Annotated in this window: 101 protein-coding genes and 1 pseudogene (1 of these 102 running past the window's edge); 68 read left to right on the top strand and 34 right to left on the bottom strand. The window is 71.2% G+C overall.

What is annotated here, in order from left to right; genetic code table 11:
* Nucleotides 1-1,600, bottom strand: the 5' portion of a protein-coding gene (gene yicI / locus J3486_RS34725; protein ID WP_207827762.1) for an alpha-xylosidase. 632 nt of this gene lie to the left of the window's left edge; 1,600 of the gene's 2,232 nt are visible here — the first part of the coding sequence; it begins with the start codon at nucleotides 1,598-1,600; its stop codon lies off the left edge, out of view.
* Between the two features lie 83 nt (nucleotides 1,601-1,683).
* On the bottom strand, nucleotides 1,684-3,135 hold the full coding sequence (gene xylB / locus J3486_RS34720) for a xylulokinase (protein ID WP_229379080.1): 1,452 nt from the start codon (nucleotides 3,133-3,135) through the stop codon (nucleotides 1,684-1,686).
* A 167-nt stretch (nucleotides 3,136-3,302) separates the two neighbouring features.
* Between xylB and xylA the strand changes: the two genes are divergently transcribed.
* From xylA to J3486_RS34695, 5 genes are all read left to right on the top strand, one after another.
* Nucleotides 3,303-4,475, top strand: a complete 1,173-nt coding sequence (gene xylA, locus J3486_RS34715; RefSeq protein ID WP_207827760.1) for a xylose isomerase — start codon at nucleotides 3,303-3,305, stop codon at nucleotides 4,473-4,475.
* A gap of 217 nt (nucleotides 4,476-4,692) precedes the next feature.
* On the top strand, nucleotides 4,693-5,961 hold the full coding sequence (locus J3486_RS34710; protein WP_207827759.1) for an ABC transporter substrate-binding protein: 1,269 nt from the start codon (nucleotides 4,693-4,695) through the stop codon (nucleotides 5,959-5,961).
* A 12-nt stretch (nucleotides 5,962-5,973) separates the two neighbouring features.
* Complete coding sequence (locus J3486_RS34705; protein WP_207827758.1) at nucleotides 5,974-6,921, top strand: carbohydrate ABC transporter permease; 948 nt, start codon at nucleotides 5,974-5,976, stop codon at nucleotides 6,919-6,921.
* A 5-nt stretch (nucleotides 6,922-6,926) separates the two neighbouring features.
* Nucleotides 6,927-7,778, top strand: a complete 852-nt coding sequence (locus J3486_RS34700) for a carbohydrate ABC transporter permease (RefSeq protein WP_207827757.1) — start codon at nucleotides 6,927-6,929, stop codon at nucleotides 7,776-7,778.
* 8 nt (nucleotides 7,779-7,786) lie between these two features.
* A complete protein-coding gene (locus J3486_RS34695; protein ID WP_207827756.1) occupies nucleotides 7,787-9,175 on the top strand; it encodes a GH1 family beta-glucosidase in 1,389 nt (462 codons plus the stop codon).
* Between the two features lie 425 nt (nucleotides 9,176-9,600).
* Here J3486_RS34695 and J3486_RS34690 read toward each other — a convergent pair whose 3' ends face one another.
* Nucleotides 9,601-10,887 carry an ROK family transcriptional regulator gene (locus J3486_RS34690; protein ID WP_207827755.1) on the bottom strand — a complete coding sequence of 429 codons (1,287 nt, stop codon included), beginning with the start codon at nucleotides 10,885-10,887 and terminating at the stop codon, nucleotides 9,601-9,603.
* Nucleotides 10,888-10,995: 108 nt separating this feature from the next.
* On the opposite strand from J3486_RS34690, the gene J3486_RS34685 reads away from it, so the two are divergent.
* Entirely contained in the window at nucleotides 10,996-12,165 is a 1,170-nt protein-coding gene (locus J3486_RS34685; RefSeq protein ID WP_207827754.1) for a cysteine desulfurase family protein, read from the top strand.
* 25 nt (nucleotides 12,166-12,190) lie between these two features.
* On the opposite strand, the gene J3486_RS34680 is transcribed toward J3486_RS34685, so the two are convergent.
* Nucleotides 12,191-12,883 carry a peptidoglycan recognition family protein gene (locus J3486_RS34680; RefSeq protein WP_307805063.1) on the bottom strand — a complete coding sequence of 231 codons (693 nt, stop codon included), beginning with the start codon at nucleotides 12,881-12,883 and terminating at the stop codon, nucleotides 12,191-12,193.
* A 97-nt stretch (nucleotides 12,884-12,980) separates the two neighbouring features.
* Here J3486_RS34680 and mnmA point away from each other — a divergent pair, with 97 nt between their 5' ends.
* Complete coding sequence (gene mnmA / locus J3486_RS34675) at nucleotides 12,981-14,132, top strand: tRNA 2-thiouridine(34) synthase MnmA (RefSeq protein WP_207827753.1); 1,152 nt, start codon at nucleotides 12,981-12,983, stop codon at nucleotides 14,130-14,132.
* A gap of 3 nt (nucleotides 14,133-14,135) precedes the next feature.
* Here the strand turns inward: mnmA and J3486_RS34670 are convergent, their stop codons facing one another.
* The 6 genes from J3486_RS34670 to J3486_RS34645 all read right to left on the bottom strand — a co-directional run bounded on the left by J3486_RS34670 (nucleotide 14,136) and on the right by J3486_RS34645 (nucleotide 17,198).
* On the bottom strand, nucleotides 14,136-14,420 hold the full coding sequence (locus J3486_RS34670) for a hypothetical protein (protein ID WP_207827752.1): 285 nt from the start codon (nucleotides 14,418-14,420) through the stop codon (nucleotides 14,136-14,138).
* Between the two features lie 44 nt (nucleotides 14,421-14,464).
* On the bottom strand, nucleotides 14,465-14,704 hold the full coding sequence (locus J3486_RS34665; protein ID WP_207827751.1) for a hypothetical protein: 240 nt from the start codon (nucleotides 14,702-14,704) through the stop codon (nucleotides 14,465-14,467).
* Nucleotides 14,705-14,777: 73 nt separating this feature from the next.
* Nucleotides 14,778-15,899 carry a hypothetical protein gene (locus J3486_RS34660; protein ID WP_207827750.1) on the bottom strand — a complete coding sequence of 374 codons (1,122 nt, stop codon included), beginning with the start codon at nucleotides 15,897-15,899 and terminating at the stop codon, nucleotides 14,778-14,780.
* A complete protein-coding gene (locus J3486_RS34655) occupies nucleotides 15,896-16,219 on the bottom strand; it encodes a hypothetical protein (protein ID WP_207827749.1) in 324 nt (107 codons plus the stop codon). The genes J3486_RS34660 and J3486_RS34655 overlap by 4 nt, the downstream gene beginning before the upstream one ends.
* Before the next feature lie 221 nt (nucleotides 16,220-16,440).
* Complete coding sequence (locus tag J3486_RS34650; RefSeq protein ID WP_207827748.1) at nucleotides 16,441-16,704, bottom strand: hypothetical protein; 264 nt, start codon at nucleotides 16,702-16,704, stop codon at nucleotides 16,441-16,443.
* A gap of 167 nt (nucleotides 16,705-16,871) precedes the next feature.
* Nucleotides 16,872-17,198: a DUF427 domain-containing protein gene (locus J3486_RS34645; protein ID WP_207827747.1), complete on the bottom strand. Its 327-nt coding sequence runs from the start codon at nucleotides 17,196-17,198 to the stop codon at nucleotides 16,872-16,874.
* A 155-nt stretch (nucleotides 17,199-17,353) separates the two neighbouring features.
* On the opposite strand from J3486_RS34645, the gene J3486_RS34640 reads away from it, so the two are divergent.
* The 17 genes from J3486_RS34640 (at nucleotide 17,354) to J3486_RS34560 (ending at nucleotide 37,784) form a co-directional block, all read left to right on the top strand.
* A complete protein-coding gene (locus J3486_RS34640; RefSeq protein WP_207827746.1) occupies nucleotides 17,354-17,899 on the top strand; it encodes a TIGR00730 family Rossman fold protein in 546 nt (181 codons plus the stop codon).
* A gap of 25 nt (nucleotides 17,900-17,924) precedes the next feature.
* On the top strand, nucleotides 17,925-18,623 hold the full coding sequence (locus J3486_RS34635; protein ID WP_207827745.1) for an SDR family oxidoreductase: 699 nt from the start codon (nucleotides 17,925-17,927) through the stop codon (nucleotides 18,621-18,623).
* Between the two features lie 43 nt (nucleotides 18,624-18,666).
* Nucleotides 18,667-19,671 carry a methionine synthase gene (locus J3486_RS34630; RefSeq protein ID WP_207827744.1) on the top strand — a complete coding sequence of 335 codons (1,005 nt, stop codon included), beginning with the start codon at nucleotides 18,667-18,669 and terminating at the stop codon, nucleotides 19,669-19,671.
* A 32-nt stretch (nucleotides 19,672-19,703) separates the two neighbouring features.
* Complete coding sequence (gene ligA / locus J3486_RS34625; protein WP_207827743.1) at nucleotides 19,704-21,929, top strand: NAD-dependent DNA ligase LigA; 2,226 nt, start codon at nucleotides 19,704-19,706, stop codon at nucleotides 21,927-21,929.
* Nucleotides 21,930-22,583: 654 nt separating this feature from the next.
* Entirely contained in the window at nucleotides 22,584-24,743 is a 2,160-nt protein-coding gene (locus tag J3486_RS34620; protein WP_229379109.1) for a bifunctional diguanylate cyclase/phosphodiesterase, read from the top strand.
* A 158-nt stretch (nucleotides 24,744-24,901) separates the two neighbouring features.
* The gene (locus J3486_RS34615) at nucleotides 24,902-25,393 is read left to right on the top strand and encodes a cupin domain-containing protein (RefSeq protein WP_207827742.1); all 492 of its coding nucleotides are present in this window, start codon (nucleotides 24,902-24,904) and stop codon (nucleotides 25,391-25,393) included.
* Nucleotides 25,394-25,500: 107 nt separating this feature from the next.
* Nucleotides 25,501-25,797 (top strand): Asp-tRNA(Asn)/Glu-tRNA(Gln) amidotransferase subunit GatC, encoded by a 297-nt coding sequence (gene gatC, locus J3486_RS34610; RefSeq protein ID WP_018531282.1) that lies wholly within the window; start codon nucleotides 25,501-25,503, stop codon nucleotides 25,795-25,797.
* A 6-nt stretch (nucleotides 25,798-25,803) separates the two neighbouring features.
* Nucleotides 25,804-27,309, top strand: coding sequence for an Asp-tRNA(Asn)/Glu-tRNA(Gln) amidotransferase subunit GatA (gene gatA / locus J3486_RS34605; protein ID WP_207827741.1), 1,506 nt, complete (start codon nucleotides 25,804-25,806; stop codon nucleotides 27,307-27,309).
* Nucleotides 27,310-27,314: 5 nt separating this feature from the next.
* Nucleotides 27,315-27,548: a hypothetical protein gene (locus tag J3486_RS34600; RefSeq protein ID WP_207827847.1), complete on the top strand. Its 234-nt coding sequence runs from the start codon at nucleotides 27,315-27,317 to the stop codon at nucleotides 27,546-27,548.
* 16 nt (nucleotides 27,549-27,564) lie between these two features.
* Nucleotides 27,565-29,079 (top strand): Asp-tRNA(Asn)/Glu-tRNA(Gln) amidotransferase subunit GatB, encoded by a 1,515-nt coding sequence (gatB, locus tag J3486_RS34595; protein ID WP_207827740.1) that lies wholly within the window; start codon nucleotides 27,565-27,567, stop codon nucleotides 29,077-29,079.
* A 109-nt stretch (nucleotides 29,080-29,188) separates the two neighbouring features.
* On the top strand, nucleotides 29,189-30,421 hold the full coding sequence (locus J3486_RS34590; RefSeq protein ID WP_207827846.1) for an arsenic transporter: 1,233 nt from the start codon (nucleotides 29,189-29,191) through the stop codon (nucleotides 30,419-30,421).
* A gap of 152 nt (nucleotides 30,422-30,573) precedes the next feature.
* Nucleotides 30,574-32,805, top strand: a complete 2,232-nt coding sequence (locus tag J3486_RS34585; RefSeq protein ID WP_207827739.1) for an MMPL family transporter — start codon at nucleotides 30,574-30,576, stop codon at nucleotides 32,803-32,805.
* Nucleotides 32,783-33,352: a GNAT family N-acetyltransferase gene (locus J3486_RS34580; protein WP_207827738.1), complete on the top strand. Its 570-nt coding sequence runs from the start codon at nucleotides 32,783-32,785 to the stop codon at nucleotides 33,350-33,352. The genes J3486_RS34585 and J3486_RS34580 overlap by 23 nt, the downstream gene beginning before the upstream one ends.
* Nucleotides 33,353-33,387: 35 nt before the next feature.
* Complete coding sequence (locus tag J3486_RS34575; protein WP_207827737.1) at nucleotides 33,388-33,948, top strand: hypothetical protein; 561 nt, start codon at nucleotides 33,388-33,390, stop codon at nucleotides 33,946-33,948.
* Nucleotides 33,949-34,116: 168 nt separating this feature from the next.
* Nucleotides 34,117-34,308, top strand: coding sequence for a hypothetical protein (locus J3486_RS34570; RefSeq protein ID WP_207827734.1), 192 nt, complete (start codon nucleotides 34,117-34,119; stop codon nucleotides 34,306-34,308).
* 113 nt (nucleotides 34,309-34,421) lie between these two features.
* Entirely contained in the window at nucleotides 34,422-37,475 is a 3,054-nt protein-coding gene (locus J3486_RS34565; protein ID WP_229379078.1) for a helix-turn-helix transcriptional regulator, read from the top strand.
* A 75-nt stretch (nucleotides 37,476-37,550) separates the two neighbouring features.
* Nucleotides 37,551-37,784 (top strand): DUF6191 domain-containing protein, encoded by a 234-nt coding sequence (locus J3486_RS34560; protein ID WP_229379106.1) that lies wholly within the window; start codon nucleotides 37,551-37,553, stop codon nucleotides 37,782-37,784.
* Here the strand turns inward: J3486_RS34560 and J3486_RS34555 are convergent.
* Nucleotides 37,777-38,946, bottom strand: coding sequence for a PQQ-dependent sugar dehydrogenase (locus J3486_RS34555; protein WP_307805059.1), 1,170 nt, complete (start codon nucleotides 38,944-38,946; stop codon nucleotides 37,777-37,779). The two genes, J3486_RS34560 and J3486_RS34555, sit on opposite strands and share 8 nt — an antisense overlap.
* A gap of 82 nt (nucleotides 38,947-39,028) precedes the next feature.
* Nucleotides 39,029-40,042, bottom strand: a complete 1,014-nt coding sequence (locus J3486_RS34550; protein ID WP_307805058.1) for an aldo/keto reductase — start codon at nucleotides 40,040-40,042, stop codon at nucleotides 39,029-39,031.
* A 76-nt stretch (nucleotides 40,043-40,118) separates the two neighbouring features.
* Between J3486_RS34550 and J3486_RS34545 the strand changes: the two genes are divergently transcribed.
* The 6 genes from J3486_RS34545 to serA all read left to right on the top strand — a co-directional run bounded on the left by J3486_RS34545 (nucleotide 40,119) and on the right by serA (nucleotide 49,994).
* On the top strand, nucleotides 40,119-41,057 hold the full coding sequence (locus J3486_RS34545; protein ID WP_207827726.1) for a 2-hydroxyacid dehydrogenase: 939 nt from the start codon (nucleotides 40,119-40,121) through the stop codon (nucleotides 41,055-41,057).
* A gap of 513 nt (nucleotides 41,058-41,570) precedes the next feature.
* Nucleotides 41,571-44,369: a bifunctional diguanylate cyclase/phosphodiesterase gene (locus J3486_RS34540; RefSeq protein WP_207827724.1), complete on the top strand. Its 2,799-nt coding sequence runs from the start codon at nucleotides 41,571-41,573 to the stop codon at nucleotides 44,367-44,369.
* A 253-nt stretch (nucleotides 44,370-44,622) separates the two neighbouring features.
* Nucleotides 44,623-46,473 carry an acetolactate synthase large subunit gene (locus J3486_RS34535; protein WP_207827720.1) on the top strand — a complete coding sequence of 617 codons (1,851 nt, stop codon included), beginning with the start codon at nucleotides 44,623-44,625 and terminating at the stop codon, nucleotides 46,471-46,473.
* Nucleotides 46,474-46,494: 21 nt separating this feature from the next.
* Nucleotides 46,495-47,019: an acetolactate synthase small subunit gene (ilvN, locus tag J3486_RS34530; RefSeq protein ID WP_207827718.1), complete on the top strand. Its 525-nt coding sequence runs from the start codon at nucleotides 46,495-46,497 to the stop codon at nucleotides 47,017-47,019.
* A 114-nt stretch (nucleotides 47,020-47,133) separates the two neighbouring features.
* Nucleotides 47,134-48,135, top strand: coding sequence for a ketol-acid reductoisomerase (gene ilvC, locus J3486_RS34525; RefSeq protein WP_207827715.1), 1,002 nt, complete (start codon nucleotides 47,134-47,136; stop codon nucleotides 48,133-48,135).
* Nucleotides 48,136-48,392: 257 nt separating this feature from the next.
* Nucleotides 48,393-49,994 carry a phosphoglycerate dehydrogenase gene (gene serA, locus J3486_RS34520; RefSeq protein ID WP_207827713.1) on the top strand — a complete coding sequence of 534 codons (1,602 nt, stop codon included), beginning with the start codon at nucleotides 48,393-48,395 and terminating at the stop codon, nucleotides 49,992-49,994.
* A gap of 45 nt (nucleotides 49,995-50,039) precedes the next feature.
* Here serA and J3486_RS34515 read toward each other — a convergent pair whose 3' ends face one another.
* The 3 genes from J3486_RS34515 to J3486_RS34505 all read right to left on the bottom strand — a co-directional run bounded on the left by J3486_RS34515 (nucleotide 50,040) and on the right by J3486_RS34505 (nucleotide 57,015).
* Nucleotides 50,040-52,961, bottom strand: coding sequence for a helix-turn-helix transcriptional regulator (locus tag J3486_RS34515; protein ID WP_207827712.1), 2,922 nt, complete (start codon nucleotides 52,959-52,961; stop codon nucleotides 50,040-50,042).
* A gap of 84 nt (nucleotides 52,962-53,045) precedes the next feature.
* Complete coding sequence (locus tag J3486_RS34510; protein ID WP_207827710.1) at nucleotides 53,046-54,956, bottom strand: SMI1/KNR4 family protein; 1,911 nt, start codon at nucleotides 54,954-54,956, stop codon at nucleotides 53,046-53,048.
* A 559-nt stretch (nucleotides 54,957-55,515) separates the two neighbouring features.
* On the bottom strand, nucleotides 55,516-57,015 hold the full coding sequence (locus J3486_RS34505) for an MFS transporter (protein ID WP_207827708.1): 1,500 nt from the start codon (nucleotides 57,013-57,015) through the stop codon (nucleotides 55,516-55,518).
* Between the two features lie 96 nt (nucleotides 57,016-57,111).
* Between J3486_RS34505 and J3486_RS34500 the strand changes: the two genes are divergently transcribed.
* A complete protein-coding gene (locus J3486_RS34500; RefSeq protein WP_207827707.1) occupies nucleotides 57,112-57,702 on the top strand; it encodes a TetR/AcrR family transcriptional regulator in 591 nt (196 codons plus the stop codon).
* Here the strand turns inward: J3486_RS34500 and J3486_RS34495 are convergent.
* Nucleotides 57,691-58,875: a helix-turn-helix domain-containing protein gene (locus J3486_RS34495; RefSeq protein ID WP_307805057.1), complete on the bottom strand. Its 1,185-nt coding sequence runs from the start codon at nucleotides 58,873-58,875 to the stop codon at nucleotides 57,691-57,693. The genes J3486_RS34500 and J3486_RS34495 overlap by 12 nt on opposite strands.
* 168 nt (nucleotides 58,876-59,043) lie before the next feature.
* On the opposite strand from J3486_RS34495, the gene J3486_RS34490 reads away from it, so the two are divergent.
* The 3 genes from J3486_RS34490 (at nucleotide 59,044) to J3486_RS34480 (ending at nucleotide 62,527) form a co-directional block, all read left to right on the top strand.
* Nucleotides 59,044-59,970, top strand: coding sequence for a proline dehydrogenase family protein (locus J3486_RS34490; RefSeq protein WP_207827705.1), 927 nt, complete (start codon nucleotides 59,044-59,046; stop codon nucleotides 59,968-59,970).
* 63 nt (nucleotides 59,971-60,033) lie between these two features.
* Nucleotides 60,034-61,665: an L-glutamate gamma-semialdehyde dehydrogenase gene (gene pruA, locus J3486_RS34485; RefSeq protein ID WP_207827843.1), complete on the top strand. Its 1,632-nt coding sequence runs from the start codon at nucleotides 60,034-60,036 to the stop codon at nucleotides 61,663-61,665.
* A 133-nt stretch (nucleotides 61,666-61,798) separates the two neighbouring features.
* A complete protein-coding gene (locus J3486_RS34480) occupies nucleotides 61,799-62,527 on the top strand; it encodes a tyrosine-protein phosphatase (protein WP_207827703.1) in 729 nt (242 codons plus the stop codon).
* Nucleotides 62,528-62,609: 82 nt separating this feature from the next.
* Here the strand turns inward: J3486_RS34480 and J3486_RS34475 are convergent, their stop codons facing one another.
* Both J3486_RS34475 and J3486_RS34470 read right to left on the bottom strand, forming a co-directional pair.
* The gene (locus tag J3486_RS34475) at nucleotides 62,610-63,545 is read right to left on the bottom strand and encodes an NADP-dependent oxidoreductase (RefSeq protein ID WP_207827700.1); all 936 of its coding nucleotides are present in this window, start codon (nucleotides 63,543-63,545) and stop codon (nucleotides 62,610-62,612) included.
* Between the two features lie 126 nt (nucleotides 63,546-63,671).
* Complete coding sequence (locus tag J3486_RS34470; RefSeq protein ID WP_207827699.1) at nucleotides 63,672-65,645, bottom strand: glycoside hydrolase family 97 protein; 1,974 nt, start codon at nucleotides 65,643-65,645, stop codon at nucleotides 63,672-63,674.
* Between the two features lie 185 nt (nucleotides 65,646-65,830).
* Here J3486_RS34470 and J3486_RS34465 point away from each other — a divergent pair, with 185 nt between their 5' ends.
* Nucleotides 65,831-66,373 (top strand): GNAT family N-acetyltransferase, encoded by a 543-nt coding sequence (locus tag J3486_RS34465; protein ID WP_207827697.1) that lies wholly within the window; start codon nucleotides 65,831-65,833, stop codon nucleotides 66,371-66,373.
* Between the two features lie 330 nt (nucleotides 66,374-66,703).
* The gene (locus tag J3486_RS34460) at nucleotides 66,704-66,847 is read left to right on the top strand and encodes a hypothetical protein (RefSeq protein WP_207827695.1); all 144 of its coding nucleotides are present in this window, start codon (nucleotides 66,704-66,706) and stop codon (nucleotides 66,845-66,847) included.
* Between the two features lie 17 nt (nucleotides 66,848-66,864).
* Here J3486_RS34460 and J3486_RS34455 read toward each other — a convergent pair whose 3' ends face one another.
* Nucleotides 66,865-68,373: a metallophosphoesterase family protein gene (locus J3486_RS34455; RefSeq protein ID WP_229379076.1), complete on the bottom strand. Its 1,509-nt coding sequence runs from the start codon at nucleotides 68,371-68,373 to the stop codon at nucleotides 66,865-66,867.
* 214 nt (nucleotides 68,374-68,587) lie between these two features.
* Between J3486_RS34455 and J3486_RS34450 the strand changes: the two genes are divergently transcribed.
* The 3 genes from J3486_RS34450 to J3486_RS34440 all read left to right on the top strand — a co-directional run bounded on the left by J3486_RS34450 (nucleotide 68,588) and on the right by J3486_RS34440 (nucleotide 72,840).
* Nucleotides 68,588-69,640: a 3-isopropylmalate dehydrogenase gene (locus J3486_RS34450; RefSeq protein ID WP_207827690.1), complete on the top strand. Its 1,053-nt coding sequence runs from the start codon at nucleotides 68,588-68,590 to the stop codon at nucleotides 69,638-69,640.
* Between the two features lie 256 nt (nucleotides 69,641-69,896).
* Nucleotides 69,897-70,985 carry a branched-chain amino acid aminotransferase gene (locus J3486_RS34445; RefSeq protein WP_207827688.1) on the top strand — a complete coding sequence of 363 codons (1,089 nt, stop codon included), beginning with the start codon at nucleotides 69,897-69,899 and terminating at the stop codon, nucleotides 70,983-70,985.
* Nucleotides 70,986-71,139: 154 nt separating this feature from the next.
* A complete protein-coding gene (locus tag J3486_RS34440) occupies nucleotides 71,140-72,840 on the top strand; it encodes a sigma factor-like helix-turn-helix DNA-binding protein (RefSeq protein WP_207827686.1) in 1,701 nt (566 codons plus the stop codon).
* Nucleotides 72,841-72,888: 48 nt separating this feature from the next.
* Here the strand turns inward: J3486_RS34440 and J3486_RS34435 are convergent, their stop codons facing one another.
* On the bottom strand, nucleotides 72,889-74,316 hold the full coding sequence (locus tag J3486_RS34435; protein ID WP_207827684.1) for a cytosine permease: 1,428 nt from the start codon (nucleotides 74,314-74,316) through the stop codon (nucleotides 72,889-72,891).
* Between the two features lie 163 nt (nucleotides 74,317-74,479).
* Here J3486_RS34435 and ureA point away from each other — a divergent pair, with 163 nt between their 5' ends.
* Genes ureA through J3486_RS34410 form a run of 5 tightly spaced genes read left to right on the top strand, consistent with a single transcriptional unit; the run spans nucleotide 74,480 to nucleotide 79,043 of the window.
* Nucleotides 74,480-75,187: an urease subunit gamma gene (gene ureA, locus J3486_RS34430; RefSeq protein WP_207827682.1), complete on the top strand. Its 708-nt coding sequence runs from the start codon at nucleotides 74,480-74,482 to the stop codon at nucleotides 75,185-75,187.
* Complete coding sequence (locus J3486_RS34425) at nucleotides 75,184-76,896, top strand: urease subunit alpha (RefSeq protein WP_207827680.1); 1,713 nt, start codon at nucleotides 75,184-75,186, stop codon at nucleotides 76,894-76,896. Before ureA ends, J3486_RS34425 begins: the two co-directional genes overlap by 4 nt.
* Before the next feature lie 10 nt (nucleotides 76,897-76,906).
* Nucleotides 76,907-77,938 carry an agmatine/peptidylarginine deiminase gene (locus J3486_RS34420; RefSeq protein ID WP_207827678.1) on the top strand — a complete coding sequence of 344 codons (1,032 nt, stop codon included), beginning with the start codon at nucleotides 76,907-76,909 and terminating at the stop codon, nucleotides 77,936-77,938.
* A gap of 23 nt (nucleotides 77,939-77,961) precedes the next feature.
* Nucleotides 77,962-78,435 (top strand): hypothetical protein, encoded by a 474-nt coding sequence (locus tag J3486_RS34415; RefSeq protein WP_207827676.1) that lies wholly within the window; start codon nucleotides 77,962-77,964, stop codon nucleotides 78,433-78,435.
* Nucleotides 78,432-79,043 (top strand): TetR/AcrR family transcriptional regulator, encoded by a 612-nt coding sequence (locus J3486_RS34410; protein WP_207827674.1) that lies wholly within the window; start codon nucleotides 78,432-78,434, stop codon nucleotides 79,041-79,043. Before J3486_RS34415 ends, J3486_RS34410 begins: the two co-directional genes overlap by 4 nt.
* Here the strand turns inward: J3486_RS34410 and J3486_RS34405 are convergent.
* Genes J3486_RS34405 through J3486_RS34395 form a run of 3 tightly spaced genes read right to left on the bottom strand, consistent with a single transcriptional unit; the run spans nucleotide 79,027 to nucleotide 81,268 of the window.
* Nucleotides 79,027-79,890 carry a biotin-dependent carboxyltransferase family protein gene (locus J3486_RS34405; protein WP_207827671.1) on the bottom strand — a complete coding sequence of 288 codons (864 nt, stop codon included), beginning with the start codon at nucleotides 79,888-79,890 and terminating at the stop codon, nucleotides 79,027-79,029. The two genes, J3486_RS34410 and J3486_RS34405, sit on opposite strands and share 17 nt — an antisense overlap.
* The gene (locus tag J3486_RS34400) at nucleotides 79,887-80,519 is read right to left on the bottom strand and encodes an allophanate hydrolase subunit 1 (protein WP_207827670.1); all 633 of its coding nucleotides are present in this window, start codon (nucleotides 80,517-80,519) and stop codon (nucleotides 79,887-79,889) included. The genes J3486_RS34405 and J3486_RS34400 overlap by 4 nt, the downstream gene beginning before the upstream one ends.
* On the bottom strand, nucleotides 80,516-81,268 hold the full coding sequence (locus J3486_RS34395; RefSeq protein ID WP_207827842.1) for a LamB/YcsF family protein: 753 nt from the start codon (nucleotides 81,266-81,268) through the stop codon (nucleotides 80,516-80,518). The genes J3486_RS34400 and J3486_RS34395 overlap by 4 nt, the downstream gene beginning before the upstream one ends.
* A 204-nt stretch (nucleotides 81,269-81,472) precedes the next feature.
* Between J3486_RS34395 and J3486_RS34390 the strand changes: the two genes are divergently transcribed.
* The 7 genes from J3486_RS34390 (at nucleotide 81,473) to J3486_RS34360 (ending at nucleotide 89,881) form a co-directional block, all read left to right on the top strand.
* Complete coding sequence (locus J3486_RS34390) at nucleotides 81,473-82,210, top strand: DUF969 domain-containing protein (RefSeq protein ID WP_207827668.1); 738 nt, start codon at nucleotides 81,473-81,475, stop codon at nucleotides 82,208-82,210.
* Complete coding sequence (locus J3486_RS34385) at nucleotides 82,207-83,196, top strand: DUF979 domain-containing protein (protein ID WP_207827666.1); 990 nt, start codon at nucleotides 82,207-82,209, stop codon at nucleotides 83,194-83,196. Before J3486_RS34390 ends, J3486_RS34385 begins: the two co-directional genes overlap by 4 nt.
* A 14-nt stretch (nucleotides 83,197-83,210) precedes the next feature.
* On the top strand, nucleotides 83,211-83,855 hold the full coding sequence (gene pcp, locus J3486_RS34380; RefSeq protein WP_207827664.1) for a pyroglutamyl-peptidase I: 645 nt from the start codon (nucleotides 83,211-83,213) through the stop codon (nucleotides 83,853-83,855).
* Nucleotides 83,856-84,054: 199 nt separating this feature from the next.
* Entirely contained in the window at nucleotides 84,055-85,044 is a 990-nt protein-coding gene (locus J3486_RS34375) for a DUF2891 domain-containing protein (RefSeq protein WP_207827663.1), read from the top strand.
* Between the two features lie 81 nt (nucleotides 85,045-85,125).
* Nucleotides 85,126-86,448, top strand: coding sequence for an MFS transporter (locus J3486_RS34370; RefSeq protein WP_207827661.1), 1,323 nt, complete (start codon nucleotides 85,126-85,128; stop codon nucleotides 86,446-86,448).
* A gap of 298 nt (nucleotides 86,449-86,746) precedes the next feature.
* On the top strand, nucleotides 86,747-88,378 hold the full coding sequence (cimA, locus tag J3486_RS34365) for a citramalate synthase (protein ID WP_207827659.1): 1,632 nt from the start codon (nucleotides 86,747-86,749) through the stop codon (nucleotides 88,376-88,378).
* 159 nt (nucleotides 88,379-88,537) lie between these two features.
* On the top strand, nucleotides 88,538-89,881 hold the full coding sequence (locus J3486_RS34360; protein WP_207827657.1) for a hypothetical protein: 1,344 nt from the start codon (nucleotides 88,538-88,540) through the stop codon (nucleotides 89,879-89,881).
* Here J3486_RS34360 and J3486_RS34355 read toward each other — a convergent pair.
* Both J3486_RS34355 and J3486_RS34350 read right to left on the bottom strand, forming a co-directional pair.
* A complete protein-coding gene (locus tag J3486_RS34355) occupies nucleotides 89,776-91,596 on the bottom strand; it encodes a PP2C family protein-serine/threonine phosphatase (protein ID WP_207827656.1) in 1,821 nt (606 codons plus the stop codon). The two genes, J3486_RS34360 and J3486_RS34355, sit on opposite strands and share 106 nt — an antisense overlap.
* The gene (locus J3486_RS34350; protein ID WP_207827655.1) at nucleotides 91,593-91,970 is read right to left on the bottom strand and encodes a hypothetical protein; all 378 of its coding nucleotides are present in this window, start codon (nucleotides 91,968-91,970) and stop codon (nucleotides 91,593-91,595) included. Before J3486_RS34350 ends, J3486_RS34355 begins: the two co-directional genes overlap by 4 nt.
* A gap of 241 nt (nucleotides 91,971-92,211) precedes the next feature.
* Here J3486_RS34350 and J3486_RS34345 point away from each other — a divergent pair, with 241 nt between their 5' ends.
* From J3486_RS34345 to J3486_RS34315, 7 genes are all read left to right on the top strand, one after another.
* Entirely contained in the window at nucleotides 92,212-95,121 is a 2,910-nt protein-coding gene (locus J3486_RS34345) for an RHS repeat-associated core domain-containing protein (protein WP_307805055.1), read from the top strand.
* 97 nt (nucleotides 95,122-95,218) lie between these two features.
* Nucleotides 95,219-96,217, top strand: a complete 999-nt coding sequence (locus tag J3486_RS34340) for a hypothetical protein (RefSeq protein WP_207827651.1) — start codon at nucleotides 95,219-95,221, stop codon at nucleotides 96,215-96,217.
* Between the two features lie 372 nt (nucleotides 96,218-96,589).
* Nucleotides 96,590-97,378: a hypothetical protein gene (locus J3486_RS34335; RefSeq protein ID WP_207827649.1), complete on the top strand. Its 789-nt coding sequence runs from the start codon at nucleotides 96,590-96,592 to the stop codon at nucleotides 97,376-97,378.
* Nucleotides 97,379-97,402: 24 nt separating this feature from the next.
* A complete protein-coding gene (locus J3486_RS34330; RefSeq protein WP_207827647.1) occupies nucleotides 97,403-97,972 on the top strand; it encodes a hypothetical protein in 570 nt (189 codons plus the stop codon).
* Nucleotides 97,973-98,253: 281 nt separating this feature from the next.
* Nucleotides 98,254-98,556, top strand: a complete 303-nt coding sequence (locus J3486_RS34325; protein ID WP_207827645.1) for a hypothetical protein — start codon at nucleotides 98,254-98,256, stop codon at nucleotides 98,554-98,556.
* Between the two features lie 156 nt (nucleotides 98,557-98,712).
* A complete protein-coding gene (locus tag J3486_RS44470) occupies nucleotides 98,713-99,150 on the top strand; it encodes a hypothetical protein (protein WP_229379074.1) in 438 nt (145 codons plus the stop codon).
* Entirely contained in the window at nucleotides 99,129-99,740 is a 612-nt protein-coding gene (locus tag J3486_RS34315) for a hypothetical protein (protein ID WP_207827643.1), read from the top strand. The genes J3486_RS44470 and J3486_RS34315 overlap by 22 nt, the downstream gene beginning before the upstream one ends.
* Nucleotides 99,741-100,108: 368 nt before the next feature.
* Here the strand turns inward: J3486_RS34315 and J3486_RS34310 are convergent, their stop codons facing one another.
* Nucleotides 100,109-100,255: a hypothetical protein gene (locus J3486_RS34310; protein ID WP_207827641.1), complete on the bottom strand. Its 147-nt coding sequence runs from the start codon at nucleotides 100,253-100,255 to the stop codon at nucleotides 100,109-100,111.
* A gap of 141 nt (nucleotides 100,256-100,396) precedes the next feature.
* Here J3486_RS34310 and J3486_RS34305 point away from each other — a divergent pair, with 141 nt between their 5' ends.
* Nucleotides 100,397-100,753 carry a Hint domain-containing protein gene (locus J3486_RS34305; RefSeq protein ID WP_207827639.1) on the top strand — a complete coding sequence of 119 codons (357 nt, stop codon included), beginning with the start codon at nucleotides 100,397-100,399 and terminating at the stop codon, nucleotides 100,751-100,753.
* Nucleotides 100,754-101,060: 307 nt separating this feature from the next.
* Nucleotides 101,061-101,609, top strand: a complete 549-nt coding sequence (locus tag J3486_RS34300; RefSeq protein WP_207827638.1) for an SUKH-4 family immunity protein — start codon at nucleotides 101,061-101,063, stop codon at nucleotides 101,607-101,609.
* Between the two features lie 33 nt (nucleotides 101,610-101,642).
* Here J3486_RS34300 and J3486_RS34295 read toward each other — a convergent pair whose 3' ends face one another.
* Both J3486_RS34295 and J3486_RS34290 read right to left on the bottom strand, forming a co-directional pair.
* Nucleotides 101,643-101,825 (bottom strand): hypothetical protein, encoded by a 183-nt coding sequence (locus J3486_RS34295; RefSeq protein WP_207827636.1) that lies wholly within the window; start codon nucleotides 101,823-101,825, stop codon nucleotides 101,643-101,645.
* Between the two features lie 93 nt (nucleotides 101,826-101,918).
* On the bottom strand, nucleotides 101,919-102,389 hold the full coding sequence (locus tag J3486_RS34290; protein ID WP_207827634.1) for a nuclear transport factor 2 family protein: 471 nt from the start codon (nucleotides 102,387-102,389) through the stop codon (nucleotides 101,919-101,921).
* A 104-nt stretch (nucleotides 102,390-102,493) separates the two neighbouring features.
* On the opposite strand from J3486_RS34290, the gene J3486_RS34285 reads away from it, so the two are divergent.
* A complete protein-coding gene (locus J3486_RS34285; RefSeq protein ID WP_207827632.1) occupies nucleotides 102,494-103,081 on the top strand; it encodes a TetR/AcrR family transcriptional regulator in 588 nt (195 codons plus the stop codon).
* Nucleotides 103,082-103,096: 15 nt separating this feature from the next.
* Nucleotides 103,097-103,681: a hypothetical protein gene (locus J3486_RS44820; RefSeq protein ID WP_207827630.1), complete on the top strand. Its 585-nt coding sequence runs from the start codon at nucleotides 103,097-103,099 to the stop codon at nucleotides 103,679-103,681.
* Here the strand turns inward: J3486_RS44820 and J3486_RS34275 are convergent.
* The 3 genes from J3486_RS34275 to J3486_RS34265 form a co-directional block, all read right to left on the bottom strand.
* Nucleotides 103,668-104,960, bottom strand: a complete 1,293-nt coding sequence (locus J3486_RS34275) for an oxidoreductase (RefSeq protein WP_207827628.1) — start codon at nucleotides 104,958-104,960, stop codon at nucleotides 103,668-103,670. The two genes, J3486_RS44820 and J3486_RS34275, sit on opposite strands and share 14 nt — an antisense overlap.
* A gap of 67 nt (nucleotides 104,961-105,027) precedes the next feature.
* Nucleotides 105,028-105,300 (bottom strand): DUF397 domain-containing protein, encoded by a 273-nt coding sequence (locus tag J3486_RS34270; RefSeq protein WP_207827626.1) that lies wholly within the window; start codon nucleotides 105,298-105,300, stop codon nucleotides 105,028-105,030.
* Nucleotides 105,297-106,103, bottom strand: coding sequence for a helix-turn-helix transcriptional regulator (locus J3486_RS34265; protein ID WP_207827624.1), 807 nt, complete (start codon nucleotides 106,101-106,103; stop codon nucleotides 105,297-105,299). The genes J3486_RS34270 and J3486_RS34265 overlap by 4 nt, the downstream gene beginning before the upstream one ends.
* Nucleotides 106,104-106,217: 114 nt before the next feature.
* On the opposite strand from J3486_RS34265, the pseudogene J3486_RS45285 reads away from it, so the two are divergent.
* Nucleotides 106,218-106,427, top strand: a pseudogene (locus tag J3486_RS45285) (ATP-binding protein); the annotation flags it as partial.
* Between the two features lie 58 nt (nucleotides 106,428-106,485).
* On the opposite strand, the gene J3486_RS34255 reads toward J3486_RS45285, so the two are convergent.
* Nucleotides 106,486-108,069 (bottom strand): cytochrome bc complex cytochrome b subunit, encoded by a 1,584-nt coding sequence (locus J3486_RS34255; protein ID WP_207827622.1) that lies wholly within the window; start codon nucleotides 108,067-108,069, stop codon nucleotides 106,486-106,488.
* 379 nt (nucleotides 108,070-108,448) lie between these two features.
* Here J3486_RS34255 and J3486_RS34250 point away from each other — a divergent pair, with 379 nt between their 5' ends.
* The 5 genes from J3486_RS34250 (at nucleotide 108,449) to J3486_RS34230 (ending at nucleotide 113,103) form a co-directional block, all read left to right on the top strand.
* Complete coding sequence (locus J3486_RS34250; protein WP_207827840.1) at nucleotides 108,449-108,583, top strand: keywimysin-related RiPP; 135 nt, start codon at nucleotides 108,449-108,451, stop codon at nucleotides 108,581-108,583.
* Between the two features lie 67 nt (nucleotides 108,584-108,650).
* Entirely contained in the window at nucleotides 108,651-110,585 is a 1,935-nt protein-coding gene (locus tag J3486_RS34245; protein ID WP_207827620.1) for an asparagine synthase-related protein, read from the top strand.
* Entirely contained in the window at nucleotides 110,582-110,833 is a 252-nt protein-coding gene (locus J3486_RS34240) for a lasso peptide biosynthesis PqqD family chaperone (RefSeq protein ID WP_207827618.1), read from the top strand. The genes J3486_RS34245 and J3486_RS34240 overlap by 4 nt, the downstream gene beginning before the upstream one ends.
* Nucleotides 110,830-111,252, top strand: coding sequence for a lasso peptide biosynthesis B2 protein (locus J3486_RS34235; RefSeq protein WP_207827616.1), 423 nt, complete (start codon nucleotides 110,830-110,832; stop codon nucleotides 111,250-111,252). Before J3486_RS34240 ends, J3486_RS34235 begins: the two co-directional genes overlap by 4 nt.
* Nucleotides 111,253-111,351: 99 nt before the next feature.
* Nucleotides 111,352-113,103 (top strand): ABC transporter ATP-binding protein, encoded by a 1,752-nt coding sequence (locus J3486_RS34230; protein WP_207827614.1) that lies wholly within the window; start codon nucleotides 111,352-111,354, stop codon nucleotides 113,101-113,103.
* Here the strand turns inward: J3486_RS34230 and J3486_RS34225 are convergent.
* Both J3486_RS34225 and J3486_RS34220 read right to left on the bottom strand, forming a co-directional pair.
* Nucleotides 113,087-113,761, bottom strand: coding sequence for a response regulator transcription factor (locus J3486_RS34225; RefSeq protein ID WP_207827612.1), 675 nt, complete (start codon nucleotides 113,759-113,761; stop codon nucleotides 113,087-113,089). The genes J3486_RS34230 and J3486_RS34225 overlap by 17 nt on opposite strands.
* Nucleotides 113,758-115,011 carry a histidine kinase gene (locus tag J3486_RS34220; RefSeq protein WP_307805053.1) on the bottom strand — a complete coding sequence of 418 codons (1,254 nt, stop codon included), beginning with the start codon at nucleotides 115,009-115,011 and terminating at the stop codon, nucleotides 113,758-113,760. Before J3486_RS34220 ends, J3486_RS34225 begins: the two co-directional genes overlap by 4 nt.
* Nucleotides 115,012-115,343: the final 332 nt, after the last annotated feature.

Below are 115,343 nucleotides of genomic sequence, written 5' to 3'. Positions count from 1 at the left end.
GGCCGAAGGCCAGCCAGCGCTTGAAGACCGCCGGGTCGGGCGTGCCCTCGAAGCCGCCGATGTCGTGCGACCAGAACCCGAAGCCCGAAAGGGACAGGGACAGGCCGCCGCGCAGCGACTCGCCCATCGCCTCGAACGACGACCAGCAGTCGCCGCCCCAGTGCACCGGGAACTGCTGCCCGCCGGCCGTCGCCGAGCGCGCGAACAGCACCGCCTCACCGGCGCCCCGCTCCCGCTCCAGGACCTCGAAGACGCACTGGTTGTACAGCTGCGTGTAGTAGTTGTGCATCCGCTCGGGGTCCGAGCCGTCGTGCCAGACGACATCGGTCGGGATGCGCTCGCCGAAGTCCGTCTTGAAGCAGTCCACGCCCTGGTCGAGCAGGACCTTCAGCTTCTCCTGGAACCAGGCGTACGCGTCCGGGTTCGTGAAGTCGACGAGCGCCATGCCGGCCTGCCACAGGTCCCACTGCCAGATGTCGCCGTTCGGCTTGCGCACGAGGTAGCCCAACTCGGCGCCCTCTTCGAAGAGTTGCGACTTCTGCGCGATGTAGGAGTTGATCCAGACGCTGATCCGCAGCCCCTTCTCCTTCAGCCGCGCCAGCATGCCCGCCGGGTCCGGGAAGGTCTCGGGGTCCCACTCCAGGTCCGTCCACTGGTACTCGCGCATCCAGAAGCAGTCGAAGTGGAAGACGGAGAGCGGGATACCGCGTTCGGCCATCCCGTCGACGAAGGAGTTGACCGTCGCCTCGTCGTACGACGTGGTGAACGAGGTCGTCAGCCACAGACCGAACGACCACGCCGGCGGCAGCGCCGGGCGGCCGGTCAGTGCCGTGTACCGCTCCAGTACGTCCTTGGGGGTCGGGCCCGCGACGACGTAGTACTCCAGGGCCTGGTCCTCGACGCTGAACTGCACCTGGCCGACGGCCTCGGAGCCGATCTCGTAGCTGACCTTGCCCGGGTGGTTGACGAAGACGCCGTAGCCGCGCGAGGAGAGGTGGAACGGGATGTTCTTGTACGCCTGCTCGCTGCTGGTGCCGCCGTCGGCCTGCCAGAGGTCGACGCTCTGGCCGTTCTTCACGAACGGCGTGAAGCGCTCGCCGAGCCCGTAGATCTGCTCGCCGACGCCGAGCGCGAGCTGCCCGATCATGTGGTGGGCGCCGTCGGGGGTCGTCGCGAAGGCGGTGCCCTTGCGCTGGGCGGAGGTCAGCACCCGGCCCTCGGCGTCGACGAAGTCCAGCTGCCAGGGCTTGTCCCGGTCGACGCGGACCGTCAGGCCGCCGGTGGTCAGCGTGGTGACCGGGCCGTCCTGGGTGACCTTGCCGACACCCGCGCCACCGGTCGCGCCGGGCAGCGCGAAGTGCGGTCCCGGGTCGCGGCGGCCCGCGTGGTGCGTGGCGCGCACGCCCACGACACCTTCGGCGGGGGAGAACAACTCCACCGTGATCAAGGGGGAGTTGAGGGTGTCGCCGCGCTTTTCGACCCGCTTCACGGCGGCGTGCACGGTGACGCGCTCGTCGGTACTGCGGATGTCGCGGATTTCGGTGGCGTAGGAGGCGTCGACGCCGTCGCGCATGAGCCAGAAGCCGTCGGTGAACTTCATGGGAGTCCTTGGGTGGTACGGGCGTGCTGGTCGATCGGGGGCTTTTCGGGGATCGGGGAGTGCTTCGGTCGGGTGGGTCGGGGTCAGGTCAGGAGGGTGTCCGTGGCTCCGGTCAAGGCGGAGTCGATCCGCTGCCACGTCGTCAGGTCACGCTCCAGCGGCGGGAGTTCACGTCCGCTTCCGGTGTCCCAGGCCGTCGCGACCGCCACCGGGTCCTCGTCGGTCACGGCCGCCTGGGCGAGCGCCGCGGCGCCGAGGGCGACCAGTTCGGTGGCCTCGGGCAGCACGAGCGGGCGCCCGGAGAGCCGGCGGACCGTCTCGACCCAGGTGTGTCCCTGGGCGCCGCCGCCGATCACCCGCAGCGGCTGCTGCCCCGCGGGGTCGGCGCCGCAGGAGGTGAGCAGTCCGTCGAGGGCACGCAGCAGCGTGAAGACGGCGCCCTCGTAGGCCGCGCCGAGGATCTGGCCCGGCGTGGTGCTGTGCCGCAGCCCCGACAGCAGGGCCGTGGCGTGCGGCAGATCGGGGGTGCGCTCGCCGTCCATGTAGGGCAGGAAGGCGAGCCCGGTGCCGGGCTCGGCGTCCTCCCGGCCGAGGCCGAGCAGGGCCGCGACCTTGTCGACGGCGAGCGTGCAGTTCAGGGTGCAGCCCAGCGGGAGGTACGTGCCGTCGGCCGCGGCGAACCCGGCGAGCGCGGGGTCGGCGGGCCGGGTGCGGGTCGCCGCGAACACGGTGCCCGAGGTGCCGAGGCTGATCACCGGGTGGTCGAGCAGACCCGAGCCGCCGAGCCCGAGGCCCACCGCCGCGGCCATGTTGTCTCCGGTGCCGGCCGCGACCGGGATGCCCGCGGGTAGCCCGAGCGCCTCGGCCGCCGCGGCGGTCAGCGAACCGGCGCGGGTGCCGCCGCCCGGGGTCACCTGGGGCAGCAACTCCTTGTCCATGCCGGTGAGTTCGAGCACTACGGGGTCGTAGGCGCCGTCGGCCGTGGAGTACCACAGGGTGCCCGACGCGTCGCCCGGGTCGGTGACGCCCGCGCCGCACAGCCGCTCGGTGAGGAAGTCGTGCGGCAGCCGGACGGCCGCGGCGCGCGCGGCTGTGTGCGGCTCGTTCTCCAGGAGCCAGCGCCACTTCGTCGCCGTCATCGAGGCCACCGGCAGCGATCCGGCCCGCGCCAGCCACTCCGCCTCGCCGAGCGCCTCGGTGAGGGCGCGGGCCTGCGGCGCCGAGCGCGTGTCGTTCCACAGCATCGCGTCGCGCAGCGGGCGGCCGTCCGCGTCCAGGACGACGAGCCCGTGCTGCTGGCCCGCCACCGCGATGCCGCCGACGGAGGAGGCCGGGACGCCCGCCGCGCGCAGCCCGTCGGCGACGGCCTCGGCCAGCGCCCGCCACCAGACCTCGGGGTCCGTCTCGCGCGCGCCGTCCTGGCCGGTCACCGTGTGCCGGGCCCGGCCGACGCCGAGCAGGGCGCCGCTCGCGGCGTCCACGAAGGCGGCCTTGGTGGACTGGGTGGAGCTGTCCACGCCGATGACCACGCTCATCGTGTACCTCCGGGTTCTGCGTGCCCGCATCGTGCGGCGCACCTTTTGATCGTACGCATAACAAATTACGTTACGCGCCCCTGTGATCCAGCAGACTCTGGCGTGACAGGGGGTGGATGCAGTATTGGTTATGTAAGAAAACAAATCGCTGCGACGAAGGGGCGACCATGACGGACCGCTTCATTCCGACTCCCGGGGACAAGTTCACGTTCGGTCTGTGGACCGTGGGCTGGCAGGGCAACGACCCGTTCGGCACGCCCACCCGTCCGGCCCTCGACCCGGTCGAGTCCGTGGAGAAGCTCGCGGAGCTGGGTGCGTACGGAGTCACCTTCCACGACGACGACCTGATCCCCTTCGGCTCCTCGGACGCCGACCGCGAGGCCGTCGTCAAGCGGTTCCGCGCCGCGCTCGACGCGACCGGCCTCAAGGTGCCGATGGCGACGACGAACCTGTTCACGCACCCCGTCTTCAAGGACGGCGGCTTCACCTCCAACGACCGCGACGTACGCCGCTTCGCGCTGCGCAAGGTCATCCGCAACATCGACCTCGCCGTCGAGCTGGGCGCCACCACCTACGTCGCCTGGGGCGGCCGCGAGGGCGCCGAGTCCGGCGCCGCCAAGGACGTGCGGGTCGCCCTCGACCGCATGAAGGAAGCCTTCGACCTGCTCGGCGAGTACGTCACGCGCCAGGGCTACGACCTGCGCTTCGCCATCGAGCCGAAGCCGAACGAGCCGCGCGGCGACATCCTGCTGCCCACCATCGGCCACGCCCTCGCCTTCATCGAGCGCCTGGAGCGCCCCGAGCTGGTCGGCGTGAACCCGGAGACCGGCCACGAGCAGATGGCGGGCCTGAACTTCCCGCACGGCATCGCGCAGGCGCTGTGGGCGGGCAAGCTCTACCACATCGACCTCAACGGCCAGTCCGGCATCAAGTACGACCAGGACTTCCGCTTCGGCGCGGGCGACCTGCGCCAGGCGTTCTGGCTCGTCGACCTCCTGGAGTCGGCCGGCTACGAGGGCCCGCGCCACTTCGACTTCAAGCCGGTGCGCACCGACGGCTTCGACGGCGTGTGGGAGTCCGCGAAGAACTGCATGCGCAACTACCTGATCCTCAAGGACCGTGCCGCCGCCTTCCGCGCCGACCCCGTCGTGCAGCAGGCCCTGCAGGACTCCCGCCTCGACGAGCTGGCGCAGCCCACCGCCGCCGACGGCCTGGACGCGCTGCTCGCCGACAAGGGTGCGTACGAGGACTTCGACGTGCAGGCCGCCGCCGAGCGCTCGATGGCCTTCGAGCGCCTGGACCAGCTGGCCATGGAGCACCTGCTCGGCGTCGCCCGCTGAGTCCTGTCCGCGGACAGGACTCAGGGCACGCCCCCTGGACACCCCGGGCCGCCGCACCGCCCCCAGCGGTGCGCGGCCGCGTGGTGGAAGCGCTCCCACGGAGCTGCGCGCGGCACCGGAACCGCCGGAACCAGGCCGCCGCCCCACCACACCCACCCGGCGGGACACCGACGTCCCGCCGGGCCGGCACTCCTTCGCACGCAAGGGCACCACCATCGTGACCGCACCACATTCCGGCGTCGCCACGCCACATGGGCGCCGCCGCACGACCCGCAGGTTCGCCGTCTCGCTCGCCGTCGTCGGAGCGCTCGTCGGCACGGCCGTCCTCTCCGGCTGCTCCCAGCAGCGCGACGAGAACGTCTACACGGTGTTGAACTCCTCGACCGACGAGTCCTTCCACAGCTGGGACGCGGCGACCCTGTCCACCTGCAGCGCCCAGCTCGGCGTCAAGATCGAGCAGCAGTCCGTGCCCGCCTCGCAGGTGATGACCAAGTCGCTGCGCATGGCCTCCTCCAAGTCGCTGCCGGACATCATCCAGTTCGACGCCTCGGAGGTCCCGCAGTTCGCCGAGGCCGGCGGGCTCATCCCGCTGAAGGACGCCGGGGTCAGCTCCGAGAACGTCTCGAAGTCGATCGTCGACTTCGGCTCGTACAAGGGGACCTGGTACGGCGCGGCACGCTCCGTGAACACCCTTGCGCTCTTCTACAACAAGGACATCCTCGACAAGGCCGGGGTGCAGATCCCCACCACGTGGGACGAGCTGCGCGACGCGGCGAAGAAGCTCACCTCCGGCAAGCAGTACGGCCTCGCGCTCAGCGCGGGCGGCGCCGAGGACGGTGTCTTCCAGTTCCTGCCGTTCATGTGGTCCAACGGCGGCGACGAGGAGAAGCTCGACACCGAGAACGTCGCCGGCGCGCTCGACTACTGGAAGTCGCTGCTCTCCGACGGCTCCCTGTCGAAGTCCACGGTCAACTGGACGCAGGCCGACGTCAACGACCAGTTCATGGCCGGCAACGCCGCGATGATGGTCAACGGCCCCTGGCAGCTGGAGACCCTGAACAAGGACAAGGGCCTGAACTACGGCATCGCGACCATCCCGGTGCCGAAGACGGGCGACACCTCCGTGGCCCCGATGGGCGGCGCCGTGCTCACCGTCGCCAACACCGGCGACAGCGCCCGCGAGAAGACGGCCGCCAAGATCATCAATTGCATGACCAGCGAGAAGCAGGAACTGACCTACGCCATCAACTCCGGCATGGTTCCCGCCAACGAGAACGCCGCGAAGACCTGGCGCGAGAAGTTCCCCGAGCTCTCCGCGATCTCCGAGCAGATCCTGACCGGCCGCTCCCGCACCGGCAAGGTCGGCGACCGCTGGCCGACCATCTCCCTCGCCCTGCAGAGCGCCTTCCAGCAGGCGCTGACCGGCAAGTCCAGCTCCGAAGCGGCCCTCAACCAGGCCCAGCAGCGGGCGACGAGCGGAAACTGAGGCACCACCACCATGTCTACGACCACCGCTTCCGCGCCGGCCCCTGCCACGACGCCGGTCCCGAAGGCCGCCGCCCCGCGCAAGCCGCGCAGCGCCAGGCTCGCGCAGTGGGGCTTCATCGCCCCGGCCGTCGCCTTCATGGCACTGTTCTTCGGCTACCCGCTCGTCCGCAACGTCGTGATGAGCTTCCAGGACTACTCGCCCAAGACCTTCTTCACCGGTGACGCGCCCTTCAACGGCCTCACGAACTGGCGCAACGTCTTCGGCGACGACCTGTTCTCCTCGGCCCTCGGCCACACCCTGGTCTTCACGGTCGGCTCGCTGCTCGGCCAGTTCTGCATCGGCCTGGCCCTCGCCGTCTTCTTCCGCCGCCGCTTCCCACTCAACGGGGTGCTGCGCTCCCTGATCCTGCTGCCCTGGCTCGTCCCCATGGTCGTCTCGGGTGTGGTCTGGCGCCGCATCCTCGACCAGGACACGGGCGTCCTGAACTCCTTCCTCGGCCTGTTCGGCCTCGGCGACTCCACCCCGTGGATCTCCAGCCCGTCGCTCGCGCTGTTCTCGGTGATCCTCGTGAACATCTGGATCGGGATCCCGTTCAACATGGTGATCCTCTACGGCGGACTCCAGGAGATCCCCAAGGAGCTGTACGAGGCCGCGTCCCTCGACGGCGCCTCCGCCTGGCGGACCTTCCGCTCGATCACGCTGCCGATGCTCAAGCCCGTCATCACCGTCGTGCTCGTCCTGGGCTTCATGTCGACCGTCAAGATCCTCGACCTGATCCTGGCCCTCACCGACGGCGGCCCCGCCGACTCCACGCAGACGCTCGGCACGCTGACGTACCAGAACTCCTTCGTGCAGCTCGACTTCGGCGCGGGCGCGGTCGTCGGCAACGTACTCATCCTCATCTCCGCGGTGTTCGCGGTGTTCTACCTGCGGGCGAACCGCGCCGAGGGGAAGTGACCACCATGGCCACCGTGTCTTCCGCAGCACCCGCTGTCGCCAAGTCCCGCAAGCCGCACCGCAGCTGGGGCTCGATGATCGCCGGGATCGTCATCCTGCTGATCATGCTGTTCCCGCTGTACTGGATGCTCAACACCGCCCTGCAGCCCAAGGCCAGCCTCGTCCAGGTCGGCTGGGTCCCCACCACCTGGGACTTCTCCGGCTTCACCAAGGCCTTCACCGACCAGGGCACCAACCTGCTCACCTCGCTGCTCGTCGCCTTCGGCGCCGTGATCATCTGTCTGCTGATCGCCGCGCCCGCCGCCTACGGGCTCGCCCAGTTCCGGCTGCCAGGCGCCCAGTCCATCGTCTTCGGCACGCTCATCACGCAAATGGTGCCGGGCATCGTCGTCGCCAACGCCCTCTACAGCGCGTACGTGTCGATGAACCTGGTCAACTCCTACTTCGGCCTGATGCTCGCCGACGCCTCGCTCGGCATCCCCTTCGCGATCATCCTGATGCGGGCCTTCATGGCCTCCATCCCGCGCGAGGTCATCGAGGCCGCCGAGGTCGACGGCGCGGGCCGGATCCGCACCTTCGTCCAGGTGGTGCTGCCGATGAGCCGCAACTCGCTCATCACGGCCGGACTGTTCTCGTTCCTGTTCGCCTGGAGCGACTTCATGTTCGCCCTGACCCTGAACACCACCGACCACGTCAAGCCGATCACCCTCGGTATCTACCAGTACATCGGTGCCCACGTCGGCGACTGGGGCTCCGTGATGGCCGCCTCCGTCCTGTCGGCGATCCCCGCCGCGATCCTCCTCGTCCTCGCCCAGAAGTACATCGCCGCCGGCATCACCGGTGGCTCGGTCAAGTGAGCCCACACATGAGCACCCAGCCCGCCTTCCCGTCGTTCCCCGAGGGCTTCGTCTTCGGCGCCGCCACGGCCGCGTACCAGATCGAGGGCGCCGCCACCGAGGACGGCCGCGGCCCCTCCATCTGGGACGTCTACAGCCGCACCCCCGGCCGCACCTTCCGCGGTCACACCGGCGACATCGCCTGCGACCACTACCACCGCTACGCCGACGACGTCCGCCTCCTCAAGGAGCTCGGCGTCGACTCGTACCGGTTCTCCATCGCCTGGCCGCGCATCCAGCCCGACGGCTCGGGCCCGGTCAACCCGGCCGGACTCGACTTCTACGACCGGCTCGTCGACGAACTCCTCGCCGCCGGCATCGAGCCCGCCGTCACCCTCTACCACTGGGACCTGCCCCAGTCCCTGGAGGACCGTGGCGGCTGGCGGATCCGCGAGACCGCCGAACTGTTCGGCGAGTACTCCGGCATCATGGCCCGCCGCCTCGGCGACCGCGTACCGCGCTGGATCACCCTCAACGAGCCCTGGTGCTCGGCCTTCCTCGGCTACTCGGTCGGGCGCCACGCCCCCGGCGCCCAGCAGGGCACCCCGGCGCTCGCCGCCGCCCACCACCTGCTGGTCGGCCACGGCCACGCGGTCAGCGCGCTGCGCGCCGAGGGGGTGCGCGAGGTCGGCATCACGCTCAACCCCGACTGGAACGTGCCCGCCACCGACTCCGACGCCGACCTCGCCGCCGTCGTGCGCGCCGACACCCAGCACAACCTGGTGTGGACGGACCCGCTGTTCGCCGGCCGCTACCCGGCCACGGAGACGGAGACCTGGGGCGAGCTCATCGAGCGCCAGGACTTCCGCCAGGACGGCGACCTCGAACTGATCGGGCAGCCGCTCGACTTCGTCGGCGTCAACTACTACCGCCCGACGATGGTCACCGAGGCCCCGCACCGCGAGCCCGACCCGGCCCTGCGCACCGCCTCCGACAACCGCTACGCCGAAGTCCCCTACACCGGCGTACGGCACACGGCGATGAACTGGCCGGTCGTCCCCGAGACGTTCACGCAGCTCCTCGTCGCGATGAAGGAGCGCTACGGCGACGCGCTGCCGCCCGTCCACATCACGGAGAACGGCACCGCCGAGCACGACACCGTCGCCGCCGACGGGCAGATCCACGACACCGACCGCGTCCAGTACCTCGCCGACCACCTCGGCGCGCTGCGCGCCGCGATGGACGCCGGCGTGGACGTGCGCGGCTACTACGTCTGGTCGCTGCTCGACAACTACGAATGGGCGCTCGGCTACGCCAAGCGCTTCGGCATCATCCGCGTCGACTACGAGACACAGGAACGCACGCCCAAGGACAGCTACCACTGGTACCGGGGCCTGATCGAGGCGCACCGGCCGTAACACCGCCCGGCCGTCGGTCGGCCGTCGGTCGGCCGTCGGTCGGTCGGCCGGTACGGGGTGGCGCGCGTCCGCAGCGCCGCACCACCCCGTGGCCATCGCACCACTCCGTGGCCACCGCACCACTCCGTGGCCACCGCACCACTCCGTGGCCACCGCACCACTCCGTGGCCACCGCACCACCCCTCCTGCCGTCCACTCACTCGGATCGTCCGGTACGTACCGCCGGTGAGAAGGAACGGAGAACCCCCATGGCGGGCATCACCTTCGACCACGTATCGCTGACCTGACCGGACGCCGTGGCGCCCACGGTCAAGGACCTGAACCTGGAGATCGCCCGGGACAGATCGCCCGGGACAGATCGCCCGGGACAGAGCGGCCGACGGCCCCGCGGGCACCCCGGCGCCGGGCATGCCGAGTACCGGACGTCAGCCGCCGGTACCCCCCACACCCCCCGCATCCGAAACCCGCTCCGCATAAGCCTGCGGATCACCCATCACATCCCGCACCACCTGCGCCGCCGACCCCCGGGCCGCATCCCCGGCAGCCGAAGCCGCCCGCAACTTCCCACTCCCGGCCGTCCACAACCCCGACACCACCCGCCGCTCCAGACACTCGTCGATGGGCCGGGCCAACCACGGCAGCAGCGGCCGATACGTCCCCCCGAGCACGATCGCGTCCGGATCGATCAGATTCACCGCACCGGACAGCACGAGCCCCAGCGTCCGCCCGGCCTCCGCGATCGCGGCGACGGCCCGCTCGTCCCCCCGAACCGCCCGCCGCTCCAGCTCCGCGACCCCCGGCTGCCCCGCGTCCTCGGCGATCCCGGCCGTCCGCAGCAGCGCCGCCTGCCCCGCGTACTGCTCCAGGCAGCCGCGCGACCCGCACCGGCACAGCGGCCCGCCCTCGTCGACGACCACATGCCCGATCTCACCCGCGAACCCGTGCGCCCCGCGCAGCAGTTCACCGTTGAGCACCAGCGCGCCGCCGACCCCGATCTCACCCGTCAGATACAGGAAACTGCGCCGGCGGGCCTCGTCCGCCTCGCCGAACCACAGCTCGGCGAGCGCCGCCGCGTCGGCCTCGTTGCCGGAACTCACCGGCAGGGCGTGCGCCGTTCCGCCGCGCCCGCCGCGCCGCAGCGTGGACAGGGCCTGCGCGAAGATGCCCTCCGCCGCCACCCGGCTCCAGCCCAGGTTCGGAGCCTGGCGCACCGTGCCGCCGGAGATCAGCCCGGGCAGCGCCAGATGTGCGCCGGCCGGCACCAGCTCCTGCGCGGCCGCCGACCCCAGCGCCTGCGAGGTGATCCGCGCGGCCCGCGCCAGCACATCGGCGGGCGGCGTGCCCCGGTTGTCGAGGTGCTCCGTCAGCCGTACGCGGTCCATCCCGGCCAGATCGACGACGCACACGGTGATGTAGTCGATGTTGATCTCGACCCCGACCCCGGCGAACCCGGTCCGCGCCACCTTCAGCACCGTGCCGGGCCGCCCCGCGTGCCCGCTGAACGTCTTGCCGGACTCGGTCAGAAACCCGCTCGACAGCAACTGCTCGACGAGGGACGACACCGCGGCCCTGGTCAGACCCGAGCGGGCGGCGACCGCGGCCCGCGTCGTCTCGCCCTCGTCGTGCACGGCCCGCAGCACGAGGCTCAGGTTGTGCCGCCGGACGGTGGCCTTGTCGGCCTTGGCCTGCGGTGGTGCCAGATTGCTCTTCATCGTGGCGTCGAGCCTAACGGGGCCGGGGCAGGGCGGCGCCCGCGCCGCGGGAGCCAGGTGGCGGCGGGTGCGGGACCGGGCGGCGGTCCTCGTAGAATCGAGCCCACCATGGCTTACCTCGACCACGCCGCGACCACCCCGATGCTCCCGGAGGCGGTCGAGGTGCTGACCGCCCAGCTCGCCGTCACCGGCAACGCCTCGTCCCTGCACGCCGCGGGGCGCCGCGCCCGCCGCACGGTCGAGGAGTCCCGTGAGGCCCTCGCCGAGTCGCTCGGCGCCCGCCCCAGTGAGGTCGTCTTCACCTCGGGCGGCACCGAGGCCGACAACCTCGCGGTCAAGGGCCTGTACTGGGCCCGCCGCGCCGCCGACCCGGCCCGTACCCGCGTCCTCGCCAGCCCCGTCGAGCACCACGCCGTCCTCGACGCCGTGCACTGGCTCGCCGAGCACGAGGGCGCCACCGTCGAATACCTCCCGGTCGACCCCCACGGCCGCGTCCACGCGCAGGCCCTCCGGGAAGCGATCGAGCGCAACCCGGCCGATGTCGCCCTGGCCACGGTCATGTGGGCCAACAACGAGATCGGCACGATCATGCCGGTCCGTGAACTGGCCGACGTGGCGGCCGAGTTCGCCGTCCCGCTGCACGCCGACGCGGTCCAGGCGTACGGCCAGATCCCGGTCGACTTCGCGGCGTCCGGCCTCGCCGCGATGACCGTCTCCGGCCACAAGATCGGCGGCCCCTACGGCATCGGGGCGCTCCTTCTCGGCCGCGAGTACACCCCCGTCCCCGTCCTCCACGGCGGCGGCCAGGAACGGCACGTCCGCTCCGGCACCCTCGACGTCCCCGCCATCGCCTCCTTCGCCACGGCCGGCCGTCTGGCGCACGAGCGGCGCGAGGCCTTCGCCCACGAGATCGGCGCGCTCCGCGACGAACTGGTCGACGCCGTGCTCGCCGCCGTCCCCGCGGCGATCCTCGGCGGCGACCCGGCACCCGGTGGCCGGCTCCCGGCCAACGCCCACTTCACGTTCCCCGGCTGCGAGGGCGACTCCCTGCTCCTCCTCCTGGACGCCCAGGGCATCGAGTGCTCGACGGGCTCGGCCTGCACCGCGGGCATCGCCCAGCCCAGCCACGTCCTGCTCGCCACCGGCACCGACCCCGACCTGGCCCGCGGCACGCTCCGCTTCTCGCTCGGCCACACGTCGACGAAGGCGGACGTCGACGCGGTGGCGGCGGCCATCGGCCCGGCGGTGGAGCGGGCCAGGACGGCGGGTCTGAGCTAGGACGAGGGAGCCGGGACAGGCGGCCCTAGGCCGTGGCGGTGCCGCCCTTCTTGTGGGCGGCCCGCACCAGACGCATGTACTTGTCCCAGTCCCAGTGGGGCCCGGGGTCCGTGTGATCCGTCCCCGGCACCTCCACGTGCCCGATGATGTGGGTCCGGTCGACGGGTATGTCGTACCGCCTGCATATCCCGGCGGTCAGCCGGGCGGACGCCGCGTACATGGCATCGGTGAAATCCTGCGGCCGGTCCACGAACCCCTCGTGCTCGATGCCGACACTGCGCTGGTTGTAGTCCTTGTTCCCCGCGTGGAACGCGACGTCCAGCTCCCGGATCATCTGCGCGATGTGGCCGTCCTGACGGACGACGTAGTGTGCGGCGGCCCCGTGCCAGGGATCCTTGAAGACCCGCAGGGTGGTTGTGTAGCTCCCCTGGGTCACATGGATGACGACCCGGTCGATGGGATAGTCGGCCGGCCGGTCCGCCCGCCGCCAGTTCGCCGTTGCCGCGGCCACCCACTCCGCGCCCTTGAAGTCCACCGCGCCGGCCTTGCGCGGCTTGTCGACGCCCGGCACCTGCCACCACATCCGGGCGAGATCACCGCGCGCGAGCACCCCCACACCCACGGCGCCGGCAACCCCACCGATCACCAGGGCCCGCCGACTGACCCCCCGATCCCGATCCCCGCTCGTCCCCGTCTTCTCACTCTTCTCGCCACCCACGCGATCCCCCGCCCCCCACGCTTCGGTTCCAGCCCCACACCGCTCAAACGCATATCGGAAAGATTCGGTTCCCCCGGCCCCGTACTCTGTTAGTGCTATGACTTCGCAGACTTCGCAGAGCCCCGTGCCCGAGAAGGCGGCTCGCCCCCTCCGTGTCCTGGCCGCCATGTCGGGCGGCGTCGATTCCGCCGTGGCAGCGGCCCGCGCCGCGGAAGCGGGCCACGACGTGACGGGCGTCCACCTGGCCCTCTCCGCGAACCCCCAGTCCTTCCGCACCGGGGCCCGCGGCTGCTGCACCATCGAGGACTCCCGTGACGCGCGCCGTGCGGCGGACGTCATCGGCATCCCCTTCTACGTCTGGGACCTCGCGGACCGCTTCCGCGAGGACGTCGTGGAGGACTTCATCGCGGAGTACGAGGCCGGCCGTACCCCGAACCCGTGCCTGCGCTGCAACGAGAAGATCAAGTTCGCCGCGCTCCTCGACAAGGCCCTGGCCCTCGGCTTCGACGCGGTCTGCACCGGCCACTACGCCCAGGTCATCGTCAACGACAACGGCGACCGAGAACTCCACCGCGCCACCGACATGGCCAAGGACCAGTCCTACGTCCTCGGCGTCCTGGACGACCGCCAGCTCGCCCACGCGATGTTCCCGCTGGGTGACACGGAGACGACGAAGGACGAGATCCGGGCCGAGGCGGAGCGCCGCGGCCTCGCCGTCGCCAAGAAGCCCGACTCCCACGACATCTGCTTCATCGCGGACGGCGACACGCAGGGCTTCCTCGCCTCGCGCCTGGGCAAGTCGGAGGGCGACATCGTCGACGAGTCGGGGGCCAAGCTGGGCACCCACGAGGGCGCGTACGGCTACACGATCGGCCAGCGCAAGGGCCTGCGCATCGGCACCCCCGCCCCCGACGGCAAGCCGCGCTACGTCCTGGACATCTCCCCGGTGAACAACACGGTGACGGTGGGCCCGGCGGCCTCCCTGGACGTCACGTCCCTCACCGCCATCAAGCCCCGCTGGTGCGGCGCACCTCCCACGGGCCCCGGCACCTACACGGCCCAGCTCCGCGCCCACGGCGGCGAGACCGAGGTAACGGCGGCCCTCCTCGACAACGAACTCACCGTGACGTTCACCGAGCCGGTCCGCGGGGTCGCCCCGGGCCAGGCGATCGTGCTGTACGACGGAACCCGGGTGGTGGGCTCGGCAACGATCGCCACGACTCAGCGGACGGCTGCGGCCGGGGTGTGAGGCTCAGGTGGGTTTCCCGATGTACGCGGCAACGAGCAGGGCCGGGGCCACCAGCAGCGCGGCACACGACGCCATGTGCTCTTCCCGAAGCCAGCCTCGTACTGCCAGGTAGAAACCGTAGAGCAGGACCAGGTCGAGGCCGATCAGAGACGGTGTGGCCGAGCCGCCCAGCACATGGGCCACTGTTCCCATGGTGCCGATGACAGCCAAGGTCCCCACCAGGAAACTGATATACCCGAGATCGCCCTCGAGTTGCGCCTCGATGGGGGATTTGCGTTCGATCTTCATGTAGTTCCTCGTGCAGGAATGAATCGAGTGCTCGTGTTGGCGGGTCACGCTGAGGAGAGCAAGCGGCTTGCTCCTGCCAGCCCGAGCATGACGAGGACTGCGGCGGTGGTGAGCTGAAATCTCTTCTGCCGCCAGCCGCGGTACGCGAGACACCCGCTGCAGATCAGAACGAGGTCGGCGCCGAGCCAGGTGGCCGTGAATTTCCCTTTCACGGAATCCGCCACCAGCAGCGCTGTCACCACCACCGGCAGCATGACCGCGATGAAGGCGACCTGCTCCTGCACCTTGACTGCCTTGGTCCTGCGGGCGTGCTCATGTCCTGGATCCATAGGGCTTCCTCGTGCCGCTGATCGAGCATCAGACCAGCGCGTTGTCATAGCTCTTACCGACCACGGGGAAGTCCCGTAGGTCCTTGCTCACGGAGCCGAGCAATCCGCCTGCGGCGAAGGCCGCGTTGACCGCCAGCATGAGGTGGTCGTACTGCCCCACGAGACTCTCGTACTTCGCGATCATGGATGCTGCGCGCTCCGCGGCGAACGCCACGCCGACGAACCCTCCGGTGAATCCGACCCCCGATGCCAGCAAGGCGGCGGAAGCCGCGGACGCGACGGCGAACTGGATTGCATCGTCGCAGATGTCGGCCAGAATTCCCTTGGCTGTTTCGGCGAGCGAATAGACCAGCGTGGCCACTCTTCGGCAGAGGTCGGAGAGGTCGTGGAGGGAATCGCGTGTGCCATCGAGCTTTTTGGCGATGTTGTCGAAGTACTTCCAAGCGGCATCTGCCGCATTGCCGCGCCATGTGATACCCAGCGTGCTGTTGCCGTGCCTGATGTTCTCGGCCATGTCGGCGCAGGCGTCCCCAAGGCCTTTCCAGGCGTCCGCGCACCCTGCGTAACTCTGCCAGTCCCCTCCGAGGAGATTGGCGAAATAGCCGAGGATGTCCCACCCGAAGACCAGTTTGAGTCCTTCGTTGGCCAAGGCCGATGGGCTGGCGAAATCCAACAGCGTCCCGACGGCCTTGTTGGTGGGGGCGAACTCGATTTCCGCGAGATGCCCTTGAAGCCACCCGTCGGCGCCCCCGGGCGGCTTGAGGCGGCTGAGGGCGTCGCGTACGTCGCGGAACGAGGCGGAGCCCTGAGGGCGGGTTCTGTGCACAGGGACAGAGGTCGAAGTGGACGGGTATGTGGCGTCCAGCCGCCGCGCCGTATCGAGATCGACGGCGTCGTACCAGGCGGCGGTCTTCTTCAGTTCGCTCCTCGACGCATTGAGGATCGCGTCGAATCGGTTCAGGACACCGCGAGCATCGCGGACGTGTTCTTCATGGTGCCGCAGCACGCGATCCCAGAGGTCCGCTGCCACCGATCGGTCGATGCCGGTGCTGCGATCGAGATACTCTCGTGCGCTGCGGCAGTCCTCGGCAGCCCTGTGCACCAGGCCTGCGTACCCGACCACGTCTTCGGACCGCACAGTCAGCGTCATACCCGCCCCCGCTCCGCGCGCTCAGCCGCCATAAGAGCCCGCTCCTCGGCCACCTGCCGCTCGCCCTCCCGGGCCAACGCCGCCCGCTCGGAGTCCGGCATCGACTCCCAGCGGCGCCGGAACTCCTGCCCCTGCTCGATCACGGCCTCCGCATACGCAGGGATCCGCGTCGCCTCCCGCAGACCGACCCGGCCCGCAAGGACCTCCCGGGCCATCTCCTGGAGTACGGGCCCGCGGCCGCCCTCCCGGAAGACCTCCAGGGCTTTGCGTAACAGGCGTTGCTGGACGGGGTCGTCGGTCAGGTCCAGGTCGGGGCGCACGGGGTCTCCTCGGAGAAGGGGTGGGGGAATCCGGGAGATTAGCGGGGCGTGCGTCGTGGTGTGGAGCGTCAGCGGCGCGGCACGGCGCGGCTGGAAAAACGTTGACTCCTATGGGGTGACGAGCATTTGGGCACACAAAAGAACCGCGGCGCACGTCACCTGGGAGCGGTAGCGAAGGCTCCTCGTGCGGTTGACGCGACGCGCGGCGGGAGCAGGATCCGTCAGACCCTGCCCTGCAAGTAGTGCTGAAGAACCCCGCCCAGCTCCCCGCACCACGCACTCGCCTGCGCCTTGCGCCGCGCCCGCACCTGGCAGGTGTACACCGCGCCGTCCGTCATCGCCGCCGTCACGAACACCCCGGACGGCAACGGCTGGAAGTGCACCGTCCGCACATGCGTCCAGGGCAGATCGATGGCGTGCGGGCCCTGTTCGAAGTGGACGCCCTCGCCGTCGACGACCAGCCCGTTGTACTCGTCGGCGGCCACGAACTCAGGTCCCGGCTGCGGCGGAACCGACGGCGGTACCGGCGGGGGAGGGGGCGGCTGGAACGTGGGTGGCGGAGGCCCGAACCCGCCCGCCGCATTGCCCGGTTCGCCGTACCCCTGTGTCATGCCTGCGCCCGTCCGTCTCGTGTCGCCCGCTGAGCCGAGCCCTATCCCACCACTTCTACTTCGTAGAAGCACAGGTGCCCCTTGATGGCGGCCACTTCGGCCTTCGGGTCCTCGTACGCCCACACCAGGTCGGGAGCGTCCGGCAGCGACCAGTAGGACGCCGTTCCCTTGAAGGGGCAGTACGTCGTCGTGTCCGACGGCGCCAGCAGCTCCGTACGGACGTCCTCGCTCGGGATGTAGTACCGCGCGGGACAGCCCGTCTCGTGCAGCACCAGCGGCCGCCCGCTCTCCGCCAGCACCTGCCCGTCGTGGACGACCCGCACGCGCTGCGCACCCTGCTCGATCGTGATCGTGTGTCCTTGAGTCATAGGTGTGTCAGCGCTCACAGTCGCCGGGTTCTTCCCCGCAGGTCCGCGCAGGTCCCCGTAGATCCCCGCAGGTCCCCGTAGGTCCGCGCAGGTTCCCGCACGCCCTCATGCGCCCTGTCCGAGGGCTGTCGGTGGCGGCCCGTACCGTGGGTGCCATGAACATCTGCGTCTTCCTCTCCGCCGCCGACCTCGACGACCGCTACACCCGCCCCGCCCGTGAGTTCGCCGAGCTGCTCGGCAAGGGCGGGCACGCCCTCGTGTGGGGCGGCAGCGAGAGCGGGCTCATGAAGGTCGTCGCCGATGGCGTGGCGGAGACCGGTGGACGGCTGGTCGGGGTGTCCGTGGACTTCCTCGCCGCCAAGGCGCGTGCCGTGACCGCCCCGGACGAGATGGTCGTCGCCGCCGACCTCGCCGAGCGCAAGCGGCTGCTCCTGGAGAAGGCCGACGCCGTCGTCGTCATGGTCGGCGGGACCGGCACGCTCGACGAGGCCACCGAGATCCTTGAACTGAAGAAGCACGGGAAGACCGACAAGCCCATCGTGCTGCTCAACTCCGCGGGGTTCTACGACGGCCTGAAGGAGCAGTTCCGGCGCATGGAGGACGAGGGGTTCCTGCCCATCCCCCTCACCGACCTCGTGTTCTTCGCCGAGGAGCCGGTCGGCGCCCTGGCCTACCTGGAGGAGTCCCTCGGCCAGCAGTAGGCAGCGGTAGTGCGAGCATGGCGGCATGACGAGCACAGCCACCCATGTGATCACCGGCGCCGGTTCAGGAATCGGCGCCGCCGTCGCCCGCCGACTGCACGCGCGCGGGGACGAGCTCTACCTCCACGCGCGCGACGCCGGCCGCGCCAAGGAGCTGGCCGCCGAGTTCCCCGGCGCCCGCACCCTCGTCGGTGACCTCGCCGACCCCGACAAGCTGTCGTGGGCGTTCTCGCACCAGACGCTGCCCGACCGAGTCGACTCGCTGCTGCACATCGCCGGCGTCGTCGACCTCGGTCCCGTGGGGGAGCTGACGCCGAAGGCGTGGCGGCACCAGCTGAACGTCAATCTCATCGCCCCGGCCGAGCTGACCCGCCACTTCCTGCCCCAACTCCGCGTCGCCCAGGGGCACGTGATCTTCGTGAACTCCGGTGCCGGGCTGAGCGCAGGCCCCGACTGGTCCGCCTACGCCGCCTCCAAGCACGGCCTGAAGGCGCTCGCCGACTCGCTGCGCCACGAGGAGCACGGCAACGGCGTACGCGTCACCTCCGTGTACCCCGGTCGCACCGCGAGCCCCATGCAGGCCAAGGTGCACCAGCAGGAGGGCAAGGAGTACGACGCGTCCCGGTGGATCGACCCCGAGTCCGTCGCCACCACCATCGTCATGGCGCTCGACCTGCCGCGTGACGCCGAGGTCAACGATCTGACGGTGCGGCCGGGACGCTGACGGCCCGGGGCGGGGCCCCGCCCCCGTTACGTACCCTTCCTGAGTGAGCGAAAAGAGCGACTTCAAGTGGGGACCGGCGACCGGCGTCGGTTCGATGCCCGGTGGTGACGCCCGGGAGGCCGCCAAGACCGTCACCGGCAGTTTCGAGGACTTCCCGTTCCTCGCCGAGCTGCCCGCCCGCGGTCCCGGCGCCGACATGATCGGCCGGACCGCGGGGCTGCTCGTCGACCTCTACGCGCGCGTGGAGCCCAGCGGCTGGCGCGTCGGCGACCGGCCGGGGCGCGACACCAAGCGCGCCAGGTCCTGGCTCGGCGAGGACCTCGACGCCCTGGAGGAGTTCACCCAGGGGTACGAGGGACCGCTCAAGGTCCAGGCCGTCGGCCCGTGGACGCTCGCCGCCGCCCTGGAGCTGCGCAACGGCGAGGCCGCGCTCTCCGACCCGGGCGCCTGCCGTGACCTGGCCGGATCGCTCGCCGAAGGGCTGCGCGCCCATCTCGCCGATGTGCGGCGGCGCGTGCCGGGCGCTCGGCTGCTCCTCCAGCTCGACGAGCCCTCCCTCATCGCCGTCCTGCGCGGACAGATCAAGACCGCCAGCGAGTACCGCACCCACCGCGCCGTCGACCGGCAGATCGTGGAGAGCGCGCTGCGCGACGTCCTCGGCGTGCACGACGGGCCGACCGTCGTGCACTCCTGCGCGCCCGACGTCCCGTTCGCGCTGCTGCGCCGCGCCGGGGCCGACGCGATCTCCTTCGACTTCTCGCTGCTCACCCAGCGTGACGACGACGCGATCGGCGAGGCCGTCGAGGGGGGCACCAAGCTCTTCGCCGGTGTCGTGCCCGGCGTGGACGGTCCATTGTCAGACCCTGCCGGTAGCGTCATGGGTGTCAGGTCGCTGTGGCGCAGGCTGGGGCTGAATCCGGGGTCGCTCGCGGAGTCGGTCGTCGTCACGCCGTCGTGCGGACTCGCGGGTGCCTCGCCCGCATATGCCCGTGCGGCGCTCGCCCACTGCGCCCGGGCGGCGAGATCACTCGCGGACAACCCAGAGTGACCGGGGATGACAGGGAACGGGAGGACTTGAAGGTGGCTGCCGCAAGCGCTGGAGACAAGGCGGGGACGCAGGAATCCACTGGTTCCGTGCCCGCGAAGGCCCGGGACGAGCACGCCCGGCTGGCCGAGCAGATCGAGGAGCACCGCTTCCGGTACTACGTGAAGGACGCTCCGGTCGTCTCGGACGCCGACTTCGACAAGCTGCTGCGCTCCCTGGAGGCGCTGGAGGAGAAGTACCCCGAGCTGCGCACCCCCGACTCGCCGACGCAGAAGGTCGCGGGGAACTACGAGACGGAGTTCACGTCCGTAGAACACCGCGAGCGCATGCTCTCGCTCGACAACGCTTTTGACGACCTGGAGTTGGCGGCCTGGGCCGAGCGGGTCCACAAGGACGTCGGCTCGTCCGCGTACCACTTCCTGTGCGAGCTGAAGATCGACGGCCTCGCGGTCAACCTGACGTACGAGAACGGGCGGCTGACGCGCGCCGCCACGCGCGGTGACGGCCGCGTCGGCGAGGACATCACGCCCAACGTGCGCACGATCGCGGAGATCCCCGATCGCCTCAAGGGCGAGCGCATCCCCGAGCTCGTCGAGGTCCGCGGCGAGGTCTTCTTCCCGATGGAGAAGTTCGAGGAGCTCAACGCACGACTGGTCGAGGCAGGCGACAAACCCTTCGCCAACCCGCGGAACGCGGCGGCGGGTTCCCTGCGCCAGAAGGACCCGCGCGTCACCGCCACCCGCCCGCTGCACATGGTCGTCCACGGCATCGGTGCCCGCGAGGGCTTCGACATCGCCCGGCTCTCGGACGCGTACGAGCTGCTGCACGAGTGGGGCCTGCCCACGGCCAAGCACAACAGGGTGGTCGACGACCTCGACGGAGTACGGGCGTTCATCGCGTACTTCGGGGAGAACCGCCACTCCGTCGAGCACGAGATCGACGGCGCAGTCATCAAGCTCGACGAGATCCCGCTCCAGGGCCGCCTCGGTTCCACGGCGCGCGCCCCGCGCTGGGCCATCGCCTGGAAGTTCCCGCCCGAGGAGGTCAACACCAAGCTGGTCAACATCCGCGTGGGCGTGGGCCGTACGGGCCGGGTCACCCCGTACGCGCAGGTGGAGCCGGTGACGGTGGCGGGCTCCGAGGTCGAGTTCGCGACGCTGCACAACCAGGAGATCGTCAAGAAGAAGGGCGTCCTCATCGGGGACACCGTCGTCATCCGCAAGGCCGGTGACGTCATCCCCGAGATCCTCGGGCCCGTCGTCGACCTGCGCGACGGCAGCGAGTACGAGTTCGAGATGCCCGCCGAGTGCCCCGAGTGCGGCACCCCGCTGCGCGCCATGAAGGAAGGGGACATCGATCTGCGGTGTCCCAACGCCCGAACGTGCCCTGCCCAGTTGCGGGAGCGGCTCTTCTACCTGGGCGGCCGGCAGTGCCTGGACATCGAGAACTTCGGGGCCGTCGCCGCCGCCGCGCTCACCGCGCCCCTGGAGCCCGCCGAGCCGCCGCTGACCGACGAGGGCGACCTGTTCGACCTCACCATCGAGCAGCTGCTGCCCATCAAGGCGTACGTCCTCGACCCCGACAGCGGGCTGCCCAAGCGGGACCCCAAGACCGGTGAGGACAAGGTCGTCACGGTCTTCGCCAACCAGAAGGGCGAGCCGAGGAAGAACGCGGTCGCGATGCTGGAGAACATCGCGGCGGCCAAGGACCGGCCGCTCGCCCGGATCATCAACGGCCTGTCGATCCGGCACGTGGGACCGGTCGCCGCCGAAGCGCTCGCCCGCGAGTTCCGCTCCATCGACCGCATCGACCAGGCCACCGAGGAGGAGCTCGCCGCCACCGACGGCGTCGGCGGGATCATCGCCGCTTCCGTGAAGCAGTGGTTCGCCGAGGACTGGCATCGGGAGATTCTGCGGAAGTGGCGTGATGCCGGTGTGAGGACGGAGGAGGAAGGGGCCGGCGAGGACGAAGGGCCGCGCCCCCTCGAAGGCCTCACTGTCGTCGTCACCGGCACCCTGCAGAACTTCACGCGCGACGGCGCGAAGGAAGCCCTGCAGAGCAGAGGTGCCAAGGTGACGGGTTCCGTTTCCAAGAAGACGTCCTTTGTGGTCGTCGGGGACAACCCGGGGTCCAAGTACGACAAGGCCATGCAGGTGAAGGTTCCGGTTCTGGACGAGGACGGCTTCGCCGTGCTGCTGGAGCAAGGACCGCAAGCCGCGGCCGACGTGGCGCTTCCCGTCGAAGAGCCGACTGGGGAGTAGCGGTTGAAGGCCACCCGTTCAGCGCATACCAGATGCATACGGGTGGCCGGGCCGCATTCGGGCAACCGCGGTCGGGCGCGTCCGTCTGGTGCCCGTGGAAGCCTTCTGCGGCCTACTGTTGAGGTGTGCGCCTGCCGTGTCCTGCTGCGGATGGGGCAACCCCTGCTCCACAGAAGCCAGGGGAGCGGGCAGCGGACGTGGGCACCGCCGGCTGTGAGAGGGACGGGAATGGAACCGACCGAGAGCGCCGCCCCGGACTCACCGCTGCGCCCGCGCCGACGGCTGCGGCGCACCACGGCCCGTCGTGCCGACGACGGCACGGGCGGCGCCGGGGACGGCGACAGCGGTCACGGGGAGCACGGGGAGAACGAGCGCGGTGGTGTGGTGAACTGGCGCAATTGGTGGCGCGAGAGCGGGCGGGGGATCGCCCGGCTCCGCGCGGACCGGATACAGGGGGAGCCCCGCGCCGCGGGTGCCACCCCCGGTGCGGCCGACGGCGCGCACGGCGCCTCGGCCCCGGCGGCGCCCGGCAGTTCGGTCGTCCGGGGTGCCCGGGGCATCCAGAGCGCCCCGGCCGGACGGGCGTCCAGCGGCCTGCGGCACGGCCGCGCGAAGTCCGGCGGCCCCACGGCTCAGGGTCCCGTCACCACCGGCATGACCGCGGGCGCGGAACAGACACTTCCGCCCACCGGTCTGCCCACCGGCGGCCGCGTCGGCGTGGCCACCCCCGCACGCAACCACCAAGGCGGACCGCCCGAGACCACGCGGATCGCGGCGCTGCCGCTGCTGCCCGGCGCCGTTGTCGCGCTCGCCGCGGTGGTCCTGGGCGCCGGGTTCTACCGCGCCTTCACCGCCGGCCACGCGCTCTTCCCGTCCGGCGTCGCCGGCTGGTCGCTCGCGATCCTGACCGGCATCATCGTCGGCCACCTCGTCGCGCTCGGCCGCGACCGCTGGTGGGGCGGCACCGGCTCCGGAGCCGCCCTCACCCTCGCCGTGCTGCTCCTGTACGGGTGGGTGCCCGCCGGAATGGTCAGCCTCACCGTCGTCGTGCTCGTCGGCGCCGCCCGCAGACACCGCTGGCGCCAGGGCATGCTGCACGGCGCGGTCGACATCCTCGGCATCGGGGCCGGCGCCCTCGTCCTGGCCGCGTTCGGCCTCGTACCGTCCGTCGAGTCCCCGTGGAAACCGGAGACCTGGGACCTCTACACGGCGCCCGAGGTCGTGCTCGTCGCGGCCGCTTACCTGCTCGTCACCCGCACCCTGCTCTGGTACGTGCACGCGCCGCGCACCTCGGGACTGCCGACCGTCGCCCGCACCGCGCTGATGCGACAGGGCCTGGTCGGCGTCGCGCTGCTCGGCATCGCGCCCCTGGTCTGCGTCGTCGCGATCGCCCGGCCCGTGCTGCTGCCGCTGTTCGCGATCCCGCTGATCGCGCTCGACTCGACGCTGTGGATCGCGCGGGCCCGCGCCGAGGAGCAGCTGCGCGACCCGCTGACAGGACTGCCCAACCGGCAGTGGCTGCTGGAGCGGACGTGGACCGCGCTCGACGACGCCGAGCGGATCGGGGCGCGCAGCGCGCTGATGCTGATCGACCTGGACCGGTTCCGTTCGGTCAACGACACACTCGGCCATCTCGCCGGTGACCGGCTCCTGTTGCAGATCGCGGACCGACTCAGAGCCGCGCTGCCGCGCGGGGCGGAGGCCGCGCGGCTCGGCGGTGACGAGTTCGCCGTGCTGCTCCCGGTCGCCGACTCCACGACGTCCGCGTCGCGGGTGGCCCGCAATCTCGTGGCGGCGCTCGGCTCACCGCTCGATCTCGACGGGCTGACGCTGGTGTTGGAGGCGAGCGCGGGGCTCGCCGTCTTCCCCGACCACGCGCTCGACGCGGAGGGACTGCTGCGCCGGGCCGATGTCGCGATGTACCAGGCGAAGCGGGACCGTACGGGCGTCGAGGTCTACGAGTCGAAGCGGGACTCCAACACCCCCGACCGGCTCGGCCTGTTGGGCGATCTGCGGCGCGCGCTCGACGCCGGCGACGTCGAGCTGCACTACCAGCCGAAGGTCCGCTTCGACGGGCAGGTGGCGGGTCTCGAAGCGCTCGTACGGTGGGTGCATCCCGAGCGAGGGAAGGTTCCGCCGGACGAGTTCATCGCCATCGCCGAGTCGTCGGGACTCATGCCGCACCTGACCGAGTACGTCCTGGAGACGGCGCTCGCGCAGGTCGCGCGCTGGCGGGCGCAGGGACTGCACGTGCCGGTCGCGGTGAACGTGTCGCCGCGCGATGTGCACACGCCCGGGTTCGCGGGAGCGGTCGCGGCGCGGCTCGCGCGGCACGGTGTGCCGGCCGGGTCGCTGCAGCTGGAGATAACGGAGCACGTGCTGCTGGAGGACCCGCAGCGGGCCGCGGACACGCTCGCGGGTCTCACCGGGCACGGGGTGAAGATGTCGCTCGACGACTTCGGGACCGGGTACTCGTCGCTGGTGCACCTGCGACGCCTCCCGGTGAGCGAGCTGAAGATCGACCGGTCGTTCGTGGCCCGGCTCGCGGTGGACAACGAGGACGCGGAGATCGTGCGGTGCACGGTCGATCTGGCGCACTCGCTGGGGCTGCTCGTCGTCGCGGAGGGGGTCGAGGACGACGAGACGTGGGAGCGGCTGCGGGATCTGGGATGTGACGCGGTGCAGGGGTGGCTCGTCGCCGCCGCGATGCCGCCGGACGAGACGACGGCGTGGCTGCGGGCCCGGGGGGACCGGGGGTGGCAGCGGGCTGCCGCGGCGCTGCCCGCGGTGCCGGGCGACGAGCCGCGGGCCTGATCCCGGTGGCCTGAGCGCCGGGACGGTGGGCGGGCGGAGGGGCCCACTGGAGCGCCTGCCCGGCGCCGGGGTGTCGCCTCGCCCACCCTGCCGCCCACGGCAGCAGACCGCCCGAGGCGGCGCGGCAGGCGAAGTGCAACCGATCAGGGGAGATTCGGATGACGCTCATGGTTCCTGGGTTCGACGACGCGGTGGTGGTGCGGGCCGCCGATGCCGAGGTGATCGGGGGTGGCCCGGTGACGGGGCGGCTGATCGCCGACAGCAGTGCCACCGGAGGCGCCCTGTCGGCCCAGCGCATCACCCTCGGCGACGGTGCGAACGGGGCGACCCCGCACCACCACAGGCGCAGCGCGGAGATGTTCTACGTGCTCGACGGCGCCGCCGAGTTCCTGGCGGGCGAGGAGATCGTCACCGGATCGAAGGGGGACCTGATCGTGGTCCCGCCGAACATGCCGCACGCCTTCGCCGCCGTACCGGGCGCCGACGCCGACCTGCTCATCGTGATCACACCGGGCGTCGAGCGGTTCGCATACTTCCGCCATCTGCAGCGTGTGGCCCTGGGAGAGCTGACTCCGGAGTCGCTCCTGGAGGTCCAGGAACGCTACGACAACCACTTTCTGAGCAGCGCCACGTGGGAGAAGCGGCGCTGAGGGCAGTGGAGTGAGAGGGCCCGGTCGGCAAACCGTTTACTGGTCACTGCCCCGGGCCCCATAGGATTGGGCTCAAACCACACACACTCACCCCAGAGGATCGCTGCATGCCTGGCATCACGCGCGAGGAGGTCGCCCACCTCGCCCGGCTGGCGCGTCTGGAGCTGAAGCCCGAAGAGCTCGACCACTTCGCAGGCCAGCTCGACGACATCATCGGCGCGGTCGCCCGCGTCAGCGAGGTCGCCGACCAAGACGTACCGCCGACCTCCCACCCGCTGCCGCTGACGAACGTCATGCGTGCGGACGAGGTCCGTCCGTCGCTCACCCCCGAGCAGGCGCTTTCCGGCGCCCCGGCCCAGGAGCAGCAGCGTTTCAAGGTGCCGCAGATCCTGGGGGAGGACTAAACAGTCATGACGGACATCAACGTCAACATCATCAAGCTCACCGCTGCCGAGATCGCGTCGAAGATCGCGTCCGGCGAGCTCACCGCCGTCGAGGTCACCGAGGCCCACCTGGCCCGGATCGAGGCCGTCGACGAGAAGGTGCACGCCTTCCTGCACGTCGACCGTGCGGGTGCCCTCAAGCAGGCCGCGGCCGTCGACGCCAAGCGCGCCGCGGGCGAGAAGCTCGGCCCGCTCGCCGGTGTCCCGCTCGCGCTGAAGGACATCTTCACCACCGAGGGCGTGCCGACCACGGTCGGTTCCAAGATCCTCGAGGGCTGGATCCCGCCGTACGACGCGACGCTGGTCAAGAAGCTCAAGGCCGCCGACGTCGTCGTGCTCGGCAAGACCAACATGGACGAGTTCGCCATGGGCTCGTCGACGGAGAACAGCGCCTACGGCCCGACCGGCAACCCCTGGGACCTCACCCGTATCCCGGGCGGCTCCGGCGGTGGCTCCTCCGCCGCGCTCGCCGCGTACGAGGCCCCGCTCGCCATCGGCACGGACACCGGCGGTTCCATCCGCCAGCCCGCCGCCGTCACCGGCACCGTCGGCGTGAAGCCCACGTACGGCGGCGTCTCCCGCTACGGCATGGTGGCGTTCAGCTCCAGCCTCGACCAGGGTGGGCCCTGTGCCCGTACGGTCCTGGACGCGGCGCTGCTGCACGAGGCCATCGCCGGGCACGACCCGCTCGACTCCACGTCCATCGACGCCCCGGTCCCGCCGGTCGTCGAGGCGGCGCGCAACGGCTCGGTGCAGGGCATGCGCGTCGGTGTCGTCAAGCAGTTCGCCGGGGAGGGCTACCAGGCCGGTGTCGTCCAGCGCTTCAACGAGTCGGTCGAGCTGCTCAAGTCGCTCGGTGCCGAGATCGTCGAGCTGGACTGCCCGACCTTCGACCTCGCGCTGTCCGCGTACTACCTGATCGCGCCGTCCGAGTGCTCCTCGAACCTCGCCCGGTTCGACGCCATGCGCTACGGCCTGCGGGTCGGCGACGACGGCACGCACTCCGCCGAGGAGGTCACCGCGCTCACCCGCGAGGCCGGCTTCGGCGACGAGGTCAAGCGCCGCATCATCCTGGGCACGTACGCGCTGAGCTCCGGCTACTACGACGCGTACTACGGCAGCGCCCAGAAGGTCCGGACGCTGATCACCCGCGAGTTCGAGGCCGCTTTCGAGCAGGTCGACGTCATCGTGTCGCCGACCACGCCGACCACCGCCTTCCCGATCGGCGAGCGCGCCGACGACCCGATGGCGATGTACCTCGCGGACCTGTGCACGATCCCGACCAACCTGGCCGGCAACTCCGCCATGTCGCTGCCCTGCGGTCTCGCGCCGGAGGACGGTCTGCCGGTCGGGCTGCAGATCATCGCCCCCGCCATGAAGGACGACCGCCTGTACAAGGTGGGCGCCGCCGTCGAGGCCGCCTTCGTGGAAAAGTGGGGGCACCCGCTGCTTGAGGAGGCTCCGTCGCTGTGAGTGCCATGGCAAAGAAGGCCAAGAACTTCAAGAAGTCCAAGACCGGCGTGTACGTGTCGGCCGCCAGTACCGCCTTCGGCGCGATCAGCGTCGCGAAGCAGGCCCGGATGGCCAAGAACGACAACGACACCCTGCGGCTGATCGACGCCGCCGTGTCCGCCGCCGCCATCGTTACCGGCCTGGCGATCCTCTACCGGGAGCTCAAGCGCCTGGGCGACGACGACGTCCTGCTGGGCTGAGAGGGAAAGTTTCACCGTGACTGCCACGACTGACCTGGTGTCGTACGAGGAAGCCCTCGCGACGTACGACCCCGTCATGGGCCTCGAAGTCCATGTCGAGCTCGGCACCAGGACCAAGATGTTCTGCGGCTGCTCCACCGAGCTGAAGCAGGACGCCAACAGCCAGACCTGCCCGACCTGTCTCGGCCTGCCCGGCGCGCTGCCGGTCGTCAACGAGATCGGCGTCGAGTCGGCCATCAAGATCGGCCTCGCGCTGCACTGCGAGATCGCCGAGTGGTGCCGCTTCGCCCGGAAGAACTACTTCTATCCGGACATGCCGAAGAACTTCCAGACCTCCCAGTACGACGAGCCGATCGCCTTCAACGGCTACCTCGACGTGCAGCTGGAGGACGGCGAGGTCTTCCGCGTGGAGATCGAGCGCGCCCACATGGAGGAGGACACCGGCAAGTCGACGCACGTCGGCGGTGCCACCGGCCGCATCCAGGGCGCCTCGCACTCGCTGCTCGACTACAACCGGGCCGGCATCCCGCTCATCGAGATCGTCACCAAGCCGATCGAGGGCGCGGGCGAGCGGGCCCCCGAGGTCGCGAAGGCGTACGTCGCCGAGCTGCGCGAGGTCATCAAGGCGCTGGACGTGTCCGAGGCCCGCATGGACAAGGGCCAGATGCGCTGCGACGTGAACCTGTCGCTGCGTCCGCACGGCACCGAGAAGTTCGGCACGCGCTCCGAGACGAAGAACGTGAACTCGCTGCGTTCGGTCGAGCGCGCGGCCCGCTTCGAGATCCAGCGCCACGCCGCGGTGCTGAACGCGGGCGGCACGATCGTGCAGGAGACCCGTCACTTCCACGAGGAGGACGGCTCCACCACGTCGGGCCGCATCAAGGACAACGCCGAGGACTACCGGTACTTCCCGGAGCCCGACCTGGTCCCGGTCGCCCCGTCCCGCGAGTGGGTCGAGGCGCTGCGTGCCGAGCTCCCCGAGCTGCCGCTGGCCCAGCGCAACCGGCTGATCGAGGAGTGGGCGATCTCCGCCCACGACATGCAGTCGATCCGCAACGCCGGCGCCATCGGCCCGATCGTCGCGACGATCAACGCCGGTGCCGACTCGGCCTCCGCCCGCAAGTGGTGGATGGGCGAGCTGGCGCGCAACGCCAACGAGCAGGGTGTCGAGCTCGGCGAGCTGCCGATCACGCCCGAGCAGGTGGCGCGCGTGTCCGAGCTGGTCGCCAAGGGTGACCTCAACGACAAGCTGGCCCGCCAGGTCATCGACGGGGTCCTCAAGGGCGAGGGCACCCCGGACGAGGTCGTCGACAAGCGCGGCCTGAAGGTCGTTTCGGACGAGGGCGCGCTCAACACCGCCGTGGACGAGGCGATCGCGGGCAACGCCGGCATCGTCGCCAAGATCCAGTCCGGCAAGGTCGCGGCGGCCGGTGCCCTCGTGGGCGCCGTCATGAAGGCGACCCGGGGTCAGGCCGACGCGGCCCGCGTCAAGGAACTGATCCTGGAGAAGCTGGGCGTCAGCGAGGGCTGACGTCCACTTCGTCGGTTGACCGGAACGAGAGGGTGCGGGCCGCGGTCCGCACCCTCTCGGGGCTCCGCCCCGGACCCCGCCCCCCAACCGCCGGAGAGGCGCGAATGTGCTGATCTCCCTCGCCCTCCTCGCCGTCACCCTGGCCTTCGCCGTGTTGCGTCCCCGCAACTGGCCGGAGGCCGTCGTCGCCGTACCCGCGGCCGGAATCGCCGTGGCCGTGGGCGTCGTCTCGCCCTCCCACGCCTGGTCCGAGACCAAGGACCTGCTCCCCGTCGTCGGCTTCCTCGCCGCGATCCTGCTGCTGGCCCAGCTCTGCGCCGACGAGGGCCTGTTCAAGGCCGCCGGCGACGCCGTGGCCCGGGTCTGTCACGGCAGTCCCACCCGCATGCTCGGCGGGGTCTTCGCGGTCGCCGCCGGGATCACCGCGGTGCTGAGCCTGGACGCCACCGTCGTCCTGCTCACCCCGGTCGTCTTCGCCACGGCCGCCCGGATCGGCGCCCGACCGCGCCCGCACGTCTACGCCAGCGCCCACCTGGCCAACTCGGCGTCCCTGCTGCTGCCGGTCTCCAACCTCACCAATCTGCTCGCCTTCACCGCGAGCGGGCTGACGTTCACCCGCTTCGCGGGCCTCATGGCGCTGCCCTGGCTGGTCGCGATCGCCGTCGAGTACGCGGTGTTCCGCCGCTACTTCGCCGACGACCTGGCCGCCCTCGCGCACGAGCCCGACGACGCGGAGCCGACCGGCGTCCCGGTGTTCACGCTCGTCGTGCTCGCGCTCACCCTCGTCGGGTTCGCCGTCACGTCGTTCGCCGGGATCGAGCCGCTGTGGGCCGCGCTCGCGGGCGCCGTCGTGCTCGGCGCCCGGGCCCTCGCCCGCCGCCACAGCACCCCCGGCGAACTGGTCAAGGCCGCGAACCTGCCGTTCTGCCTCTTCGTGCTCGCTCTCGGCGTCGTCGTCAAGGCGGTCGTCGACAACGGCCTCGGCGACGCCATCGGGCACGTGCTCCCGGACGGCTCCGGGCTGCTCGCGCTGCTCGCGGTGGCCGGTGTCGCCGCGCTGCTGTCGAACGTCATCAACAACCTCCCCGCGATCCTCGCCCTGCTGCCGGTCGTCGCCCCCGCAGGCCCTGGCCCGGTGCTCGCCGCGCTGATCGGCGTCAACATCGGCCCCAACCTCACGTACGTGGGCTCGCTCGCCACCCTGCTGTGGCGGCGCATCGTGCACGCGCACGGCGTCGAACCGGAGCTGGGGGAGTTCACCCGGCTCGGGTTGCTGACGGTGCCCGTGGGGCTGCTCGCATCCACCGTGGCGCTCTGGGCGGGAGTGCTCGTACTCGGCTGAGTTCAAGCCCTGTGAGTAAAACCACGAAAGCGACAAAGGATCACTTCTGGCTGCAAGAGTGGCTGGCCATTGCTCAAGTGTTCTTTGCGGGCTGTTCGCCTTTAAACGGCTGTTCCCGGTCAAAGATCCATGAATCACCAGGGAGCACGTCCGTGGCAGCACTCGCGCGGTGGTGTGTCAGGCAGCGGCTCGTCGTCGTTCTGCTGTGGTTGCTGGCGCTCGGCGGCACCAGCGCCGCGGCCGCGGTCGCCGGTTCCGCGTACTCGAACGACTACGAGGCACCCGGTACCGAATCCGGCCGCGCGACCCAGCTCCTCGACGCGAACTTCTCCGGGCTCGGCGGCGACACCGACACCGTCGTCTGGCACATCGAGGGCTCGACCGTCCGTGCCGCCGACGTCCAGAAGGCCATGAGCAACACCCTGGACGAGATCGCGGGGCTGCCCGGCGTCTCCTCCGTCACCTCGCCGTACGAGAGCCGGGGCGCTCAGGACGACAGCAGCCGGATCAGCGCCGACGGGCACACCGCGTACGCCACCGTCACCTTCGACGAGCAGGCCGACGACATCCCCGTCGCACAGGCGCAGGCCCTCGTCGACACCGCCAAGGACGCCGAGACCCACGGCCCCGACGGCCTTCAGGTGGAGCTCGGCGGCAGCGCCGTCGCGCTCACCGAGTCGTCGTCGGCACACCTGTCGGAGATCATCGGCGTCGTGGTCGCCGCCGTCGTCCTCTTCCTCGCCTTCGGCTCGCTCGCCGCCGCGGCCCTGCCCATCGCCACCGCGCTGGTCAGTGTCGGCACGGCGTACGCGGGCATCGTGCTGCTGGGGCACGCGATGACCGTGGCCGACTTCGCGCCGATGCTCGGCATGCTGGTCGGGCTCGGCGTCGGCATCGACTACGCGCTGTTCATCGTGACCCGGCACCGCAAGGGGCTGAAGCGCGGCCTGCCCGTGGCGGTCGCCGCCGAGCGGGCCGTGGCCACCACCGGACGGGCCGTCGCCTTCGCCGGCGCGACCGTGTGCATCGCCCTGCTCGGCATGCTGCTGCTGAACCTGAGCTTCCTCAACGGCGTCGCCATCGCCGCCTCCGTCACCGTGCTGCTCACCGTCGCCGCGTCCGTGACCCTGCTGCCGAGCCTCCTGTCGTTCCTCGGCATGCGGGCCCTGTCCCGGCGCGAGCGGCGCCGGCTCGCCGAGCGCGGGCCCGAGCCGGAGCTGCCCACGGGTCTCGCCGCGCGCTGGGCCGCGTTCGTCGAGCGCCACCCCAAGCTGCTCGGCGGCATCGCGCTCGCCGTCATCACCGTCCTCGCGCTGCCGACGCTCTCCCTCCACCTGGGCACCTCCGACCAGGGCAACAACGCGAGGTCGAGCACGACCCGGCAGGCGTACGACCTGCTCGCCGACGGCTTCGGGCCCGGTGTGAACGGGCCGCTCACCCTGGTCACCGGGATCGACGGCGCCCAGGACAAGGCCGCGCTCCAGGAACTCGCCCACGACCTCGGCACCACCGAGGGCGTCGCGTCCGTCTCCCCGATCACGTACGACGCCGACGACTCGGCCGCGTACCTCACCGTCGTACCGACCTCCGCGCCGCAGTCGCAGCAGACCAGCGACCTCGTCGACCGGCTGCGCACCGACGTGGTCCCCGACACCGGACTCGACGTCCAGGTCGGCGGTGTGACCGCGAGCTACGACGACTTCGCCGAGGTCATCATCGGCAAGCTGCCGCTGTTCGTGGGCGCCGTGGTCGGCCTCGGCTGCGTCCTGCTGCTGCTCGCCTTCCGGTCCATCGGCATCCCGCTGAAGGCGGCGGCCATGAACGTCGCCGCCGTCGCCGCCGCCTTCGGAGTCGTCGTCGCGATCTTCCAGTGGGGCTGGGGCAGCGAGCTGCTCGGCCTCGGGGCGTCCGGGCCCATCGAGCCCTTCCTCCCCGTGATCATGGTGTCCGTGCTGTTCGGGCTCTCCATGGACTACCAGGTGTTCCTCGTCAGCCGGATGTACGAGGAGTGGCTGGAGACCGGCGACAACCGGCGGGCCGTCCGGGTCGGGCTCACCGAGACCAGCCGCGTGATCAACTCGGCCGCGGTGATCATGATCTCGGTCTTCCTGGCCTTCGTGCTCAGCGGGGACCGGGTGATCGCTATGTTCGGCATCGCCCTTGCGGTGGCCGTCGCGGTCGACGCCTTCATCCTGCGTACGTTGCTGGTCCCGGCCCTGATGCATCTGCTCGGCGGCGCCAACTGGTGGCTGCCCGCACGGCTCGGCCGGCTCCTGCCGCGCATCAGCATCGAGCCGCCGGAGTGCCGCGCCGCCCATGAGAGGCTGAACATTCCCCGACAACTGCAGGCGAAGGAGTCCGATGTACGCGATACCGCTCGGTGAGGAGGGCGCCGCACTGCGCCCCCTGGAGACCTGGCACGCCGAGGAGTTCCTCGCGAACCTGGAGCGCGGACGGGAGTTCATCGGGCAGTTCATCCCGTTCGGATCGCAGGTCACCGACGTCGACTCGGCGCGCTCGACCCTGCAGCGCTACACGGACATGCGGGCCGCGGACACCGGCTCGTACCACGGCATCTGGCTCGACGGGAAGCTCGTCGGCGGCGTGCTCACCCTCAACTTCGACGCGGCGACGGGCAACGCGGAGGTGGGCTGCTGGCTGGAGCCGGCCGCGACCGGGCGCGGCCTGATCACGCGCGCGATGCGGATCCTGCTCGAATGGATCGTCGAGGAGCGCGGCATCCACCGCGTGGAGTGGGTCGCCGCGGCCGGCAACACGGCGAGCCTGAACGTCGCCCGGCGCCTCGGCTTCACCCGCGACGGGGTGCGACGCGAAGCACACGAGTGGCGCGGCAAGCGCCACGACCTGGAGGTCTGGTCGCTGCTCGCGCCGGAGTGGCGCAGCGCACGCGACGGACACAGGCTTCGTTAAGGGGCCTCTCAGACAGCGTCCGTACGGTGCTCAGCATGACTACCAAGACCGACCCCAAGGCCGACGCCGAACTCAAGGACGAGGCCGTCGAGGTCACCGACGACGTGGCCGACGAGGCGGCCGAGGCCGAGGCCGCCGAAGAGGCCGCCGAAGAGGCCGAACCGGCGCAGCTCGCCAAGGAGAACGAGGAGGCGGCCCGCCCGTCCGGCGTCGGTGCGGGCGCCGCTGCCGTCGTCTCCGTCGCCCTCGGTGTCGTCGCCATGAGCGGCAGCTGGCTGGGCACCATCGCCTCGGCCCGCGAGTCCCTCATCGGCCAGCTCAACACCTCGCAGTCCGCGAGCGTCGCCAAGCAGGTCTCCGAGGTCTACGGCGACTCCTGGCACGCCGCCGCGCTGGTGGGCGGCGTCTTCTCCCTGATCGCGCTGCTCATCGGCGCGTTCGCCCTGGTCAGGCCCGCCTTCGGGGCGCCCGGCCGGCCGCAGGCGAGCTGGGTCAAGTCCACCGCGTGGGCCGGTGTCACGCTGGGCGTGCTGGGTCTGCTGCTCGCCGTGGCCAAGTACTCGGACCTGCTCCTGGGCCTGCCCAAGACCAGCTGAGGCCCTCCTCGGGGCCTGCCTAAGGCCCCCTCTGAGGCGTCTAAGGCATCTCCCCTCCAGGACATGCGGCACTCTCCCGATGTGCCGCACCCCCCTGGGAGACGAAAGTTGAGTCATCGCGGAGAACGGAACCGCGAAAGACACACCGATCGTCACCAGGGAGACGAGATGTTCGAGTACGAGATGCACCAGGTCCGCGCCGCCGAACTCACCCGCCAGGCCGACGCGTTCCGCCTCGCCCGCGCCGCTCGTGAGGCCCGTAAGGCCCGCAAGGCCCAGCAGGCCTCAGAGGGCCACGACGCCGAGGGCCGGGTGAGTACCCACGGTCCGCGCCGCTCGCGCTTCGCCCGCGTGGCATGAGCGCGGCGCCCCGCCCCGGGGAAGCACGGACAGGGGAGGGCAGCGCAGCCGCTGCCCTCCCCTTCGTGCTGCCCAGGGCAGAAAGCAGTGCCGGGCTGTCGGACCTGTGTGCCATGCTCACCGGTGTGGAGACCAGGTCAGTCAGCCCGGTGTTCGTCGGCCGCGCCGACGAACTGGGCATATTGAACAACGCCCTTGCGCGTGCCGCCGAGGCCGAGCCGCAGGCCCTGCTGCTCGGTGGCGAGGCGGGCGTCGGCAAGACGCGGCTCGTCGAGGAGTTCGCCGCGGCCGCGTGCCGGCACGACGCCGTCGTCGTCACCGGCGGCTGCGTCGAGATCGGCGCCGACGGACTGCCGTTCGCCCCCTTCTCCGCCGCCCTGCGCGCTCTGCGCCGCAAGCTGCCCCACGAGTTCGACGAGGCGGCCGCCGGACGCGAGAGCGAACTCGCCCGCGTCCTGCCTGAATTGGGCGACGGCCAGGTACGGGGCCGGGACGAGCGCGGCGACGAGAGCGCCACCGCCCGCCTCTTCGAACTCACCGCGCGCCTGCTCGAACAGATCGCCGCGGAGCACACCGTGGTCGTGGTCCTCGAGGACCTGCACTGGGCCGACGCCTCCACCCGTCACCTGCTCTCCTACCTCTTTCGCACCCTGCGCAGCGGCCGCCTCACCGTCGTCGCCACCTACCGCGCCGACGACGTGCACCGCCGCCACCCGCTGCGCCCCCTGCTCGCCGAGCTCGACCGGCTGCGCACCGTCACCCGCATCGAGCTCGGCCGGCTCTCCCGCGGCGAGGTGGCCCGCCAGGTCGCCGGGATCATCGCCGCCGAACCCGAGCAGGCGCTCGTCAACGACATCTACCGGCGCTCCGACGGCAACGCCTTCTTCGTGGAGGAACTCGCCGTCTCCGCCGCCGAGGGCTGCGCCACGGGCCTGACCGACTCGCTCCGCGACGTCCTGCTGGTGCGCGTCGAGTCGCTCTCCGAGTCCGCGCAGCGCGTCGCCCGGATCTGCGCCGAGGGCGGCTCCACCGTCGAGTACCCGCTGCTCGCAGCCGTCGCCGGGCTCGGCGAGGACGAGCTCATCGAGGCCCTGCGCGCCGCCGTCGGAGCCAACATCCTGCTCGCGTCACCGGACGGCGACGGCTACCGCTTCCGCCACTCCCTGGTCCGCGAGGCGGTCAGCGACGACCTGCTGCCCGGCGAGCGCTCACGCATCAACCGCCGCTACGCCGAAGCCCTGGAGGCCGACCCGGCACTGATCCCCGGCGACGCGCGCGTGATGCGCCTGGCCACGTACTGGTACCACGCCCACGACGCCGCCAAGGCCCTGCCGGCCGTGCTCGACGCCTCCCAGGAGGCCCGCCGCCGGCACGCCTACTCCGAGCAGCTCCGGCTCCTGGAGCGGGCGATGGAGCTGTGGGACGCCGCACCCCTGGAGATCAGGGACGCCCTGCGGATGGGCGACTACGCGCAGTCCTACCGCGGCTGCGGCTGCGACCCCGCCGAGACCCGGCTCAACTATCTCGACCTGCTGGCCGAGGCCGCCGACGCGGGCCGCCTGTGCGGCGAGCGCGAGCGCGCCCTGAAGCTGTGCAAGCGCGCCGTCCGCATCCTCGACGAGGCCGTCGGCACCGACGAGGCGGACCCGCTGCTCGCCGCCTGGTTCTGGATCCAGCGCTCCCGGATCGTGGCCCACACCAGCCGCGGCGACGGCTGGGACGAGATCGCCACCGCCCAGGAACTGGTGCGCGGCCTGCCGCCGTCCGCCGTGCACGCCGAGGTCCTCGTGCACGCCGCGAACTGGGGCATGCTGCACCGTCCAGGGCCCGAGACGCTGGCCTCGGCCGAGCGGGCCGTCGAGTACGCGCGCATGGTCGGCGACGAGGAGACCGAGCTGCACGCCCGGCTCATCCTCGGCGGCCTCCTCGTCGACTCCGGTGACGTCGAGCGCGGCTTCGCCGATATGTACGTGGTCCGCGACCGCTCCGTCGAGCTCGGCCTGATCTCCCGGATCAACAACGTCCACGTGAACCTGCCCTCCCATCTGGAGTGCGCGGGCCGCTCCGCCGAGGCGGTCCGCATCTGCGACGAGGGCATCGAGATGGCCCGCCGCCACGGCCTGACCGACACCAAGAGCTGGATCCGGGGCAACAAGGCGGAGTCGCTCGTCTCCCTCGGCCGCTGGGACGAGGCGGCCGAGGCGGCCGAGTGGACCCGCCGCTCCGCCCTGAGCAGCAGGCCGCGCGCCCTGGCCTGCACCGTCCTCGCGGGCATCGCCCTCGCCCGCGGCGCCTTCCAGGAGGCGGAGACCCAGCTCGCCGCCGCCCACCAGCACTACGGCACCCACGACCCGCAGCCGCAGGCCGACCTGCCGCTCGCCCATCTCGCCCTCGCCCTCGCCGCTGCCCAGGGGCACGTCCTCGACGCCCGCGCCGAGCTGGTCAAGGTCGTGGAACCCGGCCTTCCGCCCTCCATGCAGCGCTACCTGTGGCCGCTGCTGCTCAGCGCCGCCGAGGCCGAGGCCGACGCCCGTGGGCTGCCCGCCGCCGACACCGGCCGCGCCGAGTCCCTCGCCCGCATCCGGGACGCCGCCAAGCGGCAGGCCACCCCGGTCCCGCTCTGGCAGGCGTACGAGCAGTGGGTGCGCACCGAGCTGCTGCGCGCCGAGGGCCGTGACACCCCGGAGGACTGGGAGGTCACGCTCACCGCCCTCGAACCCACGGACCGCCCCTACGACGTGGCGCGCGCCCGCAACCGCCTCGCCGAGTCCCTGCTGGCCCGCGCCGCGGCCGACGACCGGGACCGGGCCGCGGAACTGCTCCGGCTCGCCGCGGCCACCGCCGAGCACCTGGGCGCCCGCCCGCTCGCCGAGACCGTCGCCCTGCTCGCCCAGCGCGCCCGCATCGGCCTCACCCGCGACGAGCCGCGCCGGGACGCCCCGGCCGACCCCGCGGAGGAGCTCGGTCTGACCAGCCGCGAGCGCGACGTGCTGCGCCTGGTCACCGCGGGCCGCTCCAACCGGCAGATAGCCGAGGAGCTGTTCATCTCCCCGAAGACCGCCAGCGTCCACGTCTCGAACATCCTGGCCAAGCTGGGCGTCGCGGGCCGCGGGGAGGCGGCCGCCCTCGCCCACCGGCTGAGACTTTTCCCGGTCGTCCGCACCTGAGGCCTTTGCCGGACCCTCCCGTACGCTGGACGGGAGGGCTCGGCCGCGCGAGCCAGGGGAGGCGCCGTGTTCAACATGTTCGAGGAACTGTTCTCGCCCGGCCGCAAGCACACCAACGACGAGCGCAGGCGCCTGGAGCTCACCCGCGTCGACCTGAACGACGGGGACCCCGGCCGCGGCCCGATAGACCTCACCTCGGGCAAGGTCGTCGTCCGTCTCCCGAAGCAGACCGACGACGACACGGCCGACGACACGGCCGACGACACGGCGGGCGACACGGCCGCCGGGGACGGCGAAGAGGTCAGCTGACCTTCAGCTCCAGGATCCGGTCGTCGCCCTTGCCCGGTGTCCCGCGCGTGTCCGTCTCGCTCGTCACCAGCCACAGCCTGTCGCCGCCCGCCGCGACCACCGTGCGCAGCCGCCCGTACTTCCCCTTCAGGAACGCCTGCGGAGCGTGCGCCGCCTTCGTCCCGTCCAGCGGGATCCGCCACAGCCGCTCGCCGCGCAGCCCCGCCATCCAGATCGAACCCTTCGCGTACGCGATGCCGCTCGGCGACGCCTCGGAGGTGTGCCACTGGGCGATCGGGTCGTGGTACTTCGGATCGCCGCTCTTCCCCTCGGCGTCCGGCCAGCCGTAGTTGTCGCCCGCCACGATGTCGTTCAGCTCGTCCCAGGTGTCCTGACCGAACTCGGAGGCCCACAGACCCTTGTCCGCGTCCCAGGCGAGGCCCTGCACATTGCGATGGCCGAACGAGTACACCGGGGAGTCCTTGAACGGGTTGCCCGGCGCCGGCTCGCCCTCCGGGGTCAGCCGCAGGATCTTGCCGCCCCACGACTCTTTGTTCTGCGCCAGTTCGGTGTGGTACGTCTCGCCGGTACCCGCGTAGAGCATCTTGTCGGGGCCGAACGCGATCCGGCCGCCGTTGTGGTTCATGCCCTTCGGGATGCCCTTGAAGACCGTGTCCGGGGCGCCCAGCTGCTCACCGGCCGGCTTCTTCTCGTCGTAGATCATGCGCGCGACGCGGTTGTCCGACGCCGTCGTGAAGTACGCGTAGACCATGTGGTCGGAGGCGTAGTCGGGGGAGAGCGCGAGACCGAGCAGCCCGCCCTCGCCTGCCGCGGCCACCCCGGGCACCCGGCCGAGCTCCGTCTTCCTGCCCGTGTCGGTGTCGACGCGGGTGATCGTCCCCTCGTCGCGGGAGGAGACCAGCAGCCCGCCGTCCGGCAGCGGGGCCACTCCCCACGGCGACTTCAGGTTCTCGGTGACCGTGCGGACGACGGTCACCGAGCCCTCGGCCGGGGGCACCGCGTCCGACGACCCGGAGGCGCTCGCGCCCGGCGTGTCCGACGCCGACGCCGAGGTGCCGCCCTTGTCGGGATCCCCGCCGTCCCCGGAGGAACACCCGGCCGTGAGCAGGAGCGCGGCGCAGGCGGCCACGGCCAACGCGGGCCGAGCAGATGGATGGTGCACGATCGGGTCCCTTCGACGGCGGGTACACGAGGTCCTCCTGTTCATACACCGCGCACCCGCTCCGGGGTTCCCCGTCTTCGCGTCAGTCCCAGGAGCCCTGCGCCGCCGGAAGCCGCGCGATGTCCGCCAGATCGGCCTCGGTCAGGCACAGTTCGGCCGCCCGCGCGTTCTCCCGCGCCCAGCGCTCGTGCTTCGCGCCCGGCACCGGCACCACGTTCCGCCCCTGGGCGAGGACCCAGGCGAGCGCCACCTGCGCGGGCGTCACGTCGTCCCCGTGCCGCGCCGCGACCCGGCGCAGGCCCGCCACGATCGGCTGGTTCGCGGCCGTCATCTCCGCGGTGAACCGCGGGTGCCTGGCCCGTACGTCGTCGGGCTCGAAGCCCTCGCCGGGCGTCAGGGTGCCGGTCAGGAATCCGTTGCCCAGCGGCATCGCCGCCAGGAACCCCACCCCGCGCGCCGTGCACCACGGCAGCAGCGCCGTGAGCGCCTCCGGCGACCACACCGACAACTCCGCCATCACCGAGCTCACCGGGAACACCTGCTGGATCCGCTCCAGCTGCCGAATCGTTCCGGCATGCAACCCGTCCCGCCCGGCCCGGCGCCCGGCCCGCGCGCCCACCGCGCACAGCCCGAGAGAGCGCACCTTCCCCGCCCCCACCAGCTCCGCCATCGCGCCCCAGGTCTCCTCGACGGGCACCTCGGGGTCGGCGCGGTGCAGCTGGTACAGATCGATGGTGTCCGTCTGCAACCGGCGCAACGACGCGTCGCAGGCCCGCTTCACATAACCGGGCCGCCCGTTAGCCACGATGTGCTGCTCGCCGACGAGCAGCCCCACCTTCGTCGACACGAACGCGTCCGCGCGCCGCTCCTTGAGCACCCGCCCGAGCAGCAGCTCATTGGTGAACGGGCCGTACATGTCCGCCGTGTCGAGCAGCGTGCACCCCTGGTCGAGCGCCGCGTGCACCGTCCGCAAGGACTCCTCGCCGCGCCGGCGCGATCCGGTGTACGCCCAGCTCATCGGCATGCAGCCGAGTCCGACCGCGCCCACTTCGAGTGCCGCCGCGCCGATCGCCCTGCGCGCCCCACCTGGCTTCACGTGCCCGTGACCCTCCCTCTTCGTGGCCACCAACCTAACCTCTGCGCCCGCGCCGCTCTGACATAGCCTCCTGACCATGACTGGTGATGTATGGCTCCCGTTCCCCGCAGCCGAGGTTCCCGGGCTGCCGGAAGGGCTCAACTACCGTTTCTGGAACGGTGAGCCCGACTTTCCGGCGGACCCGGCCGACTGCGCCTTCTACGTCGTCCCCTACATGAAGAGCGCCGAGATCGGCATCCGCCCGCTGCCCCGGATGACCTCGGTGCGCGCGGTGCAGACCCTCTCCGCCGGCGTGGACCACGTACAGGAGGGCCTCAAGTACCTGCGCCCCGGCGTCCAGTTGTGCAACGCGCGCGGCGTGCACGACGCGAGCACCGCCGAGCTCGCGCTCACCCTGATCCTCGCCTCCCTGCGCGGCATCCCCGACTTCGTGCGCGGCCAGGACCGCGGGGAGTGGCGCTCCGGCTTCCGCCCGGCGCTCGCCGACAAGACCGTGCTCATCGTGGGCTACGGGGCCATCGGCAGCGCCATCGAGGACCGGCTCGTGCCCTTCGAGGTCGCGCGGGTCGTACGCGTCGCGCGCTCCGCCCGCACGACCGGGCGCGGCCCGGTGCACGCGCTCGGCGACCTCCCCGCCCTGCTGCCCGAGGCCGATGTCGTCATCGTCGTCACCCCGCTCACCGAGGACACCCGGGGTCTGGTCGGCGCGGAGTTCCTGGCCCGGCTCAAGGACGGCGCGCTCCTGGTGAACGTCGGGCGGGGCCCCGTCGTCGACACCAAGGCGCTGCTCACGGAGGTGGAGAGCGGCCGCATTCTCGCCGCCCTCGATGTCACCGATCCCGAACCGCTGCCCCAGGAGCACCCGTTGTGGCAGGCTCCGGGGGTGCTCATCTCGCCACATGTGGGCGGGCCCACGTCCGCGTTCATGCCCCGCGCCAAGCGGTTGCTCGCCGCCCAGCTGGGCCGGTTCGCGGCGGGGGAGGAGCTCGACAACGTCGTACTCACCGTCGGCTGACGCCAGTTGACCCGAGTCCCGGCGGCCCCACGGACAACTGTCGTGCGGCCGCCCGCCGTTGGGCGCTGACGCTCCGCGCCCGGCCGGCTGCACCCCGTGCCGTCATCGCCGCTGGTCGTCACGGAGAGTAGAGGAACTATGTCCCTGAGTGACGAGACTGGTGTATCGTCCCGACTGGGGCAGCGCCGCTCAGCACCATGCGGCGCCGGGGACGAGTGACGGACTGCGAGGGGGGCGACGGGCGATGCACGGCCTATGGGCGAACGATCCGACGCGGCGGGGTCGCCGACGTCTGTCTTGTTTGGTGTCCCACACACCCACGCACGGGCGAAGTCCCGGCTGCCGCAGGAGTCGTACGCACCGGAGCGGACCCCGCGGCGGCCGCAGGAAACAACCGCACACCAGGCAGGGCCGGCAGGACACGGGGGCGGCCCGACGGACCGAGGCGGCCCGGTGACTGCCAAGGCGGCGTCGACCGCGGCGCTCGGTGCGCCCTTGCGCGCGGGAGGGCCGATGCCCGTCCGCGCCCCCGAGCGCGGCGCCGGCGTGGGGCCGCAGCTGGTGCTCGTCCTGGTGTGCGCGGGGTACGCCGTCGGCTCCGCGCTGGGCTGGGGGTCCGACCGGATCGCCCTCTTCATGGGCGACTTCGGCCTGAGCCTCGCCGCCGCCGTCGCAGCCGTCTCCAACTTCCTGTACGCCCGCAGCCGGCGCAGCCGCTTTCGACCCGCCTGGCTTCTGTTCGCGGCCTCCTCCCTCATGGCCGCGCTCGGCAATGGGGTGTGGGGCTGGTACGAGGTCATCCTCCATGAGCCCGTGCCCGATCCGAGCCTGGCCGACCTGTTCTTCCTCTGCTTCGCGCCGCCCGCCATCATCGGCCTGCTCGTCCTCGCCAAACGGCCCATGACGAAGGCCGGCTGGATCTGCCTCGCGCTCGACGCCTGGCTGATCGCCGGCTCCCTGATCACGCTCTCCTGGAGCCTCGCCCTCGCGCACACCGCCGAGTTCGAGGGACAGAGCGTCAGCAGAACGGCGCTCTCGCTCGCCTATCCGCTGCTCGACATCGCGCTCGTCAGCATGGTCCTGGCCCTGCACTTCCGCCGCTCGCCGGGCAACCGCACGGCGGTGAACACGGCGATCGGCGCGCTCGCGCTGACCGTGATGTGCGACGCCCTGTTCACCTCGCCGCTGCTGCACGCCACGTACCGCTCGGGGGAGATCCTCGACGCGGGCTGGTTCGCCGGCTCCCTGCTGCTGGCGTACGCGCCCTGGGTGGGGGCGAGAGGCAGCGGGCACCCGGAGGAGCACCCCGAGAGCCCGGCACCGCGCTACCAGGTCAACTACACCCGCCCCATCTCCGGCTCACTGGCCGCGCTGACGCCGTATCTGGCCGCCGCCGTCTGCACGCTGGGGATTCTCTACAACGTCCTGAACGGGCACAGTGTCGACCGGATCGTCCTCTTCACGGCCTGCACGGTTGTGCTCGCCCTGGTCGTGCGCCAGGGCATCATGCTGATCGACAACATCACGCTGACCCAGGAACTGGCCCAGAAGGAGAACCACTTCCGGTCCCTGGTGCAGGGTTCCAGCGACGTCATCATGATCGCCGCGCCGAACGGGATCCTGAGGTACGTCAGCCCGGCCGCCGCCGGGGTCTACGGACGCGAGGCGGAGGAGCTCGTCGGCTCTGAGCTCGCCTCGCTCATCCACCCCGAGGACCTCGGGCGCGTGGTGCACGAGATCCGCAGGTTCCTCGCCGCGAGCCAGATCGAGGAGCCCACCACCCGTATCGAGTGCCGCTTCCGGTCCGGCACCGGAGCCTGGCTGAACGTGGAGTCGACGATCAACCGCCACCACGGCGGCCTGATCCTCAACAGCAGAGACGTCACGGAACGAGTGCGCCTCCAGGCGCAGTTGCAGCACAACGCCGAGCACGATCCGCTCACCGACCTGCCCAACCGGGCCCTGTTCACCAAGCGGGTCAGCCAGGCCCTGACCGGGCGGCGGGCCACCGACCGGGGCACCGCCGTGCTCTTCATCGACCTCGACGGCTTCAAGCAGGTCAACGACACGATCGGCCACCAGGCGGGCGACGAACTGCTCGTGCAGGCGGCAAGAAGGCTGGCCGACTCCGTACGTTCCGGAGACACCGCGGCTCGTCTCGGCGGTGACGAGTTCGCGGCACTGATCGTCGGCGACGGAGGCCGCGACCACACCGCCAGGGAACAGCACATCTACGAGCTGGCCGACCGTCTGAGAATCGCGCTCTCCCAGCCGTACACGATCGACGGGAACGACAACGTGCGCGTCGCCGCCTCCATCGGCGTCGCGTTCGCGGAACCCGAGGTCACGGCGGGCGAGCTGCTGCGCAACGCGGACCTGGCGATGTACCGGGCCAAGGCGGCCGGCAAAGGGCGAGTAGAGCTGTACGCGCCCCAGATGCAGGCCGATGTCGTACGGAAGGCCGAGCTGGCCACCCGGCTGCGCACGGCGCTGCACGACGGCGAGTTCGCGCTGCTGCACCAGCCGGTCGTCTCGCTCGACGACGGCCGGATCACGGCGGTCGCCGCCCAGGCCCGATGGCGCTCCTCGCAGGGCATCCTGTTCACGCCGGCCGAGTTCCTGCGGGTGGCCGACGACAGCGAGCGCACCGCCGAGCTGGGGCGCTGGATGCTGGAGGAGGCCGTCGAGCAGGCCGCCGAGCGCGGGCACAGCGGCCATGCGACGCCCGTCGCGGTCCGGATCACGGCCCGCAGACTGCTCGACCGGGCGATGCCGCTCGGCTCGATCGAGGCGCTGCTGACCCGGCACGGGCTGCCGTCGGGCGCGCTCATCATCGAGCTGGCCGACAGCGACCCCAGGGTCCCGCTGGACGAGCTGGAACGACGTCTGACCGCCTTGCGGAGGCTCGGTGTCCGGATCGCGCTGGACGGATTCGGCAGCGGCTATGCGGCCATCACGGCGCTGCGCCGCCTCCCCGTCGACGTACTGAAACTGGACAGGTCGCTCGTCGAGGGTGTCGTCGAGTCCGCGCGGCTGCACAAGATCACCAGCGGGCTGCTCAGGATCGCCGGGGACCTCGGGCTCACCTCCGTCGCCGACGGCGTGGACCTGCCGGAACAGGTGGTCGCGCTGCGGGCGATGGGGTGCACGCACGGGCAGGGCATGGCGTTCTCGGGACCGCTCGACGAGTACCGGCTGCGGCGCGCGCTGGCCTCCGGGGAGTACCCGGTGCCGACCGGTCCCGCCGAGCCGGTGTTCGCGGGCGCACCCGGGCTCCGCTCACATAATGAGACTCCCGTCCCACCCACTTGACAGTGCATGGGCGCCGGGGGGAGGGTCAGTGCCATGCGCACCCGAATTCTCGTACTTGGAAAGCGCGTCGGCTGAAGCTGGGACGACCGGTCCTGACACCGGAAACCCAGCGACCGCACCCGGCGCGCTCCCCTCGCTTGCCTCCCGGCACGAGGGGTTTTTTGTTGCACGGGCACAGGACGCACCCGCCAGACAACTCGCAACACCCTGCACAAACCTCGCAAAAACCCTCAGCATCGAGAAGAGAATGCCGATGACCGAGCAGGCCACCGGGGCCCACCATCCGCAGCCGCGGCCCCGTTCCGGAGGACAGCAGTCCGCCCCCGTCGAGCACGTCACGGGTGCGAAGTCCCTCATTCGCTCGCTTGAGGAGGTCGGGGCCGACACCGTATTCGGCATCCCCGGCGGCACGATCCTTCCCGCCTACGACCCGATGATGGACTCGAGCCGGGTGCGCCACGTGCTCGTCCGTCACGAGCAGGGCGCGGGCCACGCGGCCACCGGTTACGCGCAGGCCACCGGCAAGGTCGGTGTCTGCATGGCCACCAGCGGTCCGGGTGCGACCAACCTGGTGACGCCGATCGCCGACGCGATGATGGACTCGGTGCCGCTCGTCGCGATCACCGGCCAGGTCGTCTCCAAGGCGATCGGCACGGACGCCTTCCAGGAGGCGGACATCGTCGGCATCACCATGCCGATCACCAAGCACAGCTTCCTGGTCACCAAGGCCGAGGACATTCCGCAGGCGATCGCCCAGGCGTTCCACATCGCCTCGACCGGCCGTCCCGGCCCGGTCCTCGTGGACATCCCGAAGGACATCCTCCAGGCGCAGACGACGTTCTCCTGGCCGCCGCAGCACGACCTGCCCGGCTACCGCCCGGTGACCAAGCCGCACGCCAAGCAGATCCGCGAGGCCGCGAAGCTGATCACAAGTGCGAAGCGGCCCGTCCTGTACGTGGGTGGCGGCGTCATCAAGGCGCAGGCCACCGCCGAGCTCAAGGTCCTCGCCGAGCTCACCGGAGCGCCCGTCACCACCACCCTGATGGCGCTCGGTTCGTTCCCCGACAGCCACCCGCTGCACGTGGGAATGCCGGGCATGCACGGTGCGGTCACCGCCGTCACCGCGCTGCAGAAGGCCGACCTGATCGTCGCCCTCGGCGCCCGCTTCGACGACCGTGTCACCGGCAACCTGGACAGCTTCGCGCCGTTCGCCAAGATCGTCCACGCGGACATCGACCCGGCGGAGATCGGCAAGAACCGCGCCGCCGACGTGCCGATCGTCGGTGACGCCCGCGAGGTCATCGCCGACCTGATCCAGGCCGTGCAGAAGGAGCACAGCGAGGGCCACCAGGGCGACTACAGCGCCTGGTGGAACGACCTCAACCGCTGGCGCGAGACCTACCCGCTCGGCTACGACCAGCCGGCGGACGGCTCGCTCTCCCCGCAGCAGGTCATCGAGCGGATCGGGCAGCTCGCCCCCGCGGACACGATCTTCGCGGCGGGCGTCGGCCAGCACCAGATGTGGGCCGCGCACTACATCCAGTACGAGAAGCCGGCGACCTGGCTGAACTCGGGCGGCGCCGGGACCATGGGCTACGCGGTCCCCGCCGCGATGGGTGCCAAGGCCGGTGCCCCGGACCAGACCGTCTGGGCGATCGACGGCGACGGCTGCTTCCAGATGACCAATCAGGAGCTGACCACCTGCGCCCTGAACAACATCCCGATCAAGGTCGCCATCATCAACAACGGCGCCCTGGGCATGGTCCGGCAGTGGCAGACGCTCTTCTACAACCAGCGCTACTCCAACACCGTGCTGCACGCGGGCCCGGACGGCGAGACCCCGCCCAACAACGGCACGCGCGTCCCGGACTTCGTGAAGCTGTCCGAGGCGATGGGCTGCTACTCGATCCGCTGTGAGCGGGCCGAGGACCTCGACAAGTGCATCGAGGAGGCGAACGCGATCAACGACCGCCCGGTCGTGATCGACTTCATCGTCCACGAGGACGCCATGGTGTGGCCGATGGTCGCCGCCGGCACCTCCAACGACGAGATCATGGCCGCCCGGGACGTCCGCCCCGACTTCGGCGACAGCGAAGACGACTGAGCGAGAGAGACGTAAAAGATCATGTCCAAGCACACGCTCTCCGTCCTGGTGGAGAACAAGCCCGGTGTCCTCGCCCGGATCACCGCCCTCTTCTCGCGCCGCGGCTTCAACATCGACTCGCTCGCCGTGGGCGTCACCGAACATCCCGACATCTCCCGCATCACCATCGTGGTGAATGTCGAGTCGCTCCCGCTCGAACAGGTCACGAAGCAGCTCAACAAGCTGGTCAACGTCCTGAAGATCGTCGAGCTCGAGCCCGGCGCCGCCGTCCAGCGCGAGCTCGTGCTCGCCAAGGTCCGCGCCGACAACGAGACGCGCTCGCAGATCGTCGAGATCGTCCAGCTGTTCCGCGCCAAGACCGTGGACGTCTCCCCGGAGGCCGTCACCATCGAGGCCACCGGCAGCAGCGACAAGCTGGAGGCGATGCTCAAGATGCTGGAGCCGTTCGGCATCAAGGAGCTCGTCCAGTCCGGGACGATCGCCGTGGGCCGTGGCTCGCGCTCCATCACCGACCGGAGCCTGCGGGCGCTCGACCGCACCGCGTGACCACGGGAGGGCGCCCCCGCGCCCTCTCGTATACCGAGACCTGAAAACTTCCTTTCCGCACCCGCCGTACGGTGGGACGCAGAACCAGCAATACCGCAAACGAGGAGAACCCCAGTGGCCGAGCTGTTCTACGACGACGACGCCGATCTGTCCATCATCCAGAACCGCAAGGTCGCGGTGATCGGCTACGGCTCGCAGGGCCACGCCCACGCGCTGTCCCTGCGTGACTCGGGCGTCGACGTCCGCGTCGGTCTGCACGAGGGCTCCAAGTCCAAGGCGAAGGCCGAGGAGCAGGGCCTGCGCGTCGTCACCCCGTCGGAGGCCGCTGCCGAGGCCGACGTCATCATGATCCTGGTGCCGGACCCGATCCAGGCCCAGGTCTACGAGGAGTCCATCAAGGACAACCTGAAGGACGGCGACGCGCTGTTCTTCGGTCACGGCCTCAACATCCGCTTCGACTTCATCAAGCCGCCGGCGGGCGTCGACGTCTGCATGGTCGCCCCGAAGGGCCCGGGCCACCTGGTCCGCCGCCAGTACGAGGAGGGCCGCGGCGTTCCGTGCATCGCCGCCGTCGAGCAGGACGCCACGGGCAAGGCCTTCGAGCTCGCCCTGTCGTACGCCAAGGGCATCGGCGGCACCCGCGCCGGCGTCATCAAGACGACCTTCACCGAGGAGACCGAGACCGACCTGTTCGGTGAGCAGGCCGTCCTCTGCGGCGGTACCGCCGCCCTGGTCAAGGCCGGTTTCGAGACGCTGACCGAGGCCGGCTACCAGCCGGAGATCGCGTACTTCGAGTGCCTGCACGAGCTGAAGCTCATCGTCGACCTCATGTACGAGGGCGGCCTGGAGAAGATGCGCTGGTCGATCTCCGAGACCGCCGAGTGGGGCGACTACGTCACCGGCCCGCGGATCATCACGGACGCCACCAAGGCCGAGATGAAGAAGGTCCTCGCCGAGATCCAGGACGGCACCTTCGCCCGTGAGTGGATGGCCGAGTACCACGGCGGCCTGAAGAAGTACAACGAGTACAAGACCGCCGACAGCGAGCACCTGCTCGAGACCACCGGCAAGGAGCTGCGCAAGCTCATGAGCTGGGTGGACAACGAGGAGGCGTAAGCCTTCACAGGACGGGGCCGCGGCACACGCCGCGGCCCCGTTCTCCATAGGCTGCGCACGCCGTTGTCCACGGCGTCCAGCCACGGAAGGGTGATCCTTCCAGGGAGGCGTAAGACGACCTCCCGCGCGCCACTACACTGCTGAACTAATTCGCGTTGGGCCCACAGCGTCGTGCGCTTTTCACGCGGCAAGCAAATCACCTCCACCGCTTGCGGCCGTCGGGACGGCCGTCCGCATTGGGACTTGTGAGGACTCACGTGAGCACTGCTGCCAACGGCAAACCCGTCGTACTCATCGCTGAAGAGCTGTCGCCTGCGACTGTCGACGCCCTGGGCCCGGACTTCGAGATCCGCCAGTGCAACGGCGCGGACCGTGCCGAGCTGCTGCCCGCCATCGCCGACGTCGACGCGATCCTGATCCGCTCGGCCACCAAGGTCGACGCCGAGGCGATCGCCGCGGCGAACAAGCTGAAGGTCGTCGCACGAGCCGGCGTCGGCCTCGACAACGTGGACGTGTCCGCCGCCACCAAGGCCGGCGTGATGGTCGTGAACGCCCCGACCTCCAACATCGTGACCGCCGCCGAGCTGGCCTGCGGCCTGCTCATCGCCACCGCGCGCAACATCCCGCAGGGCTCGCAGGCCCTCAAGGGCGGCGAGTGGAAGCGCAGCAAGTACACGGGTGTCGAGCTCGCCGAGAAGACCCTCGGCGTCGTCGGCCTCGGCCGCATCGGCGCCCTCGTCGCGCAGCGCATGAGCGCCTTCGGCATGAAGGTCGTCGCGTACGACCCGTACGTGCAGCCCGCGCGCGCCGCGCAGATGGGCGTGAAGGTCCTCTCCCTCGACGAGCTGCTCGAGGTCTCGGACTTCATCACCGTCCACCTCCCCAAGACCCCCGAGACCATCGGTCTCATCGGCGACGAGGCCCTGCACAAGGTCAAGCCGTCGGTGCGGATCGTGAACGCCGCGCGCGGCGGGATCGTCGACGAGGAGGCGCTGTACTCGGCGCTCAAGGAGGGCCGCGTCGCCGGTGCCGGCCTCGACGTGTACGCGAAGGAGCCCTGCACGGACTCCCCGCTGTTCCAGTTCGACCAGGTCGTCTGCACCCCGCACCTCGGCGCCTCCACGGACGAGGCGCAGGAGAAGGCCGGTATCGCCGTCGCCAAGTCGGTGCGCCTCGCCCTCGCCGGTGAGCTCGTGCCCGACGCCGTGAACGTCCAGGGCGGCGTCATCGCCGAGGACGTCAAGCCGGGCCTGCCGCTCGCCGAGCGCCTCGGCCGGATCTTCACCGCGCTCGCCGGTGAGGTCGCGGTCCGCCTCGACGTCGAGGTCTACGGCGAGATCACCCAGCACGACGTCAAGGTGCTCGAACTCTCCGCGCTCAAGGGCGTGTTCGAGGACGTCGTCGACGAGACCGTCTCGTACGTCAACGCCCCGCTGTTCGCGCAGGAGCGCGGCGTCGAGGTCCGCCTGACGACGTCGTCCGAGTCGCCCGACCACCGCAACGTGGTCACCGTGCGCGGCACCCTCGGCGACGGCCAGGAGGTCTCGGTCTCCGGCACGCTCGCGGGCCCGAAGCACCTGCAGAAGATCGTCGCCGTCGGCGAGTACGACGTGGACCTCGCCCTCGCCGACCACATGGTCGTCCTGCGGTACGAGGACCGTCCGGGCGTCGTCGGCACGGTGGGCCGGGTGCTCGGCGAGGCCGGGATCAACATCGCGGGCATGCAGGTCGCGCGCGCCGACGTCGGCGGCGAGGCGCTCGCCGTCCTCACCGTCGACGACACCGTCCCGCAGAACGTGCTGAACGAGCTGGCCTCGGAGATCGGTGCCGCCTCGGCCCGCTCGGTCAACCTCGTCTGAGAACAAGGCAGTTGAGGGCCGGACCACCCCACGGTGGTCCGGCCCTCAGCCGTTGGTGTCCGCGGGCTCGATCAGGCCCTCGCGGTAGGCGATGCCGACGGCCTCGGTGCGGCTCGCGGCGCCCAGCTTGGCGAGGATGTTCGAGACGTGGACGCTCGCCGTCTTGCCGCTGATGAACAGTTCCTCGCCGATCTGCCGGTTGGTGCGCCCGCGGCCGAGCAGCCGCAGTACGTCGCTCTCCCGGGCGGTCAGTGCCGCGATGGGCCCGTCGGCGGCGGCCGTGTCGAAGAGGCGGCCCCGCCGCACCAGCGCGTCCACGGCGTCGCGCAGCGGCACCGCGCCGAGCCGCACGGCGGTGTCCCGGGCCGCGCGGGCCTGGACGGCGGCCTCCTCGCGCCGGTCGGCGGTGAGCAGCGCCTGCGCCAACCGGCTTTGGCAGCGCGCCAGTTCGTACGGATCTCCGAAGCCGAACGCCTCGACCGCGCGCTCCCAGGCGGCGACATCGGGCCCGGTGTCGCCGCGTATCGCCTCCGCCTCGGCGCGGGCCAGCCAGGCCAGGCCCTCGGGGCCCTGCTCGGCGCCGTCCTCGCCGTGCGCCGCCGTGGCGCGGGCCAGCTCCACCAGCTCGGCGGCGGTGCCCGCCCAGCGCCCGGCGCCCGCCGTGTCGCCGGACAGCCGGGACTCCTCGGCCGAGTCCGCGACCGCCGACAGGGCCAGCGCGGCGAGCCGGACCACGACATCCGGCGGGCCGGAGCCCGGCGGCCCGGCCAGGGCCTCGCGCGCGGCGTGCACCTGCCGTACGGCTTCCCCGGCGTCACCGCGCAGCGCCGCCGCGTCGGTCAGCACGATGCTCGCGACGAGCGTCGCCATCCAGTCCGGTTCGCCGTCGAACAGTGCGCGGGCCCGGGTGACGGCCGTCTCCTGCTCGCCGCGCGCCAGGGCGACGTACAGGGCGGGCGCGGTCGCGAACCCGCCTGCGGCCGGGAGCAGTTCGGCGTCGGCGGCCGCCGCCCGCGCGCACTCGTCCCAGCGGCCCAGCGTGTAGAGCAGCAGGGACTGCAGATAGCGCAGCGCCAGGCCGTACGCGGAGGAGAGCAGGCCGGACCGGCGGGCGCGGTCGAGGCCCTCCCCGATCCAGGTCAGCGAGGTGTCCAGTTCACCGGACTCGTAACAGCCGAGAGCCAGGTTGTAGAGCGCCCGCATCTCCACCGGCAGGTTTCCCGCGGTGCGGGCGAGAGCGCGGGCCTGCTCCAGTCGCTCGCGGCCCTTCGCGGTGCGCCGGGTGTCCGCCTCCAGGCCGACCATCGAGACCGTCAGGTCGGCCTGTGCGTCCGGGAGACCGAGCCGCTCCGCGATGTCGAGTGCCTGCAGCCCGATGTGCTCGGCGTCCTCGTCGCGGCCCACGTGCCGTGCCGCCATCACATGCGTCGCCGCCGCCCACACCCATGTCGGGGAGGGCGGCTCGGCGGGTATCAGGGCCAGGGCCTCGCTGCTGTAGGTGAACGCGGCCTGGAGGTTGTCGATGCCGATCAGGTTCCCGGCGAGGGTGTAGCGCACCCGCGCGGCGAGCTCGGAGTCGGCGTCGGGGCCCGCCTGGGCCAGCGCGGAGCGGGTGAGCTGGACCGCGCGGTGCGGGTCGCCCGCGTGGGCGGCGGCGGCCGACGCGCGCAGGGTGAGGCCGACCGGGTCGACCGCGCCGGGGCGGGCGGCGGCGTCCACCGCCTCCCACAGTTCGAGCGCGGTCTCCAGGTGGCGCAGCTCCTCGGCGGGCGCGCCGACCCGCTGGGCGTGCCCTGCGGCTTCCAGGGAGGCGGCCAGCGCGTCGGCCAGGTCGTGGCTCTCGCGCGAGTGGTGGGCGCGCTCCGCGGCCGAGCGGCTCTCGCCCTTGAGGAGCGCGGCGAACAGACCATGCAGCCGGACCCGCTCGCCGGGCAGCAGATCCGCGTACACGGCCTCACGGGTCAGGGCGTGCCGGAACGAGTACGTCGCGGCGTCGCCCGGCACCAGGAGCTGGTGCCCGACGGCCTCGCGCAGTGCCGACTCCAGCTGTTCATCGGGCAGTTGGACGGCGTCGCGCAGCAGCTCGTGCCCGACGCTGCGGCCCGCGACGGCCGCCGTGCGCAGCACCTGCTGGGCGGTCTCGGTGAGCTGCTCGATGCGGATGAGGAGGACGTCCGCCAGGCCGGTGGGCATGGCCGTGCCCTCGGTCGGCAGCGCGGCGAGCAGCTCCTCCGCGTAGAAGGCGTTTCCCTCCGCGCGGTCGACGATGCGGCGGACCGTGCTGTCGGGGACGGGCGCGGTGCCCAGGGACCGCACGAGCCGTGCCACGTCCGCGTCGGCCATCGGGCGCAGCTCCAGCCGGTCGACCGCGGGCAGCCGGACCAGCTCGGCGAGCAGCGGCCGCAGCGGGTGGCGGCGGTGCAGGTCGTCCGTGCGGTACGAGGCGAAGACGGCGAGGCGGCGGCCGGGCCCGCCCCGGCTGAGCAGGAAGCGGAGCAGATCCCGCGACGACTGGTCGGCCCAGTGCAGGTCCTCGATCACCAGCAGCAGCGGGGCCAGGCCCGCCAGGTCCGCGAGGAGACCCGCGACACCCTCGAAGAGCTGGAGCCGGGAGCCGGGGTCCGGCGTCGCCTGCGAGGCCGGTCCGAGCAGCCGGTCCACCGCGGGGTGCGCCGCGAACGCCGGGGCGAGCCGCTCGTCGGCCGCCGCCGCGCCGAGGATCTCCGTGAACGGCAGGTACGGCAGGCCGACGTCACCGAGGTCCACGCAGTGACCGGTGAGGACGGTGGTGCCGGAGGCGGTGGCGTGAGCGGCGGCCTCCGTCAGCATCCGGGTCTTGCCGACCCCGGCGTCACCGGCCAGCAGGACGGCCCGCGCGTCACCGGCCGCGGCTCGTGCCAACACGCCGGTGAGCTGGGAGAATTCGCCGTCTCTGCCGATGAACGGGGTACCGAATGTCTGTGCCACGGGCTCATCCTGGCATGCGGCGACGGCCGCGTCCCGCCTCGGGCTCCCGCCGCTCGGCGAGGGTGCCGTCAGGCCGCCCCGCCGTCACCTGTGGCGGATGAAGGTGAGCGTCGCGTGCGGCTCGTCGGGGCGCGGCGGGCGGATCCAGGGGGTCGCCTCGAAGGAGTGGAGACGGCCCCGGGTGAGCGCCGCGTCCGGCAGGCCGATCCCGTGGAGTTCGGCGAGGGCGTCGAGGGCGCGCAGCACCGCGGGGACGTGCCCCGCCGGTCCTGGCGCACCGAACCCCAGCCGCTCCGGGGCCAGTCCGTCCGGGACGTCGCCCCTGCGGTCCTCGACGGCGGGGCCGCGCACGGTGAACGCGAAGCGCTCCGCGCCGTCCTCGGCGAGCGACAGATGGAACACCGGCACGTCCCCTCTCTGGTCGCACCAGACGACGATCGCCCGGCGGCCGTCCCGCGACGCGGGCAGCGCCGGTGACACGAACCGGTCGGCCCTGAACCCGGAGAGCGGGTCCCCGTCGAACCCGAAGCTCCAGCCCTCCCCGGCCCGGCCCACGCGCAGCAGCACCGGGTCCTCGTCCGAGCTGAACGAGCTCTTGCCCGGGTGATGGTGTCTGCGCAGGTCCCAGCCGTGCAGCGGTGGCGAGAGCGGGGCCTGACCCGGGCCGCCGAGCAGGGCGGGCAGCTCGTCCGGGGCGGCACCCTCGACCAGGACCATCCGGAACGTACGGAACGGCTGCCGGCCCGGCGCTACGGCGCGCGCCGGCCAGGACAGGCCCGCCGGCGCACCCGGCGCGGCCGGCTCCGGTGCCGGGCCCCGCTCACCGCCGCGCGGGGTCGCCAGCAGCTCCGCGCACCGCTCGGGCGTGAGCACGGGGCCGAGCACCGGGTCGGCGAGCAGGCCCACCGGGGCGAGATGGTCCCGGTCCAGCGGCTCCCATCGCGGCAGCGCCTCCCGCAAGATCCGCCAGGCTTCGGTGTCGTCGCCCCAGCGCGCCGCCTCCCACGCCTCGTCGACGGCCGCGCCGAACGCGCCGCCGGGCCGGTAGCGGTGGCTCCCCTCGCGGATCGCGCGCAGGATCTCGCCGGAGGTCTTCGCGCTGTCGGGGAAGATCTCCGGATCGGCGAGGTGGTCGACGCGTCCGGAGCCGCCCCGCGTGACCTCGGCGGCGTACAGCGGAAGCAGTTCGGTGACGTAACGGGGATGGTCGGGCAGGGGCTGCTGGGCGCCCCTGGCGCGGCCCTGCCCGAGCCGGTTCAGCTGGTGCAGCATGTCGGACGCGCCCGGGCGTCCGTACCGCGCGGCCTCGTCGAGGAGCTCGGCGGCCTCGGCCGGGCGGCCGCGCAGTGCGGCGGTGCGGGCCCGGTCGACGGCGGCGTCCTGGGTGCGGGTCGTCTCATCGGTGAACGCGGTCGCGCCCTCGTCGCTGATCCGGAAGCGGTGGAACTCCTGGTGCATCGCGACCATGAAGTGCGCGAACGACGGGTATCTGTCGGGTTCCTCGGCCCGCCAGCCCGCCCAGGTCCGCACCGCCCACTCGCCGTCCGCCGACACGTCCTCCGGGTCGAGCAGTACGAAGACGGCGTCCGACTCGGCGTCCACCTGGAGGGCCCGTGACCAGAGGCCGACCTGTGCCCTGACCTCCGGCGGGTTGCCCTCCTCGGCCCAGAACGCGTCGAAGTCCGCGCCGAGGCCGAATCCGTCCTCGTGCCAGTGTGCGCCGGCCGTGCCGTGCACCTGCCACACGAAACGGCCCGCGTACCGCCAGCCGTCGCTGACCTTGAGGAACTCCCGGTACGACGGCGGCAGTTCGCGCCCGAGGCGCTGCTCCAGGGCGGTGATGTCCGCCTCGGTCGCCGGTGGGTACCCGAGTCGTGCGTCGTCGTCCGCTCCGGTGCTCGCCGGGTCCGGGTCGATCGACTCGGCCCGGGAAGCGGCCCATTCGTCGCTCCACCGGGTCAAGAACCGCTGCCAGTCGAAGGTCTTCGCATCCATACCACCGATCGTGACACCCCCCACTGACACTCCCGCCACATCCCCTCGGGCGACAGTCCGCCCGCCCCACCCGCCTTGGGCAATCGCCGCCCGCCCCGCCCGCCTTGGGTAATCGCCGCCCGCCCCACGCGCCTTGGGCAATCTGCCGCCATGGGCGGCAGGGTGGGCAAGGCGGCACCCCGGCGCGGGGTGAGCGCTCCCCGGCGGCGTTCAGCTCGGTCCCGGGCGCTTGGGTGCCGGGTGCAGCTCCGGTGGGGGTTGGTCGCGCAGTTCCCCGCGCCCCTGGCGGGGCACGACTCTGGCCGGTCGCGTCATGGCCGGGTGCGGCTTCGGTGGGGGTTGGTCGCGCAGTTCCCCGCGCCCCTGGCGGGGCGCGACCGGTGTCTGCCGAGCCTAGGGTTCCCCGTGCCCCTACAGGGTGCGACCGGTGTCTGCCGGGTCGAGGGTCCCCGTGCTCCTGGCGGGGCACAAGCGCCGGCCGGACGCAGCCTCACCCCCGCGCCACGAAGGGCGGCCACCCGCAGGGGTGGCCGCCCTTCGCCGAACAACTCCGAGCCCCTCAGATGCGCCGCGCCAGCAGCGCCGCCCCGATCAGCACCACGATCCCCGCCACCGCGGCCAGGTGCATCCCGTTCGTGAACGCCTCCCTGGCCTGCGCCAGCAGCTCCTCACCCGCACGGCCCGGCAACTGCCGGGCCACAGCGAGCGCCCCGCCCAACGTCTCGCGGGCCTCGGCCGGAGCCCCGGCCAGATCGTGCCGGTAGACCGCGGTGCCGATCGAGCCGAGCACCGCCATCCCGAGGGCCCCGCCGAACTCCTGCCCCGTCTCCAGGAGCGAGGACGCCGAACCCGCCTTCTCCGGCGCCACGGTGCCGAGCGCCAGATCCGTCAGCTGCGACATCACGATCACCGCGCCGCAGGCCAGCACACCGGCGCCCGCCAGGACGATCCAGAGCGAGTCGGTGCCGGTCAGCGTCAGCAGCCCGTAGCCCGCCGCGGTGACCAGGAACCCGATGGCGACGACCGTCCCGCGCCGCACCCCGCGCTGCACGAGCTGCCCGGCGACCGGCGCCGCGAACCCGATGAGCACGCTCGGCAGCAGCGCCCACAGCGCCGCTTCCAGTGCGCTCTTGCCGAGCACCGCCTGGAGGTACTGCGTGGTGTAGAACGCCGACCCCATCATGGTGAACGCCGAGACGAGGTTGAGGGCCACCGCGGGACCGAAGCCCCGCCCCTCGAACAGCGACGGCGGGATCAGCGGCGACTCGATCGTGCGCTGGCGCCGTACGAAGAGGGCGCCGAAGGCGAGTCCGACGACGACCGCGGCCACGTAGCGCACCTCGAAGCCCTCGGACGGGATCTCCTTGATGCCGTAGACGAGCGGCAGCACGGCGGCCATCGACAGCGGCACGCTCAGCAGGTCGAACCGGCCCGGACGCGGGTCCTTCGACTCTGGCAGGAGCAGCGGCGCGAGGACGAGCAGCAGCACCATCGCGGGCAGGTTCACCAGGAACACCGAGCCCCACCAGAAGTGCTCGACGAGGATGCCGCTCATCACCGAGCCGAGCGCGACGCCGCCGGTCATGACGCCGGACCAGATGCCGATGGCCTTCGCGCGCTGTTTGGCGTCGTGGAACATGTTGCGGATCAGCGCCATCGTCGACGGCATCAGCGTCGCGCCGCCGATGCCGAGCACCGCGCGGGCTGCGATCAGCATCTCCGCGCTGTTCGCGTACGCGGCGCACACCGACGCCGCGCCGAAGGCCGTCGCGCCGAGCATCAGCAGCCGGCGCCGCCCGATGCGGTCGCCCAGCGCGCCCATCGTCATCAGCAGGCCCGCGAGCACGAAGCCGTAGATGTCGAAGATCCACAGCTGCTGGGTGCCGGTCGGCTCCAGGTCCGCGGTGATCGAGGGGACCGCGAAGTAGAGGACCGAGACGTCCATGGAGACGAGGAGCAGCGGCAGCATCAGGACGCCCATGGCGGTCCATTCCCTGCGCCCCGCAAGGGAGTTGGTGGCCCCGGGGGAGGACTGGGTGGTGCACGGCGAGTTCGTCATGACAGGAACCATACGAGCGTCTTAAACGCTTGTCTAGTACGAGCGTATGGAACACTTGTATAAGACGTTCGTCTGGAACCTGAGTAGGGTGGCGCCATGGGACACCGTGAAGATCTGCTGGAAGGCGCCAAGCGCTGTCTGATGGAGAAGGGGTTCGCGCGCACGACGGCGCGCGACATCGTCAAGGAGTCGGGGACGAACCTGGCGTCCATCGGCTACCACTACGGGTCGAAGGACCTGCTGCTCGCGCAGGCCTACATCGCACTGGTCGAGGAGCACTCCGACGACTTCGACCGCGGTGGTGAACTGAGCGCGCCCGCCGGTTCGTTGGAGCGGTTCCACGAGGTGTGGGCGAACGTCATCGACACCATGGGCAAGCCCGGCTCCATCTGGCACCTGGGCATGGAGCTGATGGTCATCGGGGACAAGATGCCCGCGGCCCGCGACTTCGTCGCCCAGGCGCAGCGCGAGGGCGGGCGCGGGGTCATCCCCATGTTCATGGGCGGCGAGGAGCCGCCGGCCGACGACCCGAGCGTCGACACCCTGGGCAAGTTCTACATGGCGCTGATGTCCGGGATCATCGCGCAGCACATGCTCGACCCGGAGACGGCCCCGACGGCCGACGAACTCACCGAAGGGCTGCGGCAGTTGGTGGACGCCGCGGTGCGGGCCTCGTCACAGGCGTGATGCCTTGAGCCCCATGTGGAGGAGCAGCCGGTCCTCGCCCTCGTCCAGGTCGAGCCCGGTGAGCTGCTCCACCCGCGAGAGCCGGTAGTACAGCGTCTGCCGGTGGATACCGAGGGCCGCCGCGGTGCGGCCCGCCTGCCCCGCGCAGTCGAGGAACACCTCGGCGGTGTGCGCCAGTTGACGGTGCGCGGGGGAGAGCAGCGGGGTCACCGCCGGATCGTGGGCGGCCTCCGCGGGCAGCGCCGTGAGCAGCCGGTACGGGCCGATCGCCGACCACTGCGTGTCGGGGCCCAGACGTGGATTGGCCAGCGCGGTGCGGGCGGCGGCCTGCGCCTCCTGCCAGGCCGCGGCCAGGTCGGCCAGATCGGTGCGGGGCGCTCCGATACCGGCGGCGGCCCGGCTCGCGCCCGCCCGCGCGCGCAGCTTCGCCGCCGCGGTGAGCGCCGGGGTCAGCACCTCCGAGGAGCGCAGCCGCACCAGCAGCGCCAGACACTGCTCCGTCACCCCCCAGGGCACCGTGCACAGCGCGTCCGCCGCCGGGATCGTCCGGATGGACGGCGCGTCGTCGGGATCGGCCGACGGCCACGGCGCCACACAGACCACGGTGTGCAGCCCCTCCGCGCGCGTCCCGAGCGCCGTGCGCAGCGCCGCCACCGCCATGTCGCGCTGCCAGCCCCGCTCGGCGGTGAGCACCGAGTGGAACTCGCGCGTCAGGTCCGCGCCCGCCTGCGCCTCGTCCGCGAGCTGCGCGCCGATCCGGCCCGCCACCTCCATCGCCGCGTCCAGCTGCTCCTGCGTGGGGCCCGGCTCGTCGTCCAGGAGCCATACGTAGCCCAGGACGATGCCTCGGTGCCGTACGGGCAGACAGATGCGGCCCCGGTACACCCCCGCGTCGGGCGTCGCCGGGATGCGTACCGGCTCCTTCGCGCGGGCGATGCCGAAGCCCTCGAACCAGGCGCGGACCTCCGGCGTGGAGGAGCGCGTGAGGATCGAACGGGTGCGGACCGGGTCGAGGGCGCCCTCGTCGAAGCCGGACTCGCCGTCGCTGACCTGCGCACCGAACGCGATCAGCCGGAAATCCCGGTTCTCCAGGGTCGCGGGGGCGTCGAGCAGCGCCGAGATCTCGTCGACCAGGTCCTGGTAGTCACCCTTCACCCCGCCATTCTCACCCACCCCGGGCGTTCCTTCATACAGATGTCTGAGGTCGCGGCCACAGATGCGTGACAGCTGTCGATGGCACAGGATCGGAGGGATCCTTAGATTTCACGGTGGTTCCACGTGCCGTTCCCGCTTTGTGTGGTTTGCGGCACCCTTCCTACTCATGCTCCATGGAGGTGCCCCGTGCTGGCTCCCCTGATCCTCGCCGCGTCGCGCAGTGACAAGATGCGCAAGTTCGTGTCGGCGGCGCCGGGCACCAAGCAGGTCGTCGACCGCTTCATCGCGGGCGAGAGCGTCGACGACGTGATCCCGGTCGTTCAGGACGCCGCCGCCAAGGGCCTGGAGGTCACCCTCGACGTCGTCGGTGAGGACATCACCACCGTCGAGCAGGCGTACGCCGCCCGCGACGCCTACCTGGAGCTCATCGGCCGCCTGAAGGAGCTCGGCCTCGGCACGAAGGCCGAGATGTCCGTGAAGCTGTCGATGTTCGGCCAGGCGCTGGAGGGCGGCCACGAGCTCGCCCTCGCCAACGTCCGTCCCGTCGTCGAGGCCGCCGCCGAGATCGGCACCACGGTCACCCTCGACGCCGAGGACCACACCACCCTCGACTCGATGTTCGCCATCCACGAGGAGCTGCGGAAGGACTTCCCGCAGACCGGATGCGTCATCCAGTCCTACCTCTTCCGCACCGAGGACGACGCCCGCCGCCTGGCCGCCGCCGGCAGCCGCGTGCGCATCGTGAAGGGCGCCTACAAGGAGCCCGCCGAGGTCGCGTACCAGGACAAGGCCGAGATCGACAAGGCGTACGTGCGGATCGTGCGCATCCTCATGGAGGGCGACGGGTACCCGATGATCGGGTCCCACGACCCGCGCCTGATCTCCATCGCCCAGGAGCTGGCCCGCCAGGCCGGGCGCAAGCTGGACGAGTACGAGTTCCAGATGCTGTACGGGATCCGCAGCGACGAGCACCTGCGGCTCGCCGCCGAGGGCCACCGGATGCGTGTCTACACCGCGTACGGAACCGACTGGTACGGATACTTCATGCGCCGCCTCGCCGAGAAGCCGGCCAACCTCCTCTTCTTCGCCCGCTCGGTCCTCACCAAGGGCTGAGCCCCCGCAGACCTCGCAGTCCCCAACTCCCCGACCCCCCGAAGGAGATACGGACCCATGACCCTGGACGCCGTGACCCAGGTCCCCGCCCCGGTGAACGAGCCGGTGCACGGCTACGCCCCCGGATCCCCGGAGCGCGCCCGCCTGGAGGCCAAGCTCAAGGAGCTGGCCGAGAACCCGATCGACCTGCCGTGCACCATCGGCGGCGTCAAGCGGATGGGTGGCGGCGAGCGCTTCGACGTCGTGCAGCCGCACAACCACAAGGCCGTCATCGGTACGTACGCCAACGCCACCGAGCAGGACGCCCAGGACGCGATCGACGCCGCCCTGGCCGCCGCCCCGGCCTGGCGCGCGATGTCCTTCGACGACCGCGCCGCGATCATCCTGCGCGCCGCCGAGCTGCTCTCGACGACCTGGCGCGAGACGCTGGCCGCGTCCACCATGCTCGGCCAGTCGAAGACCGCCCAGCAGGCCGAGATCGACACCCCCTGCGAGCTCGTCGACTTCTGGCGCTTCAACGTCCACTACGCCCGCAACCTGCTCGCCGAGCAGCCGCCGGCGAACTCCACCGGCGTGTGGAACCGCATGGACCACCGCCCGCTGGAGGGCTTCGTCTACGCGATCACGCCGTTCAACTTCACGGCCATCGCGGGCAACCTGCCCACCGCCCCGGCGCTCATGGGCAACGTCGTCGTGTGGAAGCCGTCCCCGACGCAGACCCACGCCGCCGTGCTGCTCATGCAGCTCCTGGAGGAGGCCGGTCTGCCCAAGGGCGTCATCAACCTGGTGACGGGCGACGGCCTCGCCGTCTCGGAGATCGCGCTCAACCACCGCGACCTCGCCGGCATCCACTTCACGGGTTCCACCAAGACCTTCCAGCACCTGTGGAAGACGGTCGGTACGAACATCGAGAAGTACCGCACCTACCCGCGCCTCGTCGGCGAGACCGGCGGCAAGGACTTCGTCGTCGCCCACCCGAGCGCCGACCGCGCCGTCCTGAAGACCGCGCTGACCCGCGGCTCCTTCGAGTTCCAGGGCCAGAAGTGCTCGGCGTCCTCGCGCGCCTACATCCCGGCCTCCATCTGGAACGACGGGTTCAAGGAGGAGTTCGCGGCCGAGGTCGACGGCATCACCATGGGTGACGTCACCGACCTGTCGAACTTCATCGGCGCCCTGATCGACGACCGCTCGTTCGCCAAGAACAAGGCCGCGATCGACCGCGCCAAGGACGACGCGTCCTGCACGATCGTCGCGGGCGGCACCTACGACGACTCCGTCGGCTACTTCGTGCGCCCGACCGTCATCGAGTGCACGGACCCGGAGAACGAGGTCTTCAAGACCGAGTACTTCGGCCCGATCCTGGCGGTCCACGTCTACGAGGACGACCAGTACGACGCCATGCTGGAGCAGATGGAGTCGGCGTCCGACTACGCGCTGACCGGCTCGGTCATCGCGAACGACCGCGCCGCCGCCGCGGCCACGATGGAGAAGCTCCGCTACGCCGCGGGCAACTTCTACATCAACGACAAGTCGACCGGCGCCGTCGTCGGCCAGCAGCCGTTCGGTGGCGGCCGCGCCTCCGGTACGAACGACAAGGCCGGCGCCCCGCAGAACCTGATGCGCTGGACGCTGACCCGCGCCATCAAGGAGACGCTGGTCCCGCCGACCGACTACACGTACCCGCACATGGGCTGATCCCAGCCCGTCCACCGGCAGGCCCCGCCTGCCTCTTGACCCCCGCCCCCGGCCTGGGCCCCACCTCGGCCGGGGGCGGTGTCGTGTCCGCAGCCGCGGGAACCGGGGTGCGCCCGGCCGCGTCCTTGCCCGCATGACGATCACCACCGACGGACGCGACCTCGTGTGGGACGGCTGTTTCAACGTCCGTGACCTGGGCGGGCTCGGAGCCGTCCGGCGCGGGGCGGTGGTCCGGGCCGACCACGTCGGCAAGCTCACGGCGGACGGCTGGCGGGCGCTGACCGCGCACGGGGTGCGGACCGTGGTCGATCTGCGCAACCCGGACGAGTACCGCGAGGACGCCGCGCCCCGGCCGGACGGTGTGACCACGGTGCGGGTGCCGCTCGACGGGCGTGACGTGCCGGGGGCCGACGCGTTCTGGGACCGGTGGTGGGGGACCTGGGAGTTCGGTACGCCCGTGTACTTCCGGCCGTTCCTCACGCACTTCCCCGAGCGGGTCGCGGCCGTGGCCCGCGCCGTGGCACGGGCCGAGCCGGGCGGCGTCGTCGTGCACTGCGCGGCGGGTCGCGACCGTACGGGGATCGTCGCGCTGGTGCTGCTCTCCCTCGCCGGGGTGGCACCCGAGGAGATCGCGGCGGACTACATGCTGAGCGGGGAGCGGGTCTCGGCGATGAACGCCGCGCTGGGGCGGCCCGACGACTCCGCCGAACTGGAGGCAGGGCTCTCCGGCGCCGGGACCTCGGCCCATGAGGCGGCGCTGGAGGTGGCCCGGTGGTTCGACGCCCCCGGGTATCTGGCGTACGCGGGGCTGAGCGCCGCGGATTCGGACGCGCTGCGGGAGCGATTGGTGGGGGAGCGATAGGGGGATCGGTCGAGGGGAGCGGTAGGTGGGGGAGGGGCGGACGACGCCGGTCCGCCCCTGGGCCCCGGAACGACAGAGACCGTCACTCCCCGTCGGCCACCACGCTCAGCACGATCTTCCCCTGGGTGCGGCCCGACTCGCCCATCTCGTGGGCCTTGCCCGTCTCCTCCCACGGAAGGCGGGCCGAGACGTGCGGGCGGATGCGGCCCGCCGCGAGCAGGGCCGCGACCTTGCGCAGGGTCGCGCCCGACGGCTGTACCGCGACCGGCGCGAACCGGACCCCGCGGGCCTGCGCGTCCTGCGCCGTGACGCCCAGGTCGGAGAGGACCGCCGAGACGAGCAGCCCGCCGGGGCGCAGCGTGACCAGGGTGCGGGGCCCGTAGTCGCCGCCGATCAGATCCAGGGCGACGTCGATGTCGTGGACCGCCCGGGTGAAGTCCGTCGTGGTGTAGTCGAGGGGCTCGTCCACCCCGAGATCGTGCAGGAAGGCGTGCTTGTCGGCGCGGGCGGTCCCGATCACGTACGCGCCCTCCGCCTTGGCGATCTGCACCGCGATGTGGCCGACGCCGCCCGCCGCCGCGTGCACCAGGACCCGGCGGCCCGGACCGATCTGGCCGATGTCCACCAGCGCCTGCCAGGACGTGAGCGCGGCCGCGGGCGTGGCGGCGGCGTGCACATGGTCGATCGTCGCCGGTTTCGGCGCGAGGTGCTCGACGCGCACGGCGACGTACTCGGCGTACGCGCCTCCCCTGATCATGCCGAACACCTCGTCGCCCGGCCGGAATTCGGTCACGTCACGGCCGCACGACTCCACCACCCCCGACAGGTCCCAGCCGAGGGTGAACGGCGGATCTCCGAACAGTGGCGCCTCGCCGGTGCGGGCCAGCCGGTCCACCGGGTTCACCCCGGCCGCGTGGACGCGGACCAGCACCTCGCCCTCGTGCGGCTCGGGCCGCTCCACCTCCACCATCTCCAGCACGTCGGGTCCGCCGAGCCGCCGCTGAGTGATCACACGCATGGTGGAACTCCTCCCCAGGGGCCGGCCTGGCCACCGCGGCGCGGCCGGTCTGGGTCCATCGTCGGGGGCGATCGCCCCGCGCGCCATGGGGCGTCGCCTCCCCGACTCCCTTGCCGGTAAAGGGAGTCAGCGGTCACATGTGGTGCGCTCCGCCGACCAGCGGCAGGCGATCGCCGCGAAGCCGCCGTCGGCCACGACCGGCACGGAGAACGTGTCCCCGCCGCGCACGACGTGCGGGGTGCGGACCAGGCCGCCGTCGCCGTCGTCCGTCACGGTCTCCACCAGCCACTTACCGGCGCCGATGCGCAACGGCACGTCGACCGTGCGGGCCGCGCCCGCGAACGTGCCGCCGATGAACCAGCGCCCGCCCGCCGAGCGCGCCGTCACCGCCGCCTTCCCCGGGTCGCCGAGCAGCAGCCGGGTCGTGTCCCAACGGCGCGGCAGCTGCTCCAAATAGGCGCGCGCCACCGGCCGTTGGTCGTACGACTCCGGGGTCCCGGCGAGATTCGTGACGCCGGACTCGTACAGGACGGAGAGCCCGAGCTCGCCCGCGTCGGACGCGACGTTCGGACGGTAGGGGCGCTGGAAGGCGCCCGGCGTGAAGTCCATCGAGCCGATCGCGTTCCGGGTGAACGGCAGGATCGCCAGGTGCTCGGCGGTGTTCGTGCGCTTCTCCTCGCCGCCCACGCCCTCCATCGTCATCACCTGCGGCCAGGTGCGCTGGATGCCCTTGGGGACCGTCGAACCGTGGAAGTTGACGAGGAGATGGTGCTGCGCGGTCGCCGCGAGGACGTCGTCGTACCACTTGAAGCGGTCCTGCGACTCCGAGTCCATGAAGTCGATCTTCACGCCGGCGACGCCCCAACGCTCCAGCGTGGACAGCCACTTCTCGCGCTCGACCGGATCGGTGAGCAGGGAGTAGTGCAGCCAGACCTGGATCCGCACGCCGCGCTGCTTCGCGTAACTCACCAGCCGGGGCATCCAGTTGCGGGTCTGCCACTCGGGGTCGATCACCTCCCACTGCCCGGGGAGGAAGTACCAGCCCGCGTCGACCACCTCGTACGGCCAGCCGCGCTCGGCCGCGTAGTCGACGTACTTCTTCTGCGCCTCCAGGCTCTGCCCGGCCTCCTTGCCGCCCGCGAGCCAGGTCCACAGGGCCGGGCCCGGCTCGATCCAGGACGTGTCCTTGACGCGGGAGGCCGGTGCCAGGTCGTCGACGAGGGTCGACTCGGTGACCGTGGCGAGCGAGCCGGTGATGACGGCCCGCCACGGGGTGGCGAGCGCCTTCCCCGCCGCCACCCGCACCGGATCGTCGTTCCACAGACCGACGCCGTACGTGGCCGAGCCCGCGGTGTGGGTGAGGTGGGCGCCCGCGTAGCTGCCGGTGAGGTCGGACTCGGCGAGCAGCGCGTAGCTGCCGGGGGCCGTGCGGAACAGGCCCATCATCCCGTAGCTCCCGGTGGGAGCGGAGGCCGCCGGGTACTGGGTGAAGCGGTTCTCGTTGTCCGCGCGGTAGGCGTTCAGCCAGGCGTCGGTGCCGTCCGGGAACGTGAACGCCGAGGTCTCGCGGACGATCGCGCCGGTGGTGGCCGTCGTGGCGGCGGGCAGCCGGTAGCGATAGGCCACGCCATCCGATGTTTCCCGGACGACGAGATCGAAGCGTGCGCCCCCGTCACCGCCGGCGCGCAGGTGGTACGCCGTCTCGCGGGCGTGCACCGTGCGCAGCCGCGACTTGCCCGCGGTGGCGCGGTACGTCTCGTCGACGCTGCGGGTGTCGTGGCCGGTCAGTGTCAACTTCTGGCTCAGGTCGGCGTGTTCGGTGACCAGGCCGACCGGCGACGGTGCGATCACCTGCGCTCCGCCGGCGCTGACGGCGAGCGTGGGTCTGCCCGTGTCCGGGTCGAGGGCGACGGTCGCGGTCGGGCCCGGGGAGTGTGCGGTACCGGTGGGTGCGGCGCTCTCGGCCGCCGCCGGTCCGGTGCACAGCGCCGCGGTGAGCAGCGCGGCCAGGGACAACAGGGAAGTGCGGAGGGGGAGTTGGGGCTTCAACGGGTCACTCCGATCCGTGAGGCTACCTAGACATCCGATGAATCGGAGCATGGAGGGTCGGGTGGGGACCGTCAAGGCGAACGACGCGAAAATGTTCGGATCGATGACCGCGATTCAGGTCCATGAACCCGTGCGCCGGCGCGCCGCGCTCCTGTCGCCCATCGCTCGTCGCGCGCCGCCCATCGCTCGCCGTTCGCCGCTCGCCGCCCGTCGCGCGCTCCGCGTAACGTGGCCGCGTGAATGTGCTGCGCACCGCCCACACCGCCGACCTCGACCCGGCCGAACTGGCCGCCGCCCGGCGCCTGTTGGACGACGCCTTCGACGGCGACTTCTCCGACGCCGACTGGGCGCACGGCCTCGGCGGCGTCCACGCCCTGGTGCACGACGACGCCACCGGCGCCCTGCTCGCCCACGGCTCGGTCGCCCAGCGCCGGGCCGTCCACCGCGGCCGAACCCTGCGCGTCGGCTACGTGGAGGCGGTCGCCGTCCGCGCCGACGTCCGCAGGACCGGGCTCGGCGGACAGCTCATGGGCGCCCTGGAGCGAGTGATCGAGCGGGCCCACGACCTCGGCGCGCTCTCCGCCTCCGCCGACGGCGAGCCGCTCTACACGGGCCGGGGCTGGGTGCGCTGGGCCGGACCGTTCGCCGCGTACGGGCCGGACGGTGTCGTCGCGCTGCCGGACGAGGACCCGCCGCTCCTGTTCCCGCCCGCCGCCGCCCGCGCCCTCGACCCGGGCCACCCCCTGCTCTTCGACTGGCGGGACGGGGACCTGCTCTAGGGCTCCAGGGTCCAGAGCTCCAGGGGCCAGAACTCCGGGGCTCCGGAGTGCGACGGGCGGGGCTGATGTGACTGGTGAGGCCGATGGTGTGAGGCCCGTCTCAGATAGTAGGAAGTCCGAGTAATTGTGGAGACAGAAACAGAGAGCTGTCCTAGCTTTGTAGAAGCCGAACGTCTCGCCCGATCCGGCGAATGGCGGCCGTGAGCCGAGCACCTGGCAGGCAACCCCTGCAGCTCCCGCTCCCCGCCCTTCCGGCACCTCGAAATCCCCGCGGGTCCGCGCACCCTCAGACAGCGCGCGACCTCATGTGATCTCTAGGAGTCGATCACCATGGCCACAGCGACGCCCGCCCGCCGCCGAGTCCGCCACGTCTCGCCGTCCTCCGAAACCGACCGCCGCACGGCGAAGTACGCCGCCGAGGCCCTTCAGCGCGCCCTCGACCGCAGGGACAACGGTGGGGCGACGGCTCGCTGAGCCCCGCACGCCCCCGCTCACGTAGCCCGCTTCACCTCGAAGTGGTCGATGCGCTCGCCGCCCCGGGCGAGCGCGGACACCTTCATGCGCGGGTGTGCGCCGGACTCCACCTCGACCTTGAGCAGGGAGAACCCGCGATAGCGCACCCGTGACCAGTCCACGGTCTCGTTCCTGGTCCGCCCGGAGCTCGTCGCCCAGACGAAGCTGTCGACCTGCTGGTGCCGGCTCTCGTGCCCCTCGTAGCTCTCCTTGCTGCCGGGCCGGAAGCCGTACAGGTCGCGGCCCCCGCCGCCCGCGGTGACGTACACGATCCCGTCGCGCCCGGGATCCGCCGTGCCGCCGACCGGCACGGCCCGGCCGACCGCGCCGCCGCGCACCGCGTCGGTGCGTTCGTAGACGTGGTTGTGGCCGTTGACCACCAGGTCCACCCGGTGTTTGTCGAACAGCGGCACCCACGCCTTGCGCACCCCGCCGTCGGAGGCGTGCGAGGACGTCGAGTACGCGCAGTGGTGGAAGAACACGACGACGAAGTCGATGTGCGCGGCCGCCCGCAGCGCGCCCAGGGTTCTGTCCAGCCACGCCGTCTGCCGGCCGTCGCTGTGGCCGAGGTTCGCCGTGATCTCGTAGCTGACATCGTTGGCGTCCAGCGCCACCACGCCCACGTTCCCGTACGAGAAGGAGTACGCGCCCGGCGTCGACCGCCCGTCGAAGCCGCTGTCCGGCAGCGACCAGCGGGCCAGCTGGCCGCCGTAGCCCTCCGGCGAGTACCAGGCCTCCATGTCGTGGTTGCCGGTCGTCACCATCCACGGCACGGTCCGCGCGACCTGCTCGTTCTGCTTGAGGAACAGGTCCCAGGAACCGGGGTCGTAGCCGTCGCTCTTCTTGCCGTGCCCGGTGCCGTCCGCGTAGCAGAGGTCGCCCGCGTGGAGATGGAAGGCCGGGTCCTGCTTCAGCATCAGATGGTCGTTCGCCGCGGCCGCCTCGCCCACGCCCTGGTCGCCGAAGGCCGTGAAGGTGAACGCCTCCGGGGCGGCAGGAGCCGTGCGGAAGCTGCTGATCGTGGAGCGGCGCGCGGGCGCCGCCGGGTCGAAACCCTCGTGGCCGACGCCGTAGTAGTACGTCGTGCCCGGGGTGAGGCGGTCGAGCGCCGCGTGCACATAGAACTGGTCCAGTGCGAGCCGGACCCCGCTGACCCCCGGGGTGTGCAGCGCGCGGGTCTCCGCGGGGATCTTCCGTCCCAGGTCGTCGGGGCGCAGGCCGATCCGCACGTACGGCTTCCCGACCGCGAGCGGTACCTGCCACGCCACCCGCATCTGCGTCATCGGGTCGGCGCCGAAGGCGAGATGACGGCCGAAGGGGGCCACGGCGGAGCCGTGCACCGCCGACGACGGCGACGGTGATGCCTTCGCGCGCGACGGTGTGCCGTCCGAGCACCCGGCCAGCGCCCCGCTCGCCACCGCGCCCGCCGTCACCAGGGCGCGGCGCCTGCTGAACCTCGCGCGCAGGTACGCGTACTGCTCGGGCATGCTCATCCGCCGCGCGAGCCGCGGCGGTATGCCGACGTCAGGGACGGGCGGCTCAGGGGGTGTCCCCCCGAAAGGCACAGTCATGAGGGAGAACTTCCCAGCGGATCCCAACTCCCGCCAGACCTGCGGGTGAACAGCCGACGACCGGCCGGTGGTCCGTCCGTATTCTGGACACCGCATGTCATCCCATGGGACAAGGAGTACGGTGCTCCACATGTCGGCAAGTTCTCGCATCCTCAATCTCGCAGTGATCCCCGGTGACGGCATCGGCCAGGAGGTCGTGGCCCAGGGTCTGAAGGTCCTCTCCGCCGTCCTTCCGCAGGATGTGAAGCTGGAGACCGAGGAGTTCGACTTCGGCGCCAAGCGCTACCACGCGACCGGTGAGACCCTCACCGACGCGGACCTCGACGCCCTCAAGAAGCACGACGCCATCCTGCTCGGCGCCATCGGTGACCCGTCGGTCCCGTCCGGTGTCCTGGAGCGCGGCTTCCTGCTCAAGCTCCGCTTCGCCTTCGACCACCACGTGAACCTGCGTCCGTCGAAGCTCCTGCCCGGCGTCTCCACCCCGCTCGCCGGCCAGCCCGAGATCGACTTCGTGGTCGTCCGCGAAGGCACCGAGGGCCCCTACACGGGCAACGGCGGCACCATCCGCAAGGGCACCGAGCACGAGGTCGCCACCGAGGTCTCCGTCAACACCGCCTTCGGTGTGGAGCGCGTGGTCCGGGACGCCTTCGCCCGCGCCCAGGCCCGCCCGCGCAAGAAGCTCACGCTGGTCCACAAGAACAACGTGCTGACCTTCGCCGGTCACCTCTGGACGAACGTCTTCAACAAGGTGGCCGAGGAGTTCCCCGAGGTCACCACCGACTACATCCACGTCGACGCCGCGACCATCTACCTGGTCACCGACCCGGCCCGGTTCGACGTGATCGTCACCGACAACCTCTTCGGCGACATCATCACCGACCTCGCCGCGGCCGTCTCCGGCGGCATCGGCGTCGCGGCCTCCGGGAACATCAACCCGAGCCGCGAGTTCCCGTCGATGTTCGAGCCCGTCCACGGCTCGGCGCCCGACATCGCGGGCCAGGGCAAGGCCGACCCGACCGCCACGGTCCTCTCGGTCGCCCTCCTGCTGCGTCACCTCGGCTACGAGTCGGAGGCCGCGCGCATCGAGACCGCCGTCTCCGCCGACCTCGGCGAGCGCGGTGACGCCGTGCGCTCCACCGACGAGATCGGCGACGCGCTCGTCGCCCGAGTAGTAGCCGGCTGACCCGGCGCTCATCCACGCAACAGAAGCCGCCGGGTCGCAACAGCACCCGGCGGCTTCTCATGCCGCGGCCCCGGGTGCCACCATCGACTTCTGGGCCGCACCACACCTCTCCCACCAGGCCCGTTTCGAGCACAGCTCCGCGCGCGCGATAATCGAACGCGGGGCCGCGATGTACGCGAAAGCTCGGACGTCCTAGTACAAGGAGTGCAGACGTGAGCGCGGTCCGTCACAACCAAACGGTGAAGGACACGACACTATGACGACGCCCACGATCGAACTCAAGCCTTCCGCCAGCCCGCTCTCCGCCGCCGAGCGCGAGGCGATCCTGGCCAGCCCCGGGTTCGGCCGGCACTTCACCGACCACATGGTGACGATCAAGTGGACGGAGGGCCGCGGCTGGCACGACGCCCAGCTCGTCCCCTACGGTCCGATCTCCCTCGACCCGTCCACGCACGTGCTCCACTACGGCCAGGAGATCTTCGAGGGCCTCAAGGCGTACCGGCAGCCGGACGGCTCCGTCGCCGTCTTCCGCCCGGAGGCCAACGCCCGCCGCTTCCGCGCCTCCTCCCGCCGCATGGCCATGGCCGAGCTGCCCGAGGAGCTCTTCATCGAGGCCCTCGACGTGCTGCTCGCGCAGGACGCCGACTGGGTGCCGCCGCACGGCGGCGAGGAGGCGCTGTACCTGCGCCCCTTCATGTTCGCGACCGAGGTCGGCCTCGGGGTGCACCCGGCCAACGAGTACCTGTTCATGCTGATCGCCTCCCCGTCCGGCGCGTACTTCGCGGGCGGCGTCAAGCCGGTCACCATCTGGGTCTCCGAGGACCACGTCCGCGCCGTCCCCGGCGGCACCGGTGACGCGAAGACGGGCGGCAACTACGCCGCCTCCCTGCTCCCGCAGGCCGAGGCCGCGGCCAACGGCTGCGACCAGGTCGTCTACCTCGACGCGGTGACCCGCACCAAGGTCGAGGAGTCCGGCTCGATGAACGTCGCGTTCGTCTACGGCGACCGCATCGTCACTCCGGCCCTCACCGGCTCGATCCTGGAGGGCATCACCCGCGACTCCCTCCTCCAGGTCGCCCGCGACCTCGGCTACACCGCCGAGGAGGGCGTGATCACCCTGGAGCAGTGGCGCGCGGACGCCAAGTCGGGCGCCCTGACCGAGGTCTTCGCCTGCGGCACCGCCGCGGTCGTCACCCCGATCGGCACGGTCAAGACCAAGTCGGACCAGTGGACGCACGGCGACGGCACCCCCGGCGAGGTCACCCTGAAGCTCCGTGACGCCCTGCTGAACCTGCAGCGCGGCACGGTCGACGACGCGCACGGCTGGATGCACCGGATCGGCTGACCGGGACTCCGGCTGTCAGGGGCGCTCCCGTTCGGGGGCGCCCCTGATCGTTTGCGGGGCACCGGTACTCCCGCGTTGTCAGTGGGCCGTGGCATGGTTTTCCTGTACGCCCCAACGGGCTTACGGCAGCTGGTGGTTGACGGGGAGAGCGGGGGTGGCCGCGGTGCGTGCCGAGTTCCAGGAGCGAAACCAGGCGATGGCCGACCTGTACGAGCAGGGCCGCACGCTGCAGGAGATCGGGGAGCAGTTCGGTGTGACCCGCGAGAGGGTGCGCCAGATCCTCGTGCACCTCGGCACGGCGGTGACCGCGGTCGAGGCCCGCGGCGCCCGCCGGGAGGCCCGTGCCGAAGAACTGTCCGTGCAGGTCAAGGAGTTCCTCGAAGTGCACCGCGCGGCCATCGTGGCGATGTCCGAGGGGGGAGCCAAGCGCAGCGACGTCGAGGCGAGGTATGCGCTGCTGTTCCCTGAGATCCCGGCGGCTGTCGTGCGCGAGGCCGTGACCGAGGCGGGCGTCCTCTTCGACGTCGACGTGCAGGAGTTCGCCTTCGCGCAGTGCGCGATCGAGGCCGCCGTGTGGTACGTCCTCGCCCGTGACCTCGGCCTGGCCGCCGACCGTGCGCGTGCGGTGCACGAGATGGACCTGGACGAGATGGAGGGTGTGGGCAGTCTGCTGCTGCGCGAGGGCGTGGCCGCCGAGACGGTCGCCGACATCCTCGGCCTGGCCCACGCGGCACGCACCAAGGTCAGCGACGGCGCGGTGGCCGGCGAGGAGTTCGGCATCGCCAAGGCGCGCTACGACACGTGGCGCGAGAGCGTGCTCGACGAACTCGGCATGGAATCCTCCAAGGGCAGCACGCCCTGGCCGCCCACCAGCCAGACGGTGATGAAGCGCCTGGGCGGCGGTGCGTGGGCGCAGGCACAGCGGGCCCTCGGGCTGACGCCCGACCGCCGGGGCCGCCCGCCGGGCGGGCTGGTCTACGAGCCGCAGGACTATCCCGCGGCCCTGCGCGACTTCCTGTCCGACGCGGCGCGTGCGGGGACGCCGACGACCTATCAGGCGTACGAGATCTGGGTGCGGACCCAGGACCGTGCCGGGCACCGCAGGCCCGCACCGGCCTCGATCCGCCTGTACTACAAGAGCTGGACCACGGCCAAGCGGGCGGCGACCGCCGACGGCACCGTCCAGGCCGCGCCACGGACCCGCAGGACCGAGGGCGGACTCCTGGAGGCGGCGTCCGCGCTGCACGACGCGCGGCAGGCCCTCGAGCGCTTCCGGCGTGAGGTGAGTGAGGTGCGGCCCGCCGAGCGTTCCGCCTACGGGCAGCAGTTCATCCTGGCCTTCTACCAGGAGTACGAGCACCGGCGCCGTGCGTGGATCCGCATGATGATCGAGCGTGACGACACCGCCGTCGCGCGGCGGCTCGCGGGTTCCCCGACGAGAAACGAGCGGCGGCTGCTGAGTGAGGACCCGCCCGCCGTGGACACGTTGCTGCCCGACTTCGTGATCGACAAGCTGGGCGGCAGCGATCCCCGGAACACGGACGGCTGGATCAGGCCGGACGCCCAGGCCGCCCTCGACTCGGTCGACGACGCGGTGATCCGCCGCTTCGCGGCCTTCAAGGAGGCACGCAACCACCTGATGCACGGTGGCGTGGAGGCCCCGAAGCTGAAAGCGGCGCTTGCGGCGCTGGCCGCCGATGACGACGCGTTCGCCCTCAAGCAGACGATCACCCGGCGGGTGCTGCTCAGCTGGCTCCTGTCCGGTGGTCAGCATCGGGTTGTGCACCTTGCCGAGTCCATACCCGAGCTGTGGAAGCAGATGATCGTCGGCGAGGCGTTGATGGCCACGGCGTGAGCGCCGGTCGCGGCCTCGCCCGGCGCCGGAGGCGCGGTCGGCCCCGGCTCAGCCGGCGACGCGCTCCCGCTCGGTCTCCGGCAGGGCCGCGGCGGCCGGGGCGGGGCGCTCGACGAGGAGGTACACCAGACCGCCCACGATCCCCGACAGCAGGAAGCTGCAGTCGACCCCGCCGGTCAGGGAGAGCAGGGGGCCCTCGTACGAGGGGAGGGAGACCGCCAGCAGGCCGACCGCCGCGCCGAGGGCCCAGGCCGCCGTGGCACGCGGGTTCCAGCCCGCGCGGTACCAGTAGACGCCGCCCCGGGAGCGGCGGTTGAAGACCTGGAGGGCGTCCGCGTCGTAGACCCCGCGGCAGCGGGCGAAGCCGATGAGGGTGATGACCGCCCACGGCGTGCCGATCGCGGTGAGAAGGAGGACGAACGACGTCATCGCGTCCTGCGCCTCCCACGCGTAGTGGCCGACGAAGACGCAGACCGTCGCGACGACGGCGACGGTGTACGTGGCGCGGGCGCGGGACGCCTTCGGCAGGATCGCGTCGAGGTCCAGGCCCATCGAGTACAGCATCAGTCCGGCGTTGCCGACCGAGCCCGCGCACGAGGCGAGCAGCAGCGGCACCAGGTACCAGGCGGGCGAGGCGGCGACGAGCCCGCCCGCGTAGTCGAGGGCCGCGCGCGCCGCGTACGCCGTGAACGTGCCGAAGAGCTGGGGGACCAGCAGGCCGATGATCAGGCCCAGCCAGGTGGCGCGGAGCACGGCGCGCGGCGTGTGCCGCTCGGGGGAGATGTAGCGCGTGTAGTCGCCGAGGAGCGTGATGAACGCGATCGGGCCGGAGAGCCCGGCCGCGACCGCCGACAGCAGCCAGGTCGGCCAGAAGGAGCCGAGCGCGTAGCCGCCCGCGTCCGGCAGCGCGGCGGTGGTGAAGTCCGGCGCGTACGCGACGACGCCGAGCGCCAGCAGGGCCGTCATGCCGATGGCGAGCACCCTGGACAGACGCAGCAGGACCTTGTAGCCGTAGACCGCGCCGACGACGGTGGCGGCGGCGAGCAGCGCGTAGACGACGCCGTACGCGACTCCCGTGACGGGCAGGCCGAACAGGCGGTGCGCCACCGCCACCATCGCGTCGCCGCCGATCCACACGGTCAGCGCCGTGTAGCCGAGCGACAGGAGCAGGCCGACGATCGAGCCGACCAGGCGGCCGCGCACGCCGAACTGGGCGCCGGACGACGTCGAGAGGTTCGTGCCCGTGCGCAGCGAGACCAGGGCCAGCGGCGCGGTGAGCGCCGTGCCGACCACCGTGCCCGCCACCACCGAGGTGAGCGACGCCCACCAGCCGAGGCCGAACGACACCGGCAGCCAGCCGAAGACGATCACCCCCAGGCAGAGGTTCGAGCCGAGCAGGATCGTCACCAGGTCGCGCGGGCCGCTGGTGCGCTCCGCGTCCGGGATCGTGTCCACTCCGCGCTGTTCGATCGCCATGACCACCTCGTCGGCTCTTCGTGTCGCCCTCGTTTAGAACGCCGTTCAATGTGGCGTAACTCAAGCTCGCACGTCAATGCTTCCGATGGGTAAAAGGTAGGTTTAGAGTGGCGTTCAATGCCTGTGGACGCAGTGCTCAACGATCACCAGGAGGCGTGACGGCGTGCGACTGACCCCCACCGAGCGCGACCGGCTGCTGCTCTTCGGAGCCGCTGAACTGGCCCGCTCCCGCAAGGCCCGCGGCCTGCGGCTCAATGTGCCGGAGGCGACCGCGCTGATCGCGGACACCGTCTGCGAGGCGGCCCGCGACGGGAAGCGGCTCGCCGAGGCCATCGAGGCGGCGCGCTCCGTGCTCGGCCCGGACGACGTGCTGCCGGGCGTCGCCGACGTGGTCACCGAGGTGCACGTCGAGGCCGTCTTCGACGACGGGTCCAGGCTCGCGATCGTGAGCGACCCGATCGCGGGCGGCGGGCTCGGCGAGGCGGCGCCCGGCGCGCTGCTGCCCGGCCCGGAGCACCGCGACCCCGAGCCGGAGCTGACGCTCACCGTCACCAACACCGCGACCGTCCCGGTCTCCGTCACCTCGCACTTCCACTTCTTCGAGGCCAACCCGCGGCTCGATTTCGCCCGCGAGAAGGCGTACGGCATGCGGCTCGCGGTGCCCGCCGGTTCCTCGGTGCGGTTCGGGCCGGGGGAGTCCGCCGAGGTCGGGCTCGTGCCGATCGGCGGTGCGCGCGTCGCCATCGGGTTCGCCGGTCTCGTCGACGGACCCCTTGACGCCCCCGGCGCCCGCGAGGAGGCGCTGCGCCGCGCCGCCGCCTGCGGATATCTCGGAGTCGACCAGAAGGACCGGAAGGAGGACGGCCGATGAGCCGCCCCGGAGGCCACCCCGCCGAGGCCCGCCGCCTCACCCCGCACGAGTACGCGGCCACGCACGGCCCGCGCGCCGGCGACCGCATCCGCCTCGGCGACTCCGGGCTCACCATCAAGGTCGAGTCCGACTCCCAGGCGTACGGCGACGAGTTCCTGGCCGGATTCGGCAAGACCGCCCGTGACGGACTGCACCTGAAGGCCGCCGCGGTCCGCGAGACCTGCGACGTGGTCATCTCGAACGTCGTCGTGATCGACGCCGCGCTGGGGATCAGGAAGGTGTCGATCGGCATCCGGGAAGGCCGCATCCACGCCATCGGGCGGGCCGGCAACCCCGACACCCTCGACGGCGTCGACGTCGTCGTCGGCACCGGCACGTCGATCGTGTCCGGCGAGGGCCTGATCGCCACGGCGGGCGCCGTCGACACGCACGTACACCTGCTGTCGCCCCGCATCATGGAGGCCTCGCTGGCCTCGGGCGTGACGACGATCATCGGGCAGGAGTTCGGCCCGGTCTGGGGCGTCGGCGTCAACTCGCCCTGGGCGCTCAAGCACGCCTTCTCCGCCTTCGACGCCTGGCCCGTCAACATCGGCTTCCTGGGCCGGGGTTCGTCCTCGCACGACGCCCCGCTCGTGGAGGCCCTCGCCGAGGGCGGCGCCTGCGGCTTCAAGGTGCACGAGGACATGGGCGCGCACACGCGGGCTCTGGACACCGCGCTGCGTGTCGCCGAGGAGCACGACGTCCAGGTCGCCCTGCACAGCGACGGCCTGAACGAGTGCCTCTCCGTCGAGGACACCCTGCGCGTCCTCGAAGGCCGCACCATCCACGCCTTCCACATCGAGGGCTGCGGCGGCGGCCATGTGCCGAACGTCCTGAAGATGGCGGGCGTCGCCAACGTCATCGGGTCGTCCACCAACCCCACGCTTCCCTTCGGCCGGGACGCGGTCGCCGAGCACTACGGCATGATCGTCTCCGTCCACGACCTCAAGCCCGACCTGCCCGGCGACGCCGCCATGGCCCGCGACCGGATCCGCGCCGGGACGATGGGCGCCGAGGACGTGCTGCACGACCTGGGCGCCATCGGCATCACCTCGTCCGACGCGCAGGGCATGGGCCGGGCCGGCGAGACCGTGCGCCGTACGTTCGCCATGGCCGGGAAGATGAAGCACGAACTCGGCGACCCCGGCGTCGGCCACGACAACGACCGCGTCCTGCGCTACATGGCGAAGCTCACCATCAACCCCGCCATCGCCCACGGCCTCTCCCACGAGATCGGCTCCATCGAGCCCGGCAAGATGGCCGACATCGTGCTGTGGCGCCCCGAGTACTTCGGCGCGAAGCCGCAGCTCGTCCTGAAGTCCGGCTTCCCGGCGTACGGCGTCGTCGGCGACCCGAACGCGGCGACCGACACCTGCGAACCGCTCGTCCTGGGGCCGCAGTTCGGCGCGCACGGCGCCACCGCCGCCGAACTCTCCGTCGCGTTCGTCGCGCAGGCCGCCGTCGACGACGGCCACGACACGATGCCGACGCGGCGCCGCCGGGTCGCGGTGCGCGGCACGCGCGGCATCGGCCCCGCCGACCTGCGCTTCAACTCCCGCACGGGAGCCGTCGACGTGGACCAGCGCACCGGCCTCGTCACCCTCGACGGAGAACCGCTGCGCTCCGAACCGGCCGACTCCGTCTCCCTCAACCGTCTCTACTTCCTCTGAGGTCCCTGCGATGACGTACTTCATGCCGCCCGAGTGGGCCCCGCACGAGCGCACCTGGATGGCCTGGCCGAGCCCCAACCCGACCTTCGCCGACGACACGGAACTCGCCGAGGCGCGCGCCGCCTGGGCCGGGGTCGCCCATGCCGTCCGCGCCTTCGAGCCGGTGACGATGGTCGTGGGACCTGGGCAGGAGGCGACGGCCCGTGAACTCCTCGACCCGTCGGTGGAGCTGGTGGAGCGGGATCTCGACGACGCGTGGATGCGCGACATCGGCCCGACGTTCGTGAAGCACCGCGAGACCGGTGAACTGGCGGCCGTGGACTGGACGTTCAACGGGTGGGGCGCCCAGGACTGGGCCCGCTGGGAGCACGACTCCAAGATCGCCCGCCATGTGGCCGATCTCAGCGGGGTGCCCGTGCACTCCACGAACCTGGTCAACGAGGGCGGCGGCATTCACGTCGACGGCGAGGGCACGGTGCTGCTCACCGAGACCGTGCAGCTCGACCCGGACCGCAACCAGGGCTGGTCGAAGGCGGACGTCGAGGCCGAGATCCACGCCCGCATCGGCACCTCGAAGGCGATCTGGCTGCCGCGCGGACTCACCGGCGACTACGGCCGGTTCGGCACCCGGGGCCATGTCGACATCGTGGCCGCGTTCGCCGCGCCCGGCGTCGTCCTGGTGCACGAGCAGGAGGACCCCGCGCACCCCGACTTCGAGGTCAGCCGGGAGATCATCGACGTTCTGTCCGGGCAGACGGACGCGCAGGGCCGCCCCCTGGAGATCGTCGGGGTCCCCGCCCCGACCGTCCTCACCGACCCCGACGACGGCTCCTGGGTCGACTACTCGTACATCAATCACTACCTCTGCAACGACGGCGTGGTCCTGTGCGGCTTCGACGACCCGAACGACGAGCGGGCCGCGGCGATCTTCCGCCGCCTGTTCCCGCGGCGCACGGTCCGCCTCGTCGACGCCCGCACGATCTTCGCGGCGGGCGGCGGCATCCACTGCATCACGCAGCAGCAGCCGCTCGCCCCGCGCTGACCGGGCCTGGAATCATGGGCGGCATGGACCTGCACGTCGAACCGCCCACGGGCGTCGGGCCGCTGCGCCTCGGCATGACCCGGGAGGAATCCGCCCCCGCGCTGGAGAGCCTGCGCGCGCCGGGCTTCCACAGCCCGCGCGACCGGGCAGGGGTGTGGCTGCACCGGCCCGACGGGCTGGGCATCTCCCTGGAGCACCTGGCGGGGCGGCTCGCCGCCGTCGAGCTGTGGAACCCCCTCGGCGGCGCCGACCGGGTCCTGTACCGCGGCCTCGACCTGTTCGGCACGCCCGCCGCGGCCGTGCGCGAGCGCCTCGCGCGCACGGCCGCGCTGACCCCGGGCGACGACGGCATCTCCTACGTCGCCCCGGACCTGCTGCTCGCCCTGTGGCGGTCCAACGCGAGCGACGACCCCGCCGACCCCAACCACTACTTCGCCTCGGTCCTCGTCGCCGCCCCCGGCTACTACGACGGGCCGGGCGGGCCCGCCGACCGATGACCTCCGCACCGCGCCGCCGCACCCCCGCCCCGCCGCGCGAGAACGTGCTCGCCGCGACCATGGCGATGATCGCCGAGAGCGGCCTGGAGAAGCTGACCATGGCTGCGCTCGGGCGCGAGGTCGGGATGAGCAGCGGGCACCTCGCCTACCACTTCGGGTCCAAGGACGAGCTGCTGCTGCGCACCCTGGAGTGGAGTGAGGACCAACTCGGCGCCGAGCGGCGGGAGTTGCTCGTGCGCGGCGGCAGTGCGCGGGAGCGGGTCGACGCGTACGTCGATCTGTACGTGCCCGACGGACACCGCGACCCGCACTGGTCGCTGTGGCTGGAGGTGTGGAACCGGTCGCAGAACGCCGACGACGAGGCCCGCGCCCGGCAGGCCGCCATCGAGGGCGCCTGGCACCGGGACCTGGTGGCGCTGCTCGCGGAGGGCCTCTCGCGCGGCGAGTTCCGGCCGGGCGTGGACCCCGACCGCTTCGCGGCGCGGCTGCGGGCGCTGCTCGACGGGTTCTCCATCCACGTGGCGATCGGCCTGCGCGGCACAGACCGGAACCAAGTGCTCGCGCACGTACGGGAGTTCCTCGACGAAGGGCTCAGCGTCCCGCAGTGAAGCGGACCGGTGTGCCCGGCACCGCCTGGGCCGCCGCGGCCAGGGACTCCTCGGCCACCACCGCGATCACCGGATAGCCACCGGTCGTCGGGTGGTCGTGGAGGAACACCACGGGGCGCCCGTCCGGCGGCACCTGCACGGCGCCCAGCACCATGCCCTCGCTCGGCAGCTCGCCCGCCGACTCCCGTTCCAGGGACGGGCCTTCGGTGCGCAGGCCGATGCGGTTGCTGTGCGACGAGACCGTGAAGGACGCCGACAGGAACGTACGGACGCCGGCCGGTGTGAAGCGGTCCGTGCGCGGTCCCAGGTGCACCGGCAGGACCAGCTCGGTGGGCGGCGCGAGCCAGGGGGCCGCCGCGGGCAGCGCGGGGGAGGGGACCGGCGGCGCGCCCACGGGGAGCACCGCGCCCTCCGCCAGCGGGGCCGGGCCCAGGCCCGAGAGCAGGTCGGTGGCGCGGCTGCCGAGGACCGGGTCCACGGCGATGCCGCCGGTGACGGCGAGGTACGAGCGCAGGCCGCGGGTCGCCGGGCCCGCGTCCAGGACCGACCCGGCCGGTACGTGCACGGGCGCGCCCCACGGCGCCGGGCGGCCGTCGACCGTCACCGGGCAGGGCGCCCCGCCGACCACGACCGTCACCGGGTGGTCGGGGCGCAGGGCGCAGCCGGTCAGCGTCGTCTCCAGGACGGCGGCGCCCTCCGGGTTTCCGGCCAGCCGGTTGGCGAGCCGCATCGCGGGGGCGTCGAGCGCGCCGCTGCGCGGGACGCCCAGGTGGGCGTGGCCGGGGCGGCCCGCGTCCTGGACGGTGGTGAGGGCGCCGGGGCGCACCACGGTCAGCTTCACGCTCATGACGGGACACTCCGGTAGCGCACCCGGGTCCCGGGCGACAGCAGCGCCGCCTGCTCCCGGTCCGGGTCCCACAGGACGGACGGATCGGGCATGGACCCGATGAGCTGCCAGCCCCCGGGCGTCGCCCGCGGATACACCGCCGAGTACGGCCCGGCGAGCGCCACGGCCCCCGCGGGGACCCGGGTGCGCGGGGTGTCCCGGCGCGGCACGTGCAGAGGTTCCGGCAGCCCCGTCAGATAGCCGAAGCCGGGGGCGAAGCCGCAGAAGGCGACGCGGTACGTGAACGAGGCGTGCAGCGCCGGGACCTCGTCCTCGGCGACACCCCAGAGCGCCGCCACATCGGCCAGGTCGGGACCGTCGTACACCACCGGGATCGTGACGACGTCCCCCTCGGCGCGCGCGGTCGACGGCACGTCCAGGGACGTGAGCTGGCGGGACAGGGCCGCGGGGTCGCGCACCCCGTCCAACAGGATCGTGCAGGCGCCCGGCACGATCTCTGCGACCGGCGCCAGCGTGCCCGCGGCGCGGCGGCGCAGCAGCTCCGCGTGGAGCGCGCCGGTCCGCTCGCCGTCCGGCAGTTCCACGAGGAGCGCGTGCCGCCCGGCGGGACGCACCCGCAGCCCGCTCACGCGAACGCACCCACCTTGACCCCGGCGCCCTCCAGCGCGGCCCGCACCCGCGCCGCGATCCGCGCCGCCCCCGGGGTGTCCCCGTGCACGCACAGCGAACGGGCCGCGACCGCGACGCGCGTACCGTCGACGGCCTCGACCCCGCCGTCCACGGCGAAGTCGACCGAGCGCCGCACCACCGCCTCCGCGTCCTCGACCACCGCGTTCGGCTCCCGGCGCGGCACGAGCGTGCCCTGCGGGGTGTACGCGCGATCGGCGAACGCCTCACGGACCGGGGCGAGCCCCGCCTCCTCGGCCGCGGCCAGCAGTCGCGACCCCGGCAGCCCGAGCACCGGCAGCGCATCACCCGCGAGCCGCACACCGTCGACCACGGCGCGGGCCTGCGCCTCGTCGTGCACGGTCCGGTTGTAGAGCGCGCCGTGCGGCTTCACGTACGAGACCGTGGCTCCGGCCGCCTCCGCGAACACCCGCAACGCGCCGATCTGGTACGCCACTTCGGCCGCCAGCTCGTCCGCCGGCACATCCATCGCCCGCCGCCCGAACCCGGCGAGGTCCCGGTACGACACCTGCGCGCCGATCCGCACACCGCGCTCGGCGGCGAGCTCGCAGACCCGGCGCATCACGCTCGGGTCACCGGCGTGGAAGCCGCAGGCGACATTGGCGCTGGTGACGACGGAGAGCAGGGCCTCGTCGTCGGTGAGCGTCCAGCGGCCGAAGCCTTCGCCGAGGTCCGCGTTGAGGTCGATCACGTCCTGGATCACGGTCTCAACGTAAGCGATTGTTGAACGATTCGACAAGGGGTCGATTCTGTTACGAGCGCTCGTACCCCTTGTTCGATCGTTCAACGATCCCCTAAGGTCCGTGCATCTTCCACGAAACGGAACCGGGTCGCCGACGCTGCGCTCCGGCCGCCGTTTTGGCCCCGTCCCTCCATGCCTCAAGAAGGCGGCCCCATGATCGTGCTTCTCGGCGTGCTCGTGGTGATCCTCGGATTCGTCACGCGCCGCAACCCCGTCCTGGTCGTCGGTGTCGCGGGCATCGCCACCGCCCTGCTCGCCAAGATGAACCCGCAGGAGATCCTCGCCGCCTTCGGCAGGGCCTTCGCCGACAGCCGGTCCATCACCGTCTTCGCCGTCACGCTCCCCGTGATCGGCCTCCTGGAGCGGTACGGCCTGCGGGAGCAGGCCCGCACCCTCATCGGCCGCCTCGGAAAGCTCAGCGCCGGCCGGTTCCTCGCCGCGTACCTGCTCATCCGCCAGGTCACCGCCGCCTTCGGACTCACCAGCATCGGCGGCCCCGCGCAGAGCGTCCGCCCGATGGTGGCCCCCATGGCGGAGGCCGCCGCCGAGCGCCGCGCCGGGGCGAAGCTGCCCGAGAAGGTCCGCGAGAAGGTCCGCTCGCACGCCTCCGGCGCCGACACCGTCGGCCTCTTCTTCGGCGAGGACTGCTTCATCGCCATCGGCTCGATCCTGCTGATCACCGGGTTCGTGAACTCGACCTACCACCAGCAGCTCGAACCCACCCAACTCGCCCTGTGGGCCGTGCCGGTGGCCGTCTGCGCCTTCCTCATCCACGGCTCCCGGCTGCTGCTGCTCGACCGGCAGCTCGACCGGGAGATGTCCCTCGCCGCCGCCGAGCACGACCTGCCGCTGCCCGCCGGTCCCGACCAGGCCGAGGAGGCCGCCAAGTGATCAAGGTCGAGTGGCTCTACTGGCTGATCGGTCTCATATTCGTCGTCATGGCCGTGCAGATGGCCATGGACCGCACCAATCCCAAGCGCTGGACGTCCGCCGCGTTCTGGGGACTGCTCGGACTGACCTTCCCGTACGGCACCGGCGTCGTGAACGGCGAGCTGAACGCGGCCACCCCCGGCACCGCGAGCTGGACCCTGCCCGCCGAACCGCTCGGCGTCGCCGTCCTCGCGCTCATCGTCCTCGCGGGCTTCAACTTCATCGGCAAGGGCGTCCCGGTCACCACCACGAGCGAGGAGCGCGAGGCGTCCGCCGCCCGGCTCGGCAGCAAGATCTTCATCCCCGCGCTGACCATCCCCGTCGTCGCCCTGGTCTGCGCCTCGTTCCTCGACGAGTCCGGCCTCTTCGAGACCGGGAAGGCCACACTCATCGGCCTCGGGCTCGGCTGTGTCGTCGCGCTCGTCGTCGGCCTGCTGGTCACCGGCGAACGCAGGCCGTCCGTGCCGCTGCACGCCGGGCGCTCGCTCCTGGAGTCCATGGGCTCCGCGCTGCTGCTGCCCCAGCTGCTCTCCGTGCTCGGCGCGATCTTCGCCGTCGCCGGGGTCGGCGACCAGGTCGGGAAGATCGTCAACGACGTGCTGCCCGACCACTCCACGTACCTGGCCGTCATCGCCTACTGCGTCGGCATGTTCCTGTTCACCGTGATCATGGGCAACGGCTTCGCCGCGTTCCCGGTGATGACCGCGGCCATCGGCTGGCCGGTCCTCATCCAGCAGATGCACGGCAACGAACCCGGGGTCCTCGCGATCGGCATGCTCGCCGGATTCTGCGGCACGCTCTGCACCCCGATGGCGGCCAACTTCAACATCGTTCCGGCGTCGCTGCTCGAACTGAAGGACCAGTACGGGCCGATCAAGGCGCAGCTGCCCACGGCGCTGCCGCTGCTCGGCTGCTGCATCGTGATCATGGCCGTGTTCGCGGTCTGAGGAGGGACCTGACGATGACCCGAGTTCTGCTCACCGGATTCGAACCCTTCGGCGGGGCGAGCGTGAACCCGTCCTGGGAGGCGGCACGGCTCGTCGCGGCCGCGCCGCCGGACGGCCTGGACGTCGCCGCCGTCCGGCTCCCGTGCGTCTTCGGCGAGTCGATCGCCGCCTTGCGGAGTGCGGTCGCCGACGTCCGGCCCGATCTGGTGGTCTGCCTCGGACAGGCGGGCGGCCGTCCCGGGGTCACCGTGGAGCGGGTCGCGATCAATCTCGACGACGCCCGGATCCCCGACAACGCCGGGGCCCAGCCGATCGACGAGCCCGTGGTGCCGGGCGGGCCCGCCGCGTACTTCTCCTCGTTGCCGGTGAAGGCGTGCGTCGCCGCGATGCGGTCCGCCGGGGTGCCGGCGGCCGTGTCCCACACCGCCGGCACCTTCGTCTGCAACCACGTCGCGTACGGGCTCGCACATCTGCTGGCGACCGAGCTTCCCGGGGTGCGGGGCGGGTTCGTGCATGTGCCGTGGGCGCCGGAGCAGGCGCTCGACGCGGGTGCGCCGAGTGTGGCGGTGGACGTCGTGGCACGGGGGGTTGCGGCGCTGCTCGGCGCCGCCGCGGTGACCGAGCACGATCTCCGGGTGACGGAGGGGGCTACGCACTGAGCGCAGCAGGGGGTGCGGTGGATGGCCGGGCGCGGGCCGGTGGTCCGTCCCCGCGCAGTTCCCCGCGCCCCTGAGACGCGCACCTTCGGTGCGGCCCCTCATGCAGGGGCGCGGGGCCGTGTCCATCGGCGGCTCCGCCGCGGGGCGCGACCAGCCCCCACCGGACCCGCAGTCGATCAAGCACCCAGAAAGGCCCACCATGCCCACCCCCGCCCACCACATCGCCGGGATCGCCGCCGCGAACATCACCCGCGTCTACCCCAACTTCCCGGCCCACCTGGTCACTTCGGCCACCGAGGACACCCGCCCCGACACCCTGCACCCGGCCTTCTACGGCGCCTACGACTGGCACTCCTCCGTGCACATGCACTGGCTGCTGGTGCGGACGCTGCCCCGGCTGGACGCCCCGGGCGAGTTCACCGGCGTACTGGACCGGCACCTCACCCCGGAGCACCTCGCCGTCGAGGCCGCCTACCTCCTCGACCGGCCCTCGTTCGAGCGGCCCTACGGCTGGGCCTGGCTGATCGCGCTGGCCGCCGAGTGCCGGGGGACCGCATGGGAGGCCGCCTTCACGCCCGCCGTCGACGCGGTCGGGCGGCTGCTCGCGCAGTGGCTGCCGAAGGCCACGTACCCGGTGCGCCACGGCACCCACGCCAACAGCGCCTTCGCCCTCGGGCTCGTCCTCGACACCGGCGCCGCGGCGGGGCTCGGCGACGGCACCCTCGACGCCGTACGCGAGCGCCTGCGCTCGTGGTTCGCCGACGACCACGACGCCCCCGCGCACTGGGAACCCTCGGGCCAGGACTTCCTGTCGCCCGCGCTCACCGAGGCCGACGCGGTGCGCCGGGTGCTGCCGGAGGGGGAGTTCGGGCGCTGGCTCGACCGGTTCCTGCCCGCCCTCGCGACCGGTGCGCCCTGCGCCCTGCTGGACGTGCCGGTCGTCTCCGACCACGCCGACCCGCAGATCGGGCATCTGCTCGGGCTCGCCCTCTCGCGTGCCGCCGCGCTGTACCCGATCGCCGCCGCCCTGCCCGAAGGGCCCGTGCGCCGCCGCCTGACCGAGGCCGCCGACGCGCACCTCGCCGCGGGCCTGCCCGCCGTGGACCGGGGCGACTTCACCACCGACCACTGGCTCGCCACCTTCGCGGAGCTGGCACTGTCCGCACGCCCGGCGCACCCGGCCCCATGAACACAATGACCACAAGTACGCGCGATCGTTGCCCCGTACACCCTTGTCATGGACGGGAAAGATCATCGAGGGTGGCGCCTCATGGGACGAGAGCAATGGAAGAAGATCCTGGTCGGATCGGCCGGGAACATGGTCGAGTGGTTCGACTGGTTCGTGTACGCGAGCTTCGCGACCTACTTCGCGGGGGCCTTCTTCCCCGACGGGAACCCGACCGCCCAGCTGATGAACACCGCCGGCATCTTCGCCGTCGGCTTCTTCATGCGCCCGGTCGGCGGCTGGCTGCTCGGCAGGGTCGGCGACCGCAAGGGACGTAAGGCCGCGCTGACCCTCACGGTCACGCTGATGTCGGCATCGGCGGTGCTGATCGCCGTCGCGCCCACGTACGCGGTCGCGGGCTACGGCGGCGCCGTGGTCCTGCTCGTCGCCCGCCTCCTGCAAGGACTCTCGGTCGGCGGCGAGTACGCGGCCAGCGCCACCTATCTCACCGAGGCCGCCGACCCCGAGCGGCGCGGCTTCGCCTCCAGCTTCCAGTACGTGTCGATGACGGCCGGACAGATCGTCGGGCTCGGACTCCAGATCGTCCTGCAGCGCACCATGAGTGACGACGCGCTGCACAGCTGGGGCTGGCGCATCCCGTTCATCGTCGGCGCCCTCGGCGCGGCGATCATCTTCTGGCTGCGCCGCTCCATGCTGGAGACCGAGGTCTACGAGGAGTCCGCCGACGACGACGGCACGGTCGGCGGTGACGACAAGGGCACCATCAAGGCGCTGTGGGCGCACCGGCGCGAGGCGTTCCTGGTCATCGCGCTCACCATGGGCGGCACCGTCGCGTACTACACGTACACGACCTACCTCACCAAGTACCTGTCCAACTCGGCCGGGTTGAGCAAGGAGACCGCCACCCTCGTCTCCTTCTGCGCGCTCATCGTCTTCGCCTGTCTCCAGCCGCTCGCGGGCGCCCTCTCGGACCGCATCGGGCGCCGCCCGCTGCTGATCACCTTCGCCGTCGGCTCGACCTTCCTGACCGTGCCGATCATGACGCTGCTGCAGCACGCGGGCTCGTTCTGGCCGGCGCTCGGGCTCGCCCTGCTCGCGCTCGTCGTCGTCACCGGGTACACGTCGATCAACGCCTGTGTGAAGGCCGAGCTCTTCCCGACCGGCATCCGCGCCCTCGGCGTCGCCCTCCCGTACGCCATCGCCAACGCCCTGTTCGGCGGCACCGCCGAGTACGTCGCCCTGTGGTTCAAGAACGCGGGCACCGAGTCGGGCTTCTACTGGTACGTCGCCGGCTGCGCGGCCGTGTCGCTGATCGTCTACCTGACGATGCGCGAGACCCGCGACATCGACCTGAACCGGGTCAAGTCAGTGGAAAACGTGCGGGAAGCCGCCGAATCGGTCGCCTGACCGCATCGTGAGACCACGGCCCGGGTCCCGCTCGGGCTGTGGCAGACTGCCGCCGTGCTCTCGTTCGCCATGATTATTGGCAGCAGGCGCGCCGGTCCGCAGTGACCGCCTCGTACGACCCGGTACGGGCGGACACCGTCGTCCTCGACCCGCGCGCAGACCTCTCGCACCCGCGAGGGGTTTTTCTGTTTCTCGGCCCACCCTCAGCCGGGAGAAGAGCGCGGGGGATCATAGATGGACGGTGGAGCCGGTCATTCCGGTACGAAGACCGAGATCCCACATCAGGAGCCAGATCAGCATGAGCAGCAGCCCCAGCGAACGTAACGGCGACGCACTCGACGATTCCCGCGACACCTTCCATGTCTTCGACACCACGCTGCGCGACGGCGCGCAGCGCGAGGGCATCAACCTCACCGTCGCGGACAAGCTGACCATCGCACGGCACCTGGACGACTTCGGCGTGGGCTTCATCGAGGGCGGCTGGCCCGGCGCCAACCCCCGCGACACGGAGTTCTTCGCCCGCGCGCAGGAGGAGATCGACTTCAAGAACGCCCAGCTGGTCGCCTTCGGCGCGACCCGCAGGGCCGGCGGCGACGCGAGCGAGGACCCGCAGCTCAGGGCGCTCCTGGAGTCGGGCGCCCCGGTGATCTGCCTGGTCGCCAAGTCGCACGACCGGCACGTCGAGCTCGCGCTGCGCACCACCCTGGAGGAGAACCTGGAGATGGTGCGGGACTCCGTCTCGTACCTGGTGTCCCAGGGCCGCCGCGTCTTCGTCGACTGCGAGCACTTCTTCGACGGCTACCGCGCCAACCCCGAGTACGCCAAGTCCGTCGTACGCACCGCGCACGAGGCCGGCGCCTCCGTCGTCGTGCTCTGCGACACCAACGGCGGCTTCCTGCCCGCCCAGGTCCAGGCCGTCGTCGCCACCGTCATCGCCGACACCGGCGCCCGGCTCGGCATCCACGCCCAGGACGACACGGGCTGCGCCGTCGCCAACACCCTGGCCGCCGTCGACGCCGGCGCCACGCACGTCCAGTGCACGGCCAACGGCTACGGCGAGCGCGTCGGCAACTCCAACCTCTTCCCGGTCGTCGCCGCCCTGGAGCTCAAGTACGGCATGCAGGTGCTGCCCGAGGGCAAGCTCCGCGAGATGACCCGGATCTCGCACGCCATCGCCGAGGTCGTCAACCTCACGCCGTCGACGCACCAGCCGTACGTGGGCGTCTCGGCCTTCGCGCACAAGGCCGGCCTGCACGCCTCCGCGATCAAGGTCGACCCCGACCTGTACCAGCACATCGACCCGGACCTGGTCGGCAACCGCATCCGGATGCTCGTCTCCGACATGGCGGGCCGCGCCTCCATCGAGCTCAAGGGCAAGGAGCTCGGCGTCGACCTGCGCGGCGACCGTGAGCTGGTCGGCCGGGTCGTCGCCCGCGTCAAGGAACGCGAGCTCAAGGGGTACACGTACGAGGCCGCCGACGCCTCCTTCGAGCTGCTGCTGCGCGCCGAGGCCGAGGGCCGGGAGCGCAAGTACTTCCGCGTCGAGTCCTGGCGGGCCATCGTCGAGGACCGCCCCGACGGCACCCACGCCAACGAGGCCACGGTGAAGCTGTGGGCCAAGGGTGAGCGCATCGTCGCCACGGCGGAGGGCAACGGCCCGGTCAACGCCCTGGACCGCGCCCTGCGCGTCGGCCTGGAGCGCATGTACCCGCAGCTCGCCAAGCTCGAACTGGTCGACTACAAGGTCCGCATCCTGGAGGGCAAGCACGGCACGGAGTCCACGACCCGCGTGCTCATCTCCACCACCGACGGAGAGGACGAGTGGTCCACGGTCGGCGTCGCGGAGAACGTGATCGCGGCGTCGTGGGGGGCCCTTGAGGACGCGTACACGTACGGTCTGCTGCGGGCCGGGGTGGAGCCCGCCGAGTAGCACGAACCACTGGCCGTTGGGGCCTGCGGGCCCCAACGGCCTCCTCCGGCGGCTTACTTCACGGCGTGACTCAAAAGGACGTTCCATGTGCGCGTCAAGACTTCACGCCGTGAACGCCTCGACCCGTCATTCACCCCCGGGCTGCGTTAGCGTCGAGGTATGAGGCCCCTCATCGCGGCCCTCGCCGCGTCCCTTCTCGCGCTCGGCGTGCCCCTGGCCGTGGCGCCCCAGGCCTCCGCCGCCACGGGGGTCTCCGCCGTCGCCGACGCTCTTCAGAAGAGCCCGGTCTACGTCGATCCGGCCGCCGGCACCGGTCTGACCTCGGCGGATGTCGCCGACCTCACGAAGACGATCAAGGATGCGGACAAGCCGGTGATGGTCGCCGTGCTGCCCGGCGGCTTCCCGACGCAGGGCCTGTTCAACGATCTGCGGACGAAGACGGGGATCGTCGGGGTGTACGGGGTCCGGCTCGGCGACGCCTTCGACGCGCGCGCCGACCACACGGTCATGTCGAACCAAGCCGTTCGGAACCTGACGGCGAGCGTCCAGGGCGAGCCGGTGAAGCAGCAGCTCGACGACTTCGTCGACACCGCCGTCCGCACGGCCAAGGGCTCGGCGCCCTCCTCCTGGGGCGTCGACAACGGGGACGGCGGGGTGCCGGTCGGCGCCCTCGTCGGTGTCGGCGGCGCGCTGGTCGTCGGCGGCGCGGGCGCGTACGCGCTGGTCAGGCGGAACCGGCGGCGCCGCGAGGAGGAGCAGCGAGCCGCGCTGGAGAAGCTGCGGGTGGTCGTCGACGAGGACATCACGGCGTTCGGCGAGGAGCTGGACCGGCTCGACTTCCACCCCGCAGAGGCGGGCGCCGACGACGCGATGCGGGCCGACTACGAACGGGCGCTGGACGCGTACGAGCAGGCCAAGCGGTACATGGCGGCCGCCGCGCGCCCCGAGGACGTGCGCGGGGTGACCCAGGCACTGGAGGACGGCCGCTTCTCGCTCGCGCTGCTCGCCGCCCGCCGCGAGGGGCGTGAGCTGCCCGAGCGGCGCCCGCCGTGCTTCTTCGACCCGCGCCACGGGCCCTCCGTGCAGGACGCCGCGTGGACGCCGGCCGGGGGCGCGCCGCGCGAGGTCCCGGTCTGCGCGGCGGACGCGGCCCGGCTCGCCGACGGCGGCGAGCCGCTGGTGCGGACCGTGGACGCGGGCGCGGGCGAGCGCCGCCCGTACTACGACGCGGGGCCCGCCTACGGACCCTGGGCGGGCGGCTACTTCGGCGGCGGGATGCTGCCGGGGCTGCTGGTCGGCACGGTGCTCGGCTCGATGATGGCGAGCCCGGCGTACGCGGCGGACTACGGCGCCGGGTACGGGGACTTCGGCGGCGGCTCCGGGTACGACGGCGGCGACTACTCGGGCGCCGACTTCGACTCGTCCGACTTCGGCGGGGACTTCGGCGGGGGCGGCGACTTCGGGGGCGGAGGCGGGGGAGGGGACTTCGGCGGCGGCTTCTGAGTGCCCGCCCCGCGCAGGGCGAGCAGCGTCGCGTCGTCCGTGCGGTGCGGGCCGTCCAGGCGCGCGACGATCTCCTCGGCGTAGGCCTGGAGCGCCTCGTGTCCCGGGGCCGCCGCCTCGGCCCGGAAGCAGTGCTCCGCCGCGTCGAGGAAGCGCCGGGTGTCCGCGTCGGGGTCGCTGTCCCGGCGCTCGGTCAGGCCGTCCGAGTACATCAGCACGATGTCGCCCGTGCGCAGGGGCGTGTCCACGGCGTCGTACGCGGTGCCCGGCAGGACCCCCAGCGGAAGACCGGGGCCGGAGGCGGGGAACGGCAGCGGTGCCGCGCGGCCGTCCCGTACGAGCACGGGGCGCGGGTGGCCCGCGCAGGTCCAGCGCAGCAGGCCGTGCTCGGGGTGGTAGTGGGCGATGATCGACGTCGCGGTGGACTCGATGCCGTCGGCGCACGCCAACTCGTTGAGCCACTGCGTCAGTTGTTCGACGGGTGCGTCGGTGTGGGCGAGGCCCGCGAGCGCGTACCGCAGCTTCGCCATGAGCGTGGTCGCCGCGAGTCCGTGGCCGCGGGCGTCACCCAGGGCGACCAGCAGCCGCCCGCCGGGCAGCCGGCGGGCCTTGTACCAGTCGCCGCCGACCCCGGCCTCGCGGGCGTCTGGCCGGTAGACGGCCGCGGTCTCCAGGCCGTACGAGGCCAGCTCGTCCTGGAAGTGGGGGAGCACCGCCTCGCGCAGCGCGTCCGCCACCTCCGCGACGGCCTCGGCGCGCTCGCGCTGGCGGCGGGCCTCGCGTTCGGCGCGCTCGGTGCTCTCCCGGCGGCGCCGTTCGGCGGTCGTGTCGGTGATCACCCCGCGTACCGCCCACACCAGGGAGCCGGGCGCGATCCGCGCCGGCTCCGCGGTCAGCCGTACCGTACGGCGCCCCGGACCGCGCAGCCGCAGCTCGCAGTCGGCGGTCCGTTTGCGCAGGATGACGTCGTACAGGGCCTGGTACAGGGCGTGCAGACTGTCGGCCGTGACCGCGTCCGCGACATCGGTCAGGGTGGGCAGCGGGGCGTCGCGCTCCAGGCCGAGCACTTGGCGGAAGCCACGGGACGGCTCGATCCCGTCGTCGCCGAGGTTCCACTCGGCCCAGCAGGTGCGCACCAGGTGCTGGGCGGCGGCCGCCATCCGCAGGCGGCTGCCCCGCTCCCAGGTGAGCAGCAACTGGTCGCCGCAGGGGGCGACCCGCACCTCGTCGTTGATGCGGACCGGGCCCGCCGCCGTGTTCGCGACCCATTCCACGGTGACCGGACCCTGCGGGGTGCGGTCGTGGTGGGCACGGGCGAGCATGCCGGGGATCGCCGTGCCGGCCAGGGAGGGCAGACGCGCGTACAGCGGAACGGGCCCGGTCCACGGGGGGAGGGTGCCCGGGGGCAGCCGGTCGGCCACGTCGGCGCGGGCGGCGGAGTTCTGTGCGACGTAGAGCGCGTCGCGGATCGAACCGTCGTCGTCGACGACCGGGCTGAGCACGATCGCCGGCAGGGGGAGGGCTTCCAGGATGTCGGGCCCCGACGGGATCGCGGGCGGCGGCGCGGCGGGTCCCGGCGCGGCCGGGCGGGGCGCCTCGGAGGCGTGCTGCTCCGTGTACGACCTGATCCGGCGGCGCTGGGCGCGCAGGAGTTCCCGGATCGCCCGGAGCTCCAGGCGGGAGCGCGCGTCGGACGGCGGGGCGGGGTCGTTCATACGGGGTGGGGTGCTCCTGTGCGGAAACGGCCGGTCCGAACAGCTTGGACAGCGGGCGCCCGGTCGGCGAGCCGGCGTAGCCCATGCGGCGGGTGTTGTTCCCGGGGTCCGGCAGCGGTTGGCCTGCCGGAGGTGCGATGAACCGGGGCCGGGCGAGCCGGCCCGGAACGGCCCTCCCGGCCCCGCCGCCGGACCACCGCGACCTCTTCGAAGACCGCGGCTTCCTCGAAGACGGCGGCTTCCTCGACCACCGCGGCTTCCTCGCCCACCCAGCCCTCCTCGAAGACCGCGGCCTTCTCGACCACCGAGCCCTCCTCGAAGACCGCAGCCTTCTCGACCACCGCGCCCTTCTCGACCACCGCGACGAACGGCACCCGCACGTACCTGTCGGGGCCCGCGACGACGTGCCGAGCGGTACGAGGCCGGCGTCGACCCGCGGTTCGGCGGGTGGGGTCAGGGCTCCAGATGCCCGCCGATCCCCGTGCCGGACGCTCCGCCGAACGCGGCGCGTCCGGCATACGTGGCCGTCGCCGTGTCGTAACTCCCTTTGCCTCCGCCCGAGTTGGCGACGCGCAACACCGTTCCGTCGCCCGCGTCCTCGCCCGGCGCGGCGACGTGACGGGCGCGGCGACGAACGCCCCGTTCACGATCACCCACTCCGCCGGGACGACCGCCAAGTCGGTCGACCAGTCGAAGACTCCGGACACCTGGATCTCGCTCGGCTCCTATTCCTTCAAGGAGACCGGCACCCAGAAGATCACGCTCACCGACAACGCCAACGGCACGGTCGTGGCGGACGGCATCAAGCTGGTCCGCGCGAACACGGGCGAGGCCGACGCCGAGAAGAAGGACTTCACCTACACCTACGACGCCAACGGCCTCCTGAAGGAGGTGAAGGACCTCTCTCCGGGCGCGAAGGCCGACGCCTACGCGATGTCGTACGACGAACTCGACCAGCTCTCCAAGGTCGAGGAGAAGTCGGGCACGACCGTCAAGAACACGACGGCCCTGACCTACGACGCCAACGGCAACATCGACTCGACCACGCGCGACCTGACCTGGTCGCAGTTCGACTACGACGCCCGCGACATGGTCAACAAGATCACCAACGCGGACACGCCGTCGGCCGAGAAGAAGCTGATCACGCAGTTCACGTACACCGACCGCGGCCAGCCGCTGAAGCAGACCAAGCCGAACGGCAACACGGTCGACTACGGCTACTGGCTCAACGGCGCGGTGAAGTCGCAGAAGGAGACGACCAGCGGCGGCAAGCTGGTGGCCGGCCACGACCTGGAGTACGACGCCAACGGCAACCGCTCCAAGGACGTCGCCGACGTCATGAACGCCGACACGGCGGCGACGGTCACCACCACCTCGACGTTCGACTACGACCCGCAGGACCGCATCCAGAAGGTCACCAAGACCGGCAACGCGGCGGGCACGGAGACGTACAAGTACGACGGCAACTCCAACATCGTCGAGCAGACGACGGCGGCGGGCACCTCGCAGTCGGTCTACGACCGCAACCGCCTCCTGAAGACGACGACGGCGGGCGTCGCCTCCACGTACAACTACGACCCGCTGGGCCGCCTGGACACGGTCTCGTCGAACGGCGCGACGCAGGAGAAGTACACGTACGACGGCTTCGACCGCATCGCCAAGCACACGGCGGGCAGTGGCACGTCGGCCACGTCGACGACGTACACGTACGACGCCTTCGACCGCACGTCGACGGAGACCACCTCCGGCACGAACGGCAAGACGACGGCCTTCACCTACCTCGGCATGGAGGACAAGGTGCTGCGGGAGGAGGTCGCCGGCAAGGCGACCAAGTCCTACCAGTACGCGCCGTGGGGCCAGAAGCTCACCCAGATCAAGCACGCCACGGACGGGACGAAGGAGTACTCCCAGTTCACGTACCACCCCAAGGGTGACGTCGAGGCCGTCACGAAGGACGACGGCACGACGCGGGCGACGTACGGCTACACGGCGTACGGCTCGGACGACGAGAAGCAGTTCACCGGCGCCGACAAGCCCGACTCCGCCAACCCGGACAAGGACCCGTACAACGAGTACCGCTTCAACGCCCAGCGCTACGACGACGGTTCGGGCACGTACGACATGGGCTTCCGCAACTACGACCCGGGGCTCAACCGGTTCCTGACGCGGGACTCCTTCGGCGGTGCGCTCGACGACATGTCCCTGGCGACGGACCCGTACACGGGCAACCGGTACGCGTTCGCGGGCGGCAACCCGATCTCCTTCGTGGAGCTCGACGGCCACCTGTTCGGCATGGACATCTCCCTGTCGGACGTCGGCCACGCCGCGCTGGACGTGGCGGGCATGGTCCCGGTCATCGGCGAGGCGGCGGACGTCGCCAACGGCGTCTGGTACGCGGCCGAGGGGAACTACGCGGACGCCGCGATGTCGTTGGCGTCGGCGATCCCGGGTGCGGGCAATGCCGTGACCGCAGCGAAGTGGGCGAAGAAGACGTCCAATGCCGTCGATGCCGTCAAGAGCGGCGCCAAGGCCGGGAAGAAGGCGCTGGCCAAGGGCGCGAAGAAGGCAGGCAAGAAGGCCAAGAGCGCCGGTAAGAAGATCAAGGAAAAGGCCAAGGGGCTCGGTAAGAAGTCCTGCAAGAAGAAGAACAGCTTCATCCCCGGCACCATGGTGCTGATGGCCGACGGGTCCAAGAAGGCCATCGAGAAGGTCGCGAAGGGCGAGTACGTCGTCGCCGCTGACCCGGAGACCGGCAACCTGCAGGCTCGCGCGGTCGCCGACACCATCACCGGTGACGGACTCAACCACCTGGTCACGTTGACCGTCGACGCGGACGGCAAGCACGGCAAGGCCAAGCCGAGCACGATCACGGCGACGGCCAACCACCCCTTCTGGCTACCGGACTTCGGGCACTGGGCCGAGGCCGGCGAACTCGAACCAGGGATGTGGCTGCAGACCGCGGCCGGCACCTGGGTCCAGATCACCGCGATCGACGAGACCCATCGCGCCCAGCGGGTCCACAACCTCTCCGTCGAGGGGCAGGCCACCTATTACGTGGCCGCTGGAAGTACGTCGGCGCTCGTACACAACTCAGGCTGTCCGACAATTTCCAAGAGCGATGTAGAGCACCTGTACAACAGGGCTCGGTCGGTCTACGACGCCAGCGGCGGTGGTAACTCCACGGTTGCCGTCGCGCGCGTCTGGAACAAGAGCGCCGGCAAGGCGGAGGATTGGGTGGCCACGCACCATCCCGACCTGCCCGCGAAGGTGAAGAGCAGCATGGCCGGCGACGAGACGTACAAGTTCGGAGAAGGGCACGCCGAAGCGACGATCGTCGGCTCGCTGGGCGACGGCTATGAGCTGCTCGGAATTGCCTCAAGCACGCGTATGTGCCCCAACTGCTTCGACGCCGTACGTGATGTGCCTGGCATGGTGCAGACGAATGTTGGCCGAGGGGCAGCGGCTCCGCCTGACTACACGGGGTGGCGGACCGCAGTGAATCGCAGGTTCTGGACCGGCTCGTAACGGAACCGGACCATCGGCGGGGCGGGGGACAGGTGCTGAGCCCCCGCCCCGCGCGCCAGTAGAATTCGATTTTGTTGCCCTTCGCCGGGAGTTGGTCATGGTGTGGAAAGAATTGAAGAAAGCGGCGGAGTGTGGGGTTTTTCCGCTCTTGCGCACGCTTCCGCTGCTGGATGTTTTGGAATCGCCGATCGAGTCAGCTGTCCGGGAGGTTGTGGATTCCTTGCTGACAGGGGCGCCGATCCCCGAGGATGCTTTGATCCTGCTCGACGACTACAGGGGAGCGACAGCAGGTTTGAGCGATGTCGCACGTCCCGAATATTTGCAGTCCGAGATAGCGCTGGTCGCCGTGCAAATCGGCGAAGCCCGCTGGATGAAAAGGGAATCGCCCGTACACGTACATGCCTACGCGGAGACGGTGTGGCAGGTGTTCGACGCATGCCTGGCCAAGGCTCGCGGGGTGTCCGCCCTCACGCTGTCGAAGACGGGCCTCGCGGAGGTGGAGCGAGTCCGGCAGGAGGACGACGCCCGGGCTGTCGCAGAGGGAGAACTCGATCCCACGAAGCTCTCGGACCATCTCGATCTGCTGCGTGGAGGCTTCACGAGTGCGCGGGTGCGACTGGCTGAACTGGTGGCGGAGTGCGCCTGGCCGATTCCGGTCGACGGGCCGTGCGGTCGCCAGTGTGGCTGGCCGACGTGTGCGGTCGATGCAGGTGGTTGCGAGCGTCACCGCCGATTCCAGCAGACGCTGGCCGCTGAGTTGCGCAGAAGGCAGGGGGCCGAGCCGAAGACCTGGTACATGCAGGTGTGGTACTCGGCTTCTCGTGTTCCTGGGACACCGCGCGAGATCGTCAGTGAGATTGGCGCCGATGGCTATGAGCGGCGAAAGTTGGCGTATTACGATGACGAACGCGTTGAGTGGGTTGACGGCGAGGGTGGGGGAATTGGCCGGCTTGCGCTTGAAGAAGAGATGATCCTGTCGATGCGAGAGTTCCGTGACAGGGGCGGTTGCTCTGTCGAGGAAATCACTGGCGAGTATTTTCAGGCGTGCTGGGATGAAGCTCTGCGGAACCCTTCGCGCTCCTTCCTTGTGGAATAGTCGCCTGCTGAACGGTCCGGAGCCGACCTGCTCTGCGTACCCGAGCGACCAGCGCCCCGGAACAGTGGCGCAGATCGCATCCAGGTCCGCGCGGGTCCGGCCGCGGACGTGAAGCCAGCTGTGGGCGCCCAGGCCGTCCTGACGCAGCAGCTTGCCCGGGGCGGAGAACCAGCGCACGGGGGAGTCCTCGGGGCCGGTCCACAGCGGATGGTCTGGGAGCGGGACCCGTTGGAAGTGTGCGGGCACCGTATCCAGCAGTTCGGGCGGCAGTTCGCACGCGTTGTACAGCCGTCCTCCACCGCCGAACAGCGCCTCGCTCAGGACCAGTTCGACGCAGGCCGAGGACAGTCGCTCCAGGAACGGCAACCAGCCGTGCGGCGTCCGCACCAGCACCGGCGGATCGTCCCCGTCCCGGTCCAGGTCGCCGAGGCGCACGCCCCACACGGCGCAGCTCTGGTTCTCGTTGCGGAAGACGAGGACCCCGTCGGACCCGTCGTCCAGGTCGTCCACGAACATTTCGGCAGGCGGCAGCAGTGGGTCCTGAAGGGCGACCAGGTCCGCTGCTTCCCGGAGCTGAACATCGATGGCATGAAGTTCGGCGGAGTAGGCTACCGGGGTGGTAACGCGGACAAGACGCCTTACACCCTTTTCTGGTACGAAGGGCTTTGGCGAATGAAATCTGTCCCTCGTGAGAACGTTCACGAGTACGCAGTCGGCGATCTCCTCCGGATTCGGTGTGAGCCCGTTGATGTTGCAGTCTCGTCATCGACGACGGATCGGGTCTTCATCGAGTGGCCCTGGCGTGTAATTGATCAGGCGTCAGATGTGTCATGGGACGGAACGATTGGGTTCAGCAGGTATTCCGACGACAGTGAGTGGAGTAATACTCCATGGCGGTTTGAGCCGGATACTGCTGAACTCCGGGCCGGCGGGGCGGCGATGATGGGAATCCCGCCGACCGAGGTTCGGGTCACGGCTGTCGTGGAGTATGACGGTCCGGCCGACTTCGGCTGGAGTCCTCGGCCGACATGGGCCCTTGGAGTGTGTGCCGTCGAGGACCTCGGAGACGAAGAGGCGGGATACGTACTCCACCTCGACGCCGGCGAACCGATCGAGGTGGAAAGGATCGAACCGCTGCGGGAGCCGGTACGTGACGACTGACTGAAGGGTTGGCTGCCACGCGGAGTGGCAGCCAACCCTTCGTGCCCTCTTCGCCGAGGACCGGCACACAGGGAAGGGAACCTCGACTTCTCGTGGGCCGGCAAGCCCTTGGCGACGGACCCGTACACGGGCAACCGGTACGCGTTCGCGGGCGGCAACCCGATCTGGTGGGTACGTACACTCGGGCGGCCGGTCGGTTCGTGTTGTCGTGAGGAGGCAAAGGGTATGGCCGTACTGTTCGAGACCTGGAGTCCGACGTATGAGCGTCGGACGGTCAGCGTTCAGGAGGCGGTGCAGGCGTACCGGGAACTTCCGGTAAACACGTCGGCGGCATTCTCCTGGAACGACTGCGAGGAGGAGTGCCTCATCGTCGGTGTCGAGCCGGAGTTCTCCACGGTGACGATGGGGCGCGACCGGTCCTTCTGGAATCTCAGGATCTCCGAGGACGACGAGCCGGTCGAGATCCGGCTCGGGGCGGACGATCACATGTGGCCGAGAGGATGTGTCCTTCCTCGGGACATGGGGCTCGAACTGCTCCTGAAGGTCGACGAGTTCGACTCCCTGTTCCATGAGTACTCATGGGCCGAGGGATGATCCGGGGGCGTTGACCGAGAAGTGGGCTCCTGCCGCACCTGCGGCAGGAGCCCACCGAGTTCGGCCCGTTGCCACGTCGTACCGCCGTCGACGGTGGAAAAGAAGCAGGTTGATCACGCCGAATTGGTGATCAAAAATCAAGAAGGGTCATGCGTCAAGGTGGCACCCGCCCTTTCTTGCTCGAACACCCTGGACTCGCAGTTGGGTGGTAAAACGCTGAGGGTACACTGGCGTGACATAAACACGGGCGAGATGACGAGCCGTCTTTTCGGAAGTATTGGATGACGATCAAAGGGCTCGAGGTCCAGTTTCAACCCGAGCACACCAAAATTCCCGCGTTACTCGCCAGTGCGGATGGCGTGTACGCGTTCATCGACGCCTTGCTGAACGGGCAGCATGATCGCAATTGCGCCGTGGTCTATTCGCTTGATCGCCCGATGATGCCATCGGGGCATCGAGATCACGAGTTGGCGGTCGGGGTCGATAGGGTCGCCCAGGTGGGCGCACTGACCCTAGCGGCCGATGACGGTTGCGTATCGAAAGGCTCGTTGGATGGCCTGGCGCCGCGTGGGGCTACAGGGTGACGAAATAGACCGGCGAGAGGGGCTGTCTTGGCAGTGCAATGTGAAGCGCGTGAAGATTATGAGCGCGGAACCTGGTCAGCAGCCCCTCTCGAAGGCGTCGGTCCGCTCGGATTCTCCATGAGCCATGATGAGGTTCAGTGTGCAATAGGACCGACTATGCGTGCGGTCTCGTCACGCAAGGGTGCTTCGGGTCATGTGGTCAGTTCTGATTTCATTCTCGATGCTTCCAGTCCTTTGGCTCCAACTGTGGTGCTTTCCGTGTACTACGATGATCGTGGGGAGCTGGCCGCTGTTGCCATTGATGCGCGCAGTGGCCCCCAGGTGATTCTCGGTGAAATGCGCCTGGTTGGACGCGTTCCGTCCGAACTCGAATCGGAATTCTCGGAGTATCTGGAATCTCGTGGTCTCGATCTGCTTTATTCCCAGTACTGGGATCCCTCTTCCGAATTTCTTGGCATTGTTCTGAGGACTCAACGCGTCGACGATGTGGTGCTGACCCGTCCGGTCTTTGTATGCCGTGAATGGGCCGAGCGGTGCGGGGACGCGAGTGAGGGGCCTGTTCCCAGGACTGAATGGGGACGGCAGACGCGTTGAGGCAGGGCGATCTGCGGGGCTTTCCTCACGTAGGCAGGGCACTCCTGGCCACTCTCGCATTGCACCGGCTGTCCGCGTTCCCGATGAACTCTCGGTTTGCCGGACAACTGCCCGGGGCCAAGACCTATTTCGACAGGGCGCGCTCGTACTGCGACGCCGTGGCGAGGGGCAAGCCGACTTGGGTCGATCCTCTTGTTCTCCAGCAGGAGTACGAGGCTGTGGTGAAGGTGGACGGTGAGTACGTGGAGGAGCCCGATGGGCCCGAGTCGTGGTGCATGGATGCGCTGGACGTAGCGGAATACGCAGTTTCCGCCTGGCGGGACTCCGAGCGCAATCAGGAGGCTGTCCAGAACGCACTCGGCTCGCTGGAGTCGTTCGTCGACATGGTGGAGGAGATGAGTCCGCGCATGGATGGCGACGACTCAGCTCTCCTGCCTGTCCTCGAGGCCGAGCGGCAGGTGGCCGACTTCGCGGTGATACGTGCTGCGATGCGGATCGGTCCGCTGGAAGCGGCGAAGCTCGACGCGCTGTACACAGCGTCGCGTGAACTCGCCTTCCGCTACCGGGACAGGCTGCTTCTGGTGCCGTAGCTGGCACCTGTCGTGGTCTCCCTCAAGAGCCCCGCAGACGCAGTGTGTCTGCCGGGCTCGCCACGTGCGACGCGGATGAACCGATTGAGGTGGAATATTTCGAATCCCAAGAGTGGGCTTGCTTCGGCCTCGTGGATTCAGCTACGACGGCTGCGCACGCGTGAGTTGGCGCCCTTCTGTCATCAGGGCGTCAACTCGCGGGCCGACAGTGGGCGTAGGTGAGTACACGAGGTTGAGGGGACGGCAGGAGCCGGGAGAACCAGCCCGGCCGCAGTCCCCCCTGCCGTGGTCGGTGTATTTGCCACGGCCGGGGAGCTTGAGCGGGCGGGGCGCGCCGGGCGGCTGTCACGGTGTACCCCACCCGGGTTCTACGCCGATCCGCCGCTGTCGCTCACGTCGAGGTCGCTCATGATCGCGTCGAAGAGCTGGAACGCGGCCAGTTCGTAGCCCGTGTGCCCGGTCGGCCCCGCATGCTTGAGGCACCAGGGCCTTGTCCGCGTCGGCGATGTCGTCACAACGGGCCCCGCACGTCTGGCACTTGGCCACGATCCGCACCGCCATAGACGGCATGTCCCTGGCGACGGACCCGTACACGGGCAACCGGTACGCGTTCGCGGGCGGCAACCCGATCTCTTCGTGGAGCTCGACGGCCACCGTTGGCGTCGGCGATCCCGGGCGCGGGCAATGCGGTGACCGCGGCGAAGTGGGCGAAGAGCAGCTTCGTCCCCGGAACCAAAGTGCTGATGGCCGATGGCAAGAAGAAAGCCATCGAGGACGTCAGGAAGGGCGAGTACGTCGTCGCGGGCGACCCGGAGACCGGAAACCTTCAGACCCGGCGGATGATCACCCCCGTCAGCAGTGAGGGAAGCAAGCTCCTGGTCCGCCTGACAGTCGATGTCGACGGGACGAAGGGCGCGGCCAGGTCGAGCACCATTACGGCAACGGCCAACCACCCCTTCTGGCTTCCGGACTTCGGCAGGTGGGCCGAGGCGAGTGGTAGGCGCCTACTCTGAGCGAGTTCCGTGCAGCACGGAGGGGCATGAGTGCTCCGCGAGCATGGCCGGCTACCAGAATCTCGGAGACAATATCTCCTGGAGCCTAAATCCGGATGGAATCCGTAACGGAAAGAAGAATGCGGGAGCCATTGCGCGGGCCATGGGAATGTTCCGTGGTGGATCCCCTGGACTGCCGAGTTACGAGTGGACAGCGTAACGTCGCGGATCCGCTGGGATCGATGACATCGAAGTAGAGTTGACCGGCCGACAAGCGAGACGCCGGCCGGTCAATTTTTGACTCGGAATCGACTGTTTCGGATGGTTGATGGACAGGGATCTTCAGGAAAAGTTCGATGATTCCATCAGGCTCCCGTTGTGCGATCTGATGGGGCCGGAATTTCAGGCATCTCGAATCTCCCAGGACGCGAGCTGGGGGCTACCGGCCAGGGATGAGAAATGTCTTCGGCGCTACGGAGTGCCGGTGACGGAGGCTGGGGGTGGGCCGAACGGTGTGCAACTCGTAGGCGATGTTCAGACGGGGGTCGACCCGGAGATGGAATGGTCGACGGGTGCCGCTTACCGGCTTGGCCGTTACTGGAAACGAACGGTCGGGACGCTGGAAAGTGGTGTAGTGGTAGCAGTCTTCACGGGGGAGGGCGAGCGTGTTTCTTACGTGAACTCAACGGTGTGCGCCTTTGTTGAAACAGCCTGGCGTTGGAGTTACGCAAAGACGGCTTTGTCCGGGATGACTGGCGATCCGGATCAGCTCTATGACGATCTGGCACGCTTCTTCGAGCTCGCTTGCGCCATTGACCCGGAAGTCGGCGAGGAGACACGCTTCCGGTGGTGGGCCGGGATTGTGGCGGGGTGGTAATTCTCCAGTCCGTCGGCGCGGGCCCGGGGCGCGTCACACGTCCCGCACCCAGATCGCCATCCTTGGCGGCAGCTCCCAGGCGGTCTCGCGGGGCGGGGCCGGCCGCAGGGTGGTGATGATGCGGCGGCCGATCACCGTACGGGTCGGGCGGCGTGGGGTCCGGGTGCCGGGAAGGCGGGTGGCTGGCCTGTCTGTGCTGTCCGTCCTGTCTGTCATGCCGGACATCGTGCGATGCGCGCCCGCGTCCCCGCACCGAAACCCCGCAGGGGTGGTGTACCGATTTCCGATGCCCTGCGCAGGTAGGTACACCTACATCAGCGGGAGTTCGGCCTCCTGGTCCTCCTCGGCGCGCGGCCCGAAGATGCGCCGGTCCCCCTCCTCGATCGTGACGTCGTTGATGCTCGCCTCGCGCCGCCGCATGAGCCCCTGCGCGTCGAACTCCCACAGCTCATTGCCGTACGAACGCCACCACTGCCCGTCCGCGTCGTGCCACTCGTACTGGAACCGCACCGCGATCCGGTCGCCGTCGAACGACCACAGGCTCTTGCGCAGCGCGTACTCCCGCTCGCGCTCCCACTTGCGGGTGAGGAACGCGACGATCTCGTCCCGCCCGCTGACGAACTCGTCGCGGTTGCGCCACCGCGAGTCCGGTGTGTACGCGAGCGCCACGCGCTCGGGATCGCGGCTGTTCCACGCGTCCTCGGCGGCCCGGACCTTGCGTAGTGCGGTCTCGCGCGTGAAGGGCGGGTAGGGCGGGCGGCCCTCGGGCTGCTGCGACATGGCGCGCTCCTCGTACGGCGTCGGTGGAGAATCATCATTCTCCATGAGTTCGACTAATGTAGAGAACCGTCATTCTCTACGTCAAGCAGTCGAGGGAGCCCCGGATGCCCGCCCCCATCACCGAGGAACAGGCACACCGCGACCGGGAGTTGCTGCTCGACGCCGCCGAGCGGCTCTTCTACGAGCGGGGCATCCGGGCCGCCGGGATGGCCGACGTCCGCGCGGTCTCCGGGCTGCCGCTCAAGCGGATCTACGGGTTCTTCGCGACCAAGGAGGAGCTGGCCGTCGCCATGCTCAGGCGCCGCGACGAGCGCTGGCGCGGGAGCCTCGCCGCGCATGTCGAGGGGGTCGCGGACCCGCGCGAGCGCGTCCTCGCCGTCTTCGACTGGCTCGGTGCGTGGTTCGCCGAGCCCGGGTTCCGGGGCTGTGCCTGGATCAACGCGTACGGGGAGGCCGGGGCGACCTCCGAGGACGTCCTGGCCGAAGTGCGCGCCCACAAGCGGGAGTTCCGCGCGCAGATCGCGGGGTGGGCGGACGCCGCGGGGGCGGGGGCCGTCGCCGAGGCCGTCTTCCTGCTTGCCGAGGGGGCCATGGTCACCGCGGGCATCACCGGCGACCCGGCCCCGGCCCGCCATGCCCGGGACGCCGCCGACGCGCTGCTGCCCCAGCGGGGAACCACGGACGACCGCTGATCGTCCGGTACGGGCGTGACCGATGTGACTGATGAGACCCCTGAGACTCCCGAGACCTTCGAGACCGCCGAGACCGCCGAGACCCCCGAGCTCCCCGAAGACCACCGCGAACTGATCAACGATCTCTCCGGGATCGTCAGCGACTACCCGTACGTGGAACCGGAACTGGCCCTCACCGTCCTCGTCGACGCCGCCAAGGACGCCTTCGCCCCGGCCGCCGCCCCCGCCCCCGGCAGCCGGGCACTGCGCGAGCGGACCGGTTACGCCGTCCTGCTCTATGCCACCTGCTGGTACGTCTGCCACCGCCTCGCCGAAACGGGCGTCCCCGCCGCCTACACCGAGGCCGCGAACGCGCTGAGCGCCGCCCTCGCCCCGGCCGCCTGCGCCTGCGCCTGCGCCGACGGTCCGGGCTCCCACCCCAACGACCTCGACGACCCCGAGTACGTGGTGGAGGTCGGTGTCGCCCTGCTCTCGGAGGAGGGGCGGGCGTACTTCGCCGAGGAGTACGAGCCGGAGCCGGCGGAGATGGCCGCGTACGACTGTCCCGCGTTCCTCGACCATCTCGCCGGTGAGGTCAGGCTGGCCGTCAGTTCCGGCTGAGGGCGCGCGTCACTCCGGCCACCACCGCCGTGGTCAGCAGCCAGCCGACCGCGACCAGGCCGTAGGCGAGCCCCTGCACCCCCGCCTCGTGCCAGTGCCAGGCGCCGCTCTGCCCCAGGCCGCCGACCGGGACGAGCAGATCGACCGTGTACGCCACCGGGTTGAACGGCGGGCCCTCGCCCGGCTTGTTCGGTACGGGCGTGTGCGCGTCGAAGACGAGGGAGCCGAGCGCGATCAGCAGCGCCAGCCAGATCCCGGCGAGCCAGGGACGGTAGCCGTAGCCGACGGTCGCGTCGAGCAGCATGCCCCAGGCCCGGCCGAGCAGCGGCTGCTCCTCCCGTCGCCGCCGCTGCCGCTGGAGCAGCACCCGCCGCGCCTGGTCGTCGTGGCCCAACGCGCGGTAGTTCGCTGCGAGTTGCTCGTACGGCAGCGGGGTGTACTCATCGCTCAGGCGCAGCCACGCCAGCCGGTTCGTCACGTCCTCGCGACGGTACGCCGTCGTGGGTTCCAGCCAGTCGTACGTCGTCCCGTCCAGGCCGATCGCGGGCGGCCATGTCCGCAGGTCGTCCTGGAAGCGTCCGAAGTGCGCGTTGCGCAGATTCACGTACGAGGCCGGAGGGCGCGCGAACCGCAGGTCCAGGGCGTCCGCCCGCGCCCCGATACACATCAACGCCGAGCCGTGCCCGAGGAGTTCGGCGTCCTTGAAAGTCAGCAGGTCGTCGACCCGGGCGCCGCGCAGCCGGATCCGGCCGTTGGCCCGGAAGCCGCCGGACAGTCGTACGGTCGAGGCTGTCAGGTTGTCCCCGTTGAACGCGATCTCCTCCGGATCGGGCACCTCGATCCGGGCCCCGCGCATCCACAGCCCGCCGGGCAACTCCGCGCCGGGCACGAGGACTTGCCCGTACGCGACGAAGCCCTCCTCGCAGAAGACCCCGCCCCGCATGGCGAGCCCGCCCGCGTTCAGCGCGACGCCCTGCGAGGACGACAGCTGGGCCCGGTCGAGTCGCAGTCCGCCCGCGATGTGCGTGTGGATCAGGTTCACGGCGCCGCGCGGGCCGCCGCCGATCGTGGACCCGCGCAGATCCAGCCGCCCGCCCATCTGTGCGGTCGGCGCGATGAACCCGCCGGGCAGTTCGCAGTCGGTGACGGCGAACGCGAGCGTGCTCGCGCCCTCCAGCGTCAACGGCCCGTCGAACCTGCACCCCTCGAACCGCACGAGCCGCCCGATCTCGGCCCCGTCCAGCGCCAGCGCCCCGCGCACGTGAACGCCCCGCAACACGTACGGTTCCGCTCCCGCGTCCGGATCGAGGAGCGCGCGTCTGACTTCGGTGGCGTCTATGTGCCCGTCAGGCACGGGAGTTGATGAACGCGATCCAGGTCGTGGGGGAGACGGTGAGCACGGCTCCGGTGGCGGGGTCGTTCTTGGAGTCGCGGATGTGGACGGCGGAGGGGTGGGCGGCCACCTCTACGCAGTCGCCACCCTGGTCGCTGCTGTACGTGGACTTCCGCCAGTGGTAGGCGACTTCGAGGCAGTCGCCGCCCTGGCTGCCGCTGTAGCTGGACTTGAACCACGCGAGATCGGCGGTCGTGCGGTCGTGCGGTCGTGCTGCGGTGTTCATGAGGCTCCTAGCAGTCCGTCCAGCAGGCGCGCGCTCTCGTCGGGAGACAGCGCCTGTGACTGCAGCATTCCATACTTCAGATGCAGGTTGCTGATGTCCTTCGGATCATCCAGGACGTTGCTGACACGGTGCCCCTCGATGAAGGCGACGAAGTCGTGCTCGGGGTCCTCCAGCAGGACCATCGGGCCTGCGAGTCCGGCGTGCGGCCACTGCCTCGTCGGCATGATCTGCACGCCCATGCAGTGCAGTTGGCCGAGTTCCAGGATGCGGCGGTACTGCCCGCGCATCACCTCCGGGCCGCCGACCGGCTTGTGCAGCACGGCCTCCTCGATGATGAAGTGCGACGCCGGCGGGTGCTCCCGCTCCCAGATCAGCTGCCGCCCGATCCGGGCCGTGATCCAGTCCTCCGCCGTCTCGTGGGTGAGGGGCGGATAACTGGCGTCGAAGACCGCCCGCATGTACTCCGGCGTCTGGAGCAGGCCCGGCACCACCTGAGTCTGGTACGACAGGATCGTCAGCGCCTTCTCCTCGTACTCCACCAGGTCCGCCAGGATCGCCGGATACTTCTCTCGGGCCGGAATCTTGGCGACCGCCACCGCCAACGCCCCTTGAGTCCCGAAGAGTTCGTCGATCTGCTCCGCGAGCGCGTAGTCGACCGGCCGTCGGCCCTGCTCGATCGACGCCATCTTGTCGTAGCTGACGCACAACCGGTCGGCCAGCTCCGTCTGTGTCATGCCCGCGCGCTTACGGTAGTTGGCGATCTGCGCGCCGATCGCGTGCCACGAGGTCACCTGCTTCTTCATACGCACACCGTTCCCGTACCGACCTCGCGCCGACCGGAGCGGACTCGTACAAATCCAGTTGTACGAGTAGCCACGCTGCTCCCGAGCAACTCCGAGGACGGAGCGGGCGACGTCGTACGGGTCGAGGTGCACGACAGCGGAGGCGGCACCGCCGCGCCGAGAGAGCCGCAGGGGGAGCACGGCCGGGGTCTGCGCCTCGTGGCCGCGCTCGCCGACAAGTGGGGCGTCGGGGAGCGCGACCCCGGCAAGATCGTGTGGTGCGAGTTCGCGGGGAACCGGGCGGCACCGGCGTTGTCGGACCCGGCGGTCACGTTGGGCGCATGACCTCAGGCGAGCTCTTGGTGCGGCCCAGCCCGGGGCGCGGGGCGCGGGCCCCGCTCGTTCACGGGCGCAGAGACGTCCGGTCCCCGGGCCGCTCCACCTCCGGCGCCGGCCGAGCCTTCGGCACCTGCGTCCCCTCCCCGTACATCCACCGCGACAGCGCCACCCGCAACCGCTGCGCGCGCCGCACCCGTCGTCGTACGCCGTGCTCGTCCTGCGCCGGGAGCGGCTCAAGGGCCTTCGGCTGCTCGTGCTGCGTGAGGCGGAACAGCTCGCCCCGCTCCAGCGGCTCGTGGACCTCGACGAACTCGCCGTGCGGGAGCCGCTTCACGATGCCGGTCTCGCGTCCGTGCAGTACCTTCTCCCGGTCGCGGCGCTGGAGCCCGAGACAGATCCGCTTCGTGACGACGAACGCGAGCACCGGGCCCGCGAACAGCGCCACCCGCGCGAACCAGGTGATCGCGTTCACGGAGAGGTGGAAGTGCGTGGCCCACAGGTCGTTGCCGCCCGCCGCCATCGCGACCAGGAAGCCGGTCAGCCAGGCCACCCCGAGTCCCGTCCGCACGGGACGGTTGCGCGGGCGGTCCAGGAGATGGTGCTCGCGGCGGTCGCCCGTGATCCACGACTCCACGAACGGATACACCCCGATCAGCACCAGCCAGAGGGGGAAGGCGACGAGCGGGACGAAGATGCCCAGGTTCACCGTGTGGCCCCAGACCACGAACTCCCACCCCGGCATCACCCGCACCAGGCCCTCCGCGAACCCCAGGTACCAGTCCGGCTGCGCGCCCGTGGAGACCTGGTCGGGGCGATAGGGGCCGTACACCCACACCGGGTTGATGGACGCGACCGCCGCGATCACCGTCACCACACCGAAGACCAGGAAGAAGAAACCGCCCGCCTTGGCCACGTAGTTGGGGAAGAAGGGTTCACCGACCACGTTGCGCTCGGTCTTTCCGGGGCCGGGGAACTGCGTGTGCTTGTGGTAGAAGACCAGGATCAGGTGGGTGACGACGAGCGCCAGCATGATGCCGGGCAGCAGCAGGATGTGGATCGAGTAGAAGCGGGCCACGATGTCGTGCCCGGGGAACTCGCCGCCGAAGAGGAAGAACGACAGATACGTCCCGACGATCGGGACCGACAGCGTCATGCCCTCGATCAGGCGCATGCCCGCGCCGGAGAGCAGATCGTCGGGGAGCGAGTAGCCGAGCAGGCCCTCGAAGAGCGCGAGGAACAGCAGCAGCCAGCCGAACAGCCAGTTCAGCTCGCGCGGCTTGCGGAAACTGCCCGTGAAGAAGTGCCGCATCATGTGCGTGAACATCGCCGCCACGAAGATCAGCGCGGCCCAGTGGTGGATCTGCCGGATGAGCAGCCCGCCCCGCACGTCGAAGCTGAGGTCGAGCGTGGACGCGTACGCCTCGGACATCCGGATGCCCTTGAGCGGGACGTAACTGCCCTGGTACGTCACCTCGTTCATCGACGGATGGAAGAAGAGGGTGAGGTAGACGCCGGTGAGGATCAGGACGATGAAGGTGTAGAGGCAGATCTCGCCCAGCAGGAACGACCAGTGGTCGGGGAAGACCTTGCGCAGGTACTTGCGGCCGAGACCGTGGATCCCGAGCCGGCCGTCCGCCCAGTCGGCCATGCGCTCGCCCCTCGTGGGCGTCTGTGTCGGCATCGCGAACCTCCCATGAGTGCTCACGGGTACGACCGGACAGGGCGGGCCGAATGTGACACGAAAGCAGTGTTACGTGGGTCACAGAGTGCGGTCGGCCGGTTCGGTTGTGTGTTGAACCGCTGGCGGTTTCCGGTGCCCTACTCGCTCGTAGCGCGGAAGTACGGGTCCGACGTGTCGACCTTGATCACCCTAAGCCGGACATGGCGCGGGAAGAATCTGGTCAAGTGTCGAAAGTGCTCCCATCCCGCGCATGGACGGTCATGAACGGGCAATGATCGCCGTGGCGTTCACACGCTGCACATCAATCACATGCGTTACACACAGATGCGTGAAGGAGCTGATGTCGATGAAGAAGCAGACGCAGGAAGCCAAGAAGAGCTACGCGAAGCCCGCGATGGTCAAGCAGGGCGACTTCACCAAGGTGACGGCCGGCTACTTCGTCGGCTCGTACAAGGAGTGGATCGTCCGCCGGATCGTCTGACGTCTCGTCACGACCCTTTGCCGCAACGACAGATGTGAACGTGACCGAGGAATAACGTGACCGAGGAATGGTGAAGATGCCCGGCCGCCCGCCGTCCGTACAGCCGCCCCACGCCGGCGACTGCTTCGTCGTTCTGCCGGACAACCCGGTGGGACAGGCGGCGGCCGGACGTCTTCCCGCCGAAGGGGCCGCGGGCTCCGGCGCCCTCGTGCTCCGGTACCCGTCCGGCCGGCCCTGGCTCGTCGCCCGTACGCCGCTGCGCCGGATCAGCACCGCGCGGCGCGGCCAGGACGCCGTCGCCGTCATCGGGGCCGGTGCTCCGGTGGACGGCCTCGACGCCGACCTCGCCGCCGCCCGTGACAACGGCGCGCTGCACGACCGGCTCGCCCGCCGCCTGCCGGGTGTCCATCACGTCATCTCCCGGGTGGGAGGCGAGAGTTGGGTGCGCGGGACCGCGACCGGACTGCGCCGCGTGTACGCGGCCGAGGCCGGGGGAGCAGGCGAAGGAGCGGCCGGGGCAGCCGCCGGGGGATGGGTCGCGTCCGACCGGCCCGCCGTCCTCGCCCACCTCACCGGCGCCGCGCTCGACGACACCGCGCTCGCCCTGCGCCTCCTCGACTTCGTCCCGCACCCGCTCAGTGGACGGCCGCTGTGGCGGGGCGTCACCGAGACCCACCCGGAGCACGCGCTCGTACTGTGCGCCGACGGCGGGCGGGCGCAGCGCCGCTGGTGGCACGCACCCGAGCCCGAACTCCCGCTCCACGAGGGCGCGTCGGCGCTCGGCGCGGCCCTCGACGCCGCCGTCCGCGCCCACGTCACCGGCCGCCCCCGCGTCAGCTGCGAACTCTCCGGCGGCCTCGACTCGACCTCGCTCACCTTCCTCGCCCGGCACGCCGCACCCGACGCCCGCCTCGACCTGATCACCGTGGCGTCCCGCGAGAGCCACGCCGAGGACGAGACCTGGGCGCGCCGCGCCGTGGAACTGACCGACGGCACCGGCGTCGCCCACCACCTCGTCCCCGCCCACGAGGCCCCCCTCTTCTACGCCGGGGTCGCCGACCCGCCGGGCCCCGGCGACATCCCCACCGACGAACCGCTGCCCGTCGCCCCGGCCCGCGCCCGCGCCCTGCTGCCCCTCACCCGGGCCGCCGCCCTCGGTTCCGGCTGCCACCTCACCGGCTACGGCGGCGACGAACTCTTCATGGCGCTGCCCACGGTCGCCGCCGACCTCTTCCCCCGCCACCCGCTGGCCGCCTGGAACCGCGTCGGCGCCGTACGCCACCAGCTCGGCTGGCCGCTCATCGGCACCCTCCGCGCCCTTTTCACCCGCCCCTCCTTCCGTACGTGGCTGGCGGGCGCGGTGTCGGACACGGCGGCGCCCCCGACGACCCGCACCCCCCAACTGGGCTGGGGAGTCGTCCAGTCCCTGCCGCCCTGGCTGACCGACGACGCCCGCACCCTCATCCGCGACGCCTTCCGGGAGGCGGCCCGCGCGGGCGCCCGGCCCTTCGCCGCCCGCCCCGGACGCCACCTCGACCTCGACACCGTGCGCATCGGCGCCCGCCACTTCCAGGCGATGGAGGACCACGGCCTCGGCCTGGGACTGCCGGTCGCGGCGCCCCTGTACGCCGATCACGTCCTGGAGGCGACCCTGTCCGTCCGCCTCGCCGACCGGATCGACCCCGGCCGCTACAAACCGCTGCTCGCCGAGGCCGTGCGCGGGGTCGTGCCCGCGCCGCTCCTCGCCCGCACCACCAAGGACCACATGAGCGGCGACATCGTGCAGGGGCTCGTTCGACACGGCGACGAACTCGGCCGGCTGTGGGAGCCGGGCGGCTCCCGCCTCGCCGCCCTCGGCCTCGTCGACGCGGACCGGCTCACCGACCTCGCCGCCGACCCGTACTCCCCGCTCCACACCCGCTGGTCCATCGACGCGGCGGTCTCCTGCGAGATGTGGCTGCGCGCCACCGAACCCGCCGAAGGAAAGGTGCTGACCCCGTGAAGCTCAAGGACGGCATCGCCGTGACCCGGACCGACTACGGCGGCGTACTCCTCGACCAACGAGGCGGCGCCTACTGGCAGTTGAACGACTCCGGCACCCTCATCCTCACCACCCTCACCGAGGGCCACGACCTGGCGACGGCGGTCGACCGCCTCGTCGAGGCCTACGACATCGACCGCGCCCGCGCCGAGGCCGACGTCGCCGAACTCGCCCAGCAGCTCGTCGACGCCGAGATGGCCACGCCATGAGCACCGAGATGACGATGCCGCGGCCGGGCGCCACCCGCGGCCCGCGCACCCGCCTCGCCGTCGCCCTGGCCTTCCCGCTGGCCCGCCTGCGCCCGGACCGGTTGCGCCGCACCCTCGCGTTCCTCGCGCGCGGGGCGCGCCCGGCCACGTACGACGAAACCCTCGCTGCCTACGACTCCGTGGTCACCACCAGCCGCCGCTGCGCGGGCTGGTACGGCTGCCTCCCGCGCTCGGTGTCCATCGCCCTGCTGTGCCGCACGAAGGGCACCTGGCCCACCTGGCACGCGGGCGTCCGCACCGCCCCGCCGTTCGCCCCGCACGCATGGGTGGAGGCGGAGGGACGCCTGGTGGGGGAGCGGGGAGAGGCGAGCGAGTACGCCCCCCTGATGACAGTGATGACAGTGGGGGGCGCCTCGTAAGAGGTACGGGGAACGGCGCGAGCAACCACGGACAACCCGCACCCGGCGACGAGAGCCGAAGCCCCACGGCGACCGACCGAACCGAAAGCCTTCCCGCACATGCCCACAGACCTCCGCGGACTCCTCGCCCACGCGGCCCCGCACAAAGCCCCGCTGATCGCCGGAGGCACCCTCGCCCTGGCGGGCTCGGCGGCGGGCCTTGCCATGCCCTGGACGGCCAAGTACGCGGTACAGGCCTTCGCGGAGAACCGCTCACCGGCCCCGGCCCTGGCCCTGCTCACCCTGGTCGTCCTGGCGGGCGCCGCCCTCACGGCGACCGGCACCTACCTGATGTCCCGCACCGGGGAAGCCGTCGTCCTGGCGGCCCGCGAACGCCTCGTCGCCCGCATGCTCCGCCTCAAGGTCGCCGCCGTCGACCGCCTCACCCCCGGCGACCTCCTCACCCGCGCCACCGGCGACACCACCCTGCTGCGCACCGTCCTGTCCCGCTCCCTCGTGGAGTCGGCGAACGGCGCCCTCACCCTCGTCGGCACGCTCGTCCTCATGGGCGTCATGGACTGGTTCCTGCTGCTGGTCACCGTGGTGGTCCTGGCCCTCGTCGCGGCGGCCATGACGCTCCTGATGCCCCGCATCAAGAAGGCCCAGCACCAGGCCCAGGAAGCCGTCGGCGCGATGGGCGCCCACCTCGACCGTGCCCTCCAGTCCTTCCGCACGGTGAAGGCGAACGGCGCCGAGGACCGCGAGGAGACCGCCGTCACCGACGCCGCCCGCCGCGCCTACGGCAAGGGCCTCACAGTGGCCCGCTGGACGTCCGCCTCGGACGTGTCGATGCTGATGTCGGTCCAGGTGGCGTTCCTGTGTGTGCTCGGCGTGGGCGGGGCCCGCGTCGCGTCCGGCGCCCTCGACCTGTCGAACCTCATCGCCTTCCTCCTCTACCTCTTCTACCTCGTGGCGCCGCTCGGCCAGCTGACGGAGGGCTGGGTCGGCCTGAACACCGGCCTGGCGGCGATCGCGCGCATCGAGGAGATCGAGAACCTGCCGGGGGAGAGCGCCGAACTCCCCTCCGGGACAAGCGAGTCGGGACCGGTGGCGATCACCTTCACCGACGTCACCTTCGGCTACGACGACGACCGCGCCCCCGCCCACGACGGCCTCACCTTCACCGCCCCGGCCGGCGGCCTCACCGCGCTCGTCGGCCCCTCGGGCGCCGGCAAGTCCACGGTCTTCGCCCTCCTGGAACGGTTCTACGACCACGACGGCGGCACCCTCACCGTCGACGGCCGCGACATCCGCGACTGGCCGCTCGCCGAACTGCGCGCATCCGTCGGCTACGTCGAGCAGGACGCCCCCGTCCTCGCCGGCACCCTGCGCGACAACCTCCGCTACGCCGCCCCCGACGCCACGGACGACGACATCGCCGACGCCGTCACCCGCACCCGCCTCGACGACCTCCTCGCCCGGCTCCCCGAAGGACTCGACACCCCCGTCGGCCACCGCGGCGTGCTGCTCTCCGGCGGCGAACGCCAACGCGTCGCCATCGCACGGGCGTTGCTGCGCCGCCCCCGGATCCTGCTGCTCGACGAGGTCACCGCCAACCTGGACGCCGTCAACGAACAGCATCTGCGCGACGTCATCCGCGGCCTGACCCCGCACACCACCGTCCTGGTCATCGCGCACCGCCTGTCGACCGTCGTCGACGCGGACCGCATCGTCGTCCTCGAAGCCGGCCGCACCCGCGCGCAGGGGACCCACCCCGAACTGACCGAACAGGACGCGCTGTACGCCGAGTTGGCGGCCACCCAGCTCATGGGTCAGGGCGCCTCCGGCGCCGCCGTCACTGCCCGACGCTGACCAGCCCCGTCTCGTACGCGGCGATCACGGCCTGCACCCGGTCGCGCAGGGACAGCTTCGCCAGGATGCGGGCCACATGGGTCTTCACGGTGGCCTCCGAGAGGTGGAGGCGGGCGGCCAGCTCGGCGTTGCTCAGGCCCCGGGCCAGGAGGGTGAGCACCTCCAGCTCGCGCGGGGTGAGGGAGTCCAGGTCGCGGTGCGGGACGGACACGCCGTCGTCGGCGCGGTGGGCGAACCGCTCGACGAGACGGCGGGTGATCGCGGGGGCGAGCAGGGCGTCGCCGGTGCGGACCATGCGGACGGCGGCCGTGAGGTGTTCGGGCGTGACGTCCTTGAGCAGGAAGCCGCTGGCCCCGGCCGCGAGCGCCGCGTACACGTAACGGTCGAGGTCGAACGTGGTCAGGATGAGGACGCGGGGCGCCCGCTCCGGGTCGCCGTCGGCGAGGATGCGGCGGGTCGCCTCCAGGCCGTCCACCTCCGACATCCGAATGTCCATCAGGACCACGTCGGGGCGGGTGCGGCGGACGGCGGCGACGGCCTCGTCGCCGTTCACCGCCTCGGCGACCACGTCGATGCCGTCGGCACCGAGGATCAGCCGGAACCCGGTGCGGACGAGGGTCTGGTCGTCGGCGAGCACGACTCTGAGCGGGGCGGTCACGAAGTCTCCATCGGTGTCGGCAGCGGGATGCGGGCCTCGACGCGGTAGCCGCCGGTGACGCGGGCGCCGGTGTGCAGAGTGCCGTCGTACACGGCGAGCCGCTCGCGCAGCCCGATCAGCCCCCGGCCGTTGCCGGCCGCTGCGCTCGGTGCGGCGGTGCCGCCCGTGTCAGTGATCCTGACGCACAGCGCGCCCGGCGTGTGCTCGACGACGACGGCCGCGCGGGCGCCGCTGGCGTGCTTGACCGTGTTGGTGAGGGCTTCCTGGACGACACGGTAGGCGGTGAGTCCGATGCCCGGCGGGATCCCCGGCGCCGCGGGTGGGCCGGTCACCGTCAGTTCGACGGGCAGACCGGCCTGCCGCAGCCGTTCGACGAGGGCCGGGACGTGATCGAGGCCGGGCTGCGGGGCGAGGTCGCCGGTGGCGTCGTCCGGCTCGTCCGCGCCCGTCCCGTCCGGGGTCAACAGGCCCATCACATGGCGCAGTTCGGTCATCGCGGCGCGGCCGCCCGCCTCCACGGCGAGCAGGGCCTGCGTCGCGGCGCCCGGGTCGCGGGTGAGGACCGTACGGGCGGCGCCCGCCTGGATCACCATCACGCTCACGTTGTGCGTGACGACGTCGTGCAGCTCACGGGCGATCCGCGCCCGCTCGTCGGCGACCGCCGCCCGCAGCGCCTCGGCCTGCTCCCGCTCCAGGGCGGCGAGGCGCGAGGCGCCCTCGTCGCTGCGCACGCGCCAGCTGCGCAGCCCGTTGGCGATCAGCGCGATCGGGATCAGCACCAGGAGCGGCGCGAACTGGTCCGGGATGATGTTGCCGGTGTTCTGCTTCCAGGCGAAGCTCACCAGGATCATCGCCACCGGCAGGCTGAGCAGCGTCGCGCGCCGGTGCGGGCTGTGCGCCGTGGCGGTGTACACGGCGATCGCCAGGGCGTAGAAGGTCAGCCGGGGGGAGTCGCCGGGGATCAGGGCGGTCGCCGCGATCACCGTCCACAGCACGGCGAGCGGAAAACGGCGGCGCAGCGCGAGGGCGAACGACGCCAGCAGCGCGAGGCTCAGCCAGATCCAGACCGGAGCGCCCGGCCCTTCCGGCGGCACCCCGGCGACGATGACCCCGGACGGGTCCCAGGGCGGCGGGACCGGCCCGTCACCGTTGGCCGTGTACGTGTCCCCGGCGTGCTTGACCGCGTAGAACACACAGGCCAACGCCATGACGAGCGCCAACAGCCCGTCCCGCACCAATTCACGCCGCACCTCCTCCGACCACCCGCCCCAACCCACCACACCCTCACCCCACCGCCCCGGCCACCTCGACCAATCCGCCACCCGCCCCGGCCGCCTCGGGCGATCTCCCGCCCGCCCCCGCCGCCTTGGGCAATCTGCCGCCTGGGGCGGCAGGGTGGGCAAGGCGGCACCCCGGCGCCGGGCAGGCGCTTCAGCAGGCCCCCGCCCACGGCCCCGCACCCCGGCCACGGCCCCGGTCACGGCCCCGCCCACGGCATCCCGCACCCACCGCACCACCGACGCCGACCCGGACCACATGCGCCCCACCCCGCCTCACCTCCACCCCCGCCGTCGGCCCATTC

Origin of the sequence: Streptomyces sp. VRA16 Mangrove soil (assembly GCF_017377775.1) — a bacterium.
Classification (GTDB): Bacteria; Actinomycetota; Actinomycetes; order Streptomycetales; family Streptomycetaceae; genus Streptomyces.
Note: the sequence above shows the minus strand (reverse complement) of the source record. Positions and strands in the feature narration are given on the sequence as shown.

Coding starts and splice junctions, on each gene's coding strand:
- xylB (WP_229379080.1), bottom strand. CDS start 3,135: ATGAGCGTGGTCATCGGCGTGGACAGCTCCACCCAGTCCACCAAGGCC.
- xylA (WP_207827760.1), top strand. CDS start 3,303: ATGACGGACCGCTTCATTCCGACTCCCGGGGACAAGTTCACGTTCGGT.
- J3486_RS34705 (WP_207827758.1), top strand. CDS start 5,974: ATGTCTACGACCACCGCTTCCGCGCCGGCCCCTGCCACGACGCCGGTC.
- J3486_RS34700 (WP_207827757.1), top strand. CDS start 6,927: ATGGCCACCGTGTCTTCCGCAGCACCCGCTGTCGCCAAGTCCCGCAAG.
- J3486_RS34695 (WP_207827756.1), top strand. CDS start 7,787: ATGAGCACCCAGCCCGCCTTCCCGTCGTTCCCCGAGGGCTTCGTCTTC.
- J3486_RS34690 (WP_207827755.1), bottom strand. CDS start 10,887: ATGAAGAGCAATCTGGCACCACCGCAGGCCAAGGCCGACAAGGCCACC.
- J3486_RS34685 (WP_207827754.1), top strand. CDS start 10,996: ATGGCTTACCTCGACCACGCCGCGACCACCCCGATGCTCCCGGAGGCG.
- mnmA (WP_207827753.1), top strand. CDS start 12,981: ATGACTTCGCAGACTTCGCAGAGCCCCGTGCCCGAGAAGGCGGCTCGC.
- J3486_RS34670 (WP_207827752.1), bottom strand. CDS start 14,420: ATGAAGATCGAACGCAAATCCCCCATCGAGGCGCAACTCGAGGGCGAT.
- J3486_RS34660 (WP_207827750.1), bottom strand. CDS start 15,899: ATGACGCTGACTGTGCGGTCCGAAGACGTGGTCGGGTACGCAGGCCTG.
- J3486_RS34645 (WP_207827747.1), bottom strand. CDS start 17,198: ATGACTCAAGGACACACGATCACGATCGAGCAGGGTGCGCAGCGCGTG.
- J3486_RS34640 (WP_207827746.1), top strand. CDS start 17,354: ATGAACATCTGCGTCTTCCTCTCCGCCGCCGACCTCGACGACCGCTAC.
- J3486_RS34635 (WP_207827745.1), top strand. CDS start 17,925: ATGACGAGCACAGCCACCCATGTGATCACCGGCGCCGGTTCAGGAATC.
- J3486_RS34620 (WP_229379109.1), top strand. CDS start 22,584: ATGACCGCGGGCGCGGAACAGACACTTCCGCCCACCGGTCTGCCCACC.
- J3486_RS34615 (WP_207827742.1), top strand. CDS start 24,902: ATGACGCTCATGGTTCCTGGGTTCGACGACGCGGTGGTGGTGCGGGCC.
- gatC (WP_018531282.1), top strand. CDS start 25,501: ATGCCTGGCATCACGCGCGAGGAGGTCGCCCACCTCGCCCGGCTGGCG.
- gatA (WP_207827741.1), top strand. CDS start 25,804: ATGACGGACATCAACGTCAACATCATCAAGCTCACCGCTGCCGAGATC.
- J3486_RS34600 (WP_207827847.1), top strand. CDS start 27,315: ATGGCAAAGAAGGCCAAGAACTTCAAGAAGTCCAAGACCGGCGTGTAC.
- J3486_RS34580 (WP_207827738.1), top strand. CDS start 32,783: ATGTACGCGATACCGCTCGGTGAGGAGGGCGCCGCACTGCGCCCCCTG.
- J3486_RS34575 (WP_207827737.1), top strand. CDS start 33,388: ATGACTACCAAGACCGACCCCAAGGCCGACGCCGAACTCAAGGACGAG.
- J3486_RS34570 (WP_207827734.1), top strand. CDS start 34,117: ATGTTCGAGTACGAGATGCACCAGGTCCGCGCCGCCGAACTCACCCGC.
- J3486_RS34565 (WP_229379078.1), top strand. CDS start 34,422: ATGCTCACCGGTGTGGAGACCAGGTCAGTCAGCCCGGTGTTCGTCGGC.
- J3486_RS34560 (WP_229379106.1), top strand. CDS start 37,551: ATGTTCGAGGAACTGTTCTCGCCCGGCCGCAAGCACACCAACGACGAG.
- J3486_RS34545 (WP_207827726.1), top strand. CDS start 40,119: ATGACTGGTGATGTATGGCTCCCGTTCCCCGCAGCCGAGGTTCCCGGG.
- J3486_RS34540 (WP_207827724.1), top strand. CDS start 41,571: ATGCCCGTCCGCGCCCCCGAGCGCGGCGCCGGCGTGGGGCCGCAGCTG.
- J3486_RS34535 (WP_207827720.1), top strand. CDS start 44,623: ATGACCGAGCAGGCCACCGGGGCCCACCATCCGCAGCCGCGGCCCCGT.
- ilvN (WP_207827718.1), top strand. CDS start 46,495: ATGTCCAAGCACACGCTCTCCGTCCTGGTGGAGAACAAGCCCGGTGTC.
- J3486_RS34510 (WP_207827710.1), bottom strand. CDS start 54,956: ATGGATGCGAAGACCTTCGACTGGCAGCGGTTCTTGACCCGGTGGAGC.
- J3486_RS34505 (WP_207827708.1), bottom strand. CDS start 57,015: ATGACGAACTCGCCGTGCACCACCCAGTCCTCCCCCGGGGCCACCAAC.
- J3486_RS34500 (WP_207827707.1), top strand. CDS start 57,112: ATGGGACACCGTGAAGATCTGCTGGAAGGCGCCAAGCGCTGTCTGATG.
- J3486_RS34480 (WP_207827703.1), top strand. CDS start 61,799: ATGACGATCACCACCGACGGACGCGACCTCGTGTGGGACGGCTGTTTC.
- J3486_RS34475 (WP_207827700.1), bottom strand. CDS start 63,545: ATGCGTGTGATCACTCAGCGGCGGCTCGGCGGACCCGACGTGCTGGAG.
- J3486_RS34470 (WP_207827699.1), bottom strand. CDS start 65,645: ATGCTCCGATTCATCGGATGTCTAGGTAGCCTCACGGATCGGAGTGAC.
- J3486_RS34460 (WP_207827695.1), top strand. CDS start 66,704: ATGGCCACAGCGACGCCCGCCCGCCGCCGAGTCCGCCACGTCTCGCCG.
- J3486_RS34455 (WP_229379076.1), bottom strand. CDS start 68,373: ATGCCCGAGCAGTACGCGTACCTGCGCGCGAGGTTCAGCAGGCGCCGC.
- J3486_RS34450 (WP_207827690.1), top strand. CDS start 68,588: ATGTCGGCAAGTTCTCGCATCCTCAATCTCGCAGTGATCCCCGGTGAC.
- J3486_RS34445 (WP_207827688.1), top strand. CDS start 69,897: ATGACGACGCCCACGATCGAACTCAAGCCTTCCGCCAGCCCGCTCTCC.
- J3486_RS34435 (WP_207827684.1), bottom strand. CDS start 74,316: ATGGCGATCGAACAGCGCGGAGTGGACACGATCCCGGACGCGGAGCGC.
- J3486_RS34425 (WP_207827680.1), top strand. CDS start 75,184: ATGAGCCGCCCCGGAGGCCACCCCGCCGAGGCCCGCCGCCTCACCCCG.
- J3486_RS34420 (WP_207827678.1), top strand. CDS start 76,907: ATGACGTACTTCATGCCGCCCGAGTGGGCCCCGCACGAGCGCACCTGG.
- J3486_RS34415 (WP_207827676.1), top strand. CDS start 77,962: ATGGACCTGCACGTCGAACCGCCCACGGGCGTCGGGCCGCTGCGCCTC.
- J3486_RS34410 (WP_207827674.1), top strand. CDS start 78,432: ATGACCTCCGCACCGCGCCGCCGCACCCCCGCCCCGCCGCGCGAGAAC.
- J3486_RS34405 (WP_207827671.1), bottom strand. CDS start 79,890: ATGAGCGTGAAGCTGACCGTGGTGCGCCCCGGCGCCCTCACCACCGTC.
- J3486_RS34390 (WP_207827668.1), top strand. CDS start 81,473: ATGATCGTGCTTCTCGGCGTGCTCGTGGTGATCCTCGGATTCGTCACG.
- pcp (WP_207827664.1), top strand. CDS start 83,211: ATGACCCGAGTTCTGCTCACCGGATTCGAACCCTTCGGCGGGGCGAGC.
- J3486_RS34375 (WP_207827663.1), top strand. CDS start 84,055: ATGCCCACCCCCGCCCACCACATCGCCGGGATCGCCGCCGCGAACATC.
- J3486_RS34370 (WP_207827661.1), top strand. CDS start 85,126: ATGGGACGAGAGCAATGGAAGAAGATCCTGGTCGGATCGGCCGGGAAC.
- cimA (WP_207827659.1), top strand. CDS start 86,747: ATGAGCAGCAGCCCCAGCGAACGTAACGGCGACGCACTCGACGATTCC.
- J3486_RS34360 (WP_207827657.1), top strand. CDS start 88,538: ATGAGGCCCCTCATCGCGGCCCTCGCCGCGTCCCTTCTCGCGCTCGGC.
- J3486_RS34355 (WP_207827656.1), bottom strand. CDS start 91,596: ATGAACGACCCCGCCCCGCCGTCCGACGCGCGCTCCCGCCTGGAGCTC.
- J3486_RS34340 (WP_207827651.1), top strand. CDS start 95,219: ATGGTGTGGAAAGAATTGAAGAAAGCGGCGGAGTGTGGGGTTTTTCCG.
- J3486_RS34325 (WP_207827645.1), top strand. CDS start 98,254: ATGACGATCAAAGGGCTCGAGGTCCAGTTTCAACCCGAGCACACCAAA.
- J3486_RS44470 (WP_229379074.1), top strand. CDS start 98,713: ATGCGTGCGGTCTCGTCACGCAAGGGTGCTTCGGGTCATGTGGTCAGT.
- J3486_RS34315 (WP_207827643.1), top strand. CDS start 99,129: ATGGGGACGGCAGACGCGTTGAGGCAGGGCGATCTGCGGGGCTTTCCT.
- J3486_RS34300 (WP_207827638.1), top strand. CDS start 101,061: ATGGACAGGGATCTTCAGGAAAAGTTCGATGATTCCATCAGGCTCCCG.
- J3486_RS34295 (WP_207827636.1), bottom strand. CDS start 101,825: ATGACAGACAGGACGGACAGCACAGACAGGCCAGCCACCCGCCTTCCC.
- J3486_RS34290 (WP_207827634.1), bottom strand. CDS start 102,389: ATGTCGCAGCAGCCCGAGGGCCGCCCGCCCTACCCGCCCTTCACGCGC.
- J3486_RS34285 (WP_207827632.1), top strand. CDS start 102,494: ATGCCCGCCCCCATCACCGAGGAACAGGCACACCGCGACCGGGAGTTG.
- J3486_RS34270 (WP_207827626.1), bottom strand. CDS start 105,300: ATGAACACCGCAGCACGACCGCACGACCGCACGACCGCCGATCTCGCG.
- J3486_RS34265 (WP_207827624.1), bottom strand. CDS start 106,103: ATGAAGAAGCAGGTGACCTCGTGGCACGCGATCGGCGCGCAGATCGCC.
- J3486_RS34255 (WP_207827622.1), bottom strand. CDS start 108,069: ATGGCCGACTGGGCGGACGGCCGGCTCGGGATCCACGGTCTCGGCCGC.
- J3486_RS34250 (WP_207827840.1), top strand. CDS start 108,449: ATGAAGAAGCAGACGCAGGAAGCCAAGAAGAGCTACGCGAAGCCCGCG.
- J3486_RS34245 (WP_207827620.1), top strand. CDS start 108,651: ATGGTGAAGATGCCCGGCCGCCCGCCGTCCGTACAGCCGCCCCACGCC.
- J3486_RS34235 (WP_207827616.1), top strand. CDS start 110,830: ATGAGCACCGAGATGACGATGCCGCGGCCGGGCGCCACCCGCGGCCCG.
- J3486_RS34230 (WP_207827614.1), top strand. CDS start 111,352: ATGCCCACAGACCTCCGCGGACTCCTCGCCCACGCGGCCCCGCACAAA.